Below are 115,343 nucleotides of genomic sequence, written 5' to 3' on the forward strand. Positions count from 1 at the left end.
CTTAAAGTCGATATGCTGGTCCGGATGTCCTTCCATAAGCGTGATCATTGGCGATAGCGGAAGAATGGAATATGCTGAAAAATTATCCGGAACCAGAAATTCTGCCTCCGTGGATTTAACAATTCCCCATGTTTTTCCTGCCATTCGTTGCCGTTCCCGGTCCATATCGATAACGAAACGTACTCCAGTCATAAAACGGCTCGGGATCGTATTGTCCGGCAATGCGAAGATATATCCGTTCGCTTCCAGTATTTCCTGCGTATCCACTGACAGTTCGCGCTCTGGCTGAACCATGCTCAATTTGACGTCTGGAAGCGGACTTACGAAACGCTCGTGCCGAAGCGTCCAGAGTAGGTACATATCGGTAACAGCGGCGTTCATTTCAGTGTCAAGCGTCACAATGGCACCTGCGACAATTTTCTTTGCAATGTTCTGAAACCTGTCTTCAATGCTCTTCATAAACATCGCTTCGGCCTTCTGGTCCCATAGACGGCGTGCGCAAAAATACGAGTTGCTCGGAGTTAGCCACAGATCTTGGTCTCCGTTAATTCGGCGCACTTGCACCGTTCCCTGTCCATCAGTGAAGCGGGATATACACGCCTTTGGAAAAATATGCTGATCGATCGTCAGTTTGTGTGGATTGCCTTTTTGCGGCTTCGGATGACGCATGTTGTGAATGTCCGGGCAGTAGTCTTAAAAGGGTGTATCTCTCCTGAGAATCGACCGCCAAGTCAGCTCTGCCAATAAGGATCGAGTAACTTTCGAAGTGCCTGCTCGGTGCGTACGCTAAAGCCAACATTCGTGTCAACGAGAATCAGGTTCTGACAGTTCGGTGAGAACAGCCATGGGCTGTCATCTAAGGCCAGCCATGCTTCATATTCGCGGCCGGTTTCTCGCAACCAAGACAGTATCTCGATTTCACGCACATGTGGTTTGCCGGCGGACGCGACGATAGGTGTGACATCGACAAGGCGGCTCCGGAAATCTTCGGAAAATACAGAGCGCAACTCTTCAATTGAATACGCCTCTCTCCAGGTGCTTGATACCACGATATCTACGCCGGGATAGTCGCGCATGACTTGCTCGAAATGTGGCAATAGCGAGAACACCCCAGATGCCCGATTCATGGGGTGAAGTACTCCGTCAAAGTCTAAGAACAAGATCATGTTTAGATGGCCAGTGAAAAATAGAACATAAGATTGCCGGAGTGGACTTCATATTCTGACGTTGCGTCCTGATCAAGGTAGGACCGAAGTTCACTGAACAGCACTTCCGAACTTCACCTGCAACATAGTCAACTCTATTTTGGCAATTCTCTAAACGCGTAACAGTTGGCCCGTGCGTCGTTTAGTGCATGGTGCTCAGGTAGTCGATTCTTCTGATGGTATTCATAGCGCAGAAGCTCATTGATCCGATCAGCCACGAGACGACGCTTACACCAAGGCGGGACCCGGCCAGCTAGGATGTCATAGAACAAGTCCCAATCAGTCTGGTAGTCGTAGCAAATTTCGATGTCGTCACCGGTGAGCTTAACCATACGCAGCCACTGCGTCATCTTGGCGTAGAGAGCGTCTTTCGTCACCTCGGCATCAGGTGCATAGCCGAGGAGTGGCAGAACAGCTTCTTTCACAAATGCGCTACAAGCTTTGGCGTCGTACGGCAGCTCGGCGTAAAACTCTTCACCAGTTTCTGCCACCAGGCCAATACTAATCAACTGGGGATCCAGAAAGTCTGTGAATTCGGTGTCGATAAATACTTTGAGCGGCATAATCAGAACTTTCACTTAAGGGACCGGGCGTTGACCACCAAGAAACGAAGTTCCCAAAATCCATGGAATCAAGCGCGCGATATTGACTGCGTCATCCAGGCCACGGTGGTGCTGCCCTTCGCGCACAATGTTGGCGAGCTCACATGCTTTCGCCATACCCACTTCCTTACCGATGCGCTGCACTTTGGCAAACGCTTTCTTGGCATTTTGATGAGGCATGGTTAATGGGGAGGCGATACCATGACGTTGAGAATCTCTAACCATTTGCTTCATATCGTATGCGCCCCAACTCATCCAAATCGCGCCGGGATCAGGAAGTTCTGACACAAATTCACTGAGCGCTTTCGCAGCAACGGGAAACAATGGAGCCTGGTCAACATCTTGTTGACGAATACCAGTCAATGCCGTGCAAAACGGCGTCAACACGGGCTTGGCCAATGGTTTAACAAAATGCTGAAAGCGCTGGAGAACAACGCCACGTTCAGTGGCCCAGCAAGCCCCGATCTCGATGATTTCCATATCATCGGGGAGAATACTTCCGTCGTTCGAGCAAGTCGCTTCAAGGTCAACTACCAAAAACCGTTTCATCATTTCTACCAGTCACCCGAGCATGCTAAAAAAGCAGCATAACCGATTCATATCAGCGTAATCAATCTATGGACATCCGCTGGCACACGAACGCAGTACCAGCGGATCCTTCAAACGTCCAAGATCCAATTAATCTTTTTCTTCACGTTTGGATCGTTTCCCTCCAGGGGCTTTGGATTTTCGCATCGATTCTCCAGAAAGCTGGATTTGATATGAGCTGTGGACAATCCTATCCATGAGTGCGTCTGCCACAGTCTTGTTATCGAAAGTCGCATGCCATGACGTCATTGGAATCTGACTGGTAATCAGTACTGAACTTGACTCAAATCGATGCTCAATGAGTTCAAGCAAGTCGCTTTGAGCTCGCTTGTTGAAAGAGTCGATGCCCCAATCGTCCAGGATCAACAGATCATATTTCCCCAGTAAACGGATTCGATTGACGAACGAAGCAGTACCTCTTGCCACCACGAAGCTCTCGATGAGGTCTGGCACTCGGATGAAGTGGCATGCCAACCCCTCGCGGCACGCCTGCTGCGCTAATGCGCAAGCAAGCCACGATTTTCCGGTACCGGTTGGCCCCGTGATGACCAAATTATTGTGGTGCCGGATCCAATCTAAGGTTCCAAGAGATAGGAACAGCGATTTGTCCAATCCCCGCACCGTCCGATAGTCAACATTTTCTAAAGAGGCGTTTTGCGGAAGTGCTGCTTTTCGGAGTAATAACTGCAGGCGCCGATTGTCACGTAGCGTCAATTCATGATCGACCAAGCTGCGAATCCTGTGCTCGAATGGAACATCACTAGCACTTGGTGTGGCGAGCTGGCGTTCGAATTCAGCGGCCATACCAGGCATTTTCAACTGCATCAGTTTCTCGATAGTCAGGTTATTCATCATCAATCTTCTCCTTGTTCGTTCTTCAATGCATCTTGATAATAAAGTTCGCCACGGATGTTCTCGTGGTCGACAATCGGTGCCGCGTTGTCCTCAACCTCTTGCTTAAAAAGCTGATCAAGGTTTTTGTGCAAGATGGTTCGCAACTTATCGGTGCCGGTGATATTTCGCGCCGTGGCATATTCGCAGGCATCTTCCAGGCGCGTATTGCCGTACCTTTTGGCCAATGCCTTCATAGCCTGCATGGTGCGATAGCCTGAGTGAGGGCCACGCCCTCGATCAAGCAGTGGAGACAATTGTCCACAAGTGTAGGGGCCAACCTCTGCGGCCCATTCCATCGCCACATCCTTGGTCCAACCTTGAACTGCCTTATGAGCTGGCGGACGATGGTCATTCACAGTGGTGACACCTTCTTTGACCAAGCTCCTGACATGAGTGGCAATCAGTTTTCCCAGTTGCAGAAGCTCGAGCGACGTACGAGTCAGCCTGAAATCAAATTCGGTACCACGCTTTTCGTAGGGCACGCTATATCGGTGATGATCGACGGTGACGTGATAGTCCGGTCCGGCGCGGACTTTCCCCCATTCCGCCAGCTCGTACTGTGAGGCTGGAAGTGGCATTAAGATGGGCTGCTCGTGAGCGAGCCAATTGCTGAAACGCGAACCTTCTCGTTTTTGGAATGGACGATGATTCAACCTCTCCAGAAGAACGCGTATTGCTCGATTGGCCTCGTCCAGAGAATAGAACTTGTTATTTCGTAGGAAAAATAGGATGACTCGCTGCACAAATCCCACACTCCCTTCAGCGCGAGCTTTATCCTTTGGCTTCCGGACCCGTGCCGGCATGGGGATCGTGTTGTAGTGACGGCAGAACTGCTTGTAAGTCTCATTGATCACCGGATCGTGCCGGTCGGCTTTAGTCACCCCTGCCTTGAGATTATCGGGGACGATTGATTGAGGGACGCCACCGAAGTATTCAAGCATGTGGATGTGGCTTGCAATCCAATCCATGGATGATTGGGAGTGCGAGACTTCGGCATAGACATAACCGGAGCCACCCAAGACGCCCACGAAAACCTGAGCTTTCCAAGGCTCCCCGCCACGCTCGTAGATGGTGAATGTCATCCCTGAATAGTCGACATATGCAGCCTGCCCATACTCCACGACGCTGAGCATGGATAATTTTGAGGCCTTTTTCCACCTTACGTATCGTCTCGTAAATGCCGAATAACTTAAACGATTTTCCTCTGGATTTCTGTTACTCCATTCTTCGTATAAAGCGGAAAGAGTTGCGCCTCGCTTCCTCATTTCCTCCGCTATTTCCTCGAAATTTACCTCCACCGATGACAGTGTCGTTTTGCTGGGCGGATAAATCAGAGAATCTAGCTTCTCGTCATCAATATCTACCGGCAATGGCCAAGGCAACTGCAATTCTTGAAAGCGAGAAAGGATGCGTCCAATGGATCTCCGGTTGACTCCAGTAATGGACTCAACACGCCGTTGAGACAGCTTCTTCTCGAACGAATATTTAAGTACGTCACGTATAGTGCGCACGTCGGCACTCCTTCTAACCATAGTCGTGTGGTAGCGCTACAAAATGCAGGCTTTAAGGGAGCCAAAGACGAGGCCATCAAATGGACGGACGAACAACATCCTCCTCGACTAAGACAGGTATTGACATGGAAAATGGGAAGAGAGATACTTGAGCGCGGAGGAAGTCACTTCCACGCTGTATAAAGGGCCTGTGAGCTGCAACTCACCGGCCTTTTTTGTTTCTCCTTCGCCTGATTTTGGTTCAGGTCATAGGATCCTTTCCTTTTTCAAAGTTGTTGAGCTGTTGTGTAGCCTTGGCGCGTTGCGCTGCCAACCAGTTCGCAACATCTATCGTGAGCGCAAATTTCCCTCGCCTGTTCTCAAGGGGAAATACAGGAACCGGCAAGGTTTTTCTCACTAGTGCTTGGCGAAACGCTTCTTTAGTCAATATCCCAAGCGCGTTCCTTAGATCGTCGCCAGACATCAGTGGGCCATAAAGACGTGTCATGTCCCTGGCCAGCACTGTTTCCAGTTCTTCGCAATCGTGTTTTATCGACAGATCTGTCACGCTCAGTCACTTATCAGAATTCAGTTCTAAGTATCGCCTCGCGATCTTATATGCCTTAGGCCAATAAGAAAACCGACGTTTTGGCTGGTCTTTGCGCTAAAACGAGCGGAAGTATATATTTCCTAAGGCACTGATTTATTGGCTAAATGTGGCATCTCTCCTTGCGACCGTACTACCTCAAAATGTCGGATAAAAATCTCTCGCGCCGGAACAAGGAAATTGACGGAATCCGTTCAATTTTCTGGTATCACTGGATTGCAAACATCATCGATTCTGAGCATCCAGAGGACGTTCGCAGAGCGGTGGAGCCCAATAAATCGACGTTGAGTGCGGACGGCGGGCCAGACAAGAATGGAAAGTTTTCGCACTATCGCAAAGGAATGCGTATGCCAAATGCATCCCTGATCAACCAGGCGGAACTCTTGATTCCCGGTTCTAGTGCAGTTATTACCCATCCTCTATGGAAAATCTTGCGGCAGGAAGGTGATGTCGAGTCGATATCAACCAGCTTGGTATGGAGCTTGAACGGACGTGTGCGGGAACTGATGCTTACCGGGAAAAATCAAGTTCGGTCAAAGGTCACGGATGCCTACCTGGCGCATCTCATCAAAATCGGGTCGATGGACAGCCTCGCAGGATTGACTCTTATATTCCTACTAAACGTCGAAAAAAATAACTCTGAAGGACTACTGGATTGTGCCGACGCGATTACCCAGACATTAGTACTGCTTGCGCCGCTTTTCAGGGCTGTCGCAGTCGACGAGCTGCTCTATAAAGCATACGTAGAGCGAATTTTTATGCTTGCGTCGCATGATGGCTATACCCGTGACTGGAAAGACTATCACTACACCTCGATCTGCGAATTCTTATGGAGATTGGCGTCGACCATAAAAGCGCGGGAGACCGGCCGGTCCTACAATCGCCAGTACTATGTCCTCGCCGCATTAAGAGGGAGGTTTCGTTGGCAAAAAGGAGAAGACCTTATGCCACGGAAGATTCCAGACGAACGTATCGGACCTCCGACAGAAATCGGAATGCAGATCCTGGCCAACATCAAAAAGCTCCGGCAAGGGCTAGATTCAGATTCTTCATAGAAAGTGGAGCAACCCGTGCAACTGGCAGCGCGTTTGATTTGCAATTTACTGGTGACGTGAGTTGCGAATCACTGGCGCATTAGAAATGCAATTGGGTGGCGCATCTGGCTTGCAATTAGGCGGAGCACTCAAAGTAAGAATTGGTGGCGCTGGCGCTGCAAATAATCACTACATCTCACAGCGGTTCGTTGTTTGGCTCCTTCACAGCCCGAATAATGGTGCTCTTCGAAACCTTGACATCAGGTCTTTCGCGTTCATAAAAAGCGACCAGCTTATCCGCGATAGCGCTCTGCGATTGGCGGGGATTCTTTTCTTTGAGTGAACGATAGTCCCTGCGTATATCTTTATAGCGAGCAATCTTGGTTTCCTTCCGGGCGCTACTTGAATTGGCCTTTTGTATGCCCAAAGCTGAAGCTTTGCCCCGACGAACGTCGTCACGATAGCGCTCTGCTTGAGCAAGTGAGATGAATGTTGCGGCATGAGCAATCAGTCTCTGAGCTTGAGTACTTACTGCCTCACGTGGACCGTTCAAACCTGCCATGGAATTCACGACCGAGCGACGCAGCCCATTGAGAGAAAATGCTGCAACCAGCTCCCAAGGCCGCGCGTCGGTATGTTCTTTCAAGGACTTTTCTTCCGCCTCAACAAGACGCCAAAGAGGCTCCCCATGCAATGGCCAGTTGTACCCCGGGTCGGGCAGCTCCCATTTATTGTTGGTTATATCCGGACGGCGTTTTGCTGCTTCATTTAGTGCCTGCAACATGATCAGAACTTCGGGTAAGGTCCGTGCAGATAGTAGAAATGCCGCATCCGCCACAAGCCTTGAAAAGCCAAGAGGGGCAAGTAGGGGTGAACTACCGACCCAGCTCCGCAACTCTCGGATATTTGCCGCCCGATCAATCTTTCGCTCTTTTGGGGGCATCACACCCCCTCACGCCTGACGGGACAGCGGAATGACTTCGGCCCCAAACCGCATTCTGTCGAGATAGTCCGCCCAATCCTGCATCATTCGTGCTCGTTGTGGCAGGTACAAAGCATGGTTATAAGCCGCACTTACCTCGTTTCGCTCGGTGTGTGCCAATTGCAGTTCAATGTGTTCGTGCTGGTATCCCTGCTCATGAAGGATTGTACTGGCTACCCCTCGGAATCCGTGTCCAGTCATTCGTCCCCGATAGCCAAGGCGGTACAGGGCATACAAGATTGTATTGTTGCTCATGGACTTATTTTGATCACGCTCTCCTGGGAAAAGGTAGTCACTACCAAAAGAGACCTTCTTTATTTCTTCAAGAAGTGCCAGCGCTTGACGCGACAGCGGAACTACGTGCGGCGTATCCATCTTCATGCGTTCAGCAGGGATGTTCCAGCGCTTTGCCTGCATGTCGAATTCGGCCCAGGTTGCCCCTATTAGCTCGCTCGTGCGCACAAAGGTCAAGGCCATGAGTTGTAGCGCGAGACGCGTATGGATTCCGCCTACGTAACCATCAATGGCTCGCAGCAGTATGGGTAACTCCTTCGCATCGACGCGGGCATAATTCCGCTTTTTCCTCGGTTTCAGAACATCGGCTGGCCGCACATCAGCGACAGGATTTCGCTCGGCAAGGTCGTTGGCAACGGCGTAACGCATGATTTGGCCGCATGTTTGTAGCGCGCGTCGGGCGATATCTAGAGCACCTCTTTTTTCGATTTTTTGAGCCATGTCACGAAAAGAGGATGCAGTCAGTTCATCCATGAGCTTGCGGCCCAAATCAGGAAAAACATCTATCTCCAATCGACGGAGGGTTTGTGCTGCATGACCTAGGCTGCGCGCTGGTGCCCAATGGGCATGCCACCGACGTGCAATGGTCTCGAAGGTACGACTCCCATCCTTTTTCACTTTTCGGTCCGCCATAGGGTCTACTCCGCCAATCAATATCTTGCGCGCGGCTTGGTGTTTTTCACGAGCTTGCGCTAGAGATACGTCAGGGTAGACGCCGAGGGCCATAGTTTTGCGTTTCCCCTCAAAGCGATAGTCCCATCTCCAGTATTTTCCTGTTTTATTGACCAGTAGGTACATACCGGTACCGTCAACTAGTTTTTGGGGTTTGTCTTGGGCTTTGGCTTGGCGACATGCGGTATCGGTGAGTGGCATCTGACGGTATCCAAGGTGATGGTGTGGATTGATACCGTCAAAAATACCGCACTGAGACGGTAGATGACAATAGAGGATGCTGGACTACTTTGGACAATAAAAAACCCGCATAGCTAAGAGCTGTGCGGGTTTGGTAGATTTTTAGAGTCTATCCTAGACTAATCTTTGGCGGAGACGGAGGGATTCGAACCCTCGATACAGGTTTAAGCCCATATGCTTCCTTAGCAGGGAAGTGCCTTCGACCACTCGGCCACGTCTCCACACTGCAGGCAGTTACTGCGCTGCCTCAGCGAAGTCACGCATAATAGCTTCTCAACTGCGTTTGGTCAATCGGCGGTTTGCAAAAAACCGCCGATTTGTCCGCGGAACTTCGGTATGACGATTACTTGGCGCTGTCCAGGTCGAATGCCTTGTGCAGGGCGCGCACAGCCAGTTCCATGTACTTCTCGTCGATCAGCACCGAGATCTTGATTTCCGAGGTGGAGATCATCTGGATGTTGACGCCTTCTTCCGACAGCGTGCGGAACATTTGCGAGGCGATGCCGACGTGGCTGCGCATGCCCACGCCCACCACCGAGACCTTCGAGACCTTGGTGTCGCCGTTGATGGCGGCGGCGCCGATGTGGGCCTTGACGCTGCTGTCGAGCACTTGCACCGCCTTGGCGTATTCGGCGCGCGGCACGGTGAAGGTGAAGTCGGTCTTGCCTTCGACAGATTGGTTCTGGATGATCATGTCGACTTCGATGTTGGCGTCGGCGACCGGGCCCAGGATCTGGTAGGCGATGCCCGGACGATCTGGCACGCCGAGCACGGTGATCTTGGCTTCGTCGCGGGAAAATGCGATGCCGGTGATGGTTGCTTGTTCCATGTTGGTGTCTTCCTCAAACGAAATCAGGGTGCCGGAGACGGTTTCTTCGGCGAGCGGCATGAGCGGGTCGGTCAGCGACGACAGTACGCGGGTCGGCATCTTGTAGTTGCCGGCGAATTCCACGGAGCGGATCTGCAGCACCTTGGAGCCCAGCGATGCCATTTCCAGCATTTCCTCGAACGTGACGGTGTTGAGGCGGCGCGCTTCGCTGACCACGCGCGGGTCGGTGGTGTAGACGCCGTCGACGTCGGTGTAGATCAGGCATTCGGCGGCCTTGATGGCGGCGGCTACTGCCACGGCCGAGGTGTCGGAACCGCCGCGTCCCAGCGTGGTGATGTTGCCGTCGGCGTCGACGCCCTGGAAGCCGGTGATGATGACGATCTTGCCGGCGTTCAGGTCGCGCCGTACCTTGGCGTCGTCGATCGAGCGGATGCGCGCCTTGGTGAAGGAGGAATCGGTCTTGATCGGCACTTGCCAGCCGGCGTAGGACACAGCCTCTTTGCCCAGCGCCTGCAGCGCGATGGCCAGCAATGCCACCGAAGCCTGTTCGCCGGTAGAGGCCAGCATATCCAGTTCGCGGCCGTCGGGCTGGGCCATGATTTCTTTGGCCAAGCCGAGCAAGCGGTTGGTTTCACCAGACATCGCCGAAGGGACGACGACGATCTGGTGGCCTGCGTCGTGCCATTTGGCAACGCGCTTTGCGACATTCTTGATGCGCTCTGTCGAGCCCATCGAAGTGCCGCCGTATTTGTGAACGTATAAAGCCATAGGGATAAAGATAGGTGGCCGACTTTGACGAACAACCGCTAGCTAGGCCGGAGGGAACAAACCCTTGACTTTACATCCGGTGGGCCAAAATCTCAAGGAAAAGCTTGTCCGGCAAGGCTTTCTGATGAAGTTTCGGATGTCGCGGCGCAGCAAAACATGCCGTGGGCAAGGTTCGTGGCGCGCAATTTGGCGGGATCGGCCCCAGGCAACGCAAATTGCGTGCAAAAGTACGATGCAAAGCGGGAAACGAGGGGGGAGGAGCGGGAGGGGCACCAGCTGTCATGCGCTGCAGGCTCAGGTCTGGCAGGCGGCATGGCAGTTGGTGCTGCTGTACTGATATGAAGCTTCGGTACTGCGTACTTCTGTTACCCGATCTTCAGCCCGGTGCCGGTGGTTCGGACGCGCGATGGCGGAACGCTGCCGTCGGGCTGGATGGCGGTCGTGCAAGAAAACTGATCAGGCGCCGCTGTACAGGCTGTCGGCCTTGTTGCTGCTGGCTTGCTGCACTTCGTTTTGCACTTGCTGGCGGCTCAGGTGAGCGCTGGCCTGGCGAACGATAGGGTACTCGTTGCGCACGGCGATCTCACCGTTGGCGCGGGCGCGTTGCAGTTCTGCCTTGACGTCGGCGCGGGTCTGGGTCGACACGAAAGCGGTTTCAGGGGGATACGGTGCTTCTGCCAGGGCGGCGCCAGCGGCGACCAGGAGAGCGGCGGCAACGGTAATGTTCTTGATGCTCATGATCTTGTCCTTCTTGGTAAGTTGATAATAATCCGCAGGCACCTTGGCCGATAAGAGGTTCCGGTCAACATGCGCTGTTCCTTCGGAATCGGCTGGAAGCGTTTGCTGTTGCATTCGCCCAACCGATGAATGCAGTCTAAATGTTGCCTATGCAAAGAAAAATGGGTTTAATCGGAATTAACTATTTCTCTATCTGGAACAATCGGGGGCTTGAAAAATATGGACCGGCTGCAATCGATGCGGGTGTTCGCCAAGGTGGTGGAGCAGGGGAGTTTCGTGCGTGCGGCGGAAATCATGGGGATTTCCAATGCAGTGGCCACGCGGTTTATCGCCGATCTGGAGGCGCACCTGGGCACGCGGCTGCTGAACCGCTCGACGCGCCGCCTGTCGCTGACGGAATCCGGGCAGGCGTATCTGGAGCGTGTGCGGCTGATCCTGGCCGAGATCGACGATGCAGAAGCGCTGGTTTCGCTCGATACCAAGATGCCGGGCGGGACCCTGGCCATCTACTCGCATGCGGGATTCGGGCAGTCGCAGCTGGGCGGACTGCTGTCCGGCTATTCCCAGGCCTACCCGGAAGTGGTGCTGGACGTGACCCTGTCCGACCGCACCATCGACTTGGTGGAAGAAGGGATCGACATCGGGTTTTTCAGCAGCATGCAAAAGGTTGACGCCAGCATGATCGTGCGCCAGGTGGGCATTGCCAAGGTGGTGCTGTGCGCGTCAACGGACTACATCGCCAAACATGGCGCCCCGCAGAACCCGGAAGACCTGTCGCGCCATAGCTGCCTGAATTTTTCGCATGAATACCTGCGCCACCATTGGCATGTCAATACGATCAACGGTGTACTGGATGTGCCCATCGTCAGCAAAGTGGTGTCCAACAGCGGCGTATTGCTGCGGGAGTTCGCGTTGACCGGCATGGGTATCGTGCTGCGGCCGTCGTTTTCGCTGGGCGACGATTTGCGCTGCGGCAAGCTGGTGCGGGTGCTGCCGGACTTCGATACCGGCCAGGTGATCATTTCGATGGCCTATCCCAGCCGGCGCCTGTTGTCGGCCAAGGTGCGCAGTTTCGTGGAGTATGTCAGCGCGCGTTATCCGCATCCGGAGAGCGACCCCTGGCTGGCTTGAGCCGGCGGCCGATCAGATGACGTCGGCCAGCTTGGCCAGCAGGTTGCACTCTTCCTGCCAGGTGCGGCGTTCCGCGGTGCTGATGGCTTCGCGCTGCAAGTCGGCATCGCTTTTTTCCAGTTGCGAAAGCAGGATGCGTTCCGCCAGCCGGGTATCGGGCTCCATCGGGCCGAAGAAGGCGACAGTGGCGCCGCGTTCGATGAGCAGGGTGGGGAAATTGTCGATGTCGAGGTCGCCGACCAGGTCGGCCTGGTCTTCGATGTCGATCCAGACGAAATGATGTTGCGGATAACGCGCCGCCCAGGCGCTGAAGGCGATGTCGTAATCGCGGCAACTGCCGCACCAGGCCGCGCACAGGCAGGCGACGACCCAGGTGTCGTTGCGCAGGGCGTCTGCCAGTTGGCGGCGGTTGGTCTGGTCTAATTTCTGGTAGGACATGGCGCCGCTATTTTACCCGCTTCGGCAGCCGTGGTTTGGCTCTGGAATAAACTGGGCGCCGGCGCTTGCCAACAGCGCAGGGAAAAGCCTGCCTCACGGTAAAATAGCGGGATGTCCACGATCTTAGCCATTGAAACATCCACCGAGCTCGCATCGGCAGCGCTGCTGCACCAGGGCGAGCTGATCTCGCGCGAATCCGCCGGCGCGCAGACCCATTCCGATTCGATTCTCCCGATGATCCAGCAATTGCTGGCCGAAGCCGGCATCCCCCTTTCCCGGTGCGATGCGCTGGCCTTCGGCGTGGGACCTGGCTCTTTCACCGGCGTGCGCACGGCCTGCGGCGTAGTGCAGGGGCTGGCCTTCGGCATTGACCGGCCGGTGGTGCCGGTCGTCACGCTGGAAGCGGCGGCCCAGGCGTGCCGGGCCGCGCATCCCGATGTCGTTGAAGTCTTGCCCATCCTCGACGCCCGCATGGGGGAGGTGTATTGGGCGCGCTATCGCGCAGGCGATGACGGCGGTTGGGATATGCTGGCCGAGCCGGCATTGTCGGCGGCCGGGCAGGTCGGCACCGCAGGCAAGCCGGTGGCCTGCGGTAACGGCCTTGCCGTGTATGCCGCGCACTTCACGCCGGATTTCTGCGCCGGCGAATTCGCGGCCGCTTATCCGCAGTTCATGCCGCATGCCCGCCATGTGGCGAGCCTGGGGCTGTTTCATTTTGCCCAGGGGCGCGCCTTGCCGGCGCAGGAGGCGCAACCGCTCTACCTGCGCAACAAGGTCGCGCTGACCACCGCCGAACGCGAGCAGCGCGATGCCTTGAAGGGAGCGGCATGACCTCGGCGGTCGAGAACGGCGCCGAGCTGTTGTCCGGATTGGAGGCGCGCTTCGGGCCGCTGAGGTTCGCGCCGATGACGACAGACGACATCGATGCCGTGGTCGAGATTGAAAACGCCGTCTATTCGCATCCGTGGACCCGCGGCAATTTCCTCGATTCGCTATACAGCGGTTACCAGGCGCAGACGCTGCGCGACGGCGCGCATGCCTTGCTGGGCTATTTCCTGGTCATGCTGGCGGTGGACGAAGCGCACTTGCTCAACATCAGTGTCGCTGCCGCGCACCAGCATCAGGGGCTGGGCCAATTGCTGCTCAACCAGGCTACCGCGCTTGGCCGCAGCAACCGGATGCGCACCATGCTGCTGGAAGTGCGCGAGTCCAATACGCATGCGATCAAGGTATATAAACGCTATGGCTTTTCCGAAATCGGTCGGCGCAAGAACTATTATCCGGCCGGGAACAATGCCCGCGAAGGGGCGATCGTCATGAGTCTCGCGCTATGAGTGAAGAATTGAACAACGAGAAAGAATACGGTTCCTCGCTGGCATTGCTGGATGCCTTGGGCATCGGCCCGGTGTGGGTGCGGCGCGACCTCGCCGTGGAACCGGCCGTAGAAGAGGCCGTGGCGGCGGAAGAAGCGCCGGCCGCAGTCGCCGAGATGCGTCAGGATGCGTCTGTGTCTGTGTCTGCGCCTGCGCCTGCGCCAGCGGTTGCTGCACTGCGTCCTGCCTTTGCGGTTTCTGAGGCAAGCGCTGCGGCAGCGCCGCCGGTGGCGCGTCCTGTGCCGGCGTCGCCGCCACCACGAGCGTCCGCGCATCGCAGCGCGCCGCCTGAAGACGATGGCGGCCCCCCAGCGTGGCTGGACGAGATGGATTTCGCCGCATCGATGGAGCCGCTGGTGCTGCCCCATGACGATGAGGAAGACAGTGCGCCTGCGGCCGTCGATCCGATGATCGCCAGGATTGCCGCCATGGAGTGGCCGCAGCTCAAGGAAAGCGTGGCCGATTGCCGCCGCTGCGGCTTGTGCAATGGCCGCAAGAACACCGTCTTCGGCGTCGGCGATGAAAAGGCCAAATGGCTGTTCATCGGCGAAGGTCCGGGCCGCAACGAGGATATGCAAGGCGAGCCGTTCGTCGGCCCGGCCGGCAAGCTGCTCGACAACATGCTGGCGGCGATGGGCTTGAAGCGCGGCGACAATGCCTACATCGCCAACATCGTCAAATGCCGTCCGACCGATGACAACGGGCGCGACCGTCCGCCATCGCCGCAGGAAGTGTCGGCCTGCCTGCCTTACCTGCAACGCCAGATCGCGCTGATCCAGCCGACGGTGCTGGTGGCGCTGGGCAAGACCGCGGCGATCTCGCTGCTGGGCCTGGATCCATCGACGCCGGTATCCAAGCTGCGCGGCACCGTGCACCGCTACCAGGAGCTGCCGCTGGTGGTGACCTACCATCCGGCGTATCTGCTGCGTACGCTGGGCGACAAGAGCAAATCCTGGGCCGACCTGTGCCTGGCGATGACCGCCTTCCAGCGCCAGCCGGTGCAATGACATGGCCGACGCCCGCGAGCGTCCCGCTGCAATGAGCTGCCAGGCGCGGTTCCATGAGCGCTGGCCCGAGCTGCGCGATCCGCATGTGCGCGCGCTGGCCTGGCTGCTGGACGCGCCGGACCTGATGGCCGTCGATGCGCCGTGCTGGGACGGGCGTATCGCCACCCTGGGGCCGGTCGCTGACGAGGTCGCCGCATGGCTGCGCGCGCTGGAGCAGGACCCGAGGCTAAACCGGCAACTGCACGACCATATGGCGCGCCAGCCCTCGGCTCGATTGGGCCGCTATGCCGAGAAGCTGCTCGGTTTCTATTTGCAGCAGCGCCGGCAACTGGTCGCCGCCAACCTGCAGGTGCGCAACAATGGCGCGACCAGCGAGACCCTGGGTGAATTCGACTTTCTGGTGCGCCGCCCCCATATCGATTCCGGCACCGGGCTCGAGCATTGGGAATTCGCCACCAAGTTCTACCTGCTCGAACAGGATCCTTCCCAGCTGGATCAATCAGGCGAGCTGCCGCCCGATGCCTTCGTTGGCCCCAACCTGGCCGATTCGCTGGGCCGCAAGATGCGCAAGATCATGCAGCAACAATTGATGTTGTCGCGCCATCCCGCCGCCGCCGGCGTGTTGTCCGAACCTGTTGTGTCCGCCCAGGCGCTGGTCAAGGGATGGCTGTTCTATCGCGAGCCGTTGTCGTCGTTGCCGGCCGCGATAGGTATTGCGGCCGACCATTGCCGTGGCTTCTGGTGCGATGCGGCCGCGTTGCGGCAGCGCTATGCGGAGCAGTCAGGCCCATTGCATTTCCTGTTGTTGCCCCGGCTGGAATGGCTGGCGCCGGCGCGCGTCGATATCGGCCGCACGCTGGGGATGGATGCGGTGCAGGCGGAATTGGCTGCGCGCTTGAGTGCGGAGCCGGCGCCGCTCATGCTGGCGGTGTGCCGGGGGCCCGGGGCGGGCGAGGGAAGCGATGCCTTCGAAATCGAGCGCGGCTTCATCGTTCCCGGCGACTGGGAGCAGCGGGCCGCCGAGCAGGTCAGGCATGCGGTGATACGGATCTGAGAAGGTAAGGGCGGCAGAGTGGACGTGCCGTCTGCCGCGGCTTCAATGGTGGTGTTTGTCTTCGCCGATCAGCGAGAGCGAATCGTGTTCGCGCTGGTTGGCGGCGTGGCGACGCATGATCAGGTACATGATGCCGGCCACGAAGGAGCCGAAGATGATGATCACGGTGTTCACATCCAGGTCCATGCGCACCATGAAGGCGTACAGCACCAGCATGGTCAGCACCGAGAGGTTCTCGTTGAAATTCTGTACCGCGATCGAATGGCCGGCGCTCATCAGCACGTGGCCGCGGTGTTGCAGCAGTGCATTCATCGGCACCACGAAGTAGCCGGACAGCGCGCCGATGATCACCAGCAGCGGATAGGCGATCCAGATCGAGGTGGTGGTGGTCATGAGCATCACCACGATGCCCATGATGATGCCCAGCGGCATGACCGACAGCGATTTCTTCAGCGGCACGAAGCGGGCGGCGGCCATCGCCCCCAACGCTACGCCCACGGCCACGATGCCTTGCAGGATGGCGGCCTTGTCCAGCGGCATGTGCAGCGACTTTTCAGCCCATTTCAGCACGATGAACTGCAGCGTGGCGCCGGCGCCCCAGAACAGGGTGGTCACCGCCAGCGAGATCTGGCCCAGCTTGTCTTTCCACAGTGTGGTGAAGCAGCCGGCGAAATCGATGATCAGGCGGATCGGGTTGCGTTGCTGGTGTTCGTAGCGGGCGCCGGTATCGGGGATGTTGAGATTGAACAGCGCGGCGATGATGTAGATGACGGAGATGATGCACAGTGCCGCTTCGGTGGGCGTATCGATGGGGAAATCGACGAGGGGGAAATCGAAGCTGAGGATGACCGAGGAAACATGCGGGTTGACCAGCGCGCCGCCCAGTACCGTTCCCATGATGATGGAGCCGACCGTCAGGCCTTCGATCCATCCGTTGGCGGCTACCAGTTTTTCCGGTGGCAGCAGTTCGGTGAGGATCCCGTATTTGGCCGGCGAGTAGGCGGCGGCCCCGAACCCGACCACCGCATAGGACAGCAGGGGATGGACGGTGAAGAACATCATGCTGCAGCCGACGATCTTGATCATGTTGGTGATCAGCATGACCCGCCCCTTGGGGAAGGCATCGGCGAAAGCGCCGACGAAAGCGGCCAGCAACACGTAGGAGAGGACGAAGAAAAGCTTGAGCAGCGGCGTCATCCACGGCGGGGAATGCATTTCGGCAAGGAGGGCGATAGCGGCGATCAGCAGCGCGTTATCGGCGAGCGACGAAAAAAATTGCGCCGCCATGATGGTGTAGAAACCGCGATTCATCCCTGTCCAAAATGTAACAAATTAGCTCCGGCTAGCTTTATACCATGAAACCATGGCGTGCCAATGATTAGGGCCTGTTAACATTTGATTTGCGAGATGCGTTGCATCCAGCGGGCGTAAATTGAATGTTAACAAGCCCTGGCCTGACCTGAAAGATATTCGTCCGGTAAAATGCCCGCTTGTTCCCCGGCAGGGCAAACTTCCGGGCGATTTGCGGCGCAGCAGCCGGGGTTTTCGATCCGGTTCTCGTATTTGTCGTATTGCCCCGCCTTTGCCATCGCTTAACCGGCCACCGTTCATCATGCCAAGACCGATCGTCGCTTCCATCAGCATTTCTGCCCTTCAACACAATCTGGCCGTTGCCCGCGCCCATGCACCTGATGCCAAGGTATGGGGCGTAGTCAAGGCCAATGCCTACGGACACGGGCTGGAGCGCGCCATGCGCGGCCTGGCCCAGGCCGACGGCCTGGCCCTGGTCGAGGTGGACTACGCGCTGCGGCTGCGCGAACTGGGCTGGCAGAAACCCATCTTGCTGCTGGAAGGATTCTTCGATGCCGATGATCTGCCGCTCCTGGCCCGGCACGATATCCAGTTCGCGGTGCATTGCAACGAACAGATCGCCATGCTGGAGGCGTTCGCCACCGAGGCCGGGCTGCATGTTCACCTGAAGATGAACAGCGGCATGAATCGCCTTGGCTTCAAGCCCGATGCCTACCGCGCCGCCTACGAACGGCTCAAGAAGATTGCTTCGGTGCGCAGCGTCACGATGATGACCCACTTCGCCAATGCCGACGACGCCGGCAATCCCGACTTGTCGCTGCAAGAGCAGGTCAGGCGTTTCAATGCCGGCACGCAAGGGTTGGCAGGGCCCAAGAGCCTTTGCAATTCGGCGGCCGACCTGCTGCACGGCGAACTGGCCTGCGACTGGGTGCGTCCCGGCATCATGCTGTACGGCGGCACCCCTGGCGGCGGCAGCGCGGCCGATTTCGGATTGCGTCCGGCCATGACGCTGGAGAGCAGGATTATCGGCGTGCAGGACATCGCGCCCGGCGAGGCGGTCGGTTACGGCAGCCGTTTCGTGGCCGACCAGCCGATGAAGGTGGGGGTGGTGGCCTGCGGCTACGCCGACGGCTATCCGCGCCATGCGCCCAACGGCACGCCGGTGGTGGTCGATGGCGTCAAGACCGGCACCGTCGGCCGGGTGTCGATGGACATGATGGCGGTCGACCTGACTGACGTGCCGGGCGCGGGCATCGGCAGCCGCGTATTGCTCTGGGGCGAAGGCTTGCCGATCGACGAGGTCGCGTTCGCGGCCGGCACCATCGGCTATGAACTGATGTGCGCGCTGGCGCCGCGCGTGGCCGTGCGCGAAGTGGAATAAGCCGTACCGGCGGCATAACAAAACAAAGGAAAAGCAAGGCAACGATGGCGAAGGCGAAGACCAATTACACCTGCACCGAGTGCGGCGGCGTCAGCAACAAGTGGGCCGGCCAGTGTCCGGCATGCGGGCAATGGAACATGTTGGTCGAAACCGTGATCGAGCCGGCCGGCGTGAACCGTTATTCCGCGCAGCCGCAAGGCCTGGCGCAGACCGCGCCGGTATTGAGCCTGGCCGATATCGAGGCGATCGACGTGCCGCGCTTTGGCACCGGCATCGAAGAGTTCGACCGCGTGCTGGGCGGCGGCCTGGTGCCGGGCGGGGTGGCGCTGATCGGCGGCGATCCCGGCATCGGCAAGTCGACGCTGCTGCTGCAGGCGCTGGCCAATATCTCCAAACTGAAGAAGACGCTGTATGTGAGCGGCGAGGAATCCGGCGCGCAAATCGCCCTGCGCGCCAAGCGATTGGCGGTCGATGCGCGCGACCTGCAGTTGCAGGCCGAGATCCAGCTTGAAAAGATCCTGGCGACGCTGGCCGAGCACAAGCCGGAAGTGGCGGTGATCGACTCCATCCAGACCATCTATTCCGATGCGCTCACTTCCGCCCCCGGCTCGGTGGCGCAGGTGCGCGAATGCGCGGCGCAACTCACGCGCGCGGCCAAGACCTCCGGCACCACCATCATCATGGTCGGCCACGTCACCAAGGAAGGATCGCTGGCCGGCCCGCGCGTGCTGGAGCATATCGTCGATACCGTGCTGTATTTCGAAGGCGATACCCATTCCAGTTTCCGCCTGGTGCGCGCCTTCAAGAATCGTTTCGGCGCGGTCAACGAGCTGGGCGTGTTCGCCATGACCGAGAAGGGCTTGAAGGGCGTGTCCAACCCCTCGGCGCTGTTCCTGTCGCAGCATGACACCCAGGTGCCCGGTTCGTGCGTGATGGTCACCCAGGAAGGGACGCGTCCGCTGCTGGTGGAGATCCAGGCGCTGGTCGATACTTCGCATGTGCCCAATGCCCGCCGCCTGTCGGTGGGGCTGGAACAGAACCGGCTGGCGATGCTGCTGGCGGTGCTGCACCGGCATGCCGGCATCGCCGCGTTCGACCAGGATGTGTTCATCAACGCCGTGGGCGGCGTCAAGATCACCGAACCGGCGGCCGACCTGGCGGTGCTGATGGCGATCAATTCCTCGATGCGCAACAAGCCGCTGCCGCGCGGTCTGGTGGTGTTCGGCGAAGTCGGCCTGGCGGGCGAGATCCGTCCCGCGCCGCGCGGCCAGGAGCGCCTGCGCGAAGCCGCCAAGCTGGGGTTTTCGATTGCCGTCATTCCCAAGGCCAATGCGCCCAAGCAGCCGATCGAGGGCTTGAAGGTGATCGCGGTGGAACGTATCGACGACGCGTTGCAAAAGTCGCGCGAGATCGACGATTACGCCGGCTGAAGCTTGCCGGCTGAATCTACTGGCTGTTCTCAGCCCGGTACGTCGTAGGTGACGATGATCTGGTTCATGTCGCCCTTGACCGGCCCTTCCTTCATGTAGCCGTTACCCTTGACGCGGTAGAACAGCATGAACGGCCGGGCGGCATCCTTCCCGTTGAAAAAGTCGGTGTCGCCGGTGTTGGCATCGGTGACGGTCCAGCACGTCGCGGCGTCCTGCCAGCACAGGACGGCTTCGAAGCCCGGCGGTTTCCTGGCCACGCCATAACGCCAGGCGACTTTGTTGATGGTGGAGCCGGCAGGGATGTGCCCGACCACCTGGAAGCGGGTGGCGTAGTCGGCATTCTTGGCGCGGATGTCGGGACCGGCGGCATCCGATGCATAGGAGCCGATTGGTCCCGATTTCGGCGCTGCGGGAGCAGGGGAAGGCGGTGGGCCGGGCTGTACCGGGGAGACGATGATGATCGGCCGGGCGCCTTCGCGGGCGGCGGGCGACACGCTGAAGTTGCGGTCGGCATAGGATTGGGCGTTTGCGCCGCAGGCAATGCCCAGCAGTCCGGCGAACAACAACGGCGGCGCGATGTGCCGCGCAAAGCGGCGGCAATCAGCCATGGCGGCGGTGATGCAGCAGCGGCAGCGTGATCTGGATCACCAGTCCGCCACGGGTTTCTTCATGGCCTTTGAGGACCAGCTTGCCGTTATGGCGCAACACGATGCGGTTGACGATCGCCAGCCCCAGGCCCGAGCCGTTGGCCTGGCCGCGCGCGGTATCGAGGCGGGTGAAGGGGCGCAGCAGGCGTTCGCATTCGCTGTCGGGCACGCCCGGGCCGTGGTCGGCGATTTCCACCACCACGTTGTGGGCTTCGATGCGGCTGCGCAGGTCGATTTCGGCACAGTCGGTGCCCGGCGTCTTGCCGTAGCGGCGCGCGTTTTCCACCAGGTTGTTGAACACCCGCGCCAGTTCGGTGCCGTCGCCGGCGATCTCGGCGCCGGGGGCGATCGCTGTGGCGATCTTCACGTCGGGCAGGCGGGTGGCATTGGCGGCCACATCCAGCAGCAGGCCGGAGATGTCGACGGCGTCCAGGCTGTTGGCGTCGAAGGGTTTGGCGTAGTCGAGGAACTGGCCGATGATGCTGTCCATCTGCGCCAGGTCGGAATGCATGCCGTCGCGCGATTCGTCGGACAGGTTGGCCATTTCCACTTCCAGCTGCATGCGCGCCAGCGGCGTGCGCAGGTCATGTGAAATGCCGGCCAGGATCAAGGCACGGTCCGATTCGACGCGGTTGATGTCGGCCACCATCTGGTTGAAGCTGCGGTTGGCCTCTTCGATTTCGGTGGGGCCCGATTCCGGCAGCGGTTCCGGTTGCCGGCCCTTGCCGATGGCGCGCGCGGCGGCCGTCAGGCGCGCCAGCGGCTGGTTGATCAGGGTGGAGATGAACACCGCGCCGATCAGCGACAGGAACAGCGCGATCGAGCCCCAGCCCAGCCATTGCAGGCTGGAGGTGCGGTCGAGCCGGCCGCGGTCGAGCATCAGCCAGTATTTGTCGCCATCGATGTTGAAACTGATCCAGAAGCCCTCGACATCGTTGACGCTGGAGGCAAACAGGGTGTTCTCATCCAGCGTCTCGCGCACGTAGTATTCGAGTTCCGGGACGATGGGCGAGTCTTCCGGCGGGACGATCTTGTCGGTCTTTTCCAGCGGATAGATGCGGATGCCTTCGTTGCTGGCCAGGTCGAACAGCAGTTCGCGTCGCATCTCGGGCGCCGAGTGCGTCAGCGCCGCGCGGGTGATAGTCACCACCGACACGATCTGTGCGGCCAGCTGCTCCGCGCGCGGGCCGCGTTCGACCATGCGGAAGCTGGCCACCCACGCCACCATGCTGGCGGTGATCAGGAAGGTCAGGAGGAAGAAGGTGCGCCAGAACAGGCCGTTGCTAAACCATCCTGATTGGGTGCGGGCTTTCATCGGCGAACGGCCAGAGGAGCGGCAGTGAAGGTGAAGCGGGGAATCAGCGCGGTTTTCCTTCCGGAATGAACACGTAGCCCAGGCCCCACACGGTCTGGATGTAGAGCGGATTGGCCGGATCCGGTTCGATCAGCTTGCGCAGGCGCGAGATCTGCACATCGAGGCTGCGGTCGAACACTTCGTATTCGCGGCCGCGCGCCATTTCCATCAGCTTCTCGCGCGACAGCGGCTGGCGCGCATTGCGGGCGAACACTTTCAACACGGAGAATTCGCCGGTGGTCAGCGAGATGGTCTCGCCGTTTTTCTTCAGCGTGCGGGTGCCGAGGTCCAGGATGAAATCGCCGAACTCGAAGGTTTCAGGCGTTTCCGACGGCGCGCCGGGCAGCTCGTCGGGACCCTTGCGGCGCAGCACGGCGTTGATGCGCGCCACCAGTTCGCGCGGGTTGAACGGTTTGGGAAGGTAATCGTCGGCGCCCATTTCGAGGCCGATGATGCGGTCCACGTCCTCGCCCTTGGCGGTCAGCATGATGATCGGCGTCTGGTCGCCGGCGCCGCGCAGGCGGCGGCAGATGGCCAGGCCGTCTTCGCCGGGCAGCATCAGGTCGAGCACCAGCAGGTCGTAGCGCTCGCGGATCCACAGCTTGTTCATCGCCTGGGCGTTTTCCGCGGTCACGACATTGAAACCTTGTTCGGTCAGGTAACGGCGCAGCAGATCGCGCAAGCGAATATCGTCATCCACCACCAACACTTTGAATTGATTGGTGGATGTTGTCGTATTAGTATTATTGCCGTTGGTAGAGTTCATGGTGCCTATGGTAGCGTCTCCGCGATTTTGAGCAAGTCGCGTCCGAGTATTCATTACAAAGTGTTACATACCTTACCTTAATCATCTTATACCATCGCGCCCTGCGCCCTACACTGGAATCGTGCCGAGGATATCCGGTTCCGATTCTCCGAATTTGTGGAAAAACGCGTTATGAAGATTGCAGTAGTCAACAAGCTCTGTCTGGCAGCGTTGCTGGCGCTGGGAGTGGCGTCTGCCTCGATGGCGAGCCCTCCGCAAGGCGGCCGGCCGATGCCGGGGCCGCAGGGCGACTTCAGGCCGCGCGGCATCGAATTCGGTCAACAGGATCATCGCAACCAGATGATCAATGAGCAGGAACAGCGTCGCAGCGGCAAGCTGAGTCCGGACGAGCGGCGCGAATTGCGGCGCCAGATCAATGAAGTCGGGCAGGACATCTACCGCGGCAAACGTTGATGGATGGAAATAAAACTCCCGCTCCCTCTCCATGCGGCGACCGAACTGTGGCGGATCGAATACAGCAGACTGCAGTTAAGCGGTAATTTTATGAAAAGACAATTCCGGACGAAAACCTCGTCCGGGATTTTTTTTTGCGCCGCGCAGAGATGAGGCGCAGGCTTGGGCCTTAGCTCTGATGGGCCTTCCCGAGCTTCTTCTCCAGGCGATGCTGCAGCGCCTCGAAGCACAGGCTCAGGGCCCAATAAATACAGGCGGCGGCGATGTACAAAGGCAGCGGGCGGAAGGTCACCGCGATGACCTCCTTGGTCGCCAGCATCAGTTCGGTGACGGTGATCACCGACACCAGCGAGGTGTCCTTGATCAGGCTCAGGAGGGTGTTGCTCATGGCCGGCACGGCGATGCGCACCGCCTGCGGGACGATGATGAAGCGCAGCGTCTGGAAATAGGTCAGGCCGATGCTGTAGGCGGCATTCCATTGGCCGCGCGTCACGCCCAGGATGGCGCCGCGCAGGCTTTCGGACAGGTAGGCGCCGGCATTGAGGCTCAGGGTCAGCACGCCGGCGGCCAGCGGCGAGAATTCAATGCCCACGCTGGGCAGGCCGTAATACACGACGAAGATCTGCACCAGCAGCGGCGTGCCGCGCATCAGGCTCACGTAGAGCACCGCCGGCCATTGCACCGGGCGCCACGGCACAATGCGCGCCACCGCGAGCACGAACCCCAGGGCCAGTCCGCCGATCATCGACGACAACGCGAACAGCAAGGTGTAGCCCACACCTCTCATCAGCGTGGGAGCGGCTTGCTGCAGCAGTTCTACGATTTCCATAGGCATTCGATATAAAAAATTATCCCCGCGATGCGGGGATAGTTTGCTTCCTTGGCCCCAAGGCGCGCCTTATTGTGCTTTCGGCGGCTCGCTCACGTCAATGCCGAACCATTTCTCGGAAGCCTGCTTGAAGCTGCCGTCAGCCTTGATCTCGGCCAGGACCTTGTTCAGCGCCGCCTTGAACTCGGGATTGCCCTTGCGGAACGGGATGCCGATCTTGTCGATCGCGCCCACCGGGTTGCCGCCCTTGAGCGGCAGCTTGGTCGACTTCAGGATATAGCTCACCAGCAGGCTGTCGTTCAATGCCGCGTCGATGCGCCCGGCGGCCAGATCGGCCAGGTATTCCGGGGAACCCGGATAGGTGCGCACATCGATGCCCGGCACGCTCTTGGCCTTCTGTTCGAAGTTGGTGCCCTGGCCCAGGCCGAGCTTCTTGCCCTTGAGGTCGTCCAGGCTGTTGAAGTGGCGCGTCTCATCCTTGCGCACGATCAGCTGCGCGCTCGACAGGGTGTACGGATCGGAAAAGTCGAAAGCCTTTTGGCGCTCGTCGGTGATGCCGACCTGGTTGATGATCACGTCATACTTGCCGGCGCCCAGGCCTGCCAGGATGCCGCTCCACTCGGTGGCGGTGAATTCGGGCTTGACGCCCAGCCTGGCCGCCAGCAGATTGGCGACATCGACCTCGAAGCCGGTCAGTTGACCGGTCTTGGGATCCTTGAAGTTGAACGGGGGATAGTTGCCTTCCAGCGCCACTTTCAGCGTGCCGCGGCTCTTGACCGTCTGCAGCAGGTCGGCGGCGGAAACCGACAGGCTCGATGCCAGCAGGGTTGCGCCGGCGACGGCCAGCAGCCATTGCTTGAAGTTCTTGTTCATCGCATGCTTCCTTTCTGAATGAATGCTGCGGAAAAAGCAGCCAGGCCGCAATGATGCCTTCGTTTTGCCAAAGTGCAAGTGCTCGCTTCATACATTGATGTAGGAAGCTTATGCAGCGGGCAAGCGCACGGCAGGCAGCCGCAAGGATATCGCATTCGGCCGTGCGGCCTTATGTCTGCTCTTACGCTTGCAATTGCTCCAGCGCCTCCTGCTGTTCCAGCCACTCGTTCTCCAGCTGGTCGAGCTCCTTGGCGCAGTAGGCCTGGTCGGTGATCAGGGTCTTCAGTTCTTCCTTGTTGGCGGCATCGTAGATGTCCGGGTGGGCCAGGCGAGCATCGATGTCGGCCTTGCGGGCGTTGAGCTTGGCGATCTGCTCGTCGAGCCGCTTGATGCGCTGCTCGATGGGCTTTTTCAGCGCCGACATTCTTTGCCGCTGCTCGGCTTCCAGGCGTTTTTGTTCCTTACGGTCGGCCAGCGACACCACCGGTTCCGGCTCGGCCGCGGCCTTGCCGGGCAAGGGTGCCGATGGCGCGGCGGCGGCATCGTTGCGCGCGGCCAGCTTGGTCTTGAACAGCCAGTCCTTGTAATCGTCCAGGTCGCCGTCGAAGGGCTGCAGCTTGCCGTCGGCCACGATCAGGAACTGGTCGGTGGTGGCGCGCAGCAGGTGGCGATCGTGGGAGACCAGCACCAGCGTGCCGTCGAACTGCGCCAGCGCCATGGTCAGCGCTTCGCGGGTTTCGAGGTCGAGGTGGTTGGTCGGTTCGTCCAGCAGCAGCAGGTTGGGGCGTTGCCAGACGATCAGCGCCAGCGCCAGGCGCGCCTTTTCGCCGCCGGAGAACGGCGCGATCGAGGAGGTAGCCATGGTGCCGTTGAAGTTGAAGCTGCCGAGGAAGTTGCGCAGTTCTTGCTCGCGCACATCCGGCGCCAGCCGCGTCATGTGCCACAGCGGCGACTCGTCGTGGCGCAGCATCTCGACCTGGTGCTGGGCGAAGTATCCGATCACCAGTCCCTTGCCCAGGCGCGCCGTGCCCGACAGCGGATCGATCTCGCCCGCCACGGTCTTGATCAGGGTCGATTTGCCGGCGCCGTTGACGCCCAGCAGGCCGATGCGCTGGCCGCTTTGCAGCGAGAAGTCGATGCCGCGCACGATCACTTTTTCCTGGTCCGGCTCGCTACCTTTGCCCTCGATGCGGTAACCGGCATTGACCTTCTCCATCACCAGCAGCGGATTGGGCGCCGACAAGGGTTCGCGGAACTCGAACGAGAACTCGGCTGCCGCGCGCAGCGGCGCCAGTTCTTCCATCTTGGCCAGCGCCTTCATGCGGCTTTGCGCCTGGCGCGCCTTGGTGGCCTTGGCCTTGAAGCGGTCGATGAAGGATTGCAGGTGGGCGCGCTGGCGCTGCTGCTTTTCGATCATGCCGGCCATCAGTTCCAGTTGCGCCGAGCGCTGGCGCTCGAAGGAGGAGTAGTTGCCGGAATAGCGTTTCAGCTTGCGATCGTCGATGTGGACGATCACGTTGACCACGCCGTCGAGGAAGTCGCGGTCGTGGGAGATGATGATCAGCGTGCCCTGGTAGCGCTTGAGCCAGTCTTCCAGCCAGATGATGGCGTCCAGGTCCAGGTGGTTGGTCGGTTCATCCAGCAGCAGCAGATCGGACGGGCACATCAGCGCCTGCGCCAGGTTCAGGCGCATGCGCCAGCCGCCCGAGAAGCTGGCCACCGGGCGTTCCATCTGTTCCAGCGAAAAGCCCAGCCCCAGCAGCAATTGCTCGCCGCGCGAGCGCACGGTATAGGCATCGGCGTCGGCCAGCGCGGTGTGCAGTTCGGCGATGCGGGTGCCGTTGGCGGCGCTGTCGGCTTGCGCCTCGGCCAGCGCCGCCTCCAGCTGGCGCAGGTGGGCGTCGCCGTCGATCGCATATTCGATGGCGGCGCGCTCCAGCGCGGGCGTTTCCTGCGCCACATAGGCCATGCGCCACTTGGCGGGAAAGCCGATATCGCCCTGGTCGGCATGCAGTTCGCCGCGCAGCATGGCGAACAGGCTGGATTTGCCGGCGCCGTTGGCGCCGATCAGGCCGATCTTGTCGCCCGGGTTAAGCGTGAGGTCGACATTCTCGAACAGCGGCTTGACGCCGCGGGCGAGGGAAACCTGATGAAAACGGATCATCGTGAAACAGCAATCAAAGAAGAGAAAACTACACTAAGGACGCCGGCGGATTTACGCCAGGTCCTGCAACTGGTCGGCGGTCAACAGGAACACCATATCGTCGCCCGCGCTGGTCGAGACCCAGGTCAGTTCCAGTTCCGGGAAGGCGGCTTCGGCGTGCGCCCGTTCGTTGCCGATTTCAACGACCAATACGCCGTGCGGGGTCAGGCGCTGCGCCGCGCCCTTGACGATCTTGCGCACCAGATCCATGCCGTCCTCGCCGCCTGCCAGCGCGATTTGCGGCTCTTGCAGGTATTCCTTGGGCAGCTTGCTCATGGAGCCGGCATTGACGTAGGGCGGGTTGCTGATGATCAGGTCGTATTGGCGCGCCGGCAGCTTGGCGTAGAGATCGGATTCGACCAGATTGATGCGCTCGCCCAGTTCGTAATCGTCGACGTTGCGGCGCGCCACTTGCAAGGCTTGCGGCGAGATGTCGACGGCGTCGATATGCGCCTGCGGGAAGGCGTCAGCCAGCAGAACCGGCAGGCAGCCCGAACCGGTGCAGAGGTCGAGCGCGTTTTCGATCTGCGCCGGATCCTGCACCCACGGCGAGAAATATTCAGGGATCAGTTCGGCAATGAAGGAGCGCGGCACGATCACGCGCTCGTCGACGTAAAAGCGATAACTGCCCAGCCAGGCTTCCTTGGTGATGTAGGCCGCCGGCATCCGCTGTTCGGTGCGCAGTTCGATAACGTGCTGCAGGGCGGCCAGTTCATCGGGCAGCAGGCGGGCATCGAGAAACGGCTCCAGCCGGTCGAGCGGCAGGTTCAGGGTGTGCAGCGCGAGATAGGCGGCTTCATCAAACGCATTGTTGCTGCCGTGGCCGAAGAAGATGCCGGCGCGATTGAAGCGGGTCACCATGTAGCGCAGCATATCGCGCAAGGTGGAAAAGTGATGTGTTGTCATGCTGGCGTGGTCGGTCTGTAAAAACGGGTGTATGGGCAATGCGGATGTCGATCCGGGCGCTGCGGTGCTTTCTGGGGATGCGGCGGCAAAGCGGTTGCCGCGCAAGCGGTTTCTGCGCACTGCCGGCATTGGCATGGGAATGCGCAGGGACGCAGGCGTCGAACCGCAAGCCCGGCGCATTATAACCGGGCAGGGCGTCAGGGAGGATCAAGCCGTCCCTGGCGCGTCATGCCGAAAGGGCGCGGGACTTCGCCAACACGCATGAAAATGCCGTTTATCCTGCGCTGGACTGGACGGCATTGGTCCTGAGCATGGCTTTATTTTTCAGAGACGTCAGCGAAGTGACAACGTGTTCGATGGCGCAGGCGTGGATCTGCTTCGGGTCGGTCACCAGTTCGCCGGCCGTCGTCATGAATTTGCAGAAACCTTGCTGTTCTTGCAATTTGAGATGTTCGACGAGTTGCGTTTGCGTGTGTTGCCCGTCCAGCACCGGCAGCAGCAGGCATTCGATGACGTTGAGCGTGGTGTGTTCGTGCCACAGATTGGCCACGCTTTGCCGCGGATCGAGGCGCACATCGGCCGGCGTCGAAAAGGCCGCCAGCGGTTGTTTCGAGATGCCCGCCGATGCCGGCACCGCCTGCCGGCGGAAACGCACGAGGCCGCGCATGAGCAGGTGTTCCAGCAGCGCCAGGATGAGGTCGGCGTCTTCGGCCTGCTCGCGTTCCAGCATTTTCTGGGCGGCCTCGACGATTTGCGGCAGCGTCAGCGTGCCGGGGAAGGCTTTCGCCAGCGCCAGCAAGGCGGCCTTGCCGATCGCGTGCGATACGTTGATCTGCAAGTTGCCGGCATAAAATACCTGCGGCTGGTCGTCCGGCGTCGAAGGCACGGCGCCGGTGTGATAGTTGCCGGCGTAATGGAAGTCGGCCAGGCGCGCCTTGTCGAGGCGGTAGCGAATCTCGCTTTGGCGTTGCGCCGGCAGCAGCAGGGTCTGGCGGAACTGGCGGTTGGTCAGGAAATCGATATATTGCTCGATCGCCACCTGGTCGTCGCCGCACTCGCGCAGCAGCGGTTGCGCGGCGTCCGGGCCGAGGTTGCTGACGAACATCGGCGGCACTTCGCTGTTGGCAAAATAGGCCAATCCATGCGGCTGCGCGCGGCTGACGAATTCGCTCAGGTAGCACGGCGCATTGTGCAGTTCCAGGTATTCATGCAACAGGTAATCCTCGCTCAGCCCCCGGGACGACTCGGCATGCGCATCCAGCACTTGCCGCATCAGGCTGTTGGGCGCGGTCATCTCGCGCATGAAGTTGATCATGCCGTAGGCATGCCCGAGTTTTTGCTTCGGGTCGGCAAACTTGCTGCCGCGATAGAGCATCGCGTCGCGGATGGTTTCCTTGAACTTCCAGCCCGGATAGGTGTTGTAGCTGACGAAGGCTAGGCCTTGCGGCGACAGGTTTTGCGCACACACGCGCAGTATGTGGTCTTGTATTTCCGGCGGCACCCAACTGTAGACGCCGTGGCAAATGATGTAGTCGAAGGTGCCGGTTTCTGGCGTGATGTCGGCAATGCTCATGCGCTGCAAGGCGATATTGCGCAAGCCCAGCGCGTCGATGCGGCGCTGGCCGGCATCGACCTGCACTTGCGACAGGTCGATGCCCAGATAATGGCCTTCGGGATGGCGTTGCGCATGCGGGATGAGATTGCCGCCCGATGCGCTGCCCAGTTCCAGCACCTTGGCCGTGGCCGGATCGGGAGTGTCGATGCCGAATAGCCAGGCAACCGCGGCGAGATGTTCCAGCGCGGTCCCGACTATCGGATGCGAGGTGTAAGGCGTCTGATCGTAAGTCCGTTCAATACTGCTTTGATTGCTTGTATCCATGAGGCTCCAAGGTCAGTAGAAGTGATATCGAGGAGAACGCTGGCTTACGATGGCTCAGCCAGGAGTTTTGACTATAACAATAAATTTTCCAGCGTACGGCGATAAATGTTCTTCAGCGGATCGATATGGCGCACTTCGATGTATTCGTCGATCTTGTGGATGCTGTCGTTGGGCGGTCCGAACTCGATCACTTGCGGGCAGATCTGCGCAATGAAACGGCCGTCGGAAGTGCCGCCGGTGGTCGACAGTTCGGTATCGAGCCCGGTCTCGGCCTTGATCGCCGACGACAGCGCATCGCTCAGCGTGCCGCGCGGGGTCAGGAAGGGCAGGCCGCCGACGGTCCACTTCAGGTCGTATTCCAGGCCGTGCCTGTCGAGGATGGCGTGTACGCGTTGCTGCAGGCCTTCGACGGTGCTGGCGGTGGAGAAGCGGAAGTTGAAGTCGATCACCACGTCGCCCGGGATCACGTTGGAGGCGCCGGTGCCGCCGTGGATGTTGGAAACCTGCCAGGAAGTCGGCAGGTAGTATTCGTTGCCGGCATCCCATTGTTCGGCCACCAGTTCGGCCAGCGCGGGCGCGGCCTGGTGGATCGGGTTGCGCGCCAGTTGCGGGTAGGCGATGTGGCCCTGGACGCCCTTGACGGTCAGCTTGCCGGACATGGTGCCGCGGCGGCCGTTCTTGATCATGTCGCCCAGGGTCCTGGCCGAGGTCGGTTCGCCGACGATGCAGTAATCGAGCTGCTCGCCGCGCGCCTTGAGTTGATTGCAGACGACCACGGTGCCGTCGGTGGCCGGGCCTTCCTCGTCGCTGGTGATCAGGAAGCCGATCGAGCCCTGGTGGCCGGGATTGGCCGCGATGAATTCCTCGCAGGCCACGACCATGGCGGCAATCGAGGTCTTCATGTCGGAGGCGCCGCGGCCGAACAGCTTGCCGTCGCGCTGGGTCGGCACGAATGGCGGCGATTGCCATTTGTCCAGCGGGCCGGTCGGCACCACGTCGGTATGCCCGGCGAATACCAGCAGCGGCTGCGCCGTGCCTTTGCGCGCCCACAGGTTGGTGACGTCGCCGGACTGGATGGTCTCGCACACGAAGCCCAGCGGCGCGAGCAGTTCCGCCAGCCGCGCCTGGCAGCCTTTGTCTTCAGGGGTGACGGAGGAGAGGGAAATCAGTTCCTGGGTCAGGGCCAGCGTCTTGCTCATGATTTATTTGCCGAAAATGTGTTGATACTGGTCGGCCTTGAAGCCGACGTGATATTGCTTGCCGTCGAACAGCACCGGACGCTTGACCACCGATGGGTTTTCCACCATCAGCGCCACCGCGGCGGCGTCATCGGTGATCGCAGCCTTGCGTTCGTCCGGCAGCGCGCGCCAGGTGGTGCCCTTGCGGTTGACCAGCACGTCGCGCTCGACGTCCTCAAGCCAGGCGTGCGCCTGCGCGGCATCCAGCCCGGCTTTCTTGAAATCGTGGAAGGTGTAGGCGATGCCTTGCTCGTCCAGCCACACGCGGGCTTTCTTGACCATGTCGCAATTGGGGATGCCGTACAGCGTGATGTCTTTTGCCATGCTCTTTTACTCGTTCAATGCGGCGCGATGGGTGCGCTTCAGAATACGACGCCGCGCCGGTGTGCAAGACAGCCGGCGCGGCGCATGGGGACAGCTTGCGTCGGTGATTACTCGCCGCGCAGCAGTTCGTTGATCGAGGTCTTCGAACGGGTCTGGGCGTCGACCTTCTTGACGATGATCGCGGCGTACAGGCTGTACTTGCCGTCCTTGGACGGCAGGTTGCCCGGCACCACGACGGAGCCGGCCGGCACGCGGCCGTAGTGCACTTCGCCGGTTTCGCGGTCGTAGATCTTGGTCGACTGGCCGATGTACACGCCCATCGACAGCACCGAGTTCTCTTCGACGATCACGCCTTCGACGACTTCCGAACGGGCGCCGATGAAGCAGTTGTCTTCGATGATGACCGGGCCGGCCTGCACCGGCTCCAGCACGCCGCCAATGCCCACGCCGCCGGACAGGTGGACGTTCTTGCCGATCTGCGCGGCCGAACCGACGGTGGCCCAGGTGTCGACCATGGCGCCTTCATCGACGTAGGCGCCGATGTTGACGTAGGACGGCATCAGCACCACGTTCCGGCCGATGAAGGAGCCGTGGCGGGCAACCGCCGGCGGCACCACGCGGAAGCCGCCTCGGGCGAAATCTTCAGCGGTGTAGTTGGCGAACTTGGTCGGCACCTTGTCGTAGAACTGCGGGTAGCCGGCGCCGGCCGACATCGGCACGTTGTCTTCCAGGCGGAACGACAGCAGGATGGCCTTCTTCACCCATTGGTTGACTTCCCACTGGCCGACGCCTTGGCGGTTGGCGACGCGCAGGGTGCCATCGTTGAGGCCTGCGATCACTTCAGCCACCGCATTGCGGATGTCTGCCGGAGCGGTCTTGGGGGACAGGCTGGCGCGGTCTTCCCACGCCTGGTCGATGATTTGCTGAATGGACTGTGTCATGTTGATGTCGATGAACGGTTGGGTGAAAAATAAAAACGGATTGCGGTATGCGTTGGGCTGATTGGGGCCTATTTGCCGGCGGCCAATTTCCTGGCGAAGGCGACGATGCGTTGCGCCGCCTCCATGCATTCATCCACTTCGGCCACCAGGGCCATGCGGATGCGGCCGGCGCCCGGATTGATGCCGTGCGCCTCGCGCGCGAGGTAACTGCCCGGCAAGACGGTGACATTATATTCGGCGTACAGGCGGCGGGCGAATTCCTCGTCGCCGATGCCGGCCAGCTTGCCCACGTGCGCCCACAGGTAGAAGCTGGCGTCGGGCAGGGCCACGTCCAGCACTTCCTGCAGCAGCGGCGTGACTTGCGAAAACTTGGCCACGTACTTGGCGATGTTGTCCTGTACGTGCGTCTCATCCTGCCACGCCGCCACCGAAGCCGCCTGGATCGACGGGCTCATGGCGCCGCCGTGGTAGGTGCGGTAGAGCAGGAATTTCTTCAGGATGGCGGCATCGCCGGCCACGAAGCCCGAGCGCATGCCCGGCACGTTGGAGCGCTTGGACAGGCTGGAGAACGAGATCAGGCGCGGATAGCCGGTACGGCCCAACTTGTGCGCCGCTTCCATGCCGCCCAGCGGCGCTTCTTTCTTGAAATAGATTTCCGAATAGCACTCATCGGAAGCGATCACGAAGCCGTAGCGGTCCGACAGCGCGAACAGTTCCTTCCAGTCTTCCAGCGACAGCACGGCGCCGGTCGGGTTGCCCGGCGAGCACACGAACAGCAGTTGCACGCGCGACCAGACCTCTTCCGGCACCTGGCTGAAATCGGGCGCGAAGTTGCGCGCCGGATCGGAGTTGACGAAATACGGCTGGGCGCCGGCCAGGTAGGCCGCGCCTTCGTAGATCTGGTAGAACGGGTTGGGGCACATCACCAATGCGCCGGGCCGGGTCGGATCGACCACGGTTTGCGTGAGCGAGAACAGCGCCTCGCGCGAGCCGTTGACCGGCAGCACCTCGGTCGCAGGATCGGGCCGCGCAATGCCGTAGCGGCGTTCCAGCCAGTCGGCGATGGCGCCGCGCAGGGCTTCGCTGCCCAGGGTGGCGGGGTAAGAGGCCAGACCCGCGAGATTGTCGGCCAGCGCCTTCTGGATGAAGGACGGCGTCGGATGCTTGGGTTCGCCTATGCCCAGGCTGATGGGGCGGTAGGCGGGGTCGGGCGTGACGCCGGCAAACAGCTTCTTCAGCTTTTCAAAGGGATAGGGCTGTAACTGGTCGAGTAAGGGATTCACGGTGCTGAACTGGAAAGATCCTGAGGCCTGGCCGGCATGCCGCCGGCGGCCTTTGGCAAGGTGCAGGGGAAAGCTCGGGATTATACCGTCATTAACCAGCTCCGATGAAGCGCCGCCGCCGTCCAATGCTGGGTGAAACGGCTCGGAAACGGCTTGGAAACGGCAGCCGGCGACAGGCCGGAAGGGCGGATTGCCGATGATTCAATCGCAACAATCGCGGGGGCGATGGCGGTGTATTCATGCGATTGTCGGGCTGGCTTGTGGCGTATTGTTGCAGTTCGCCAAAATAATCATCAAGAAATACTCATTTCCGGCGCTCTTTGGCGCCGGCAGCCTGTTGCGGAGAAAAAGTAATGAAAAGTCTCAAAGCACAACTCCTGTTCGCGCTCGTCGTCATGTGGATAGGCCTGTTGACGCTGGCTGCATGGTCAGCCTTCAGCGCGCGGGAAAACATGGTCAACGAGCGCAAGGAAGGACTGCGCCGTGTGGTGGAGGCCGCCAATGGCGTGGTCTCCAGCTATGTGAACGAGGTTGCCGCCGGCCGCATGCAGCAGGCCGATGCCCAGAAGGCCGCATTGGAGCGCATCGCCGCCATGCGTTACGACGGCGACAATTACCTGTTCGTGTTCGACTCCGCCCCGGTGGTGCTGATGCACCCGACCAACAAGAACGTGGTCGGCAAGAACGTGGCCGATCGCAAGGATTCGGACGGCAAGCTCTACTACGTCGAGATGGTCAAGGTCGGCAAGGAGCAGAAGCAAGGCTTCGTCGAGTACATGGGACGCCTGCCCGGCGCCGACGACAATAACCGCACCCGCAAGCTGAGTTACCTGATCCATAACCAGGCCTGGGACTGGTATCTGGTCACAGGCGTGTTCCTCAACGATGTCGAAGCCAAATTCCGTTCCGACCTGTTCAAGCTGCTGGGCATCCTGCTGGTGGTGGGCGTGGTGGTCTCGGCCATGATGCTGGCCATCACCCGCCGCATCACGCGCAGCCTGGGCGGCGAGCCGGCCTATGCGGTCAATATCGCCACCCGCATCGCCGCCGGCGACCTGACCGTGCGCGTCGACACGCGTCCCGGCGACACCAAGAGCCTGCTGTATGAAATGGCAACCATGCGCGAACGCCTGGCGACGGTGATCAAGGGCATCCACCACGGCACCGATGCCATCGATATCGGCGCGCGCGAGATCGCCGCCGGCAACCTCGACCTGTCCTCGCGCACCGAACAGCAGGCCGGCTCGCTGGCCACCACCGCCTCCAGCATGGATTCGCTGACTTCGACGGTGAAGCAGAACGCCGACAATGCGCGCCAGGCCGGCCAGCTGGCCAACAGCGCTTCCGATATCGCCAGCCGCGGCGGCGAAGTGGTGGGGCAGGTGGTGCAGACCATGGAAGGCATCACCGAAAGCTCGCGCAAGATTTCCGACATCATCGGCGTGATCGACGGCATCGCCTTCCAGACTAACATCCTGGCGCTGAACGCGGCGGTGGAAGCCGCCCGCGCCGGCGAACAAGGGCGCGGTTTCGCGGTGGTGGCATCGGAGGTGCGCAGCCTGGCCCAGCGCAGCGCGCAGGCAGCCAAGGAGATCAAGGCCCTGATCGAGGATTCGGTGCAGCGCGTGGGCAGCGGCTCGGAGCAGGTGGCGCGCGCCGGCCAGACTATGGGCGAAGTGGTGTCCGCGGTGCGGCGCCTGACCGACATCGTCGGCGAGATTTCGGCGGCATCCGAAGAGCAGCGCAATGGCATCGAACAGGTCAACCATGCGATCGGCCAGATGGACCAGGTAACGCAGCAGAACGCGGCATTGGTCGAACAGGCCGCCGCGGCCGCCGGTTCGCTGGAAGAGCAGGCGCGCCGCCTCAAGCAGGCGGTAGCGGCATTCCAGGTCGAAGAGGGGGCCAATGCAGCTGTGCCGCCCGCGCCGGTGACGGCATCCCCGGCGCCGACGACGGCGGCGCACCGGCCAGCGGCCGTTGCCCGGCCTGCCGTGCCGAAAGCGCCGCCGGCCACGCCCAGGCCCAGGCCGGCTGCCGCCGCGCCTTTGCCGGCGCCGAAGCCCGCGCCCGCCAAGGGCAAGCCCGCTATCGACGATGGCGAGTGGGAGACCTTCTGATTGTCTTCGGTAAAAGCGGGAAGACGAGCGGGAAAGATGGATGGAAAGACGCCGCGGCTTGAAGCGCGGCGTCTTTTTGCATTGGCAGGGGCAGCGCTCGTCATCCGGCAAATGGCCCGTCATTTGGCCGAGTCGGGGGCTGGCGATGTTATGATACCGGGCTTTCCGGAAGCAAATTTTCCGCTTTCTTCCAACCAGTTCATTTTGTCGATAACGTGCGTCTAACTTCCATTAAATTGTCGGGATTCAAGTCCTTCGTCGAACCTACGCATTTCCAGGTTCCGGGGCAACTGGTGGGTGTGGTCGGGCCGAACGGCTGCGGCAAATCCAATATCATCGATGCCGTGCGCTGGGTTCTGGGCGAATCCAAGGCCTCTGAACTGCGCGGCGAATCCATGCAGGACGTCATTTTCAACGGTTCCACCCACCGCAAGCCGGCCGGGCGCGCGTCGGTCGAACTGGTGTTCGACAATGCCGCCGGCAAGGCCGCGGGGCAATGGGGTCAATACGCCGAGATCGCCGTCAAGCGCACGTTGACCCGCGACGGCACCTCGTCCTATTACATCAACAACCAGGCGGTGCGCCGCCGCGACATCCAGGATATTTTCCTCGGCACCGGCCTGGGGCCGCGCGCCTACGCCATCATCGGCCAGGGCATGATCTCGCGCATCATCGAGGCGCGCCCGGAAGAGCTGCGCATCTTCCTGGAAGAGGCCGCTGGCGTGTCCAAGTACAAGGAGCGTCGCCGCGAGACCGAGAACCGCCTGCACGACACCACCGAAAACCTGACCCGCCTGGAAGATATCCTGCGCGAGCTGAACGCCAACCTGGAAAAGCTGGAAGCCCAGGCCGCCGTGGCCAAGAAATTCCATGAGCTGCAAGGCGACCAGGAAGAGAAGCAGAAGCTGCTGTGGCTGCTGCGCAAGAACGAAGCCAAGAGCGAGCAGGAAAAATTCTTCAAGGAGATCGAACGCGCCCAGATCGACCTGGAAGAGCAGACCGCCAAGCTGCGCCACGTCGAGGCCGAGCTGGAGCATATGCGCCAGGCGCACTACGGCGCCGGCGACCGCCTGCACCAGGCGCAAGGGCACCTGTACCAGACCAATTCCGAAATCGGCAGCCTGGAAGCGCAGATCAAGTTCGTCATCGAGTCGCGCAACCGGCTGCAGTCGCAGTTGAATTCGCTGACCGCCCAGCGCGACCAGTGGCAGCGCCAGGGTTCGCAGCAGCAGGATGAACTGGCCGAGGCCGAAATCGCGCTGGAAGAGCTCGGCATGCGCGTCGAACAGTCGCAGCAGGCGGTGCAGGACGCCAATGAGCGCCTGCCGGCGCTGGAGCAGGCCTGGCGCGAATCGCAGCTGAAGACTACCGAGTCGCGCGGCAAGATCATGCAGGTACAGCAGCAGATCGAATTGCAGTCCACGCACCAGCGCAACGCCGCCAACATCCTCTCCGGCCTGGCCGCGCGCCGCGAACGCCTGATGCAGGAAAAGAACGGCCTGTCCATGCCGGACGACGTGCACCTGTCCAACCTCAGGCTGCAACTGGAAGAAAAGCAGGCCTCGCTGGAAGAGGCCCGCATGTACCTGGAAGAAGCCCAGGAACAGCTGCCGCGCCTGGAAGAGGAGCGCCGCGACGCGCAGGAACTGGTCAGCAAGGAAACCTCGGCCAATGCCCAGCTGGAAGCGCGCCTGTCCGCGTTGAAGCAACTGCAGGAAAGCGTGCAGGCGCAGGGCAAGGTCCAGCCCTGGCTGGAGAAGCACGGCCTGGCCGAACTGCCGCGCCTGTGGCAGAAGCTGCATATCGAGTCGGGTTGGGAAACCGCGCTGGAAGCGGTGCTGCGCGAACGCATGTCGGCGCTGGAAATGTCCAACCTGGACTGGGCCAAGGCCTTCTTTTCCGACGCGCCGCCGGCCAAGCTGGCGCTGTACGCGCCCAATGCCGGCATTGCCCAGCCGGCGCCGCCGGCGGCCAATGGCCTCAAGCCTTTCATCAACCTGCTGCAACTGAACGACCCCGGCCAGCGCGCCTTGATGAACGACTGGCTCAGGGACGTGTATGTGGCCGACGACACCGCCATCGCTTTCGCCGAGCGTGGCAATCTGCCGCTGGGCGGCGTGTTCGTCACCCGCCAGGGGCATGTGGTGAGCCAGTCCAGCGTGCGTTTCTATGCGTCGGATTCGGAGCAGGACGGCATGCTGGCGCGCCAGCAGGAAATCGAGAACATCACCAAGCAGCAACGCGCGCAATACATGCTGGCCGAAGAAGCCAAGGGCCGGGCGGTGCGCGCCGAGGCGGCCTTGTCCTCGGCCTCGCAGCGTTTGCAGGAATTGCGCCAGCGCGTGGGCAGCCTGACCCAGTCGGCGCACAGCCTGCAGATCGAAGTGATGAAGCTGGCCGAAGTGCAGGAGCGCTTCAACCAGCGCAGCACCCAGATCGCCACCGACCTTGAAGAAATCGGCATGCAGGAAGCTGAACAGCAGCAGGTGCAGGCTGAGTCCGAGGCGCGCTTCGAGCAGCTAGACATCGAGCTGGCCGAGCTGCAGGAGCAGCACGAGAACGGCCAGACCGATTACCTGGGCAAGGAACAGCAGCTGAACGATGCGCGCACCCGCTTGCGCGAGCTGGAACGCGCCGCGCAGGAAACCGAATTCGCCGAGAAGTCCCAGCGCAGCAAGATCGAGGAATTGAAGCGCAGCATCGCCACCGCACTGGAGCAGGCGGCGCAACTGTTCGCCAGCATGCAGCAGGGCAGCCTGGAACTGGAAAGCCTGGACGACCAGGCGGCCCAGGCCGGTTTGCAGGAACTGCTGGATCGCCGCAGCGAGCAGGAGCGCGCGCTGGCCGACGCCCGCCACGAACTGGACCAGTTGTCGCAGCAGCTGCGCACGCACGAAGAGAACCGCATGCAGGCCGAACGCAGCCTGCAGCCGCAGCGCGACCGCATCACCGAGCTGCAGTTGAAGGAGCAGGCCGCGCGCCTGAACCAGGAACAGTTCTCCGAAGCGCTGGCGCAGACCCAGGCCGACGAGGCCGCGCTGTCCGAAAAACTGACCGCCGACATGCGGCCATCCTACCTGCAGGGCGAAGTGACACGCCTGACCAACGCCATCGCGGCGCTGGGCGCGGTCAACCTGGCGGCGCTGGATGAGCTGGCGGCGGCCTCCGAGCGCAAGCACTTCCTGGATTCCCAGCATGCCGACCTGAACGAAGCCATCACCACGCTGCAGGACGCGATCCACAAGATCGACATCGAGACCCGCGGCCTGCTGCAAGATACCTTCGACAAGGTCAACCACCATTTCTCGGAACTGTTCCCGGTACTGTTCGGCGGCGGCCAGGCCAAGCTGATCATGACCGGCGACGAGATCCTGGATTCCGGCGTGCAGGTCATGGCGCAGCCGCCGGGCAAGAAGAACGCCACCATCCACCTGCTGTCGGGCGGCGAAAAGGCGCTGACGGCGACGGCGCTGGTGTTCTCGATGTTCCAGCTCAACCCGGCGCCGTTCTGCCTGCTGGACGAAGTGGACGCGCCGCTGGACGACGCCAACACCGAACGCTTCGCCAACATGGTCAAGCGCATGTCCGAGCACACCCAGTTCCTCTTCATCTCGCACAACAAGATCGCGATGGAGATGGCGCAGCAGCTGATCGGCGTGACCATGCAGGAGCAGGGCGTATCGCGCATCGTGGCGGTGGACATGGATTCGGCAGCCAACTTCTCCAGCGCCGAGCAGGCCGCCTGAGGCGGCTTTGTGCGCCTTTGTCGGCTTGACAAGGCTGGGGTGGAACACTACCCTGAGAACCTTGTCATACAGCCCGGCCGGGGTGTTTTCCGAGGCCGGATTCGCCAGGTTTGACGTGCTTTGGCATGCTTTTTACGGCCTGCGGGCCATGAAAAATAACAACATTTATTCCTTCAATGAGTAGCTTTATCGAGCCGAACATGTTTTGCCGCGCCGCCCGGGCCGCGGCATTTTCGCCAGCCACACTGAAGGGGCAAGCAGCATGATGGATCTTCAGACCAGCCTGATCGTGATCGGCGGCGTCTTCGTCGTCGGCGTCATCTCCTACAACAAGTGGCAGGAACACAAGGCGCGCAAGACCGTGGAGCGCGCCTTTTCTTCATCGCACGACGACGTGCTGATGTCGCCGCAGGACCAGGACGCCTCCCCGTCGCCGATGGCGGAGCATGCTGAACATGCGGCCGGTTTCGCGCCAGCCTCCGACATTCCCGACGACCGCATGGAGCCCGCCTTGTACGACCTGCCCGAGCGCAAGCCGGCGCCGCTCAAGGCTTACCTGGACCAGGCCGGTTTCGAGCAGCGCGAACCTTATATCGGCGATGCGCCGGCCGCGGCCGACGCCGCCCTGACCGAGGCCTTGGCCCAGGCGCCGCAATCGACGGTGGCGCAAGCCATCGCCGGCGCCGAGGAGCAGGTCGAGTCGGCGCCGGCCTTTGCGCCGCCGCCGGAGCAGCCGGCGCCGGCAAAGCCCAGGCGCGAATTGCCGGTGGACGAACTGATCGACTGCAACATCCCGATCGCATTGGAGCACCCGCTGCGCGGCGACAAGCTGCTGCCGGCGTTGCAGAACCTGCGCCATGTGGGCAACAAGCCGGTGCATTTCATCGGCCGCAACGCCGAAGGCGAATGGGAGGCGGTCAGCCACGGCGGCGTCTATACCGCCTTGCTGGCCGGCGCCCAGTTGGCCAACCGCAGCAATGCGATGAACGAGATCGAGTATTCGGAACTGGTCATGCGCCTGCGCGACCTGACCGATTCGCTGTCCGGCGAGCCAGAACTGCCCGACATGCCCGACGTCATCAAGACCGCCCAGGCGCTGCACCAGTTCATCGCCGACCATGATGTCCAGTTGAGCGTGAACGTGCGCACCAATGGCGCGCCATGGAGCCTGGCGACGCTGCTGGCGGCGTTGACCCGCCAGGGTTTCGACCGTCGCACCGAAGGCTACCTGGTGATGCAGGACGGCGAAGGCGAGGTGCTGTTCGCGCTCTCGACCAACGCCAGCCAGGCCGACGAGACGACCGACCGCCTGACCTTGCTGCTGGACGTGCCGCGAGTGGCGCCTTCGCGCGACGGCTACGGCGCGCTGGTGGCCTGCGCCCGTTCGCTGGTCGCACGCCTGGGCGGCACCATGGTCGACGACAGCAACCAGATGCTGTCCGACGCCGCGCTGGCCGATATCGCCGAGCAAGTGGCGGCGTTCTACAGCGCCATGGAGTCGGCCGACATTCCCGCAGGTTCCACGCGCGCGCTGCGCTTGTTTAGTTAGAGCGTGTCATGACCTATTTCAGCCCCCGCGTTCGGATGAGAAGGGATGCCGTGCAAGCGTCGCAATGCCGCAATGCGCCTTTCTCATCCGAACCCTTCGGGCAGCCCCGGAAAGAGGCCGCCTGCTGCGTTACTCCTCCTTGCCGTAGCACCACTACGGCGCGTCGTCGCGCCTTGCATTCAGCCCCTTTCCGGGGCTGCGCGGGAGCTGAAATAGTTCATAACACGCTCTAAGCCCCGGCCAATCAAGATGCAACCAGATTTGTTTTCCGCAGGTCCGCCCCCGCCAGGGGCGCCGGACTGGCTGGTTCGTGCGCATGCATTGCGCGACGAACTGAACCGGCATAACCACGCCTACTATGTGCTGGACCAACCCAGCATTCCCGATGCCGAATACGACCGCCTGTTCCAGGAGCTGCAGGCGCTGGAGACGGCGCATCCGGAATTGCTGACGTCCGATTCGCCTACCCAGCGCGTGGGCGGCGCGCCGCTGCCGCAGTTCGATCCGGTGCGCCACGATATCCCGATGCTGTCGCTGGGCAACGGTTTTTCCGACGAGGACATCGAGGCCTTCGACAAGCGCGTCATGGATGGCCTGGAGACGCTGCAGGAAGTGCGCTACGCCACCGAACTAAAGTTCGACGGCCTGGCCATCAGTCTGCGCTATGTCGATGGCCTGCTGGTGCAGGCGGCCACGCGCGGCGACGGCACCACCGGCGAGAATGTCACCGCCAATATCCGCACGGTGCGCGCCATTCCCTTGCGCCTGCACGGGACGAAGATTCCCGCAGTGCTGGATGTGCGCGGCGAAGTGCTGATGTACAAGGAGGATTTCGCGCGTCTGAACCAGCGCCAGCGCGACGTCGGCCAGAAGGAGTTCGCCAATCCGCGCAATGCCGCCGCCGGCAGCCTGCGCCAGCTCGACTCCCGCATCACGGCGCAGCGCACCTTGCGCTTTTTCGCCTATGGCATCGGCATGTTGGAAGGCATGGACATGCCGGCCTCGCATTCGGCGCTGCTGGACTGGTACCAGCAACTCGGTTTGCCGGTGTGCAAGGAGCGCGCTGTGGTGACCGGTGCGGCCGGGTTGCTGGCGTTTTACCGCGGCATCGGCGACAAGCGCGAAACCCTGCCGTATGAAATCGACGGCGTGGTCTACAAGGTGGATCGCCTGGACCAGCAAAAGCATCTCGGTTTCGTCTCGCGCGCGCCGCGTTTTGCGCTGGCGCATAAATTTCCCGCGCAAGAGGCGTTGACGCAGGTGCTGGAGATCGAGGTGCAGGTCGGCCGCACCGGCGCCATCACGCCGGTGGCGCGCCTGAACCCGGTGTTCGTGGGCGGCGTCACCGTCACCAATGCCACGCTGCACAACGAGGATGAAGTCCGGCGCAAGGATATCCAGGTCGGCGACACCGTCATCGTGCGCCGCGCCGGCGACGTGATTCCCGAGGTCGTCGCTTTCGTGCCGGAGAAACGGCCGGCCGACGCCCGCCGCTTCGTCATGCCGACCGCATGCCCGGTCTGCGGCTCGCCCATCGTGCGGGCCGAGGACGAGGCCATCGCACGTTGCTCGGGCGGTTGGCTGAAGTGCTCGGCGCAGCGCAAGGGCGGCTTGCAGCATTTCGCTTCGCGCCGCGCGATGGATATCGAAGGCCTGGGCGAGCAGTTGGTGGAGCAACTGGTGGATAACAATATTGTCACCACGCCTGCCGACTTGTACCGTCTCGGGCTGTTGGCGCTGGCCACGCTGGATCGCATGGCCGAGAAGTCGGCGCAGAACGTGCTGGATGCATTGCAAAAGTCGAAGTCGACTACGCTGGCCCGCTTCATCTATGCCCTGGGTATCCGCCATGTGGGCGAGGCCACGGCCAAGGAACTGGCGCGCCATTTCGGCGCCCTGGACAAGCTGCTGGCGGCCAGCGAAGAGCAATTGCTGGAAGTGGCCGACATCGGCCCGGTGGTGGCCAGCTCTATCCGCGCATTTTTCAGCGATGCGCTCAATGTCGAGCTGGTGGAGCAGTTGCGCGCGGTGGGTGTGCACTGGCCGGAAACGGAGGGCAGCGACAGCCAGCCCAAGCATTTGCAGGGCAAGACCTTCGTCCTGACCGGCACCTTGCCCAACATGTCGCGCGACCAAGCGGCGCAATTGATCGAAGCGGCCGGCGGCAAGGTGACCGGCTCGGTGTCGAAAAAGACCAGTTACGTGGTGGCCGGCGCCGAGGCCGGCAGCAAATTGGCCAAGGCCGAGGAGCTGGGCATTCCCATCCTGGATGAGGACCAGCTAAAGGCCTTGTGCGCCCAGGCGCCATGAAGGCGCCTGAATTGTATTAAACTGCGCCCGACTCGTATCGATCGCACAACCGACGCAGGTCGGACGCAACAAAGACTCTCTATTTTCAGGAAAAACCATGATCAAGAAGATCACGAAAGCCGTTTTCCCGGTTGCCGGACTGGGCAGCCGCTTCCTGCCGGCGACCAAGGCGCAGCCCAAGGAAATGCTGCCCATCGTCGACAAGCCGCTGATCCACTATGCCGTTGAAGAGGCGGTGGCTGCCGGCATCACGGAGATGGTGTTCATCACCGGCCGCAACAAGCGCGCCATCGAAGACCATTTCGACAAGGCCTATGAGCTGGAGAGCGAACTGGAAGCGGCCGGCAAGCAGAAGCTGCTGGAGATTGTGCAGAACGTGGTTCCCAAGAACGTCAATTGCATCTTCATCCGCCAATCGACCCCGCTGGGCCTGGGCCATGCGGTCCTGTGCGCGCGTCCGGTGGTGGGCGAAGAGCCGTTCGCGGTGCTGCTGGCCGACGACTTCATGGATACCGACAACGGCGTCAAGCCGGTGCTGGCGCAGATGACCGATATCTACGCCCGCGAAGGCATGAGCATGCTGGCGGTGCAGGAAGTGCCGCGGGCCGAGACCAAGCAGTACGGCATCGTCAACGCCACGCCTTACCAGCCCGGTCTTGAGCGAGTCAATGCCATCGTCGAAAAGCCGGCGCCGGAAGATGCGCCCTCGACGCTGGCCGTGGTCGGCCGCTATGTGCTGAGCAACCGCATTTTCCATTGCCTGGAAAACATCGGCCGCGGCGCCGGCGGCGAGATCCAGCTGACCGACGGCATCGCCAAGCTGATGCAGGCCGAGTCCGTGCTGGCGTACCGCTACCAGGGCCAGCGCTATGACTGCGGCTCCAAGCTCGGCTACCTGAAGGCGATGGTGGCCATGGGCATGAAGCACCCGGAAACCGGCCCCGAGTTCAGCGAATACCTGAGGGAACTGGGCAGCAAGGCCGGATAAGCAAAGCCGGGTAAAGCCGGATAAGGTCTGCGGCAGCGGCTCAAGCGGCGGCCAGCCGGATCGACGATAATGATGGAGGCGCCCGGTTTTGCCGGGCGTCATTCTTTTGGGAGCAGGAACCAGATGGCCATCCGCGACATTCTCAAAATGGGCGATCCCCGCCTGTTGCGCCAGGCGCAGCCTGTCACCCAGTTCGGCACGCCGGAACTGGCGCAACTGGTGGACGACATGTTCGACACCATGCGCGCCGTCAGCGGCGCTGGCCTGGCGGCACCGCAGATCGGCGTCGACCTGCAACTGGTGATCTTCGGTTTCGGCAGCAACCAGCGCTATCCCGATGCGCCGCCGGTGCCGGAAACGGTGCTGATCAATCCGGTGCTGACACCGTTGTCGGAAGAAACCGAGGACGGCTGGGAAGGCTGCCTGTCGGTACCCGGCATGCGCGGCGTGGTGCCGCGCTGGAGCCGCCTGCGCTATCAGGGCTACGACCTGGACGGCAATGCGATCGACCGCACCGTCGATGGTTTCCATGCGCGCGTGGTGCAGCATGAGTGCGACCACCTGCAGGGCATCCTGTATCCGATGCGCATTCGCGATTTCTCTCAGTTCGGCTTTACCGAAGTGCTGTTTCCGGAACTCGATCCCGGCCAGGACGATTAAGAACCTTCTGCAGTACGCACCATCCCGGCAGTCATGGGGATGGTGTGCGTCCTTCCTTCTGCGGCGTACGTTGCATCGATCTTGCCCGTACCAATTCTCCATAATTCTCTGCAATTCTCTGGATCACATGCGCCCGATGGCATCGGGCGCATGTGATCCAATGCGTGAAATTTCGGGAGTCCATCCATGATCAGTCATCTTGAGCATCTCTGCATCATCACCGGCGGCCCCGGCGCGGGCAAGACGTCCCTGTTGCACGCCTTGCAGGAAGAGGGCCACGGCATCAAGGAGGAGGTCGGGCGCGCCATCATCCGGCAGCAGATGGCGTCAGAGGGCCGTGCGCTGCCTTGGAAGGACAAGCTGGCCTTTGCGCAGGCGATGCTGGCGGCAGAGGTCGCGCATTGCCGCGCACATGCCGTCCGGGCGAAGCATTCCATTGAGGGCATCGTCTTTTGCGACCGGGGCATTCCTGACCTCCTTGGATACATGCGGCTGGAAGGCCTGGAGAGTTTGCCGCAAGCAGCCGCTCTGCTGGCACTGGCAAGGCATGCGGCCAAGGCGTGGCGCTACTCCCGGCGGGCGTTCATCCTGCCGCCGTGGAAAGAGATCTATGAAACCGACCGGGAGCGCAAGCAAAGCTGGGAAGAGGCCGTCGCCACCTACGATGTGATGCGCGAGATCTATGAAGAGCTCGGCTATCGGTTGGTGGAAGTGCCGGCGGGAAAGTTGGCGCAGAGAAGGGATTTCATTTTGCGCAGCGTGGGCGCCGGGCCCCAATAGACAACGGCCGGCAGCGAGATTTCGCCGCCGGCCGTTCAGGCCTTGCCGATCAGCCGTTTCAGGCTTCGGTCACGCGCATGTTGATGTGCGCCAGCGCCTCATCGATCTGGTCGATCAGGATCAGGCACAGGTCGCCATCCTTGAGCGACGCCAAGGCGGTATCGATGGCCAGGAACTCGCCATAGATTTCCTTGACGTCGGAAGTGCGGGTCGCCTTCTCCAGCCCCTGGCGCAGCAGCGCGATCACTTCGCCGTCGCTGCGGCCGCGCTGGCACTGGTCCTGGTACAGCACCACTTCGTCGAAGGCATCGCCCAGCATTTCGGTCTGGCGGGTGATGTCGACATCGCGGCGGTCGCCGGCGCCGCTGATGACCACCGAACGGCGCTTGGAAGGCATGCTGTCGACGGCCTTGATCAGCGCGGCGATGGCGTCCGGATTGTGGCCGTAGTCGGCGATCAGGGTGGCGCCCTTGTAGTCGAACAGGTTGAAACGGCCGGGGGCAGTGTCGCTGTCGCTGATGAAGCTGTTCAGGGCTGCGGCGATGTGCGCCCAGTCCAGGCCCAAGGCCCAGGCGGCGCCGACCGAGGCCATCACGTTCTCGACCTGGAAGCCGATGCCGCCGTTGCGCGTGAGCGGGATGGCGGACAGCTTCAGGCGCTGCTCGAAGCCGCCTTGCGCGGCAACGATGGCATCGCCGTCGCGGTAGACGATGCGATGTCCCTGGGCGCGGTGCGTGGCCATGATCGGATGCTGCGGATCGAGGGCGAAGAAAGTGACCGAGCCCGGGCAGGACGAGGCCATCTTGGCCACCATCGGGTCGGCCGCGTTGAGCACGGCGGTGCCGGTGGGCGCCACGTTCTCGACGATGACGCGCTTGACCACGGCCAGGTCTTCCACGGTGCTGATGTAGGACAGGCCAAGGTGGTCGCCCATGCCGATGTTGGTGACCACCGCGACATGGCAGCGGTCGAAGCCCAGGCCTTCGCGCAGCACGCCGCCGCGCGCGGTTTCCAGCACGGCGGCATCCACGTCCGGGTGGAACAGCACATTGCGGGCGCTGCGCGGGCCGCTGCAGTCGCCGGTATCGATGCGCTGCTTGTCGATGTAGACGCCGTCGGTGTTGGTCATGCCCACGCGCAGGCCGGTCTCGGCCAGCAGGTGGGTGATCAGGCGCACGGTGGTGGTCTTGCCGTTGGTGCCGGCCACGGCTACCACCGGGATGCGGCCGTCGTCGCCGTCTTCATACATGGTCGAGATGATCGCTTCGCCGACGTCGCGGCTCTTGCCGTAGGAGGGCGAGAGGTGCATGCGCAGGCCGGGCGCGGCATTGACTTCGACGATGCCGCCGCCTTGCTCTTCCATCGAGGCATGCACCGAATTGCACACCACGTCGACGCCGCAGATGTCCAGGCCTACCATCTGCGCCGCGGCGATGGCGCGCGCGGCCATGTCGGGATGGACGTCGTCGGTGACGTCGGTTGCGGTGCCGCCGGTGGACAGGTTGGCGTTGTTGCGCAAGACCACGCGCACGCCCTGGGCCGGAATGGCTTCAGGGTCGAGATGCTGGCCGGCCAGCACCGAGATGGCGATGTCGTCCAGGCGGATCTTGGTCAGCGAGGTGGCATGACCATCGCCGCGCAGCGGGTCGGCGTTGACCTGGTCGATCAGCTGGCGGATGGTGTGCACGCCGTCGCCGATGACTTGCGGCGGGTCGCGCCGCGCCGCGGCCACCAGCTTGTTGCCGATCACCAGCAGGCGGTAGTCGTGGCCGTGCAGGTAGCGCTCGACGATGACTTCGTCGCTGATGCGCGCGGCATTGGCGAAAGCCTGCTCGACTTCGGCGCGGCTGCTGATATTGACCGCCACGCCCTTGCCCTGGTTGCCGTCCAGCGGCTTGATGACGACGGCGGCGCCGATCTCTTCGGTGGCCTTCCAGGCGTCTTCGACGGTAGTGACCACGCGGCCGTTGGGCACCGGCACACCGGCGGCGTGCAGCAGCATCTTGGTCAGGTCCTTATCCTGCGCGATCGATTCGGCGATGGCGCTGGTGTTGCTGGTCTCCGCGGCCTGGATGCGTTTCTGGCGGCTGCCCCAGCCGAACTGCACCATGCTGCCCTGGGTCAGGCGGCGGAACGGGATGCCGCGCTTGATGGCGGCGTTGACGATGGAGCCGGTGCTGGGCCCCAGGCGCACGTCCTCGTCCAGCTCGCGGATGCGCGCCAGCGCGCCGGCCAGGTCGAACGGCGTATCGGCTTGCGCCGCCCGGCACAGCTCCAGCGCCAGGTCGAAGGCCAGGCGGCCGACTTCCTCTTCGCTGTATTCGACCACCACCTGGTAGACGCCGGTCTCGATGGTGGAGACGGTGCGGCTGAAGGTGACCGGGCAACCGGCCTGCGACTGCAGCGCCAGCGCGGCGGCGGCCAGCGTATGCGCCATCGACACGACCTGCTTGCCGCCGTCGGGTTCGAGGAAGCCGATCTGCGGGAAGCGCGCGCGCAGGCGCACTTCGAAACCGGGCATGTCGTCTACCACCTGTTCCGCGGCGGGACAGGAGACGATGGCTTCGATGGCGGTGTGCCTGCTCCAGAGGTTGGGGCCGCGCAGTGCGCGTATGCGTGATACGTCCATGGACAATTTTCCTGAGTGTCTCTTGAGTGGTGTGCTGTTACTGATTGCTTGTGCCGCGTTCAGGCGGCCTGCGCCTTGAATTTGAAGCCTTGCTGTTCGGCCTGTTCGGTGCCGAACAGCTCGATGCCGGCGCGGATCACCTCGGGACCGATGCCCAGCGCCCAGGCCGCGCCCACCGCGGCCAGGACGTTCTCGACCTGGTAGGCCACGGCGCCGTTTTCGGTCAGCGGGATGGCGTCCACCGAACTGACCTTGAACTCGCGCTCGCCTTCGGCCTGGATCAGGTCGCCGCCGCGCAGGAACACCGCGCGGCCGCCGTCCTTGAGGTGTGCGGCCAGCAGCGGCGATTCCGGGTGGACGCCGAAGAAGATCACTTCGCCGTCGCACAGCTGGGCCATGTCGGCCACCAGCGGGTCGTCGGCGTTGAGCACGGCCGCGCCGTCGGGCAGCACCACGTCGACCTGGGTGCGCTTGACCTTGGTGGCCATCTGTTCGGCGTTTTCGATGTAGTACTCGGGCAGGCTGTCGTTGGGATCGATGTTGGCCACCACGCCGACCAGGCAGCGGTCGTAGGCCAGGCCTTCGGAAAGGATGGAGACGCTGCCGTTCTCGAACACGGCGGCTTCCACCGCGCGGTTCAACAGGACGCGATGGGCAGCGCCCCAGTTGGCGCGGTTGCCGCGTTCGACCACGCGTTCGCCGAAATACAGGCCGTCGCCGCAGGCCAGGCCGACATGCTTGCCGCAGAGGTGGATGATGCGGGCGATCAGGCGCGCAATGGTGGTCTTGCCGTGGGTGCCGGTGACGCCGACGATGGGGATGCGGCCATTTTCGTCTTCACCGAACAGGTTGTCGAGGATGGCTTCGCCCACCGGGCGCGGCTGGCCTTCGGAGGGCTTCAGGTGCATCAGCAGGCCGGGGCCGGCGTTGACTTCGACGATGGCGCCGCCTTGCTCGGCCAGGGGGCGCGAGATGTCTTCGGCCACGATATCCACGCCGGCGATATCCAGGCCGACGATGCGCGCGGCCAGCGAGGCGGCGGCGGCGACGCTGGGATGAACCTTGTCGGTGACGTCGGCCGAGACGTTGCCGTTGCGCAGCAGCAGGATGCGGCGACCGGCAGCCGGCACCGACTCGGTGGTCAGGCCCTGGCGTTGCAGCTCCAGCACGGCGGCCGGTTCGCGTTCCAGCAGCACCGGGTCGAGCAGGTGTTCTTCCAGCAGGCCGCGGCGCGGGTCGCGGTTGAGTTCGTCCAGCAATTGCTGCACCGTGGACTTGCCGTCGCCGATGATGAAGATCGGTTCGCCGCGCGCGGCCGCGGCCAGCTTGCCGCCGACGATGAGCAGGCGGTGTTCCAGGCCCGGCACATAGCGTTCAACCAGCACGCCGCTGCCTTCTTCCAGGGCGGCCGTGTAGGCGGTCTCGATTTCCTCGCGGGTGTTGAGGTCGATGAAGACGCCGCGGCCGTGGTTGGCGTCGCAAGGCTTGACCACGACCGGCAGGCCGATGTCTTCGGCGGCGTCCCAGGCGTCTTCCGGGCTCTCGACCAGGCGTCCTTCGGGGACCGGCACGCCGCAGTTTTCCAGCAGGGTCTTGGTCAGGTCCTTGTCGCGCGAGATGCTTTCGGCGATGGCGCCGGTCTGGTCGGACTCGGCGGTCCAGATGCGGCGCTGCTTGCAACCGTGGCCGAGCTGGACCAGGTTGCCTTCGGACAGGCGGATGGTGGGGATGCGGCGTTCGTCGGCGGCATCCACGATGCAGGCGGTGCTGGGCCCCAGGCAGAGCTTGTCGACCATGCGGCGCAGCTTTTCGAGCGTGGCTTCGAGGTCGTAGGGCTTGTCTTCGATGGCGGCCATGACCAGGTCGCGCGCGGCATACAGCGCGGCGCGGGTGACCGTTTCATGGCGGGCGCGCACGACCACCTTGTAGACGCCGCGCACATTGGTCTCGCGCGCCTTGCCGAAGCCGCCCGGCAGGCCGGCCAGGTTTTGCAGTTCCAGCGTGACGTGCTCAAGGATGTGCCCGGGCCAGGTGCCTTCTTCCAGGCGCTTGACGAAGCCGCCGCGCACTTCGTAGCTGCAGCGGTGTTCGATCAGGGTAGGCAGCCAGGTGGTCAGGCGCTGGTTGAACCCGGGCAGGGTGTTGGACGGAAAATCTTCCAGTTCGCCGATGTCGATCCAGACTTCGAGGGCCGAACGGTAGGTCCAGATGTTGGGACCTTGCAAGGGCAGGAAACGGAGGAATTCGATATTTTTCATGTCTGGAGGATGTGCCGCGTAATGTGCCGTTTTATTGTGCCGTTTATTGTTTATTGCTGTTGCGCCAATGTTTTGTTGCCGATTTGTAATGGATAGTCAGTATTTCGTCAGAATAACCTATGCACCACTAACGCATCGGAGCACGATTGGTTTACTGCCGCGGCAAAAAGGCCGGCAGCGCAGGCTTGCCGGCCAGCAGTATTGTCTCAGACTGTCTTGCGCCTATGGCGTGAATTTCGACGCGCTGCAGCCGTTGTCGCATCCGGCGGGAAAGGGAACCGGCAATCACGCCCGGCGTCCACCGTTTTGGGGTGTCTTGCGTTATGGATGCCGGGGCTGGTTGACATTCTGAATGTCAACCAGCCCCGGTGAGCGCTATAATCGCGCGCTGCTCATGGCCGGCGGATGCTGCCGGCCGGGTTCTTATAGATTGCCAATCGCTCGCATCGGGCCCAACGTTGCCGTTAAATGACTACTGATTCCCATCCTTCCGCCATTGCCAGCTTGCCCGAACGCTGGAAAGCGGAAACCGCAGCCCGCCTGGCCGCCAACGAAAAGGTCGTGGCCTGGCTGGAGTTGGATCTCGACACGCAATTGCAATTCAGGTCTTCGCTGGTGCTTGCCACCGAAACCCGCTTGCTGGCCAACACGCCTGAAGGCACCGTCTGGCAGGAGTGGGCTTACCGTCCCGAACTTTCCCTGAAACATGCCGACCATGCCGGCGTCGGCACGCTGGAGTTGTGCGATGCCCATGGCCGCCTGGCCGCCTGGCGCTATACGCTGGCGCAGAATCCGCAGGCGCTGCGCCTGATCAAGCTGTTCGAGCAGCAGCGCGACTTGGCGGCATCCGGCGTGGCGCCGGAAGAAGAGGGCGGCGACATCTGCCCGCAGTGCAAGGCGCCCATTCCGGAGGGGCAGGAAAGCTGTGCCATCTGCCCCGAGGTCAAGGAGGCGCCGCCGTCGACCTGGGCGCTGTTTCGCCTGTCGCGCTTCGCCAAGCCCTACAAGGGCTCGCTGCTGCTGGGTTTCCTGCTGACGCTGGCTTCCACCGCCGCCACGCTGGTGCCGCCTTACATGACCATGCCGCTGATGGACAATGTGCTGATCCCGTTCCAGAACGGCGCGCCGATCGATACCCATCTGGCCATGCTGTACCTGTCCGGCCTGTTGGGCGCGGCCTTGCTGGCCTGGGGGCTGGGCTGGGCGCGCACCTATATCCTGGCGCTGGTGTCCGAGCGCATCGGCGCCGACCTGCGCACCACCACCTACGAGCACCTGCTGCGCCTGTCGCAGGAGTATTTCGGCGGCAAGCGCACCGGCGACCTGATGGCGCGCATCGGCTCCGAGACCGACCGCATCTGCGTGTTCCTCTCGCTGCACCTGCTTGATTTCGCCATCGATGTGCTGATGATCATCATGACGGCGGCCATCCTGATCTCGATCAATCCGTGGCTGGCGCTGGTGACCTTGCTGCCGCTGCCGTTCATTGCCTGGATGATCCACGTGGTGCGCGATCGCCTGCGCCACGGTTTCGAAAAGATCGACCGCATCTGGTCGGAGGTGACCAATGTGCTGGCCGACACCATTCCCGGCATCCGGGTGGTCAAGGCCTTTGCGCAGGAAAAGCGCGAAGTGGCGCGTTTCCGCGAGGCCAACCGCCACAACCTGGTGGTCAACGACCGCGTCAACAAGATCTGGTCGCTGTTTACCCCGACAGTGACTTTCCTGACCGAAGTCGGCTTGCTGGTGGTGTGGGTGTTCGGCATCTGGCAGGTGTCGAACAACCAGATCACGGTGGGCGTGCTGACCGCCTTCCTGGCTTATATCAGCCGCTTCTATACCCGGCTGGATTCGATGAGCCGCATCGTGTCGGTGACGCAGAAGGCGGCCGCCGGCGCCAAGCGCATCTTCGATATCCTCGACCACGTTTCCAGCGTGCCGGAGCCGGCCAACCCGGTCCACCTGGCGAACGTGAAGGGCGCCATCGAGGTGCGCAACATCGGTTTTCGCTATGGCAACCGCGCGGTGATCCGCAACATGAGCCTGTCCATCGCGCCGGGCGAGATGATCGGCCTGGTCGGCCACAGCGGCTCGGGCAAGTCGACCATGGTCAACCTGATCTGCCGTTTCTACGATGTGTCGGAAGGCGCGATCCGCATCGACGGCGTCGACATTCGCTCGCTGCCGATCTCGGAATATCGCCGCAACATCGGCCTGGTGCTGCAGGAGCCGTTCCTGTTCTTCGGCACCATCGCCGAGAACATCGCCTACGGCAAGCCGGACGCCACGCGCGAAGAGATCGTCGCCGCCGCCCGCGCGGCGCATGCGCATGAATTCATCCTGCGCCTGCCGCAGGGCTACGACTCGCTGGTGGGCGAACGCGGCCAGGCCTTGTCGGGCGGCGAGCGCCAGCGCATCTCGATCGCGCGCGCGCTGCTGATCGACCCGCGCATCCTGATCCTGGATGAGGCGACCTCGTCGGTCGACACCACCACCGAGAAGGAAATCCAGAAAGCGCTGGACAACCTGGTACAGGGCCGCACTACGATCGCCATCGCCCACCGCCTGTCGACGCTGCGCAAGGCGGACCGCCTGGTGGTGCTGGACCGCGGCCAGGTGGTGGAAGTCGGCAATCATGAGGAATTGATGGCGCGCGAAGGCCATTATTACAAGCTGTACCAGGCGCAGGCGCGCAATCCCGAGGGTGAAGCGGAAGTCTCGGTGAGCCAGGCAGAGGGAGGAGAATGAGCATGACCGCGATCCCAACCGCAATTGAGGCGCCGCCGGCATCGATCGCCTTGCGCCGCAACAGCTTCGGCCGGCTGGTTTTCATCGGCGCCGACGGCATTGAGAGCGAGAATGTGATCCCGGTGCGGGCGTTCCCGATCGGGGCGCCGGACTATGGCATTTCCATCGTCAGCAGCGATGGCCACGAGCTGGCCTGGATCGAGCGGCTGGAACAGGTCGGCGCGGAAGTGCGCGCCCTGATCGAAGAGGAATTGGCCAGCCGCGAGTTCATGCCGGAGATCTTGCGCATCGTCGGCGTTTCCACCTACGCCACCCCCAGCGACTGGACGGTGGAGACCAGTCGCGGCGTCACGACGTTTACCTTGAAGGGCGAGGAAGACATCCGGCGCCTGCCGCAGTCGGCCTTGCTGATTGCCGACAGCCACAGCATCCAGTTCCTGGTGCGCGACCTGAAGGCGCTGGACAAGCACAGCCGCAAGATCCTGGATCGCTTCCTCTGATCCGGGCGCCAGCGGTCGGGGGTTGAACGGGCCGGGTCAGAACTGCTCGTCCGGCCGCAGATAGCGCCATTGCCCGGTGGGCAGCTCGCCCAGCTTGACGCCGCCGATGCGCACGCGCTTCAGGCCGATCACCTTCAGCCCGACCATGTCGCACATGCGGCGGATCTGGCGCTTCTTGCCTTCGCGCAGGACGAAGCGCAACTGGTCTTCGTTCTGCCATTCCACCTTGGCCGGCTTGAGCGGCTTGCCATCCATGATCAGGCCGTGGTTCAGCCGTTTGAGGTCATGCTCGGGCAGCTTGCCGGGGCGCATGTACTTCACGCGCACCAGGTATTCCTTGTCGACCGCGGAATCCTCGCCGATCAGGTGTTTGGCAATGCGTCCATCCTGGGTCAGCACCAGCAGGCCCACCGAATCGATGTCCAGGCGTCCGGCCGGCACCAGGCTGCGCAATTGCTTCGGATGGAACTGCATCTCGGCCGTGTCTTCCTTCCAGCGCGATTCGGCATTGACCAGCACTACCGCCGGCTTGTAGCCGTCCTCGGCCTGGCCGCTGACATAGCCCATGGGTTTGTTGATCAGGATGGTCACGCGCTGGGACTGTTCGGCGCTGGCCTGGCGTTCCACGGTGACTTTCTGGTGCGGCAGCACCTTGCTGCCGAGCACCGACACCACCACGCCGTCCACGCGCACCCAGCCTTTTTCTATCCATTCGTCGGCTTCGCGGCGTGAGCACAGGCCGAGTTCGGACATGCGTTTGGAGAGGCGGACGGGTTCGGTCATGAGGGGGCCTTGCAAATGCGTAAAGAGATGCCGGCGGGCGGCGAGGGTGAGATTGTACGGCTTTGGCGGCCGGCGCGCCAAGGCTGGGCGCCGGCCGATGATCGTGGGGCGGATCAGATGCGCAGGGTCTTGAGCAGTTCGGTTTCCAGCATGATCTGGTTGCGCGGCTGGTTCAGCCCCGGGCCGTCGATCAGGAACACGTCTTCTACCCGTTCGCCCAGGGTCATCACCTTGGCGGTGTGCAGGTTGATCTTGTACTTGGCCAGCACGTTGGAGATCGAGTACAGCAGCCCGGCCCGGTCGTTGGCCGAGACCGACAGCAGGTAGTATTGCCCGCGCTCGTCGGGGCGCAGGTCGACCGCCGGGTTGATCGGGAAGGTGCGCGACAGCCGCGACAGGCGCGCCTTCGACGGCGCCGGCAGCGGCGCGTCCGACTTCAGCAGTTCACTCAGCTCATGCTCGATCAGGTTGATGATGTCGCGATAGTTCTTGGCGAATACCGGCGCATTGATCAGGAAGGCGTCCAGCGCGTAGTTGCTCTGGGTGGTGTGGATCTTGGCGTCGAAGATGCTGAAGTTCTTCTGGTCGAAATAGCTGCAGATGCGGGCGAACAGGTCGGGGCGGTCGGGCGTGTAGACGGCGACCTGCACGCCTTCGCCGATGGGCGCCAGGCGGCAGCGCACCAGCGGCACGTCGGTGTCGATCTTGTCGTAGAAGCAGCGGGTTTGCCAGGCGATGTCGGAGGCGTCGTGGCGCAGGAAGTAGGCCACATCCAACTGTTGCCAGAACTTCTCGTGGGCGTCGGCCGGCAGGCCGTACAGGCGCAGCGTCTTGATCGCTTCCTGCTGGGTGTTCTTCAGTTCGCGGTCGGCCGAGGGCGCTTCGCCGCCCAGCACGCGCAGCGTCATGCGGTACAGGTCTTCCAGCAGCTTGCCTTTCCAGGCGTTCCATACCTTGGGGCTGGTGCCGCGGATGTCGGCCACGGTCAGCAGGTAGAGCGCGGTCAGGTGGCGCTCGTCCTTGACCAGCTGGGCGAATTGCGAAATCACGTCGGGGTCCGACAGGTCCTGTTTCTGCGCCACCTGCGACATGGTCAGGTGCTGCTCGACCAGGAACACGATCAGTTCGGTGTTTTCCTCGGAAATGCCGTGCTGCTCGCAGAACTGGCGGGCGTCGGCCATGCCCAGCTTGGAGTGGTCGCCGCCGCGGCCCTTGGCGATGTCATGGAACAGCGCCGCCACGTACAGCACCCAGGGTTGGGCGAAGTTGGCGATCAGCTGGCTGCAGAAGGGGTATTCGTGGGCGTGTTCGCTCATGGTGAAGCGGCGCACGTTGCGCACCACCATCAGGATGTGCTGGTCCACCGTGTAGACGTGGAACAGGTCGTGCTGCATCTGGCCGATGATGTGGCGGAAGTTGGGCAAGTAACGCCCCAGCACGCTGGTGGCGTTCATGCGGCGCAGCGCGTGCATGATGCCGCGCTTGCCCTGGATGATCTGCATGAAGAGCCGGTGGTTTTCCGGGTTGCTGCGAAAGGCGTTGTCGATCTTGAAGCGGGCGTGCCACAGCGCGCGCAGGGTGCGCGCCGACATGTCCTTGAGTTCCGGATGCTCGGCCAGCACCAGGAATACTTCCAGCATGGCCGAGGGGGTTTCTTCGAACACGTCCGCATGCGCGATGTCGAGGAAGCCGTTGACCTCGTTGAAGCGGTCGTTGATGCGCTTGGGCACGACCTGCTGCGGGAACAGGTGGGCCTCGATGTTTTGCAGCAGGATGGTGTTGAGCTGGGTTACCGCCTTGGCGGCCCAGTAGTAGCGCTGCATCAGGTATTCGCTGGCGCGGCGGGTGTCGGTGGTCTTGAAGCCGAAGCTTTCGGCAATCGGCGTCTGGATGTCGAACACCAGGCGGTCTTCGCGGCGGTTGGTATAGATGTGCAGTCGGATGCGGATGTCCTTGAAGGCGCGCTCCTTCTGGCGCAGCTGGCGCGCTTCGGTGGCCGTCAGCATGCCGTGCTCGGCCAGCTTGGCCCAGGAGTCGCCCAGTCCGGCCGCCTTGGCCACCCACAGGATCACCTGCAGGTCGCGCAGGCCGCCGGGGCTTTCCTTGCAGTTGGGCTCCAGGCTGTAGGGAGTATCTTCGTACTTGACGTGGCGCTGGCGCATTTCCAGCGTCTTGGCCTGAAAAAATGCCAACGGATCGAGCGCGGCCTGGTAGCGCTCCTGCAGTTGCCTGAACAGCTTGCGGCTGCCGGTGACCAGGCGCGCTTCCAGCAGGCTGGTCTGCACCGTAATGTCGGCGGCCGACTCGTTCATGCATTCATCGATGGTGCGGATGCTATGGCCGATTTCCAGGCCGATATCCCAGAACAGTTGCACCAGCGATTCCAGTTTCTCCTTTTCCGCGCCTTCAGCCGTCCTGGCCAGCAGGATCAGCACGTCCACATCCGAATGCGGGAACAGTTCGCCGCGGCCGTAGCCGCCGACCGCCACCAGGGCGGCGTCGGCAGGCATCCCCAGTTCGGTCCAGGCCTGCGTGAGCGCTTTGTCGACATTGCGGCGCAACTGGCTCAGCAGTTGTTCCGTCTTGTGATTGGACTGGAAGGCATCGATCGCTTGCTGGCGTGCGGCCTTGAGCTGTTTTTTGAGCGTGACGGCGAGTGTCGGCATCGGCTTGGTGTTGTGGTTGGCGGAGGGGTGTCCGCTTGCTGGCGGCCTGTTGGCCGCATCCCCATGCGGCCCGCTTTCCTTAGCAGGTTTCATGCCGAATACCTCGCAGGCGCGCGAAATGCCGCGGTTGATCCTGAAACGCTGCGGCGGAAATGACGATGGCCAGTCGGTCGCTCATCGTCATTTCCGCCAGCGGGGGGAGCAGGTTGGGAATGGGTTCAGGCGGGCGCCGTTGCCAGGTTCTGGATGAAGGCGGGCGGCGCCGGCATGCCGGGCGAAACCGTCAGCACTTCAAAACCGGTCTCGGTGACCAGCACCGTATGTTCCCATTGCGCCGACAGGCTGCGATCCTTGGTCTTGATGGTCCAGCCGTCGCCCATTTCGCGGATTTCGCGGCGGCCGGCGTTGATCATCGGTTCGACGGTGAAAATCATGCCGGCCTGCAACTTTTCCAGGGTGCCGGGGCGGCCGTAGTGCAGCACTTGCGGCTCTTCGTGGAATACCTTGCCGATGCCGTGGCCGCAGAATTCGCGCACCACGCTGTAGCCGGCTTTTTCGGCATGCTGCTGGATGACGTGGCCGATGTCGCCCAGGTGCGCGCCCGGCTTGATCTTGGAAATGCCCAGCCACATGCATTCATAGGTGATGTCGGTCAGGCGGCGCGCCAGGATGGACGGTTCGCCCAGGTAGAACATGCGGCTGGTGTCGCCGTGGTAACCGTTCTTGATGACCGTGATGTCGATGTTGAGCACGTCGCCGTTCTTCATCACCTTGTCGCCCGGGATGCCGTGGCAGATCACGTCGTTCAGCGAGGTGCAGATGGCCTTGGGGTAGGGCGTGTAGCCGGGCGGGCAATAGTTGAGCGGGGCCGGGATGGTGCCTTGCACATTTGTCATGTATTCGTGGCAAAGGCGGTCGATCTCGCCGGTGGTCACGCCGGGTTTCACGAAAGGGGCGATGTAGTCCAGCACTTCGGCGGCCAGGCGGCCGGCCACGCGCATGCCTTCGATGTCTTCAGCGGTCTTGATGGTGATGTTGCCCATGTCGTATCGTAATTCGCAGGAAAATCGTCAAACAGGAATTATAGTCGAGAGGCTGCCGGCGCGCCGGGAGGCTGGTATGCCATGTTGAAGTGATGCTTGAATAAAATGGCGTAGTTAAGTACAATCTCGGGCTAACCTGAAATCAGGTTGGAGGGCAATGTGGTTGGCGCAAGCCGCATGTTGTCTTAATGAAATGTATTTTTGAAACGCGAATCCGTTCGCCAAAGGGTGTCTGGCTGCATGAGCCGGATGACCGAGCGGATTCCAGACCTAACCCTGGAGAAATTCATGTCCGTTACCATGCGCGAAATGCTGGAAGCCGGTGTCCACTTCGGCCACCAAACCCGCTTCTGGAACCCCAAGATGGCCCCGTTCATTTTCGGTCATCGCAACAAGATTCACATCGTCAACCTGGAAAAGACCCTGGGCATGTACCAGGAGGCGCAGAAGTACGTGCGTCAACTGTCGGCCAATCGCGGCACCATCCTGTTTGTCGGCACCAAGCGCCAGGCGCGCGAAATCCTGGCCGCCGAAGCGCAACGCGCCGGCGTGCCTTACGTCGACCAGCGCTGGCTGGGCGGCATGCTGACCAACTTCAAGACCATCAAGACCTCGATCAAGCGCCTGAAGGACATGGAAGCCGCCATCGAAGACGGTTCGGTCGAGAAGCTGTCGAAGAAGGAAGCGCTGCTGTTCAGCCGCGAAAAGGAAAAGCTGGAAAAGTCCATCGGCGGCATCAAGGATATGGGCGGCATCCCTGACGCGATCTTCGTGATCGACGTCGGTTACCACAAGGGCGCCATCACCGAAGCCGCCAAGCTGGGCATCCCGGTCATCGGCGTGGTCGATACCAACCACTCGCCCGAAGGCGTGACCTACGTCATCCCGGGCAACGACGACTCCGCCAAGGCGATCGCGCTGTACGCCCGCGGCGTGGCTGACGCCGTGCTGGAAGGCCGTGCCAATGCCGTCAACGAAGTGGTCGAAGCCGTCAAGGGCGACGAGTTCGTCGAGGTCAGCGAACAGGCGTAATTCCGCTTTCGCTGGTGCAGTACAAAAAGGGGTGACAGCGATACGCGCAGTGGCCCCTTTTTTTTGAGTCGATTTTTGAGCTAATGTTGGATCAAGGCGCGTTGCCCCAGGCGGCGCGCCATCAAGTCAGGAGAAATAGTATGGCGGCAATTACCGCAGCACTGGTAGGCGAACTGCGCGCAAAGACCGATGCGCCGATGATGGAATGCAAGAAGGCGCTGACCGAGGCCGACGGCGATCTGGTCAAGGCTGAAGAGATCCTGCGCGTCAAGCTGGGCAGCAAGGCATCCAAGGCTTCCTCGCGCATCACCGCCGAAGGCGTGGTTGCGACCTACATCAACGGCAATGTCGGCGCCCTGATCGAAGTCAACTGCGAAACCGACTTCGTGACCAAGAACGAAGAATTCATCGGCCTGGCCGAAGCTGCCGCCAAGCTGGTCGCCGAGCAGAACCCGGCCGACGTGGCCGCCCTGGGCGCCTGCAAGCTGCCTGACGGCAAGACCCTGGAAGAACTGCGCACCGAACTGATCGGCCGCATCGGCGAAAACATGTCGTTCCGCCGCTTCCAGCGTTTCGAGTCGGCTGCCAAGCTGGTGTCCTACCTGCACGGCACCCGTATCGGCGTGGTCGTCGAGTTCGACGGCGCCGACGTGCAAGTCGGCAAGGATGTGGCAATGCACATCGCCGCCATGAAGCCGGTGGCCTTGTCGTCCGAGCAAGTGCCGGCCGACCTGATCGAGAAGGAGCGTTCGGTTGCCTCCCTGAAGGCGGCCGAATCCGGCAAGCCGGCCGACATCGTCGCCAAGATGGTCGAAGGTTCGGTGCAAAAGTACCTGAAGGAAGTGTCGCTGTTCAACCAGGCTTTCGTGAAGAACGACAAGCAAAGCGTCGAGCAGATGCTCAAGGCCGCGAACTCCACCGTGAAATCCTTTGTGATGTACGTGGTGGGCGAAGGCATCGAGAAGAAGCAGGACGATTTCGCTGCCGAAGTGGCAGCGCAAGTGGCTGCGGCGAAACAAGCCCAGTAAGCGTTGTAAAAGAAAGCGGGCCGAGAGGCCCGTTTTTTTAAGCCCGGCCGGAACTTTTGAGGTGGGCGGCATCTATTGTCATGGCCTTGGCTGAACCGTATGGGGCAGCAGCGGCGATAGGTGTTAATCGGTTGTTGCGGGAACAATGGCGCAGCAGTACAGGCATGCAAGTGTCCGCATTTTTTCGCGACGGGAACGCGCCATCCCGTCCAGGCGAAAAAGGGCGGGCCAATCAACAAGCAATAATTCAAATCGGATAGAACACGGAGCCCTGCAATGACAACACCTGCTTATAAGCGAGTACTCCTCAAACTTTCCGGCGAAGCACTGATGGGCGACGACGCCTACGGTATCAATCGTGCGACCATCGAACGCATGGTCGCGGATGTGGCAGAAATCAGCAAACTGGGTGTCGAACTGGCCATCGTCATCGGTGGCGGCAATATTTTCCGCGGCGTGGCGCCCGGCGCGCAAGGGATGGATCGGGCGACTGCCGACTACATGGGCATGCTGGCCACCGTCATGAATTCGCTGGCCCTGGCCGATGCCATGCGCCAGGCCGGCCTGACCGCCCGCGTGATGTCGGCCATCGGCATCGAACAGGTGGTCGAGCCCTACGTGCGCCCGAAGGCGCTGCAATACCTGGAAGAGGGCAAGGTGGTGGTATTCGCCGCCGGCACCGGCAACCCATTCTTCACCACCGACACCGCGGCGGCGCTGCGCGGTTCGGAAATCGGCGCCCAGATCGTGCTCAAGGCCACCAAGGTGGACGGCGTCTATACCGCCGACCCGAAGAAGGATCCGTCGGCCACCCGCTATGCCTCGATCTCGTTCGACGAGGCCATTGCCAAGCACCTGCAGGTGATGGATGCCACCGCATTCGCACTGTGCCGGGACCAGAAGTTGCCGATCAAGGTGTTTTCGATCGTCAAGCCGGGCGCCCTCAAGCGCGTCGTGATGGGCGAGGACGAAGGCACGCTGGTACACGTCTGAGAACCTCGCAAGGTTCCGTGCATCGGCGGCAAGCAAACCGGCCACGCGCCGGCATTCCCGTTTACAATGCCCCCGCATCGGGCATTTGCATTCAAGATAAGTTATTGCATCAGATTAGGAGAGCAGCATGAGTGTCGCTGAGGTCAAGAAGAACAGTGAACAGAAGATGAGCAAGTCGATCGAGACCTTGAAGGCCAACCTGGCCAAGGTTCGTACCGGCCGCGCCCATACCGGCCTGTTGGATCAGGTGATGGTGGACTACTACGGCAGCCCGACCGGCCTGTCGCAAGTGGCCAACCTGACCCTGATCGACGCCCGCACCATCGGCGTGCAGCCGTACGAAAAGAAAATGGTGGGCGCGGTGGAAAAGGCCATCCGCGAGTCCGACCTGGGCCTGAACCCGGCGACCCACGGCGAACTGATTCGCGTGCCGATGCCGGCGCTGACCGAGGAACGCCGCAAGGAAATGGTCAAGCTGGTCAAGAGCGAGGCCGAGGACGCCAAGATCGCCATCCGCAATATCCGCCGCGAAGGCAACGAAAGCCTGAAAAAACTGGTCAAGGACAAGGTGGCCTCGGAAGACGACGAGCGCCGCGGCCAGGATGAAATCCAGAAGCTGACCGACAAGTTCGTCGCCGAGATCGACAAGCTGGTGAGCGAGAAGGAAAAGGATGTGATGACGGTGTAAAGGCCGTCGTGCAGGGCTTGCAAGCGGTTGCCGTAGCACGGCGCCGCGTGCCGCAGCAATAAAAAACAAAGGAAAGGTGCGGCGCAGCAGCCGGCGGGGGCGGGAAGAATGCCCGGTTCCCCGGTTTGTCAAAGTTTGCTTGGCCGCGCTACTATGGTGCGGCCGAACGCCATTAATGCACTAAAAAATTTTCATGAAGCATCAAAGCTCAACTCTTGCGGTTCCGGACATTTCCGCGGTTCCGCGTCATATTGCCATCATCATGGATGGCAATGGACGTTGGGCAACCAAGCGCTTCCTGCCGCGCGTGGCCGGCCATGCCAAAGGCGTGGATGCGGTGCGCGCCATCGTCGAGGCCTGCGCCGTGCGCGGCGTCGAATTCCTGACCCTGTTCGCGTTCAGTTCCGAGAACTGGCGCCGCCCCGCCGACGAAGTGTCGGTGCTGATGCGCCTGTTCATGACGGTGCTGGAGCGGGAAGTCGGCAAGATGGCGGTCAACGGCATTCGCCTCAAGATCGTCGGCGACATGAGCCGTTTCGATCCCAAGCTGCAGGAAATGGCGCAGCGGGCTGAGGCGCAAACCGCCGATAACCACCGCCTGACCCTGACCGTATGCGCCAACTACGGCGGCCGCTGGGATGTGATGCAGGCGGTGTCGGGCATGGTCAAGGACAACCCGGGCGCCTGCGATTTTTCCGAAGAGCAGCTGGCGCCTTACCTGGCGATGGCCTATGCGCCCGAGCCGGACCTGTTCATCAGGACCGGCGGCGAACAGCGTATTTCCAATTTCCTGTTGTGGCAACTGGCGTACAGCGAACTGTATTTCACCGATACCTTTTGGCCGGACTTCGATGCCGCGGCGCTCGACCTGGCCATTGCCTCGTACCAACAACGCGAGCGCCGTTTCGGGCGCACCAGCGCGCAAGTGCTGGACCAGAAAAAGGCTTCCTGATGCTCAAGACGCGTGTCATCACGGCGTTGATCCTGCTGGCGATCCTGTTGCCCGTCCTGTATTTCGATTATTTCCCCGCATTTGCGATGGTGGTGCTGGTGTTTTTTGCCGCCGGCGCCTGGGAATGTTTTCGCCTGTTCAAGAGCCCGCGTCCCGCGGTGTGGGCAGTGGCGTGGACGCTGGCGTTCAGCGTGATCCTGTTTTTCAGCGGCCTGCCCAGCGTGCGCCCGCTGTATGTCCTGTGCGTGCTGTTGTGGGCGATACGTTTCGTGCCGGCGCTGGGCCTGGGCCTGCCCAAGGCCGAGGCGTTCGCCAACCGGTTGCTCAATGGCACCTACATGCTGTCCATCCTGGGCTGCTTTGTCGCCATCGTCGACTTGTTCCTGCGTTCGCCGCTGTACTTGCTGTCGGTGATGGCGGTGGTCTGGGTGGCCGACATCGGCGCCTATTTTGCCGGCAAGGGCTTCGGCCGCCACAAGCTGGCGCCATCGATTTCCCCCGGCAAGTCGTGGGAGGGCGCCATCGGCGGCTGGCTGGCGGTGCTGGTGATCTCGGCTGCGGTGGTGATGTCGGTCGGCCTGGGCGAGACCTTCCAGCTGCATCTGTATGACCGTTGGGGTTGGCTGGGCTTCGTGGCGGTGCTGAGCGTCATGGTCGTGGCCAGCGTGGTGGGCGATCTGTTCGAATCGCAACTCAAGCGCCGCGCCGGCATGAAAGACAGCAGCAACCTGCTGCCCGGCCATGGCGGCGTGCTGGACCGTATTGACGCGCTCATCCCGGTGCTGCCGCTGGCGGCGCTGATCGACCTCTGGCTGGCGGCAGCCTGAGCGTCTTAATAAATCCGGAAATCTCATGCAGTCCATCAGTATCCTTGGCTCCACCGGTTCCATCGGCGTTTCCACGCTAGACGTCATTGCGCGCCATCCCGAGCGTTACCGCGTCTATGCCTTGAGCGCCCATGCGCGCGTGGCCGAACTGGCGGCGCAATGCGAACGCTTTCGCCCGCAGGTGGCGGTGGTGGGCTCGGCCGCGGCCGCCGGCGAATTGAGTGCGTTGCTGCGCGCCAAGGGATTGCCGACCGACGTCGCCCATGGCCCCGAGGCATTGTGCGATATCGCCTCGGCGCAGGGCTGCGATATGGTCATGGCCGCCATCGTCGGCGCGGCGGGCTTGGCGTCGACCCTGGCCGCGGCCAGGGCCGGCAAGAAGATCCTGCTGGCCAACAAGGAGGCGCTGGTCATTTCGGGCCAACTGCTCATGGATGCGGTGGCGGCGCACGGCGCCTGCCTGCTGCCCATCGACAGCGAGCACAATGCCATCTTCCAATGCTTGCCGCCGGGCTATACCCGTTCAATGCAGGCGCACGGCGTGGAAAAGATCCTGTTGACCGCATCCGGCGGCCCGTTCCTCATGCGCGATGTCGCCACGCTCGACGAGGTGACCGTGGAAGAAGCGGTGGCGCACCCGAAATGGGTGATGGGGCGCAAGATTTCGGTCGATTCGGCCACCATGATGAACAAGGGGCTGGAAGTGATCGAGGCGCACTGGCTGTTCGGCGCGCCGGCCGACAGGATCGAGGTGGTGATCCACCCGCAAAGCGTGATCCACTCGATGGTCTCGTATGCGGATGGTTCGGTGCTGGCGCAACTGGGCAATCCGGATATGCGTACCCCGATCGCCTCGGCGCTGGCTTATCCCGACCGCATCGCATCGGGTGTGGCGCCGCTGGATTTGGCGCAGATCGCCCAGTTGTCGTTCAGTCAACCCGATTTCAGCCGTTTTCCCTGCCTCAAACTGGCGTATGATGCCTTGCGCGCCGGCGGCACGCTGGCTGCGGTATTGAATGCCGCCAACGAAGTCGCCGTGCAAGCCTTCCTCGACCGCAAGATCGGGTTCAGGATGATCGACCAATTGATCCAGCGGGTGATGTCCGCGATTCCCAACCGGCAGGCGGCGGATGTCGGCACGCTGCTGGAGCAGGATGCGGCCGCCCGCGCCCATGCCGAGGCCTTGATTTCACAATGACATTGCTGCATACCCTGATCGCGTTTTTCGTCGCGCTCGGCACCCTGGTGGTAGTGCATGAACTGGGGCACTACCTGGTGGCCCGCTGGTGCGGCGTCAAGGTATTGCGTTTCTCGGTAGGCATGGGACGCGTGGTCTGGTCGCGCCGGTTCGGCCGGGACCAGACCGAATGGGCCTTGTCCATCCTGCCGCTGGGCGGCTACGTCAAGATGCTCGACGCGCGCGAGCAGGATCTGGAAGACATCCCCGAAGAAGACCTCAAGCGCGAATTCACCCGCCAGTCCGTATGGCGTCGCATCGCCATCGTGGCGGCCGGCCCGGCGGCCAATTTCCTGCTGGCGATCCTGCTGTTCGCAGGCCTGTACATGCATGGCGTGCCCGAACCGGTGCCCACGCTGCGCGCGGCGGCGGAATCGACGGCAGCTTACCAGGCAGGCTTGCGCGGCGGCGACCGCATCACGGCCATCAACGGCGAGCCGGTGCTTGTGTGGTCGGAGGTGCGCTGGCAACTGATGCAAGCGGTGCTGGAAAAGGCCGATGCCCGTGTCGATGTCGAGCGCCCGAATCCGAACGGGCCGGGCAAGCTGCTCAATACCGTCACGTTGCGCCTGAATGAAATCGGCAGCGGCGACCTGGAAGGCGACTTCCTGGCCAAGCTGGGACTGGCGCTGGCACGGCCGCCGGCGGTGCTGGGCAAGATCCTCGACGGCCCGGCCAAAGCGGCCGGCCTGCAAGCCGGGGACAGGATCATCGCGGTCGACGGCGAGCCGGTCCCGGACGGCCTGGCATTCGTTGAAAAGGTGCGCGAGTCCGCGGGCAAGCGCCTGGTGCTGCATGCCGTAAGAGGGACTTCCGCCTTCGATGCGGCGGTGGTTCCCGACAGCGTGGCCGACGGCGCGTCCGGCAAGCAGATCGGCCGCATCAAGGTTGAAGTGCCGCTGGCGCCGGAGATGGCGACCATCAGCGATGGCCCGCTGGAAGCGGTGGCCAAGGGCGCGCGCCGCACCTGGGACACCAGCATCATGACGGTCAAGATGATCGGCAAGATGATCGTCGGCCAGGTGTCGTGGAAGAACATCACCGGCCCGATCACCATTGCCGATTATGCGGGCCAGACAGCTCGCATCGGGCTGGTCAGCTACCTCAGCTTCCTGGCTTTTATCAGTATCAGCCTGGGCGTGATGAATCTCTTGCCGATCCCGGTTTTAGATGGCGGTCATTTGCTGTATTATGCGCTGGAGATTTTGACAGGGCGGCGCGTTCCCGAGCGGTTTGGGGAAATCGCGCAGCGCGCCGGCCTGGGAATACTGATGGCACTGATGCTTGTGGCTGCATTCAACGACATCGCGCGCCTGATGTTTCAAGGATAAATCCGGGCTGTTGCAGGCTTTGGCGGGTCAAATCGCCAAGGTTTGCAAGAAAGACCGGATTTTTTACATTTGCCGGCCAACCCCCATGGCAGCTGTTAAGCAATTGGCAATGGATCTGGAATCCGTTTTCAATTGCTTGCCAGCATCTTGTCAGGCAGTGCCGAGGCGAAAACACTGTTGATGAACGATAGATGAAAATACACCCTGCGCACCATCCCATTCCGACCTTTTCCCGTCGCCTGATCGCAGCCGCCGCATTCGCCCTGTGCTCCAGCCAAGCCATGGCTGTGACGCCGTTCGTGGTCAAGGACATCCGTGTCGAGGGTATCCAGCGTACCGAGGCCGGCACCGTCTTCAGCTACCTGCCGGTGCGCGTGGGCGACACCTTCACCGATGAAAAGGGCACGGCGGCGATCAAGGCGCTGTACGCCACCGGTTTCTTCCGCGATGTGCGCATCGAGTCCGAAGGCGATGTGCTGGTGGTGCAGGTGGTCGAGCGCCCGGCGATTGCCAGCGTCGACTTCTCCGGCATCAAGGAATTCGACAAGGAACAGCTGACCAAGGCGCTGAAGGAAATCGGCGTGGCCGAGTCCCGCATTTTCGACCGCTCCCAGGTCGACCGCGCCGAGCAGGAACTCAAGCGCCAATACCTGTCGCGCGGCCTGTACGGCGCCAAGGTCTCGACCACCGTGACCCCGGTCGAGCGCAACCGCGTGGCGATCAGCTTCACGGTGGATGAAGGCGAAGTCTCGCGCATCAAGCAGATCAATTTCGTCGGCAACAAGGTGTTTTCCGACGGCACGCTGCGCGACCAGATCAAGCTGACCACGCCGGGCTGGTTCACCTGGTACACCAAGGCCGACCAGTATTCCAAGGAAAAGCTGCAGGGCGACATCGAAACCCTGCGCTCGTACTATCTGGACCGCGGCTACCTGGAAATGCAAGTCGAATCCACCCAGGTATCGATCACGCCGGACAAGAAAGACATCTACATCACCGTCAACATCAAGGAAGGCGAGAAGTACACCGTCTCCGATATCAAGCTCGAAGGCGAGATGTTCGGGATGGAACAGGAGCTGACCTCGCTGGTGCAGTTGAAGAAGGGCGACATCTATTCCGGCTCCAAGCTGACCGACAGCACCAAGAAGATCGGCGAGCGCCTGGGCAACTTCGGTTACGCCTTCGCCAACGTCAACGCCAACCCGAATGTCGACCGCGAGAAGAAGGAAGTGGCCTTCACCATCATGGTCGATCCGGGCAAGCGCGTGTATGTGCGCCACGTCAACATCGCCGGCAATACCAAGACCCGCGATGAAGTCATCCGCCGCGAATTCCGCCAGTTCGAGGATTCCTGGTACGACGGCGAGAAGATCAAGCTCTCCCGCGACCGCGTGGACCGCCTGGGCTACTTCAAGGAAGTCACGCTTGAAACGCCGGAAGTCCCTGGCACCAGCGACCAGGTCGACGTCAATATGAAGGTGGAAGAAAAGCCGACCGGCAACATCATGCTGGGCGCCGGCTTCTCGCAATCGGACAAGCTCAGCCTGACCGGCTCGATTTCGCAGGAAAACGCCTTCGGCAGCGGCAACACCGTCGGCGTGGAAGTCAATACCAGCTCGCGTTATCGCACGATCTCGGTGTCGACCACCAATCCGTACTTCACCGACGACGGCATCAGCCGCACCTATGAAGTCTATCTGCGTACGATCCGCCCATCGGTGTATGCGACCGGTGATTATCGCGTGAAGACCCTGGGCGGCAGCGTCAAGTTCGGCGTGCCGTTCTCGGAACTGGATCGCGTGTTCTTCGGCGTGGGCATCGAAAATACCGACGTCAGCACCGACACCACCAGCCCCTCGCTATATCGCCAGTATGTGCGCGATTTCGGCGGCGCCGGCGGCGCGGGCTGCGATGTGACCTCGACTAGCAACAATTGCGGCGTCGGCAGCGCCCGCACCACCAGCATCCCGCTGACCATCGCGTGGCAACGCGACGGCCGCGACAGTGCGCTCGTGCCGACCACCGGCCAGTACATGCGCGCCAACATGGAAGTCTCGTACCTGGGCACGCTGAAGTACTACCGCGCCAGCTACCAGCACCAGTATTTCCAGCCTTTCTTCAGCAAGGCGGTAACGCTGGCGCTGAACGGTGAACTGGACTACGGCCGCGGCATCGGCAGCAAACCCTACCCGGTGTTCAAGAACTACTATGCCGGCGGCATCGGCACCGTGCGCGGCTATGAGGCATCGTCGCTGGGCAGCCTGAAGGACCAGTATGGCGACTCGATGGGCGGCGCCTCTCGTTTCTACGCCAATGCGGAGTTACAATTCCCGTTCCCGGGTTCGGGCCAGGATCGCACTTTGCGCTGGTTCACGTTCTTTGACGGCGGCAACGTCTTCGCCGACGGCCAGAACATCAAGTTCAACGACTTGCGCTATTCTGCCGGTGTCGGCATCAGCTGGGTGTCGCCGATCGGCCCCTTGAAACTGAGCTTCGGCAAACCGTTGAACCTGAAGGATGGCGACAAGTCCCAATCCTTCCAGTTCCAACTGGGTACCGGCTTCTGAGTGTGAAGCGGGCATCATTGAATTTTGTAATACGGAGAACAACCTTGAAGTTCATTACCAAATCGTTTCTGTCCCTGCAAGCCATCGTGATGGCTGCTGGCCTGATGAGTGCTTCCGTTGCGTACGCGCAGGAAAGTTCGAAGATCGCCTTTGTCAGCACCGAGCGCATCTTCCGCGAAGCCGCGCCGGCCAAGGCTGCGCAAACCAAGCTGGAGCAGGAATTCGCCAAGCGCGACCGCGAACTGCAAGACATGGCCGCACGCCTGAAGGCGCAGTCGGACAAGCTGGACAAGGATGCCTCCGTGCTGTCGGATTCGGATCGCGCCAAGCGCCAGCGCGACCTGTCCGACCTGGACAAGGAATTCCAGCGCAAGCAGCGCGAGTTCCGCGAAGACCTGAACCAGCGCCGCAACGAAGAACTGGCCGTGGTTCTGGAGCGCACCAACAAGGTGATCCGCCAGATCGCCGAAGCTGAAAAGTACGACATCGTCTTCCAGGAAGCCGTGTACGCCAGCAAGCGTATCGACATCACCGACAAAGTGCTGAAAGAACTGGCAAAGTAATCCGTTTGCCATGAATGCGGGCGCGAGGGCGGAGACGTCTTCGCGCCCGCATGCCAATTGATGTTCCGTTTGTCCGCGCCAGTTCAATGGCGGACGGCGGCGATCGTGTTTTCCATGCAACGCATATCATTCGGAAGGCCAAGATGAGTATTCGGCTGGAGCAATTGGTCGAGCGCTTGGGCGGGCAGTTGAAGGGCGATGCGGACGTTGAAGTCCTGGGCATCGCACCACTGGACGCCGCCGGCTCCTCCCATATCACGTTCCTTTCCAATCCCAAATTCCGGGCCCAGGCCGAGCAGACGCAGGCTGCCGCGCTGATCCTGTCCGAAGCCGACGACGCCCAAGTCCAGTCCTATGCCGGGGCGCGCATCGTCACGAAGAACCCTTACGCCTATTTCGCCCGCGCGGCGCAGTTGTTCCAGCGCCTGGACGAGGTGGCGCCGCCGGCCGGCATCCATCCCGGCGCAGTGGTCGACCCGGCTGCCAACGTCGCTGCCAGCGCCGTGATCGGTCCGCTGGCCGTGATCGAAGCCGGCGCGGTGATCGGCGAGCGCGCGCGCATCGACGCCGGCAGCTTCATCGGCCGCAACGCCAAAGTCGGCGACGACACGCATTTCCATGCCCGCGCCACGCTGCACCACGCTTGCGAAATCGGCGCGCGCGGCATCGTGCATTCGGGCGCGGTCATCGGCGCCGATGGTTTCGGTTTTGCCAACGAAGCCGGGCAATGGATCAAGATCCCGCAGGTCGGGCGCGTGATGATTGGCGATGACGTCGAAATCGGCGCCAACACCACCATCGACCGCGGCGCGCTGGCCGACACCGTGATCGAGGAGGGCGTCAAGCTCGACAACCAGATCCAGATCGCACACAACTGCCACATCGGCGCGCATACCGCGATTGCCGCCTGCGCCGGCATCGCCGGCAGCGCCAGGATCGGCAAATATTGCTCGATCGGCGGCGCGGCCATGATCCATGGCCATATCACCATCGTCGACCGGGTGCATGTTTCGGCCGGCACGCTGGCGCTACGCTCGATCCTGGAACCGGGGCAATACACCGGCTTCTACCCCATCACCGAACACCGGGATTGGGAAAAATCCGCCGCATTGGTGCGCAATCTGGGCACGATGCGTGAGAAAATCCGGGCGTTGGAGAAAACGCTCAAATCGCTTACAGCCAATCCAGAGAATCAAGAAGAGAATGAATAGCCCCGATATCAAAAAAGTCCTCGATATCAACGAGATCAAACAATACCTGCCGCATCGCTATCCGTTGCTGCTGGTGGACCGCGTGCTGGATTGGGAAAGCGGCAAGACCATTACCGCCATCAAGAACGTGACCGTCAATGAAGAGTTCTTCAACGGCCACTTCCCGCACAAGCCGGTCATGCCCGGCGTGCTGATGATCGAGGCGCTGGCGCAGACCGCCGCGCTGCTGTCCTTCCTGACCGAAGGCCGCAAGCCCGATGAAAACACCGTGGTCTATTTCGTCGGCATCGATAACGCCCGTTTCAAGCGTCCGGTGGAGCCGGGCGACCAGTTGAAGATGCAAGTCGAGATTACCCGCCGTGCGCGCGGCATCTGGAAGTACACGGCGGTTGCCACGGTGGATGGTCAGGTGGCGGTCGAAGCCGACCTGATGTGCACCATGCGCAGCGCCGCCGACGCCAGCCAGAGCGCCTGACCGGGGCCGCCAAACCGCACATGGAGGGCCCGGCCGGCGATCGCATGCGATCCCGCCGGGCCTGATTCATTGGGCATGGCAGGATCGCAAGCCCTCAAGAGAACATCAAGCGAACATCAAGCGAATAACAGGATATGTCGAAGATTCATCCTACCGCAGTGATTGCACCGGGCGCCCAGCTCGATTCCTCGGTCGAGGTCGGCCCGTATGCCGTGATCGGCCCCGATGTGCGCATCGGCGCGGGCACCCGCATCGGTGCCCATGTGGTCATCGAAGGGCATACCACCATCGGCCGCGACAACGAGATTTTCCAGTTCGGCTCCATCGGCGCCGCGCCGCAAGACAAGAAATACGCGGGCGAACCCACCACGGTCGAGATCGGCGACCGCAACACCATCCGCGAATTCGTCACCTTCAACCGCGGCACGGTGCAGGACGCCGGCGCCACCCGCATCGGCAACGACAACTGGATCATGGCCTATGTCCACCTGGCGCATGACTGCCAGCTGGCCAACAACATCATCCTGGCCAACAATGCCACGCTGGCCGGCCATGTCCATCTCGGCGATTACGTGTTCCTGGGCGGTTTCACCACCGTGCACCAGTTCTGCCATATCGGCGCGCATGCGATGACCGCCTTCACCGCCGCCGTCAGCCAGGACGTGCCGCCTTTCGTTACCGCCGCGGGCAACCGCGCGGTGCCGGCCGGCATCAACAGCGAAGGCCTCAAGCGGCGCGGTTTCACCAGCGAACAGATCATGGAGATCAAGCGCGCTTACAAGGTGGTTTACCGCTCCAACCTGCCGCTGGAAGAGGCCCGGCAGGAACTGGCGAGCATGGAAGCCAAATCGGCTGCATCGGCCGGGCATATCCGCCTGCTGCGCGAATTCATCGAAGCCTCATCCCGTGGCATCATCCGCTGAACTGACGCGCAAGCAATCGATCGCCCTGGTGGCCGGGGAGAGTTCCGGCGACCTGCTGGGCAGCCGCCTGCTGGCGGGCCTGCGCGAACGCCTGCCGGATGTGCGCTTGCATGGCATCGGCGGCGAACACATGATGGCGCAAGGCTTTACCAGCGACTGGCCGATGGACAAGCTGACCGTGCGCGGCCTGTTCGAAGTCATTCCCCGCTATCGCGAAATCAAGGGCATCCAGCAGGCGCTGCGCGAGCGGTTGCTGGCCGAGCGGCCGGATGTCTTTGTTGGCGTCGATTACCCGGGCTTCAACCTGGGCCTGGAAGAGCAACTGCGCAAGGCGGGCATTCCTACCATCCATTTCATCGGTCCCCAGATCTGGGCCTGGCGCGGCTGGCGCATCAAGAAGATCGCGCGCGCGGTATCGCACATGCTGGTGATCTTTCCTTTCGAGGAAAGCATTTACCGCAACGCAGGCATTCCGGTCACCTATGTCGGCCATCCGCTGGCCGAAGTGATCCCGATGCAGCCCGACATGCCGGCGGCGCGGGCGCGGCTGGGACTGAAGCAGGATGCGCGCGTGGTCGCCATCTTGCCGGGCAGTCGCATGGGCGAGTTGAAGCAGAATGGCGACGGTTTCCTGGCGGCGGCGCGTTTGCTGCGGCAACGCGAACCCAGCCTGCAGTTCGTCACCCCGATGGCGGGCGAGCGGCAGATGGCCTTCTTCCTGGAACAGATCCGCCTGGGCGGCTATGAAGACCTCGATGTCAAGGTCGTCGCCGGCCAGTCGCATTCGGCCATGGAAGCGGCCGATGCGGTGCTGGTGGCTTCTGGCACGGCATCGCTGGAAGTGGCCTTGTACAAGAAGCCGATGGTGATCTCCTACAAGGTCATGTGGGCCTCGTACCAGATCATGCGCCATATGGGGTATCAGCCATGGGTCGGGCTGCCCAACATCCTGGCGCGCGAGTTCCTGGTGCCGGAGCTGCTGCAGCACGACGCCACGCCGCAAGCGCTGGCCGATGCCATGTGGCGCCAACTGGACGACCATGCGCAGCAGCAACGGCTGGCGCGCCGCTTTACCGACATGCACCATGCGCTGCTGCGCGACACCAGCCGGGAAAGCGCCAATGCCGTGTGTGAAGTGATCGGCGCCCGCGCCAGATAGCAAGGCGGCGCATGCCGTCTCATTGTTTTAAAGAAAGAAGACCATCATGCCCAAAGCGGCGCCCCAGACGTTGTCCCTGTTCGATTACGCCGGCGAGATCATGTGCGGTGTCGACGAGGCTGGCCGCGGCCCGCTGGCCGGCCCGGTGTTCGCGGCCGCCGTGATCCTCGATCCGGCGCGCCCGATTCCGGGATTGCGCGACTCCAAGAAGCTCAGCGAAGCCGCGCGCGACAGCCTGGCGCTGGAGATCAAGGCCAACGCCATCGCCTGGGCCATCGCCTCTTGCAATGAACAGGAAATCGACGAACTCAATATCTTGCACGCCAGCATGCTGGCCATGCGGCGCGCGGTCGAAAGCCTCGCCACCCAGCCCACGCTGGCGCTGATCGACGGCAACCGTTGCCCGGTCATGAGCATCCGCAGCGAAGCCATCGTCAAGGGCGACGACAAGGTGCCGGCGATCTCGGCGGCATCCATCCTCGCCAAGACCGCGCGCGATGCGGCGCTGATGGTGTTGCACGACACCTATCCGCATTACGGCTTCGACCGCCACAAGGGCTATCCGACCGCCTTGCATCTGGAACGCCTGCGCCTGCATGGCGTCTCGCCGGTGCATCGCCGTTCCTATGCCCCGGTCAGGGCCCTGCTGGCGGTGCAAGAGCGCGCGTGAGGCCGATCGCATGAAACTCATCACCTCCAAAGACAACCCGCTGTACAAGGAACTCAAGCAACTGGCCGCCAGCAGCCAGGCGCGGCGCCGCGCCGGACAGACGCTGCTGGACGGCGTGCACCTGGCGCAAGCCTGGCTGCAGCATCGGGGCGCGCCGCAGCTATGCGTGGTGGCGGAAAGCGCCCAGCGGCATCCGGAAGTTGCTCCCATCCTGGCTGAATGCGAACGCAACCGGACGCAATGCCTGGTTCTGAGCGACAACCTCTACGGTGCGCTCAGCCAGGTGGAAAACGGCGTCGGCCTGCTGTTGCTGGTCGCCACGCCGCATCCCGAGGCGCCGCAGGCACTGGAACAGTCGGCCGTGCTGCTGGACGGCCTGCAGGACCCGGGCAACCTCGGCTCGGTGCTGCGCAGCGCCGCGGCGGCCGGCATCGGCCAGGTATTCTGCTCGGCGGGCACCGCCGCGGCATGGTCGCCCAAAGTCCTGCGCGCCGGCATGGGCGCGCACTTCGTGCTGGACATCTACGAGAACGCCGACCTCGAACGCCTGTGCGCCGGCAGCAAGATCCCGGTGCTGGCCACCAGTTCGCATGCGGCCCAGACCATCTACCAGTGCGATCTGGCCGGCGCGGCAGCCTGGCTGTTCGGCCACGAAGGGCAGGGCGTGTCGCCGCAGTTGATGGAGATGGCTTCGCAGGAAGTGGCGATTCCGCACCTGGGCCAGATGGAGTCGCTCAACGTGGCGGCGGCCGCCGCCGTGTGCTTCTTCGAGCAAGTGCGCCAACGCCAGGATCGGGGATAAACATGGAGCGGACGCGGCCGGATGACGTCTTCTTGTTGCCGGCGTTCTTTCAGGGAAGCTGGCGCTTGCAGCGCCGCATGCGGGACGACATACAGGCAGTCTCCGGTACCGCGCATGGACGCTGCGTGTTCCATCCCGCAGGCGATGGCATCTTGCAGTATCGCGAAGAGGGGCGTCTGTTGCTCGATGGCGCCGCCGCGCCGCTGGGGTTTCGCAGGGCGTTCTTGTATACCTTTGCCGATGAGGTGGTCAGCGTCGCCTTTGACGATGGCGATCGCATCGGACTGCATTATCAGGCGTATCGCAGGAAGGGCAATGCGCTCGTCCCTGTCGGGCCTCACCAATGTGGGGCCGACGCCTATTCGGCGCATTATCGTTTGCTGGGCGAGAATGAATTCGAGATGGAAACGACGATCGACGGCCCAAGCAAGAAGAGCCGCCTGTACACCCGTTTCACTCGTGAAGAGGCGGCATAGTCGCTCATGCCGCCGATGGCCGATGCAAATAAGTTCGTTGAGTAAAAATGCCGCCCGGAAATTTCTGGGCGGCATTTTTTCTTGTCGGTTGGGATCATTCCATCAATCCCGTCTCGGGTCAGTAGATCTGTTTGGCCGGCGCATCGGAGTTCAGGTGGCCAGCTGCAATTGCCGCAGCACAGTTGGTGTAGCCTGCGGCATTGACTTTTCCACTGGAGGTGAAGCCGACGTAGAAGTCGGTGCGCCGGCCCATCCTGTCGAGTTCATAGTCGAAGCATTCCGAAGTGCCGTTACGCACCGGCGTGCGCTTTGCCGGTTGGCGAAGATCCAGCATATTCTGCTTGGTGGTATTGGCCCTGAAGGCAGTTGAAGCAACTGGATCCGAGACAAAATTGCCGTGCATTGTCCCGCATCCAGCCAAGGTTGCTGCTGCCAGGGCCAATATAGCGAATCTGTGCATAAAATCTCCAATGACGAGGTGAATGTCGGAGTCTGAAATTGTATGCACGAGAAAATTGCAGTAATTATAAAAGATGGGGATTTTTCAAAAAGATGTCGAGAATCATAAAAAACATTATCGGCGCGAATCCTGTCCTCAGCGCGGTTCCGGCTTGATTTCCTGCAGGATCGTCGCCGCGATCTCTTCGATCGACTTGGCGGTCGACGACATCCAGCGGATGCCTTCGCGGCGCATCATCTTTTCCGCCTCATTGATTTCATAGCGGCAATTTTCCAGGGAAGCGTACTTGCTGCCGGGGCGGCGTTCATTGCGCACCTCAGCCAGGCGTTCCGGGGCGATGGTCAGGCCGAAGATCTTTTTCTTGTGCACCACCAGGCCGCTGGGGAGCTTCTCGCGTTCGAAGTCTTCCGGGATCAGCGGATAGTTGGCCGCCTTGATGCCGAACTGCATCGCCAGGTACAGGCTGGTGGGCGTCTTGCCCGAGCGCGACACGCCCACCAGGACCACATCCGCTTCCGACAGGTTCTTGTTGGACTGGCCGTCATCGTGCGCCAGCGAGAAGTTGATGGCTTCGATGCGGTTCTTGTATTCCTCCGAATCGGCGGTGTTGTGGCTGCGGCCGATGGTGTGGGTGGATTTCAGCCCCAGTTCCTGCTCAAGCGGTTCCACAAAGGTCTGGAACAGGTCCATGTGCATCGCCTTGGCGTTGCGGATCACGGCCGACAGTTCGGACTTCACCAGGGTCGAAAAGACGATCGGCAGCTTGCCGTCGACCTGGGATGCCTCATTGATCTTGCGGGTGGCGTCGTGGGCCTTGTCGACGGTATCGATAAAGGGCAGGCGCACCTGCTTGAAGCGCAGCTCGAACTGGCTCAGTACCGAATGCCCGAGTGTTTCGGCGGTGATCCCGGTGCCGTCGGAAACGAAGAACACGGTGCGGTTGGCGGCAATGGCAGGCGCCGGGCGCGGGAGAGGCATGGGATCGAGCATAATGTTGTCGGAAATAAAGATAAAAAAAGGGCGCTGCAATGAACAAAAATGGTTTCACGCGGTACAATGCCCGGCAACTGATCGAGCAGCCCATCCTGAATGACCATCCATCGCCTGCGTAATTTGACCGAGTATCTTGCGATGTTTGCATTGGCAAACGTCCTCGGCGCATGCGCGCGTTGCTTCCGGTCCCTGGGTTCGTCTCTCATGCCGCCATTGTTGCCGCCGTCGTCGCAGAATAACAAAAATCAACAGACGCATGCTGCGCCCGCGAAGATTTCTTATCATCAAGCTAGGGGTTGTCATGTCCAACGCAGCAAATACCCAGGGGGCTGTATACGTAGCCTCGTTTGAAACTCTTCGCATGACGGACGTCGAGTCCGTCGGCGGCAAAAACGCATCGCTGGGTGAAATGATCAGCCAGCTGGCCGGCGCGGGCGTTCGCGTGCCGGGCGGTTTTGCCACCACTGCGCAGGCCTTCCGCGATTTCCTCGAGCACAGCGCCGACGGTGGCCAGACCCTGGCCGCGCGTATCGCCGCGCGCCTGGAGGGCCTGGATATCGACGACGTGCGCTCGCTGGCGCAAGCCGGCGCCGAGATCCGCCAATGGATCGTCGATACCCCGTTCCAGCCGCGCCTGGACCAGGAAATCCGCGCCTTCTACGATCGCCTGGTGGCCGACTCCACCAGCGAGATGTCGTTCGCCGTGCGTTCTTCCGCCACCGCGGAAGACTTGCCGGACGCCTCCTTTGCCGGCCAGCAGGAAACCTTCCTCAATGTGGTGGGCATCGACAACGTGCTGGAAGCGATGAAGCACGTGTTCGCCTCCCTGTATAACGACCGCGCGATCTCGTACCGCGTGCACAAGGGCTTCACCCACGCCGAAGTGGCCCTGTCGGCCGGCGTGCAGCGCATGGTGCGCTCGGATGTGGGCGCGGCCGGCGTGATGTTCACCATCGATACCGAATCGGGCTTCAAGGATGTGGTCTTCATCACCTCCAGCTATGGCCTGGGCGAAACCGTGGTGCAGGGCGCCGTCAACCCGGACGAATACTACGTCCACAAGCCGATGCTGGAACTGGGCAAGCAGCCGGTGATCCGCCGCAACCTCGGCTCCAAGCTGATCAAGATGGAATTCACCGGCGAAGCCAAGGCCGGCCGCTCGGTCAAGACCGTCGACGTGCCGGTCGAACTGCGCAACCGCTATTCGCTGGACGACGCCGAAGTGGTCGAGCTGGCCAAGTACGCCACCATTATCGAGAAGCACTATGGCCGTCCGATGGACATCGAGTGGGGCAAGGACGGCCGCGACGGCAAGCTGTACATCCTGCAGGCCCGTCCGGAAACCGTGAAGTCGCAGCAAAAGGCGACCGACGCCCAGCAGCGCTTCAAGCTCAAGGGCTCGGGCACGGTGCTGGCGACCGGCCGCGCCATCGGCCAGAAGATCGGCGCCGGTCCGGTGCGCGTGATCAGCGACCCGGCCGAGATGGAACGTGTGCAGCCGGGCGACGTGCTGGTGGCCGACATGACCGACCCCAACTGGGAGCCGGTGATGAAGCGCGCTTCGGCCATCGTCACCAACCGCGGCGGCCGTACCTGCCACGCGGCGATCATCGCCCGTGAACTGGGCGTGCCGGCGGTAGTCGGCTGCGGCGACGCCACCGATGTGTTGAAGGACGGCACGCTGGTGACCGTGTCCTGCGCCGAAGGCGACGAAGGCAAGATCTATGACGGCCTGCTGGAAACCGAAGTCACCGAAGTGGCGCGCGGCGAACTGCCCGACATCCCGCTGAAGGTGATGATGAACGTGGGTAACCCGCAACTGGCGTTCGACTTCCAGTCGATCCCCAACGGCGGCGTCGGCCTGGCGCGCTTGGAATTCATCATCAACAACAACATCGGCGTGCACCCGAAGGCGATCCTGGAATACCCGAACATCGACGCCGACCTGAAGAAGGCGGTGGAATCGGTGGCGCGCGGCCACGCCTCGCCCCGGGCCTTCTACGTCGACAAGCTGGCCGAAGGCATCGCCACCATCGCCGCGGCGTTCTGGCCCAAGACCGTGATCGTGCGCCTGTCCGACTTCAAGTCGAACGAGTACAAGAAGCTGATCGGCGGTTCGCGCTACGAGCCGGACGAGGAAAACCCGATGCTGGGCTTCCGCGGCGCCGCCCGCTACCTGGCAGCGGATTTTGCCGAAGCGTTCGAAATGGAATGCCAGGCCATGAAGCGCGTGCGTAACGACATGGGCCTGACCAACGTCGAGATCATGGTGCCGTTCGTGCGTACCCTGGGCCAGGCGGAGAAGGTCATCGGCCTGCTCGGCAAGAATGGCTTGAAGCGCGGCGAAAACGGCCTGCGCGTGATCATGATGTGCGAAGTGCCGTCCAACGCCATTCTGGCCGAGCAGTTCCTGGAACACTTCGACGGCTTCTCGATCGGCTCCAACGACCTGACCCAGCTGACCTTGGGCCTGGACCGCGACTCCGGCATGGAGTTGCTGGCGGCCGATTTCGACGAGCGCGACCCGGCGCTGCAGGCGCTGCTGACCAAGGTGATCTCGACTTGCCGCGCCAAGGGCAAGTACGTCGGCATCTGCGGCCAGGGCCCTTCGGACCATCCGGACTTTGCGCAATGGCTGATGGACCAGGGCATCGAGTCGATCTCGCTGAACCCGGACACGGTCATCGACACCTGGCAGGCGCTGGCCGGCAAGAAGTAAGCGTATTGCGCATCATCGCCGGCGGCGTCGGGCGCCGCCGGCAGGCGCACAATACGAGATAGACGTGAAGCAAATTCGAAGGCGCGGACAGAAATGTCCGCGTCTTTGTTTTTGCGCGCATTATTGTGGGGTAGACTGATGCCGCCCTTGTCGGAGGGAAAACCGACGCATCTTCATGGAGGAAACGCACATGACCGACTGGGCCATCTGGTTCGTGGCAGCGGGCGCACTGATCGCCGCCGAACTGTTCTCCGGCACCTTTTATCTGCTGATGATCGCGCTCGGCCTGGTTGCCGGCGGCCTGGTCGCGCTGGGCGGCGCGCTGCTCGAATGGCAGTTGCTGGCCGCCGCCGCGGTCGGCATTGCCGCGATGCTGCTGTTGCGCCGCAGCCGTTTCGGCCGCTCGCGCAAGCGCAACGCCAATGCCGACCCCAACGTCATCCTCGACATCGGCCAGACCGTGGAAGTGGCCGCCTGGGATGCGCAGGGCGATCTCCATGTGGCGCGCGTGCCTTACCGCGGCGCCCAATGGGATGTCGAGCTGGAAACCGGGCACCATCCTTTGCCCGGCGCATATGTCATCCGCGAAATCCGTGGCAGCCGGCTCATCGTCGCGCCGCGCTGATCCATCTTTTAGTTTAGTCTTCAGAACCTAAGGAGAGCCTTATGCTGGGAAGCGTAACCCTGGTCATTTTCTTCATCGCCATCGTGTTCGTCGTGCAGACGGTCAAGGTGGTCCCGCAACAGCATGCCTGGGTGGTGGAGCGCCTGGGTAAATATCACGCCACGCTGGCGCCGGGCCTGAACATCGTGGTGCCGTTCATCGACCGCGTGGCCTACAAGCACATTCTCAAGGAAATCCCGCTGGACGTGCCGCCGCAGGTCTGCATCACCAGGGACAACACCCAGCTGCAGGTGGACGGTATCCTGTACTTCCAGATCACCGACCCGATGCGCGCGTCCTACGGCTCGTCCAATTACATCGCGGCGATCACGCAGCTGGCGCAGACCACGCTGCGTTCGGTGATCGGCAAGATGGAACTGGACAAGACCTTCGAGGAGCGCGACCACATCAACACCGCCATCGTCAGCGCCATCGACGAATCGGCCGAGAACTGGGGCGTGAAGGTGCTGCGTTACGAGATCAAGGATCTCACCCCGCCCAAGGAAATCCTGCACGCGATGCAGGCCCAGATCACCGCCGAGCGCGAGAAGCGCGCGCTGATCGCCGCCTCCGAAGGCCGCAAGCAGGAGCAGATCAACATCGCCACCGGCGAGCGCGAGGCGGCCATCGCCAGGTCGGAAGGCGAAAAGCAGGCTTCGATCAACCGCGCCCAGGGCCAGGCCGCGGCAATCCTGGCGATTGCCGAAGCCAGCGCCGAGGCGATCCGCAAGACCGCGGCGGCGATCCAGTCGCCGGGCGGATCGGATGCCGTGAACCTGAAGGTGGCCGAGCAATATGTGGCGGCTTTCGGCCAGTTGGCCAAGACCAACAATTCCATCATCGTGCCGGCCAACCTGTCGGACATGAGCGGGCTGATCGCGGCGGCGATGCAAGTGGTCAAGAGCCAGCCGAAGTAAGATCTGTCGCTCAAACCAAACGGCCCGGCCTGCATCGATACCGCAGGCCGGGCCGTTTTGCCATGGCGCGCGCCGTCAGGCGTCCAGCGTCTGCCCCTTGGCCGGTTCGTCCGCCATGAAGGGCAGGGTGATATCCACGCGCAGGCCGCCATCCTTGCGGTTGTCGGCGCGGATGAAACCGTTGTGGGCCTCGACGATGCGCCGCGCGATGGACAGCCCCAGGCCATGACCCGAACTGTTGCTCTTGGTGCGGCTGCTGCGGAAGAACAGTTCGAAGATGCTGTTCAGTTCGTCTTCCGGCACGCCGGGGCCGCGGTCGAGAATCGACAGGTGCAGCAACTTGTTGATCTCATCGACCTGGGTATGGAGCTGCACGGTGGTATCGGGCGCGGTGTGCTTGATGGCGTTGCGCAGCACGTTCTCGATGGCGCGATAGAGCAGTTCCGGATTGCCCTTGATCTCCACCGGGCAATCGATCCGGCCTTCGATATGCTTGCCGTTGGCGCTGGCCTCGAAGCTGGCGTCGTTGATCATGTCGGCCAGCATCGGCTGGATCGCGATGTTTTCTTCCATCGAGCCGGGCACGTTGGCTTCCAGCCGCGACAGCGTCAGCAGCTCGCCCACCAGCTTGTCCATGCGCACGCTTTCGCGCTCGATGCGTTCCAGCGTGATCTCCAGCTTGTCCCTGTCCTGCACCCTGGCCAGGCCGATGGCGACCTGCAACCGCGCAATCGGCGAGCGCAGCTCATGCGAGACGTCATGCAGCAAGCGGCGCTGGCTTTCCATCAGCGTGCGCAGCTTGGCGGTCATGGCGTCGAAGTCGCGTCCGAGGTCGGCCAGTTCGTCGCTGCGCGAACTCATGACAGGTTCCAGTTCCAGGTCCAGGTTGCCGGAAGCGGCCTGGGCAAAGGCGTTCTTCAGGTGGCGGATCGGGTAGGAGAAATACCAGGCCAGCAACAGGGCGAACACCATGCTGGCCAGCAGCGCCACCAGGATCGGCATGCTCGGGAAGAACAAGGGCTGCGGCCCGCGCTCGCGCATGCGGCGCGGCTCGTGCGGACCGGGGCCGCCAGGGCCGCCGGGGCCAATGAATTCTTCGGGCGGGGCGGGGATGAACAGCAGGTAGCTATGGCCATTGGCGGCCTTCACCAGTTCGACCACGCGCCGTTCCTTTTCGGTCCTGAGCACGGCGCGCGCTTCTTCCACCAGCTTGGGCGAGACTTCGCGGCCCATCAGGTCCTTCATCTCTTCATCGACCGCATACAACTTCAGGCGATGTTCGCGGCCTTCGTTGATCAGGCTACGCAAGGCTTCCGTACCGCCGAACTGCAGGGTGGCGGCGGCCGAACGGATCATGAAGGAGGCCGGAGGGCTGAGGTCGATCTCGGAAGTGCGGTTATTGCGCTCCAGATTTTCGATCCAGAACAGCACGCCCACGCCGCAGGTGGCGGTGATCTGGGCGATGGCGATGAAGAAGAAGAACTTCCAGAATAACCGACCCACTTTATTCCTTGATGAACTGATAGCCCAGTCGGTAGACGGTCTGGATGCAGCTCTTGTCGCTGCCCAGCGCGGCGATCTTCTGGCGGATGCTGGACAGATGCACGTCAATGTTGCGGTCGAAGCGCGCCAACGGGCGGCCCAGGCCCTGTTCGGACAGGTGCTGCTTGCTCACAGGCTTGCCGGCATTGCGCGCCAGCACCTCAAGCAGGTTGAATTCGCTGCTGGTCAGTTCCAGCGGACGTCCGGACCAGGTCGCGCGGCGTTGCTCCGGCCACATCGACAAGGCGCCGACGGCCAGCGGAGAGTAGGGCGATTGCTCGGTGTTGTCGGCCGTGGCGCGACGCAGGATGGCGCGAATGCGGGCGGCGATTTCACGGGGCGTGCAGGGTTTGGGAACGTAGTCGTCGGCGCCCAGTTCCAGGCCGATGATGCGGTCGGTATCGTCGCCCTTGGCGGTCAGCATCACTACCGGCATGCTGCTCTTGGCACGGATGCGGCGCAAGGTATCGACCCCGTTCAGGCGCGGCATCATTACGTCCAGTACGGCGATGGCGTATTGGCCGGTCAAGGCTTCGGCAGCGCCGGCTTCGCCGTCATAGGCCACATTGACTTCAAATTTTTCCTGCTCAAGGTATTCCTTGAGCATATCGACCAGCTCGACATCGTCATCGATCAAAAGCACTTTAGACATTGCTGCATTCCATTCTTGAGTTGCCCTGCATAAATGCCGCGGGACGTCGGCAGCCGCTAATATGCCGTAAAAGGTTTTGCAGAGGTGTTTCAGAACGTCTTTACAATTGCATCTTTACATTCATTTACCCGGCGCTGGCGAACATTTTTGGGCGCCGATGTACGCATGACTTTATTTCAATAGCGCAAGGAATCCGGCTGGGAAAAGTTGCCATTGCCGCTTCGTTTTCGAGGGAAAAATCCCTGAGCCCCGCGCCTGATAGGAGACTTTACTCCGTTTTATCCGGACGGCGCCAACAGCGCTTGCAGCGATCTCAAGCGCTTCGCTCTTGGTCGCCTGTGCGGCGCGCTGCGTTTTGCGCAGGCCGGCCCCGTGCTAAGCTGGCCGCATGAATAATCTGGATGCAAGCAGGCTGGCGCAATTGATGTCCCTGATGTGCGACGCCATCGCGCTGGGCGGTGCCGGCATGCATGGGCCGGCCCTGGAGAAGGTGGCCGCAGGCCTGGCCATCGAGCCGGAATTCTTCCCCCTGCTGATGCAACGCGGGCGCCTGCAGGAGCAGGGCGGATATCTCCAGGACGCAGTCGCCAGTTACGAGGAATGCTTGGCGCTTAGCCCAGCGCTGGCCGAAGCCGCAGCCGCGCGCACGCGGGCTTTGCAGGCGCTGGTCGGGCAATGCGAGCGCCAGCAGGCGGCATCATCTCCGTCCCCATCCCAAGAGGCCAGCATCCGCAAGGCGGAAGCGCTGTTCAAGCTGGGGCTGCCGGAACAGGCGCTGGAGGCGATTGCTCCCGCAGCAGTCGCCTTTCCCTCCGATTTTTCCATCCTCAACCTGCGCGCCGATATCCTGCTCAGGCTGAACCGCCATGAGCAGGCGCTGGCCTGCTACGAGCGCCAAGAGGCGCTCGACAGCGGCGCCGGCATGGCGCTGATCCAGTTCAACCGCGGCAACGTATTGCGCCAGATGGGGCGTTTTGGCGATGCGCTGTCGTGCTATGAACAGGCCATCTCCCGGCATCCCGGTTTCGCCGAGGCGCGCGTGGCGCGTAGCCATTTGCTGTTGATGGCAGGCCGTTACGAGGAAGGCTGGCGCGAGCACGAGGCCAGGCGCGCGATCGCGCAGATCCGTCGTGCCGACTTGCGCAGCGCGAGCCCGCCATGGCAAGCGGGAATGGATCTCGCCGGCAAGACGGTGCTGCTGTGGGCCGAGCAGGGGCTGGGCGATTCGCTGCAATTTGCCCGCTATATCCCGGATGTGGCGCAGCGCGCGCAACACGTCATCGTCTGCGTGCCGCCGCAATTGCTGCCGCTGTTGCAGCCTGCATTTCCGGCGTGCCGTTTTATCGGAAACGACAAGGCGCTGCCTCCCCATGACGTGCATGCGCCGTTGCTGAGCCTGCCGTTGCTGCTGGGCCGGCTGGACCCGGCGCAAGGCCCGTTGCCGCCCTATCTGGCGACCGATCCGGGGCAGGTGGCGCATTGGGCGGCGCGTCTGGGCCGGCGCGACGGCTTGCCGCGGCGTCCACGCATCGGCATGGCCTGGGCCGGGCGGCAATATGGCATCGTCAACCATACGCGCGACCTGGCGCTGGCGCAGCTCAAGCCGGTGCTGGATGTCGATGCCGATTTCATCTGCCTGCAGCAGTCGGTTCCGGTGCCGGACCAGGAGTACGCCGCTACGCTGCCCAACCTGCAGGTCTTTCCATTGACGGATTGGGCCGATACGGCGGCGCTGCTGGCCAATCTCGATCTGGTGATCAGCGTAGACAGCGCGGCGGCCCACCTGGCCGGCGCGCTGGGCATGCCGGTATGGCTGATGCTGCGGCTGGAAGGCGAATGGCGCTGGGGGCAGCAGCCCGATCGCAGCGCCTGGTATCCGCGCATGCGGCTGTTTCGCCAGCGGGAGCGCGGCAATTGGGACGATGTCCTTGAAGAGGTCGCCGCGGCCGTGCGCTTGCTGCCGGGGATGGATTAAGCAATGAACCTATGAATCAATGAAAACGGCTGCGCGAGGCAGCCGTTGTTTTTTGCCGGAAACGGCGCGCAGATCAACGCCGGTGCTGCTTCATCGCGGACTGGATTTCACGCTGGCTGTCGCGCTGCTTCTCGGTCTCGCGCTTGTCGTGCTGCTTCTTGCCCTTGGCCAGGCCGATGTCGCATTTGACGCGTCCTTTGCTGTAATGCAGGTTCAATGGCACCAGGGTATAGCCGGAGCGTTCCACCTTGCCGATCAGCTTGCTGATCTCGGCCGCATTCAACAGCAACTTGCGGGTGCGCAGGGTTTCCGGGTGCACATGGGTGGAGGTGCTCGTCAGGGCGCTGATGTGCGCGCCGAACAGGAATACCTCGCCGTTGCGCACGATCACATAGGCTTCTTTCAGTTGCACGCGGCCGGCGCGTATCGATTTGACTTCCCAACCTTGCAGGACGATGCCCGCTTCGAATCGCTCCTCGATGAAGTAATCGAAAAAGGCTTTTTTGTTGTCAACTATGCTCATCTAAGGAAAACTCGTCCCGTCGGTTTAAAATTATTACTTTGCGATTTTATCAAACGGACCACCCTCGATGGCAGTCGTACACAAAACCGTCTTGATCAACTATAGCGCGGAGCAGATGTTCAACCTGGTGGACCAGGTCGAAGATTACCCGCAATTCCTGCCCTGGTGCGGAGGAGTGGAAGTGGCCGAACGCGGCGAGCATAGTCTCACGGCCAAGCTGAAGATCAATTACCACGGGCTGAAACAGTCATTCAGCACCCAAAATACCAATGTGCGTCCCACCAGCATGACCATGCGCCTGGTGGAGGGACCATTCAAGCATTTCGAGGGGCGCTGGCATTTCAAGCCCTTGCGCGAAGACGCCTGCAAGATCGAATTCGACATGGAATATGAATTCTCCAGCCGTCTCCTGGAAGGCGTCATCGGCCCGGTGTTCAGCATGATCGCCAACAGCTTCGTCGATTCCTTCTGCAAGCGCGCCGAACAGATATATGGCTGAGCCGACCCGTTTGCAAGTGCAGATCTGCTATGCCGCCCCCGGTTTGCAGGTCTTGAAGGATGTTGAAGTGGAGCAGGGTTGCACGATACAGCAAGCCATCATGGACAGCGGCCTGCTGCGCGAGCAGCCGGCGATCGACCTGACCGTATGCCGCGTCGGCATCTTCGGCAAGCTCAAGGCGCTGGACACGCCGCTGCGCGCGCGGGACAGGATCGAGATCTACCGCCCGCTGATCGCCGATCCCAAGGATTCCCGCCGTCGCCGGGTGGCGCACAAGGCCCAGCGCTGACGTGCTCCCGCCCTCGGGCGGGCCTTCTCTCATCCGCATCGCAGGCGGTGCTTGCCTGAATTTCAACGGATCCGGCCTGTTTGCCACAGGCCGGACGGCAAAACTCAACTGTCGCGCGACGCACGCAAGACTTTTCTGTATAATTCGCTTTTGCGCCTATAGGAAACACTATGCGTCTTCTCCAAAAAGCACTCACGTTCGATGACGTGCTGCTCGTCCCGGCCTTCTCGGACATCCTTCCCAAAGATACTTCGCTCACTACGCGCCTGACGCGCAACATCACGCTGAACATTCCGCTGGTCTCCGCGGCGATGGATACCGTGACGGAAGCCCGCCTGGCCATTGCCATGGCGCAAGAAGGCGGCATCGGCATCATCCACAAGAACCTGACGCCCAAGGAACAGGCGCGCGAGGTTTCCAAGGTCAAGCGTTTCGAATCCGGCGTGGTGCGCGACCCGATCACCATCCCGCCGACCATGAAGATCCGCGACGTCATCGCGCTGTCCAAGCAGCATGGCATCAGCGGTTTCCCGGTGGTCGAAGGCAAGAGCCTGCTGGGCATCATCACCAACCGCGACCTGCGCTTCGAAAAGGAGCTGGACGCCGAGGTGCGCGCCAAGATGACCCCGCGCGAGAAGCTGGTCTACGTCAAGGAAAACGGCGCCGGCGCCGATCCGGAAGAAGCCAAGCGCCTGATGAACAAGCACCGCCTGGAGCGCGTGATGGTGGTCAACGACGCGTTCGAGCTGCGCGGCCTGATCACCGTGAAAGACATCGAGAAGTCGACCGAACACCCCTTCGCCTGCAAGGACGAGCACGGCAAGCTGCGCGTGGGCGCGGCAGTCGGCGTCGGCCCGGACAATGACGAGCGCATCGAGCTGCTGGTGGCGGCCGGCGTGGACGTCCTGGTGGTCGACACCGCCCACGGCCACTCGGCCGGCGTGCTCAACCGCGTCAAGTGGGTCAAGACCAAATTCCCGCACGTCGAAGTGATCGGCGGCAACATCGCCACCGCGGCGGCCGCCAAGGCGCTGGTCGAGCATGGCGCCGATGCCGTCAAGGTCGGCATCGGCCCCGGCTCCATCTGCACCACCCGTATCGTCGCCGGCGTCGGCGTGCCGCAAATCTCGGCCATCGCCAACGTGGCCGATGCCTTGAAGGGCACCGGCGTCCCGGTCATCGCCGACGGCGGCATCCGCTTCTCGGGCGACGTCGCCAAGGCGCTGGCCGCCGGCGCATCGGCCGTGATGATGGGCAGCATGTTCGCCGGCACCGAAGAAGCGCCGGGCGAAGTGATCCTGTACCAGGGCCGCAGCTACAAGTCCTACCGCGGCATGGGTTCGCTGGGCGCGATGGCCGACGGTTCGGCCGACCGCTACTTCCAGGACGGCGACAACACCGCCGACAAGTTCGTGCCGGAAGGCATCGAAGGCCGCGTCGCCTACAAGGGCTCGGTGGTCGCCATCCTGTACCAGCTGGTGGGCGGCGTGCGCTCCTCCATGGGCTACTGCGGTTGCAGCAGCATCGACGATTTCCGCGAAAGGGCGGAGTTCGTCGAGATCACCGCGGCCGGCATGCGCGAGTCGCACGTGCACGACGTGCAGATCACCAAGGAAGCCCCGAACTACCGCGCCGAGTAATCCCCGGTGCGGCCACAGCCCGACAGTCCGCAGGCAAGATGCCGGACTGCCGGGCTGTTGAATTTTTGTAGCAGCTATCACTGCCATTTCATCCATCAACGCAGCCATCTCCCATCGCCATGTCTACGCATTCGCACTCGAAAATTCTGATCCTCGACTTCGGTTCCCAGGTTACCCAGCTGATCGCGCGTCGCGTGCGCGAAGCCGGCGTGTTTTCCGAGGTTTTCCCGCATGACGTGAGCGACGAGTTCGTACGCAACTACGGCGCGGCCGGCGTGATCCTCTCCGGCGGCCCCAACAGCGTCACCGAAGGCGACACCCCGCGCGCGCCGCAGGCGGTGTTCGAACTGGGCGTGCCGGTGCTGGGCATCTGCTACGGCATGCAGACCATGGCCCAGCAACTGGGCGGCAAGGTTGAAAACGGCAAACTGCGCGAATTCGGTTACGCCGAAGTGCGCGCGCATGGGCATACTGCTTTGCTCAAAGACATCGCCGACTTCACCACCGCCGAAGGCCACGGCATGTTGAAGGTGTGGATGAGCCACGGCGACAAGGTCAACGAAATGCCGGCCGGCTTCAAGCTGATGGCTTCCACCGGCAACTGCCCGATCGCCGGCATGGCCGATGAAGAGCGCCGTTTCTACGCCGTGCAATTCCACCCGGAAGTGACCCACACCGTGCAGGGCAAGGCCATGCTGGCGCGCTTCGTGCACGAGATCTGCGGCTGCCAGTCGGACTGGAACATGCCCGACTATATCGCCGAAGCGGTCGAATCCATCCGCCAGCAAGTCGGCAGCGATGAAGTCATCCTCGGCCTCTCGGGCGGCGTCGATAGCAGCGTGGCGGCGGCCCTGATCCACCGCGCCATCGGCGACCAGCTGACCTGCGTATTCGTCGACCACGGCCTGCTGCGCCTGGACGAAGGCAAGATGGTCATGGAGATGTTCGGCAAGAACCTGGGCGTGAAGGTGATCCACGTGGATGCCACCGACCAGTTCATGGGCCACCTGGCCGGCGTGACCGACCCCGAAGCCAAGCGCAAGATCATCGGTCGCGAGTTCGTCGAAGTGTTCCAGGCCGAATCGGGCAAGCTCAAGAGCGCCAAGTGGCTGGCCCAAGGCACAATCTACCCGGACGTGATCGAAAGCGCCGGCAAGGGCAAGAAGACCGCCCACACCATCAAGAGCCATCACAACGTCGGCGGCCTGCCGGAAACCCTGAACCTGAAACTGCTGGAGCCGCTGCGCGAACTGTTCAAGGACGAAGTGCGCGAACTGGGCGTGGCGCTGGGCCTGCCGCCGGAGATGGTGTACCGCCACCCGTTCCCGGGTCCCGGCCTGGGCGTGCGCATCCTGGGCGAAGTGAAGAAGGAATACGCCGACCTGCTGCGTCGCGCCGACGCCATCTTCATCGAAGAGCTGCGCAACACCAAGGACGAAGACGGCCAGACCTGGTACGAAAAGACCAGCCAGGCTTTCGCGGTGTTCCTGCCGGTCAAGTCGGTGGGCGTCATGGGCGACGGCCGCACCTATGAATACGTGGTGGCGCTGCGCGCCGTGCAGACTCAGGACTTCATGACCGCGCACTGGGCGCACCTGCCGCACGAGCTGCTGGGCCGCGTGTCCAATCGCATCATCAACGAAGTGCGCGGCCTGAACCGCGTTGTCTACGACATCTCGGGCAAGCCGCCGGCGACGATCGAGTGGGAGTGAGTTGCAATTATTATTAATTATTAATATTGCATAATCGCGCATTTGACGGATTTAAGGCCCTGTTTTTACAGGGCCTTTTTTCATATATTCGTCGTTCGCGAGCCGCTGGTTTTTCCTCCCCTTTGGCCGCCATTTCAATCGGCCGTGTCTTATAGGACAGAACAGAACTGTTTGCTATCGGCCCGCGTGGCCGTTGCCCCCGTGCGCGGCAATGAACATGGCGACGGCGGAGCGGCAATAGGATTCGATTTCCTTGTCGTTCTCTGCTCTCGCCTCATCGAAGAGAGCGATTGTCAGGAGGTCGGATCCTTTGATAAGCGCGGCAAACAAGCGGGCGGACCGGAGAGGATCGGGCACGTTCAGAACCGCGTTCGCGTGCAACTGACGCAACAGTGCCTCGATCTGGGCGATGACATAGGCGGGGCCGGCTTCGTAATGGAGCTTGCTTAACGACTTCTGATTTGTCTTGTCGGCCATGATCATGGCTTCGACACTGCGCACGTCCGGGCTCAACAGCGTGCGAAGGAGGGATGATCCCACCGCCATGAGCTGTTCTTCGGCCGAACCGTCGACGTCTTCCATAAGGGCCTGTGGTGCAAACTGATGACAGTGAGCCGCGATGGCTGCGCTGAACAGCGCCTCCTTGTTCTCGAAGTGCCGATAGATACTTAGCTTGGATATTTTCGCCCGTTGGGCGACCTTGTCCATTGTCGTCGCTTGAAAACCCAATTCCACAAAGAGTTCGCTCGCGGCGTCGACTATCGTTTGGCCAAGCGCCTCGTTGGCCGGCCGGCCGCGCCGCCCCTGTTTTTTTTCGGTCACGTGAATTCCAGTACTTGACAGTATTTAAATTTATAAATTATGATACTGTAAATTACCTGAAATTTGCAACCAATGGACAGGTTTCAACCTGTTGCCCAAATCAAGTTTCCCGGGGCCGCCCTGCGATATCCCCTCCATCCACAACACGGAGCCCATCACCATGAATGACGTCATCATCATCGGCGGCAGCTTTGCCGGTCTCGCCGCTGCCTTGCAGCTCGGCCGTGCCCGCCGCAAGGTCACCGTTCTCGATACCGGCCTGCCGCGCAATCGCTTCGCCGGCCACTCGCATGGTCTGCTCGGCCACGATCACAAGCCCCCGCAGGACATCCTGGCCGAGGCACGGCGGCAGCTGGCGCGTTATCCCGCCATCAGGCTGGTCAGTGCCCGGGCCGACAGCGTCTCCGGCGCCATCGACGATTTCTCCGTGTTGACTGGCGATGGCGAAAGCCTTGGAGCGCGCCGCCTGATCCTGAGCTATGGCGTCGCTGACCAGATGCCTGATGTTCCGGGTTTTGCCGAAAGCTGGGGCACGTCCATCGTGCCTTGCCCCTATTGCGACGGCTTCGAAGTCGCCGGCCAGCATTGGGGCCTCGTCTGGTCTGGTCCGCAGTCGCACAATCAGGTCAGGCTGTTCCTCGATTGGACCGATAAGTTGACTGTCTTCGCCGATGGTCACGACATTGCGCCCGATATCCGGGCCGATCTGGCACGCCGCAACGTCCCTGTCGTCGATGGCCGGATCGTCGAGATCGCCCATCAAAAGGGCCATATCACCACCGTCAATCTCGATAGCCGCCTTAATATCGCGGTCGACGTCCTGTTCGCCCATCCGCGCACCAAGCCCTCCGCAAGCCTGCATGAATCATTGGGCCTCGCTACGGTGGATACGCCCACTGGAGTCGTTCTCAAAGTCGACGAGCGCCGCCAAACCAGCATGCCCGGCATCTACGCCGCCGGCGATCTCACGACGCCTTTCTTGCCCTCGGTCACCCAGGCATCGTCGCAGGGTGCGATGGCGGGTATCTTCGCCCAGCAATCGATGCTGGTCTGAGGATACAAATTCCTTCTCCGGCTGCCTCGATCCAAGGGGCGCTAATCAAGAAAGTTAGTTAAGAACGAATCAGAGCAAGGAGAGGGCATGGCGGAGCAAAATGCCTATCAGGTTGCCGACTGGAATGGCCAAAGCGGGGAGTACTGGGGCGCCAACCAGGCTCGGCAGGCCACCAAGCCCAACGCCGGCCTGCGCGCCCGCGACGAACTGATGCGCGACTGGCCCGCCATGGCCGGCACGCTCCACAAAAGCCCGCTGTAACCGATAGTGCCGCAGAGGCGGAGGCGCGCGATTCTGGAGCGTGCAGTGAAACCGTGAAGGCCTGTTGAGTGCGTTTCGGGAATTCCCGGCCTGTCCCTGCCGCTGTGCATGTTTTTTGTGCAATCACCGCGAGAATGTTTTGCAGGGGGCCGGCCTGACGGGGATAATAGCCGCCACTCCCATTTTTAGAGCCCCTCATGGAAATTAAGGTCAACTTCCTCGACAAGCTGCGCCTCGAAGCCAAGTTCGACGACTTTACCGTCATTGCCGACCAGCCCATCCGCTACAAGGGCGACGGCTCGGCGCCCGGTCCGTTCGATTACTTCCTGGCTTCGTCGGCCTTGTGCGCGGCTTACTTCGTGAAGTTGTACTGCAACACGCGCAACATTCCGACCGAAAACATCCGCTTGTCGCAGAACAATATCGTCGACCCGGAAAACCGTTACCAGCAGACCTTCAAGATCCAGGTCGAGCTGCCGGCCGATATCTCGGAAGCCGACCGCCGGGGCATCCTGCGTTCCATCGAGCGCTGTACCGTCAAGAAAGTGGTGCAGGAAGGCCCCGAGTTCGTCATCGAAGAAGTCGAGAACCTGGATGCCGATGCGCAGGCCTTGCTGACGGTGAAGCCGGACAGCGATGCCAATACCTACATCCTGGGCAAGGATCTGCCGCTGGAGCAGACCATCGCCAATATGTCGGGCGTGCTGGCGGAGCTGGGCATCAAGATCGAAATCGCCTCGTGGCGCAATATCATTCCCAACGTGTGGTCGCTGCACATCCGCGACGCGCACTCGCCGATGTGCTTCACCAACGGCAAGGGCGCGACCAAGGAGAGCGCGCTGGCCTCGGCGCTGGGCGAGTACATCGAGCGCATCAGCAACAACCATTTCTACGCCGGTTCCTACTGGGGCGAAGACATCGCCAACGCCGGGTTCGTGCATTACCCGAACGAACGCTGGTTCAAGCCGGGCCGCAAGGATGCGTTGCCGCAGGAGATCCTCGATCCCTATTGCCTGGCAATCTACAACCCCGATGGCGAGCTGCGCGCCTCGCACCTGGTCGATACCAACTCCGGCAATGCCGGGCGCGGTATCTGTTCGCTGCCGTACGTGCGGCAGTCGGATGGCGAAACCGTGTATTTCCCCTCCAATCTGATTGAAAACCTGTTCGTCAGCAACGGCATGAGCGCCGGCAATACGCTGGCCGAAGCGCAGGTGCAATGCCTGTCCGAAATCTTCGAGCGGGCGGTCAAGCGTGAAATCCTGGAAGGCGAAATCGCCTTGCCGGACGTGCCGCAAGAAGTGCTGGCCAAATACCCCGGCATCGTGGCCGGGATCCAGGGGCTGGAAGAGCAGGGCTTTCCGGTGCTGGTCAAGGATGCCTCGCTGGGCGGGACTTATCCGGTGATGTGCGTGACATTGATGAACCCGCGCACCGGCGGCGTCTTCGCCTCGTTCGGCGCGCATCCCAGCTTCGAAGTGGCGCTGGAGCGCAGCCTGACGGAATTGCTGCAGGGACGCAGTTTTGAAGGCTTGAACGATTTGCCGCAGCCGACCTTCGAAAGCAACGCGGTGGCCGAGCCCAACAACTTCGTCGAGCACTTCATCGATTCCAGCGGCATCGTGTCGTGGCGCTTTTTCAGCGCCAGGTCGGATTTCGAGTTTGTCGAGTGGGACTTTTCCGGCCAGGGCGAGAACTCCAACGCCGACGAAGCGGCGGCCTTGTTCGGCATTCTCGAAGCGATGGGCAAGGAAGCCTATACGGCAGTGTACGACCAACTGGGCGCGACGGCCTGCCGGATCCTGGTGCCGGGATATTCCGAGATTTATCCGATCGAGGATCTGATCTGGGACAACACCAACAAGGCGTTGCTGTTCCGCGCCGACATCCTAAACCTGCATCGCCTGGACGACGCCAGCCTGGCGGCGCTGCTCGATCGCCTGGAAAACAATGAGCTGGACGAGTACTCGGACATCGCGACTCTGATCGGCATCGAGTTCGATGAAAACACCGAGTGGGGGCAACTGACGGTGCTTGAGCTGAAGCTGCTGATCCGCCTGGCCCTGAAGCAGTACGAGGAGGCGCACGAGCTGGTGGGCGCCTTCCTGCAGTACAACGACAACACGGTCGAGCGCGGATTGTTCTACCAGGCCTTGAACGTGGTGCTGGAAGTGCTGCTCGACGACGAACTGGAACTGGCCGATTACGAAGCCAACTTCCGCCGCATGTTCGGCAATGAGCGGATGGATGCGGTCATCGGCTCGGTGGATGGCAGCGTGCGTTTCTACGGACTGACGCCAACCAGCATGACGCTGGAAGGGTTGGACCGGCACCAGCGCCTGCTCGACAGTTACCGGAAGCTGCATAAGGCGCGGGCCAAGGCGGCGGTTGCTGCTGCGCCAGGCTAATCCTTTTTCAATTCAGGCAACTGAAAACCATCATCGATAGCCGGGGCGGGAGCGATCCCGTGCCTGGCAAGCGGTGAGCAAGCCATCGCCATGAAGCCCGCATGAAAAATTGCGGGCTTTCTTTTTTTGCCGCCATGCAGTCACAGATGATCGATATCAGGCGGCTGATCAAATTAGATTGTTCCATTTAGGGATAGTGTTGAAAAATGGAACAGTCGCGATTGCGTCATTTGTGCCGGGTCTGGTTTTGAGTTTTTCCGCTGCCGTCGTATTCGTCCTCATCCTCATGTTTTATCCGCTGGCAAACATATTGCTTAGAGCAGGATGAAAGTAAAAGAACATGAGGAGACGATATGTACCGATCCACCATCCTGCGGGGGCGGCAGCGATGGCCATTGGCGGCAGCCTTGCGACTGGCGCTGGCGCTTGGCGCCGCCGCATCGGTGGCGGGCCAGGCGCAGGCCCTGGCGGCATCGGCTGAGTTGCCGACGGTCGAAGTTGTCGGCACCACGCCGTTGCCCGGCATCGGCCAATCGCGCAATGAAATGGCGGCGCCGGTGCAAACCGCCACCAGCAAGGATATCCAGCGTAGTGGCGCACTCGATCTGGGCGACTTCATGAACCGCCGCCTGGGCAGCGTTTACGTCAATGAAATGCAGGGTAATCCATTCCAGATGGATGTCAGCTATCGCGGCTACACCGCCTCGCCCTTGCTCGGTACGCAACAAGGCTTGTCGGTATATGTGGACGGCGTGCGCATGAACCAGCCGTTCGGCGATACGGTCAGCTGGGATCTGATTCCGCGAGCAGCGATTTCTTCCATGAGCCTGATGCCCGGCTCCAATCCGCTGTTCGGCCTCAATACGCTGGGCGGCGCGGTATCGGTACAAACCAAGGATGGCCGCGCCAATCCTGGCACGTCGGTGCAAACCACGCTGGGCAGCAATGCGCGCCGTGCGGTGGAATTCGAGCATGGCGGCTCCAACGATGCGCTCGATTGGTATGTCACCGGCAATTTGTTCAAGGAAGACGGCTGGCGCAATGATTCGCCGTCCGACGTGCGCCAGGTTTTCGGCAAGCTGGGCTGGCGCAATGCCGGCACCACGCTGAAACTGAGCTTCGCCCACGCCGACAATGACATGACCGGCAACGGCTTGCAGGAGCAGACCCTGATGGCGAACGACCGCGCCAGCGTCTATACCAAACCGGACCAGACCCGGAACCGCTCCACCATGTTCAATCTGGCGGCTACGCATGCGCTCAATGACAATCTGTTGTTGTCCGGCAATGCGTATTACCGCGATATGCATACCTCAACGCTGAATGGCGACATCAACGAAGATGCGTTGAGTCAGTCCATTTATCAACTGAGTGCGGCCGAGCGTGCGGCGCTGGGCGCAGCCGGTTATGCCGGGTTTCCGACCGGCGCCATGAATGCCGCCAATACGCCGTTTCCTTACTGGCGTTGTATCGCCCAGGGTTTGCTCAACGATGAACCCGCTGAAAAATGCACCGGCCTGATCAACCGTACCGAGACTAAGCAGCAGAACTACGGCATTTCGGCGCAAGCTGCCTGGCTCGGTGACTTGTTCGGGCAACGCAATGAACTGGTTGCCGGCGGCGCTTATGACGGCAGTCGCATCAACTTCAAGCAATCGTCGCAACTCGGTTACATCAATGCAGACCGCAGCGTCACCGGCATCAATGCATATGGCGATGGCGTCATCGGCGGCAATGTCGATGGCGAGCCGTTCGACACGCGCGTCAATCTATCGGGCCGGATCGAAACCTGGAGCGCCTTCGCCAGCGACACCATGACTTTTGCCGACAAATGGCACCTGACCTTATCCGGCCGCTACAACACCACATCGATCAGGAACTCAGATCAGATTCATGCCGACGGCGACCCGGCTTCGCTCAGCGGCAATCATCGTTATTCGCGTTTCAATCCGGCCATCGGCCTGACCTACAGCCCGAGCTCCAGCCTCAATCTGTATGGCGGTTACAGCGAGAGCAGCCGGGCGCCGACCGCCATTGAACTGGGCTGTGCCAATCCTGATCGGCCCTGCAAGCTGCCCAACGCCATGGCCAGCGATCCGCCGCTCAAACAGGTGGTGACGCGCACGCTGGAAGCCGGCATCAGGGGCTCGGTCGGCGCCAGCCTGCAATGGAATGCCGGGGTGTTCAGCGCGCGCAATCAGGATGACATTCTGTTCGTGGCCGACAATCAATCCGGCTATGGCTACTTCAAGAACTTCGGCCAGACCAAACGCCAGGGCATCGAACTGGGCGTGAGCAGCAAGCTCGGCAATCTGGAAGTCGGCGGCCAATATACCTTCCTCGATGCCACCTACCAAAGCGCCGAGACCGTCAATGGCGCCGGCAACAGCACCAACAGCGCGGCACTGGCGGGCAGTCCGGGCCAAGAGGGCAATATCAACATCAAACCGGGCGACAAGATTCCGCTGATTCCGCGCCAGATGCTCAAGCTGTTTGCCGACTATGCGTTCTCGCCGGCATTGACCGTGAGTGCCGGCATGGTGGCAGTGGCCGGTTCACTGGCGCGCGGCAATGAAAACGGCCAGCATCAGCCGGACGGCAAGTATTACCTCGGCCCGGGACGCAGCGCTGGCTACGCCATCTTCAATCTCGGCGCGGCCTTGCGGGTGACGCCGCAATTGCAGGTCATGGCGCAGGTCAACAACCTGTTCGACACCCGCTATGACACCGCGGCACAGCTTGGCGCGACCGCTTTCGACGGCAACGGCAATGTCAGCGCGCGGCCGTTCGGCGGTTCCTCCGCGGCCGGGTATGCGGTGCGGCAATCCACTTTCTACGCACCGGGCGCGCCGCGCCTGTTCTGGATTGCCCTGCGTTACGAATTCGACAAACCGAAGTAATGCCAGGCCGACGACGGCCGACTGTTTCAATTTGCAGCAGTCGCCTGTGGACAATTGCAACAATGCACCGGGCACGCGGCGCGCCGGACGCATGCCGGCAGTTGCGCCGCTTCGGCATGCTTATTGCCTGCGCATATTGATCCAAGCCGCAGCGATATAAAACAATAACCCCGTTCAGGAGACTTGACATCATGACCATCACGCAAAGCATTCTTGCCGTTTCCGCCAGGCGTCTGGCATTCGCCGGCCTGCTGTCCGCGGCATTGTTGCCGGGCATGGCCGCAGCCGCTCCGTTCGCCTATGTGCCGAATGAAAGATCCGGCACCATTTCCATCATCGATTGCGCTACCGATACAGTGGCGGGGCAGATCAAGGTCGGCACCAAGCCGCGCGGGCTGGCGGTCAGCCACGATGGCAAGATGTTGTACGTCAGCGACCAGCCGGCCAATGCCTTGCTGCTTGTCGATCTCGACAAGCGGGCCCAGGTAGGTACCGTGCCGCTCGGCGAATCGCCTGAAGGTGTCGGTATTTCCGCCGCCGGCGACTGGATCGTGGCAGCCAGTGAAATCAGCAATTCGGTCAGTTTCATTTCCAGCGCCACCAATCAAAAAGTCTTCAGCATCAAGACTGCCGGCAAGAATCCGGAACACGCGGTATTCAGCCCCGACGGAAAATGGCTGTATGTCAGCGCCGAAGAAGCCGACTCGCTCGATATCATCGATGTCGCGCAGCGCAAGCAGGTCGGTTCGGTCAAGCTCGGCATGCGGCCGCGCGGCATCGCCTTCACGCCGGACGGCCGCAAGGCCTATGTCGCCGCCGAGATTGCCAGCACCGTGTACGCCATCGATGTGGCAACGCAAAAAGTCAGCGCGAAAATCAAGCCCGGGAATTTTTCCAATGGCGTGACGATCGCGCCCGATGGCAAGCGCGTGTATATCTCCAATGGCAAGGATGGCACGGTAACGGTGATCGACAGCGCCAGCAATACGGTGGTGGCGACGGTGCCGGTCGGCAAGCGGCCATGGAATATGGCGATCACGCCGGATGGGAAAAAACTGTATGTCGCCAATGGCCGTTCCAATTCAGTATCGGTGATCGACACCGCCACCAATACCGTCAGCAAGGAAGTCGCGGTTGGCGAATTGCCATGGGGCGTGGTGATCCGGTGAGCGCGGCGCCAAGCCGCATGCGCGGCCAGGCCCGCTATGACAGAGTGGCCGTATTGCTGCACTGGAGCATTGCCTTGCTGGTGCTCGGCATGCTGGCGCTGGGTTATTACATGGTCGGGATTCCCAAGGGCACGCCGGATCGCGCGGTGTATTTCAACCTGCATAAGTCCTGCGGCGTGCTGGCCGGGGTCTTGGTCGTGATCCGGTTGCTGTGGCGCCTGACGCACCGGCCGCCAGCGTTCCCGGTCGACATGGCGGCATGGAATATCAAGGCCGCACAGGGAGGCCATCTGTTGTTGTATGCGCTGATGGTATTGCAACCGCTGAGCGGTTATCTGTCGTCGTCCTTCAACAAATATGGCGTCAAGTTTTTCGGCCTGCAGCTGCCGCGCTGGGCGACCGAAGACGCCGGTTTGCGCGATAGCCTGATGGGCTATCACAAGCTGTTGGCGTTGCTGTTTGCCGTGCTGATTGCGCTCCATGTGCTGGCGGCATGCAAGCACCTGCTGTCTGGCCGCCAGCACGCGGCGCGCCGCATGTGGTTCTGAATTCGCGCGCTTGCTGGCGCCGGCGGCGGCCGTTCAGCCCTGCCGTTGCCGCAATCCGGCGGATGACCATACCTGGCCCTGTTTGCTGACCAGCAAGACATCCACTCGCGGCAGGCTTGCCGCCAGGCGCAAGGCTTTGGCGCTGCCCATCACGAACAGGGCGGTCGACAAGCCGTCGGCCTGCAGGCCGGTGGGCGCAGCCACGGTCACGCTGGCCAGCTGCAACGGCGAATCGCCGGTGGCCGGATCGAAAATGTGATGATGGCGAAAGTCGGGCGTAAATGTCGTTTCATAATCGCCCGAAGTGGCGATGCTGCGGCCATCCATTTCCAGCACCGCAGTCAGCGCCTGCGTATCGCGCGGATTCTGCACGCCGATGGCCCAGTGCCGATTGGCCGGTTTGCGGCCGACGGAAATGAATTCGCCGGTATCCAGCAAAGCGTGGCGCACGCCGCGCGCCTTGAGCGCCGCCAATGCCAGATCGACGGCATAGCCTTGCGCAATGCCATTGAGCGTGATCGCCATGCCGGGCTGGCGCAAACGGATTTCATCGGCGCCGATGCTGACATCCCGCCAGTTGACCAGGGCGCGGGCGGCGCGCAGGGCGGCGGGCTCGGGCAGGGTCCGGTTCTTTGCAGCCTGGCTGAATTGCTGCCACAGCGGCTGCACCGTCATGTCGAACGCGCCGGCACTCAATGCCGACAGCCGCATCGCATCCTGCATCACATGCAGCAGGCGGGCATCGGGCGCGGCCAGGCGGCCGTCGCGGTTGAGCTGGTAAACCTGGCTGCGCGGACTGTAGATGCTCATCAGGGCATCGACGTCCTTGGCCGCCTGGAAGGCATCTTCAATCGCCAGCTCCGCTTGCCGGCGGTTGTCGTGCAGCACCTGTATCGACATGGTGGTGCCGAAGGCGAGATCGCTGCCGGTGTACAGATGAAAACCATCCGGCGTCGCCGTGCCGCGGGTCAGTTGGGCGGCCGCGGCATCCGGGCGCGACAGGCGCCAGCCGGCGGCATTGATCAGGGCGCCGCCGACGGCGGCGGAAATCAAGGTGCGACGTTGCATGCGATGCTCCTGGTCAATCGATCGGGATTGCCTGAATCGGAATGAAGTCGCGCTTCACTCCCTGTTTTTTCTTTTCCAGCATCAGCGGCGCGCACTTTTCATCGCTGGCGTAGATTACGACGCAATCCATGCACTGGAAGCATTCCTGATAGGCGATCTTGCCGTCGCCGGCGATGGCTTGATAATCGCAGCGATGCCGGCAGGTCTGGCAGGGCGTGCCGCATTGCTTGCGCCGCGGCAGCCAGTTGAACACGCGCAGGCGGCCGAGCACGGCCAGGCCGGCGCCGAACGGGCACAGGTAGCGGCAAAAGAATTTGTAGACGAAGCCGCTGAGCAGCAGCAAACCGGCCGCATAAGCGACGTAAGGCCAGGAGCGCACGAAGTTGAGGGTGATGGCCGTCTTGAACGGCTCGACTTCGACCAGCACGTCGGTGATGGCGCTGGAGAACATGCTGCTGGCCACGATCCCGGCCAGCAGCGCGTACTTGATCAGTTTCAGGCGGGCATCGGTCCTGGCGCGGATTTTCAATTGCGGCAGGTGCAGCAGGCGTCCGAGCTTGCCGGTGAACTCCTGCAGGGCGCCGAACGGACACAGCCAGCCGCAAAACGTGCCGCGGCCCCAGACGACCAGGGATACCGCAACGAAGGCCCACAGCGTCACGGTCATCGGATCGTACAGGAAGAAATCGAGACTGCGGCCGGCCGCCAGCGCCTGTAGCAAGCCGGTGATATTGACGATGGATAGCTGGCCTTGGGCATACCAGCCGATGAACAGCAAGGTGAACAGCAGGAACCCCAGGCGGAACCGGATAAAGCGGCGCCCATTGCGGGTCAGTTGCCGTTGCCGGATCAGCACCAGCGACAACAGCGCCAGCGCCGCGGCCAGAATCGCCAGTTCCGGCCAGCGGCTTTTCCAGATTCCTTGCCAGGTTTTGTTGTCGCTGTCGGGCACCGTATAGAAGCGCGCCGGCAGCGTCATGCTGACGGCGAAATTCTCGGTGAAGCGTTCAGGATAAACGATGCCTTTGCTGCGGATCACCGGCAGCAGGAAATCCAGCGGGCGCGACGGATCCAGTCCCGATTGGCCGATGATGCGAAATACCTTGAGCTGCTCCGGCGCCGGCAAATCACGGGTGTCCTTGAGCTGCATTTCCATATTGAGGTCGCGCATTTCCAGCGGCAGCTTGTCTTGCTGCAACAGCAAGCGCTCGGGCACCGAGCCGGGGATGAAGTCATCGCCGGCAATGCCGTAGCGGCCATTCGACATCACCAGGATGGCATGGTCGCCGGGTTCCAGCCGCTTTTGCAATTTGTCCCAGCTGGCGGCATTGAGCAGGTTGCTGCCGATCGACGGCACCGATACATACGCCAGGTACAGATCGATGAACACGGCATCGGGATGGTTGACGGCCTCGGGATCAAGGCCGGCGCCGCCGCCGGTGGCGAATTTCTTTTCAATATCCTTGTTGTATAGCGTCAGGTGTTTGATCAGGCCGTCGTCGAGCATCGACCTGATGCTGTGTTGCTCTTGCAGATCCGGCTTGATGCGGGCGATCAGGTCGGGATCGCGGCCGGCGGAAAATCCGAGTTTCTTGTGCGCCACCTTGAGCGCCGATGCCAATACCGTCTGATTGATGATGCGCACCGATGCCGTGGCCTTGGTAACGCCGTCGAGGTAAGCGTTGGCGCCGCCGCTCTGGCGGCCATTGCGTGCTTCGATCTTGATGTTCTGGTTCAGCGACAAGCCGCGATACTGGCTGACGAACTGGAACAAGGGCGCTTCGCCGAGACCTTCCAGAAATACCGGTTCATGGTGCGAGAGCACCTTGACATCGAGAAAGTTGCCCTTGGGATCGATGGCGATCAACAGATTGACCGGGACGCCGGAAAATCCCGGCACCGGCGCCAGATCAACCGATTCGAATACATAGCCGACCAGTTCATTGGCGGTCGCGTTTTGGCGGAACAAAGGCCACACCGGGATATCGCCGGCTTTGTCAGCGACGATCAGCGGCGCCGGGAAATTCTTCCGCATGGCTTCGCGCGTCATCACGCCTGCGCAGGCCTGCGGCAGGCAACAGGATGCGATCAATAACAGCAGGATTTTTTTCCAGATATGCATGTTGCGGCCTTGGGAGGGAGGGGCAGGCATGTCGTTGCCGGTGCGCGCGTCTGGAAGAAGCCGAGAGCAAATCGTATGCCATCGCTGCGGCCTGATCGATGCTGCCGGCATGCCAAAGCGATTGCGGCGGACGATCAAAATCTGAACAAGCCAGCGCACAAGTGATCCGTATTTGCGCAGCCGGGCATGCCGGTTTGAGCGCTGTTGTACTGCCGCAAGTGGTGGCGCGGGCCGCTGCCGGCGCGGCTTTCGGCATTGCGCTCACTCTGGCGGCAAGACGCCGGATCCGCCTGCTGATGGCGATATTGAAGCGGCGGCGCAAAGATGGCGCCGACAGGCATGCATTTTGCCCTTAGCCGTGGGCATCGATAAACAGATGCAGGACAGACAGATGCTGGACAGAAAATCCATTAGACAGAGGAGATACAGATGGACAAAAAAATGAATAAATCATTAGGCTCATTGCTGGCGCTCGGCGCCATCATGGGGGCCGGCCTGCAACAGGCGCAGGCGCAATCGTCAGTCACCATTTATGGCGTGATCGATGCCGGCGTGGTGATGGTGAATAACCAGAAAACCGCGAGCGGAGGCAACGGCACCGTGGTGGGCATGAGCACTGGCGGCCTGAGCCCCAGCATCCTCGGCTTCAAGGGCAGCGAAGATCTCGGCGGCGGCCTGAAAGCCAATTTCAATCTGGAAGGACATTTCGTCTCGACCACGGGAGAGGGCGGACAATGGGGCGGCCTGTTCGGACGGCAATCGAATATCGGCCTGTCCAATAGCCTGGGTTCGGTCACGCTCGGCAAGCAGTATTCGCCGGCGGTGCTGGCATTTGCCGCGACCGATCCGCGCGGCTTGAAGGAAACCTTTTCCGGCCTGATTTCCTGGGCGCTGACGCAAAATCCGTTGAATGGCGGCGCCGCTGCGGCGCCGGCCAATTCGAATTCGGTGATTGACGTGTTCGTGGCCAATGCGCTCGGCCTGAGCACCAAGGTCGGTGACGTCAATCTGAGCGGTTCCTACAGTTTCGGCGAACAGGCCGGCAGCATGAGCGCCAATCGCGTGATCGCGCTGGGCGCGACCTATACCGGCCCGGTTACCTTGTCGGCCGCCTATCAGACCGAAAACGGCCGGCCCACCGCGACCCTCGGCAGCACCGGCGCGCAGACCCGCAAATACAGCCTCGGCGCCGCCTACACCATGGGCGCCGCGACCCTGACCGGCAACTATCTGAATGACAAGAACACCGATCCGGCGACCGGTTCGCGGCTGGCCCAATATCACGTGTACGGGCTGGGCCTGAACTATCGCACCTCGGCGGCGAATACGGCGACGCTGGCGTTTTACTACTCCACCAACAAGGATGGCAACAGCGATACCTCGCGCACCTGGATACTCAGCGACGACTATGCGTTGTCCAAGCGCACCACGCTGTACGGCCTGATCGCCGGCGTCAATGCCGGCAGCGGCTACACCGCCGGCGCAGCGTTCGGCATTGCCAACAACAATGCCTACCTGGCCGCAGCGGGAAAAACCACGACCGCGATTCAACTGGGCATCAAGCACGCGTTTTGAACCTGTGAAGTGGGTCTGTTGCTGCCGGCGGCAGCACATGGCCGGGATGGCTGGATCTTCGGATTCCACCATCCCGGTTTTTTTATGCCTGCCGCCGGCAGCGGCGCAGGGTTGAACAGTTTGGGACAGCGGGCAGCCGATGTGTTCAAAAATATGACACTCGCGGCACAACTGTGACGCTTCCTGAACATCATGCCGGGGGCCGGCAACCGGCCGCAGCGCCGGGCCGGTGAGCGAATGAGGTTCTGGCATGGCGATTGCTGATATCTGCATGTGTTCGGAGGCGCGGCCTCCGGAGCGCTCAATGACACATTTCAACAGGAGGATGACATGAATCTGGCAGACATCAGCAAACTGGGTGTGAAGAACCCGTTCAAGCAACGCTACGACAACTTTATCGGCGGCAAATTTGTGCCGCCGGCCAACGGCGCCTACTTCGAAAACGTCACGCCGGTCACCGGCAAGCCATTTTGTGAAATTGCCCGTTCCACTGCGGAAGATATCGAACTGGCGCTGGACGCCGCGCATGCGGCAAAAGCCGCCTGGGGCAAAACCTCGCCGGCCGAACGCGCCGATATCCTGAACCGCATTGCCGATCGCATGCAAGCCAACCTGGAATTGCTGGCGACGGCCGAGACGATCGATAACGGCAAGCCGATCCGCGAAACCATGGCGGCCGATATTCCGCTGGCGATCGATCATTTCCGTTACTTTGCCGGTTGCATCCGTGCGCAGGAAGGCAGCATCGCCCAGATCGATTCCGAAACCTATGCGTATCACTTCCATGAACCGCTGGGCGTGGTCGGCCAGATCATTCCATGGAATTTCCCGATCCTGATGGGGGTCTGGAAAATGGCGCCGGCGCTGGCCGCCGGCAATTGCATCGTGCTCAAGCCGGCTGAGCAGACCCCGGCATCGATCATGGTCCTGATGGAACTGATCGGCGACCTGTTGCCGCCGGGCGTGCTGAACGTGGTCAACGGCTTCGGCCTGGAAGCGGGGAAACCATTGGCCTCCAGCAAGCGTATCGCCAAGATCGCCTTCACCGGTGAAACCGGCACCGGGCGCCTGATCATGCAATATGCGTCGCAAAACCTGATCCCGGTGACGCTGGAACTGGGCGGCAAGTCGCCCAACATTTTCTTTGCCGATGTGATGGATCAGGACGACGCATTCTTCGACAAGTGCCTGGAAGGCTTTGCCATGTTTGCGCTGAACCAGGGGGAAGTGTGCACTTGCCCGTCGCGCGTACTGATTCAGGAGTCGATCTACGATCGCTTCATCGAGCGCGCCGTCAAGCGCGTGGCGGCGATCAAGCAAGGCAATCCGCTCGACAAGAGCACCATGATCGGCGCGCAGGCTTCCCAGGAGCAATTGGAAAAGATTCTGTCCTACATGGATATCGGCCGCCAGGAAGGCGCGCAAACCTTGCTCGGCGGCGCCCGCCAGGCCCTGAAGGGAGATCTCGAAAACGGATACTACGTGCAACCGACGATTTTCAAGGGGCACAACAAGATGCGCATCTTCCAGGAAGAAATCTTTGGCCCGGTGGTATCGGTCACGACCTTCAAGGATGAAGCGGAAGCATTGGAAATCGCCAACGACACGCTGTACGGTCTGGGCGCCGGCTTGTGGACGCGCGACGGTTCGCGTGCGTTCCGCGTCGGCCGTGCGATTCAGGCTGGCCGCGTGTGGACCAATTGCTATCACCTGTATCCGGCCCATGCGGCATTCGGCGGTTACAAGCAATCCGGCATCGGACGCGAAAACCACAAGATGATGCTGGATCACTACCAGCAAACCAAAAATCTCCTGGTCAGCTACAACCCGAACGCAATGGGCTTCTTCTGATCAATGCGGGTTGCGGCATATCGAAAGGTATGCCGCTTTTTTTTCGAGGGCACTATGACTCATTCCTTCATCGCGCGCGTGATCGCCACCGACGAGGCCATTGCCTTTATCCGCAGTTTGCATGAGCGGCATGGCGCCTTGATGTTCTTCCAGTCGGGCGGCTGTTGCGATGGCAGTTCGCCGATGTGCTACGCGCTGGGCGATTTCGAACTGAGCGAAACCGATGTCTTCATGGGCCTGCTGGACGGCGCCCCTTTTTACATGGGCGCCGAGCAGTTCGAGTATTGGAAGCATACCCAACTCATCATCGATGTCGTGCCGGGCATGGGCGGCATGTTTTCGCTCGACAACGGCACCGGAAAACGTTTTCTGACGCGCTCGAGATTGTTTTCCGATGAAGAGTATGAACAGGTGGAAATGACGTCGGCGCAAATCGGTCCGGAAACGGCCCTGGCAGCGGAAAAGTCGTCGTAGGTGTCTTGTTCCAGAGCGTGACAATTGCCCGCTTTTGGAACAGGAAAAATCGCTTTATGCCGCCTGCCGATGCAGGAAATCGCGCGGATACGGTTGGCACGGGGATTGCCTATACGGAGATGGCTTCACAACATGAATTCCAAAACGGCGTACTTGAAATAATTGATGCGAAAAAACAGGAGGATGACATGCAAAGAAAACTGATAGCAGGCTTGTTGGGCGTGGCGCTGAGCGGCGCGGGGCCAGTCGTGGCGTATGCGGCAGGCGTCACCGACGCCATGATCGCCAAGGACGCCACCAATCCCGGCAGCGTCTTGTCGTGGGGCATGGGGACGCAGGGCCAGCGCTTTTCGCCGCTGACCCAGATCAATACCAAGACGGTCGGCAAGCTGGTGCCGGCGTGGTCGTTTTCCTTCGGCGGCGAGAAACAGCGCGGCCAGGAATCGCAGCCGCTGATATACAACGGCAAGATGTTCGTGACCGGTTCGTACTCGCGCATCTATGCGATCGACATCAAAACCGGCGCCAAGCTGTGGAAGTATGAACACCGCCTGCCGGACGGCATCATGCCATGCTGTGACGTGGTCAACCGCGGCGCGGCGCTGTACGACAATCTGGTGATTTTCGGCACGCTGGATGCGCAACTGGTCGCGCTGGACCAGGATACCGGCAAGATCGTCTGGAAAGAAAAAGTGGATGACTACGCCGCCGGCTATTCGATGTCGGCCGCGCCGCTCATCGCCAAGGGCCTGTTGCTGACCGGCGTTTCCGGCGGCGAGTTCGGCGTGGTCGGACGGGTCGACGCGCGTGATCCGAAGACCGGGCAACTGGTCTGGAGCCGGCCGATGATCGAAGGCCACATGGGCTACAAGTACGACAAGGACGGCAAGGCCACCGAAAACGGCATTACCGGCACGACCAACAAGAGCTGGCCCGGCGAATTGTGGAAAACCGGCGGCGGCGCTACCTGGCTCGGCGGCACCTATGATCCGACTACCGGCCTGGCTTATTTCGGCACCGGCAATCCGGCGCCATGGAACAGCCACCTGCGGCCCGGCGACAATCTGTATTCGTCCTCCACCGTGGCGCTCGATATCGAAACCGGCCAGATCAAGTGGAGCTACCAGACGACCCCGCACGACGGCTGGGATTACGATGGCGTCAACGAGTTCATCACGTTCGACATGGACGGCAAGCGTATGGGTGGCAAGGCCGACCGCAATGGCTTTTTCTACGTGATCGACGCCAAGGATGGCAAGCTGCAAAACGCCTTCCCGTTCGTCAACAAGATCACCTGGGCTTCCGGCATCGATCTGAAGACCGGGCGTCCGAATTACATCGACAAGGGCCGTCCGGGCGACCCGACCAAGGGTGAAGAAGGCAAGAAGGGCGCCACCGTATTTGCCGCTCCGGCGTTCCTCGGCGCCAAGAACCAGATGCCGATGGCCTACAGCCCGCAAACCAAACTGTTCTATGTGCCGGCCAATGAATGGGGCATGGATATCTGGAACGAACCGGTCACTTACAAGAAGGGCGGGGCTTTCCTCGGCGCCGGTTTCACCATTCATCCGATCAATGAAGATTACATCGGCGCCATGCGCGCGGTGGATCCGAAGACCGGCAAGATCGTCTGGGAAATCAAGAACAATGCGCCGCTCTGGGGCGGTGTGATGACGACTGCCGGCGGCCTGGTGTTCTACGGCACGCCGGAAGGATTCCTCAAGGCGGTAGATGCCAAGAGCGGCAAGGAATTGTGGAAATTCCAGACCGGTTCCGGCGTGGTCGCGCCTCCGGTGACCTGGAAAGACGGCGATACGCAATACGTCGCCGTGGTGTCCGGCTGGGGCGGCGCAGTGCCGCTGTGGGGCGGCGAAGTGGCGAAGAAGGTCAACTTCCTCGAACAGGGCGGTTCGGTCTGGGTTTTCAAGCTGGCAAAATAAATGCGGCAATGATACGGCTGCTGCCGGCAGCGATACAGGCAGCGGGCAGCAGCAATCAAGTTTTTTGGAATGTAATCAACGACAGCGATTCTCCAGGCTGTTGAGGCATGGCATCCATTTCCTTGCTCGTGCTTGAGCAGTTTTGGCTGACGACTGCGGTCGTCAGCCATTTTTTTGCCCGCGCCGCAGGGATCGGCTTGCCGGCCGATTCGCGCAACAATTCTTCACAGGCAGAATAGACATGAACGACATTACCGAACTGACGCCTTTAAGCGGCATGTTTCACCCGCCCGAAAAATTCGTCGACCATGCCGCCATTTCCGGCATGGCTGCTTACCGCGCCTTGTGCGCCTCGGCCGAGCAGGACTATGAAAAATTCTGGGGCCGGCTGGCGCTGGAACACCTGCAATGGGAAACGCCTTTTTCCCAGGTGCTGGATGAATCGGATGCGCCGTTTTACCGCTGGTTTCAGGATGGCCGCCTGAATGTTTCCTGGAACTGCCTGGATCGTCATGTGCATCAGGGAAACGGCGACAAGACCGCCATCGTTTTCGAAGCCGACGATGGCCAGACCGCCTCGGTCACCTATCGGCAGCTGCAGCGCACGGTATGCCGTTTCGCCAATGCGCTCAAGTCCCTGGGCGTCGGCAAGGGCGACCGCGTGGTGATTTACATGTCGATGTCGATCGAAGGCGTGGCCGCCATGCAAGCCTGCGCCCGCATCGGCGCGATCCACTCGGTGGTGTTCGGCGGATTTTCCGCCAAGTCGCTGCAGGAACGCATCATCGACGCCGGCGCCAAGGCGGTGATCACCGCCGATGAGCAAGTGCGCGGCGGCAAGATCTTGCCATTGAAAGCGATTGTCGACCAGGCGCTGGCCTTGGGCGGCTGCGAGCGCGTCGAACATGTGATCGTGCATCGCCGCACCGGCAATGACGTCGGCTTCGATGCCGCGCGCGATCTCTGGCTCGACACGCGGCTGGCGCAACAATCCGATGACTGCGAACCGGAATGGGTGGAAGCCGAACATCCGCTGTTCATCCTCTACACCTCGGGTTCGACCGGCACGCCAAAGGGCGTGCAGCATTCCTCCGGCGGCTTCTTGCTGTGGGCCACACTGACCATGAAGTGGACCTTCGATATCAAGCCAGACGATATTTTCTGGTGTACTGCCGACATCGGATGGGTGACCGGCCACAGTTACATCGCTTACGGGCCGCTGTCGGCCGGCGCCACGCAAATCGTGTTCGAAGGCGTGCCGACCTATCCCGACGCCGGGCGTTTCTGGCAAATGATCGAAAAACACCGGGCAACGATTTTCTATACCGCACCGACCGCGATCCGGTCCCTGATCAAGGCGGCCGATAGCAATCCGGCGGTGCATCCGGATCGCTACGACCTGGGCAGCCTGCGTTTGCTGGGTTCGGTCGGCGAGCCGATCAATCCCGAAGCCTGGCTCTGGTACTACCGCCATGTCGGCCGCACCAGTTGCCCGATTGTCGATACCTTCTGGCAAACCGAAACAGGCGGGCACATGATCAGCCCGATGCCCGGCGCGACCGCGATGGTACCGGGCTCCTGCACCTTGCCGCTGCCCGGCATCATGATCGGCGTGGTGGACGAAACAGGCCGGGACTTGCCCGATGGCGAGGGCGGCATTCTGGTGGTCAAGCGCCCGTGGCCATCGATGATCCGTACCATCTGGGGCGATCCGCAGCGCTTTCGCAAGAGTTACTTTCCCGATGAGCTGGGCGGCAAGTTGTATCTGGCCGGCGATGGGGCGATTCGCGATGCCGACAACGGTTACTTCACCATCACCGGCCGCATCGATGACGTCCTCAATGTGTCGGGCCATCGCATGGGAACGATGGAAATCGAATCGGCGCTGGTGGCCCATCCGCTGGTGGCGGAAGCGGCGGTGGTCGGCAAGCCGGATGCCACCACCGGCGAATCGATCTGCGCGTTCGTCGTGCTCAAGCAGGAGCGCCCGGGCGGCGAGGATGCCTTGCGCATCGCCGGCCAATTGCGTAACTGGGTAGCCCAGGAGATCGGCCCGATCGCCAAGCCCAAGGAATTACGGTTTGGCGATAATTTGCCGAAGACCCGTTCGGGCAAGATCATGCGCAGGCTGTTGCGGGTGCTGGCGCGCGGAGAGGAAATTACGCAGGATGTTTCCACATTGGAAAACCCTGCCATTCTGGAGCAGTTGAAAGAGGTGAGGTGAAGCCGGGGTCGGCGATGCCCGGGATGTTCAGGCTGAAACAGTCGGAAAATGGGCTGCCAAGAATGAACATGGGCATCGGCCGGATCCCAAGGAAAGGACAGGCGGAGCGGTTACTTGCCTGGGCTTACGAGGTCGATCGGAAAAAACGCCGCGAGTTGGCATCGGTCCTGAACAAGATCGGCTGCGATTCCGCGGTCGGTTTGCTGCGCGCGTGCATCACAATATTGGTGACGTCGCCGTGCCGCTCCGATTTGGCGCAAACCGGGTCGGCCGCGGCGGCATCGCCGGTCAAGGCAAAGGCTTGGCAGCGGCAGCCGCCAAAATCCTTTTTCTTTTCATCGCAACTGCGGCAGGGTTCCTGCATCCAGTCGTCGCCGCGGAACCGGTTGAAGGCCTGGCTGCGCTGCCAGATCTCTTCGATGCTGTAGTCGGTGACATTGGGATAGCTGATGCCGGGCAGGCTGCGCGCAGCGTGGCAGGGCAGCGCGGTGCCGTCGGCGCCGATCGCCATGAATACCGAACCCCAGCCATTCATGCAGGCCTTGGGGCGTTCTTCAAAATAGTCCGGCACCACGAACAGGATCTTCATCTTGTTGCCGATGCGGCTGCGGTATTCGTTCACCACCGCTTCGGCACGCTCGACCTGTTCGCGCAGCGGCATCAGATGCGCGCGATTGAGCATGCCCCAGCCATAGTATTGGGTATTGGCCAGTTCCAGATATTCGACCTCCATCGCCAGCGCCATGTCGATGATGCGCGCCACATGGTCGAGGTTGTATCGATGCAGCACGACATTGAGCACCATCGGATAATCGTAGCGCTTGATCAGTCCGGCAACGCGCGACTTGAGGTCGAAGGTTTTGGTGCTCGACAAGAAATCGTTCATTTCCTTGGTCGAATCCTGAAACGAAAGCTGGATATGATCCAGGCCGAGCCGCTTCATGCGGGCAATGCGATCTTCGTTGAGGCCGATGCCGGAAGTGACCAGGTTGGTGTAATAGCCCAGCCCGTGAGCGGCGCCGATCAATTCTTCAAGGTCGTCGCGCAACAAGGGCTCGCCGCCGGAAAAACCGAGTTGCGCCGCGCCCAGCTTGCGCGCCTGCCGCATCACATCGATCCACTGCGCGGTGTCGAGCTCGTTGCGGTTCTCGGCATAGTTGAGCGGGTTATAGCAAAACACGCAATGCAGCGGACAGCGATAGGTCAGCTCGGCCAGCAGCCACAGCGGCGGCGGGACGGCGGCGGTTTCAGGAAATCCAGTTGCGCTCATTGGCGATCCGTAAGAAATCATCGACATCGGGACGCAGGCCGCTGACCGAGAACGCCCGTTCCAGATCCAAGGTGATGCCGGCGACATCATGTGCGCCGTCGCACAGCTTCAGAATTTCGGCCGCGCTGCGGTTGAGCTTGATCATGCCTTCCGGATACAGCAGCACGTAATTGCCTTGCGCTTCTTCCCATTGCAAGCGAAACAGGCGCGAGAGTCGGGGTTTTTCTGGCAGTGTCGTCATGATCTCAATGGCAGGAAAGTGGATGAATGATCGGTCCGGCTACGGATACGCTTTGTCGATGGCGTCCAGCATGCTCCACAGCACATCGAGTTTGAATTGGAGGATTTCCAGTGCGCGCTCCTGCTGGGCCCGGGTAACGAAATGGTCGAGCGTGACTTGCAAGCCGTGTTCGACATCGCGCTCGGCCAGCGAGATGCGGCTGCGGAAATACTGCAAGCCATCGGACTCGATCCAGCTGTAGTGTTGCGGCCAGTTGGCCAGCCGGTCTTTGTGGATTTTCGGCGCAAACATTTCGGTCAGCGAAGAGCAGACCGCTTCTTGCCACGGCGCACGGCGAGCAAAGTTGACATAGGCATCGACCGCAAAACGTACGCCGGGCGCCACATGCCGCAGCGACCATAATTCCTCGCGCGGGATGCCGGCGGCGCCGGCCAGCCGGCTCCAGGCTTCGATGCCGCCGGCATTGCCCTCCCATCCATCATGGTCGAGTATGCGCTGGACCCATTTCCTGCGGGTTTCGCGGTCGGGGCAATTGGCGATGATGGCGCCGTCCTTTTGCGGAATGTTGATCTGGTAATAAAAGCGGTTGGCAATCCAGCCGCGCACCTGGTCGGGGCTGAGCAAGCCATCGTTCATCTTGACGTTGAACGGATGGTGAATGTGGTAACCGGCGCCCTTGGCGCGCAGGCGTGATTCGAATTCGGCACGGTCCCATGCCGGCAGTGCGGTTGATGCTGCGCAGGCGGGCTGGTTCATAGTTCGATTTCCATTCCATCCCAGGCGACCTCGATACCGTGCCGCGTCAACGTGGCGCGTTCGGCGGAGTCTTCGTCAAGTATCGGGTTGGTGTTGTTGATGTGGATCAGGATCTTGCGGGTATCGTTGATCGTATCCAGCACGTCGATCATGCCGCCCGGGCCGGATTGCGGCAGGTGCCCCATGTCGGCGGCCTTTTTCCTGGAGAAGCCGAGGTTGATCATTTCATCTTCGCTCCAGAAGGTGCCGTCGACGAGAAGGCAATCGGCGGCATGCATGGCCGCCAGCACATGCGCTTCGAGTTCGCCCAGGCCGGGCGCGTAAAACAGTTTTTTGCCGGTCTTGCGGTTTTCGATGATGAGGCCCAGGTTGTCGCCCGGTTGCGGCAATTCCCGATGCGGTGAATACGGCGGGGCCTTGCTGGTCAGCGGCAACGGCGTGAAACGGAGGTCTTCGATTTGCGGCAATTCCTGCGATGACGGCGTCTGGTTCGGCGCCAGCACATGCCATTGCACGCGGCAGTAATGCGACAGCACGTGCACCAGCGGCAAACCGCCGGTCAGGTCGTCCCAGACCGCGGCCGAACAATACAGCGGCAAGGGCTTGCCTTCGCGCAGCATGAGCAAGCCGGTAACGTGGTCGATCTGGGCATCCATGAGCATCACGGCGGCGATGCCGGTGTCGCGGGCGGCGCGCGCCGGTTGCAGCGCCGGCGTCGCCTTGATCTGGGTCAGGATATCGGGTGATGCATTGATCAGCAGCCAGTCGCGGCCATTGGACGATACCGCGATCGATGATTGCGTGCGGGGCCTGGCGTTGATGACGCCTTCGCGTACCCCTTTGCAGTTGCGGCAATTGCAGTTCCATTGTGGGAAGCCGCCGCCCGCCGCAGAACCTAATACGATGATTTTCATTATGTGCCGGGGTCAGATCCAGAGAGGGGCAGGCGCGGCAATCGTTATGCGACTGCCGCGCATTCCCGGATATCAGCGGAATTAACGATTGGCGATATACATCGTGATTTCAAAGCCAAAACGCAGATCGGAAAACTCAGGTTTGCTCCATGTCATGTTTGTCTCCATCAATGGGTTGAAAAAAAACGGGTACGATTTGTGATTGCATGTCAGCATCGTGTTCATGTTCCCTTGCCGCTGGCGCAATCATGTCGATAAACGCAAGTTCCGTGCCGAAGTCCAATCCCGTTCCGCTGCGTTCCGGCCATCTGCCGGACAGTGCCGGCCACCGTGTCTATTTCGCCGAGTTCGGATGCGCCGACGGCCCAGCCAGCGTGGTGTTGCATGGCGGCCCCGGCGGCAGAAGCCAGTTGTCGATGCTGGAGTGGTTCGACCTGACGCGGCAGCGCGTGGTGTTGTTCGATCAGCGCGGCGCCGGCCTCAGCTTGCCGGCCGGCGAGCTGGCGCACAACACGACTGCCGATCTGGTCGCCGATATCGAACGGCTGCGGGCCTATCTCGGGATCGGATGCTGGCATGTCATCGGCGGCTCATGGGGCGCGGTGCCGGCGATCCTGTATGCCGGCAGTTATCCGCAGCGCTTGCGCGGGCTGGTGTTGCGCGGCAGCTTTTTGACCAGCCCGCGCGAGATGCAATGGTTCTTCCAGGATCTGCAGGCGCTGGCGCCGCAGGCGTGGGCGCGCCTGACGCAGGGCTGGAACCGGGCGCAGAAACAGCAGGTGCTTCATTCCTTAACAGTGTTGTTGCAAAATGGGACGGTTGCCCGGCAACGTGACGGGGCGGCCAGGTGGGGGAGTTACGAAGACGCGCTGATGCTGGCGATGAACGGGGCGGCGCCGAGGGCGTTGGCCGCGGCCGATGGCGACATGACGCCGGCCCGCCTCAACAAATACCGCATCCAGGCGCATTATTTGTCGCAGCACTGTTTCACCAGCGAGCGGAAGTTGTTGCGTGCGGCGCGCCAGGCCGATGCGGCCGGCATTCCCGCCATCATCATTCATGGCACCCGCGACTGGATCTGTCCGCCGCAAAACGCCGTCCGGCTGCAACGCTTCATGCCGGCGGCAGACCTGCGCTGGATTGCCGGCGGCGCCCATACCGCCGACGATGCGCTGATCGCCGCTGCATTGCGACAAGCGGTGGCGGATCTGCATCAGGCGCAGTCACCGCCGCCGCTGTCCGGATGAGCCGATGCGCTGCGGCGCAACATGCGTTGCCGATGCGCTCCAGGCTTACTTGGCGAGCGGGATCTTGCGGTAGATGGTATTGCGTGAAACGCCCAGGGCGCGGGCGGTAGCGGAGACGTTGCCGCCATTGGATTTGAGCGCCTTCTGAATCACCGACAACTCCACCTGTTCCAGGTTGGCGCCTTGCGACACCATCCAGTTGGTATTGTCTTCCGACGCTTGTGCCTGCGCGCTTTCGACATCGTCGAGGAAGTCATCGGGCAAGTGCTGGCGCTGGATTTCGGTTTCATTGCCGGCCATCACGATGGCGGTGCGCAGCAGGTTGGTCAACTGGCGGAAGTTGCCGGGCCAGCTGTGCTGCTTGAACAGGCGCATGATCTCGGGCGCCACCTTGTAGCGCTCCCCGCTGGATTCGGCAATCAGAATCTTTTCCACG

The 115,343-nt window shown here is 61.6% G+C and carries 99 protein-coding genes, 1 tRNA gene and 1 pseudogene (2 of these 101 running past the window's edge); 56 read left to right on the forward strand and 45 right to left on the reverse strand.

The features are described from left to right. The 7 genes from FB598_RS14520 to FB598_RS14550 form a co-directional block, all read right to left on the reverse strand. Nucleotides 1-669 carry the 5' portion of a hypothetical protein gene (locus tag FB598_RS14520; protein WP_141915447.1) on the reverse strand. It extends 120 nt beyond the left edge of the window, so only the first 669 of its 789 coding nucleotides appear in the window; it begins with the start codon at nt 667-669; the stop codon falls past the left edge of the window. A 62-nt stretch (nt 670-731) separates the two neighbouring features. Then, nucleotides 732-1,166 carry an HAD domain-containing protein gene (locus FB598_RS14525; protein ID WP_255464031.1) on the reverse strand — a complete coding sequence of 145 codons (435 nt, stop codon included), beginning with the start codon at nt 1,164-1,166 and terminating at the stop codon, nt 732-734. 134 nt (nt 1,167-1,300) lie between these two features. Then, nucleotides 1,301-1,768 (reverse strand): 3'-5' exoribonuclease, encoded by a 468-nt coding sequence (locus tag FB598_RS14530; RefSeq protein WP_141916042.1) that lies wholly within the window; start codon nt 1,766-1,768, stop codon nt 1,301-1,303. Nucleotides 1,769-1,783: 15 nt separating this feature from the next. Further along, nucleotides 1,784-2,356, reverse strand: a complete 573-nt coding sequence (locus FB598_RS14535) for a 3'-5' exonuclease (protein WP_141915443.1) — start codon at nt 2,354-2,356, stop codon at nt 1,784-1,786. Nucleotides 2,357-2,485: 129 nt separating this feature from the next. Continuing rightward, complete coding sequence (gene istB, locus FB598_RS14540) at nt 2,486-3,250, reverse strand: IS21-like element helper ATPase IstB (RefSeq protein ID WP_141915440.1); 765 nt, start codon at nt 3,248-3,250, stop codon at nt 2,486-2,488. Then, on the reverse strand, nt 3,250-4,800 hold the full coding sequence (istA, locus tag FB598_RS14545; RefSeq protein ID WP_183405860.1) for an IS21 family transposase: 1,551 nt from the start codon (nt 4,798-4,800) through the stop codon (nt 3,250-3,252). Before istA ends, istB begins: the two co-directional genes overlap by 1 nt. Nucleotides 4,801-5,041: 241 nt before the next feature. Beyond that, nucleotides 5,042-5,347, reverse strand: coding sequence for a hypothetical protein (locus tag FB598_RS14550; RefSeq protein ID WP_221292441.1), 306 nt, complete (start codon nt 5,345-5,347; stop codon nt 5,042-5,044). Nucleotides 5,348-5,493: 146 nt separating this feature from the next. Between FB598_RS14550 and FB598_RS14555 the strand changes: the two genes are divergently transcribed. Continuing rightward, nucleotides 5,494-6,441: a hypothetical protein gene (locus FB598_RS14555; protein WP_141915436.1), complete on the forward strand. Its 948-nt coding sequence runs from the start codon at nt 5,494-5,496 to the stop codon at nt 6,439-6,441. A 175-nt stretch (nt 6,442-6,616) separates the two neighbouring features. Here the strand turns inward: FB598_RS14555 and FB598_RS14560 are convergent, their stop codons facing one another. The 5 genes from FB598_RS14560 to FB598_RS14580 all read right to left on the reverse strand — a co-directional run bounded on the left by FB598_RS14560 (nt 6,617) and on the right by FB598_RS14580 (nt 10,943). Beyond that, on the reverse strand, nt 6,617-7,363 hold the full coding sequence (locus FB598_RS14560; protein WP_141915433.1) for a hypothetical protein: 747 nt from the start codon (nt 7,361-7,363) through the stop codon (nt 6,617-6,619). A gap of 9 nt (nt 7,364-7,372) precedes the next feature. After that, entirely contained in the window at nt 7,373-8,569 is a 1,197-nt protein-coding gene (locus tag FB598_RS14565; protein ID WP_141915431.1) for an integrase arm-type DNA-binding domain-containing protein, read from the reverse strand. Between the two features lie 166 nt (nt 8,570-8,735). After that, nucleotides 8,736-8,829, reverse strand: a tRNA-Ser gene (locus FB598_RS14570). A gap of 122 nt (nt 8,830-8,951) precedes the next feature. Beyond that, a complete protein-coding gene (locus FB598_RS14575) occupies nt 8,952-10,205 on the reverse strand; it encodes an aspartate kinase (RefSeq protein ID WP_141915429.1) in 1,254 nt (417 codons plus the stop codon). 456 nt (nt 10,206-10,661) lie between these two features. Then, complete coding sequence (locus FB598_RS14580; protein WP_141915426.1) at nt 10,662-10,943, reverse strand: DUF4148 domain-containing protein; 282 nt, start codon at nt 10,941-10,943, stop codon at nt 10,662-10,664. Nucleotides 10,944-11,162: 219 nt separating this feature from the next. Between FB598_RS14580 and FB598_RS14585 the strand changes: the two genes are divergently transcribed. Beyond that, entirely contained in the window at nt 11,163-12,074 is a 912-nt protein-coding gene (locus tag FB598_RS14585) for a LysR family transcriptional regulator (RefSeq protein ID WP_141915424.1), read from the forward strand. A 12-nt stretch (nt 12,075-12,086) separates the two neighbouring features. On the opposite strand, the gene FB598_RS14590 is transcribed toward FB598_RS14585, so the two are convergent. Continuing rightward, on the reverse strand, nt 12,087-12,512 hold the full coding sequence (locus tag FB598_RS14590; RefSeq protein ID WP_141915421.1) for a thioredoxin family protein: 426 nt from the start codon (nt 12,510-12,512) through the stop codon (nt 12,087-12,089). Nucleotides 12,513-12,623: 111 nt separating this feature from the next. On the opposite strand from FB598_RS14590, the gene tsaB reads away from it, so the two are divergent. From tsaB to FB598_RS14610, 4 genes are read left to right on the forward strand one after another with little or no spacing between them, the layout of a single operon-like run. Continuing rightward, entirely contained in the window at nt 12,624-13,343 is a 720-nt protein-coding gene (gene tsaB, locus FB598_RS14595; protein WP_141915418.1) for a tRNA (adenosine(37)-N6)-threonylcarbamoyltransferase complex dimerization subunit type 1 TsaB, read from the forward strand. Next, nucleotides 13,340-13,846 (forward strand): ribosomal protein S18-alanine N-acetyltransferase, encoded by a 507-nt coding sequence (rimI, locus tag FB598_RS14600; protein WP_141915416.1) that lies wholly within the window; start codon nt 13,340-13,342, stop codon nt 13,844-13,846. Before tsaB ends, rimI begins: the two co-directional genes overlap by 4 nt. Beyond that, complete coding sequence (locus FB598_RS14605; protein WP_141915414.1) at nt 13,843-14,892, forward strand: uracil-DNA glycosylase family protein; 1,050 nt, start codon at nt 13,843-13,845, stop codon at nt 14,890-14,892. The genes rimI and FB598_RS14605 overlap by 4 nt, the downstream gene beginning before the upstream one ends. A gap of 1 nt (nt 14,893) precedes the next feature. Next, on the forward strand, nt 14,894-15,946 hold the full coding sequence (locus tag FB598_RS14610) for a DUF1853 family protein (RefSeq protein ID WP_141915412.1): 1,053 nt from the start codon (nt 14,894-14,896) through the stop codon (nt 15,944-15,946). Between the two features lie 42 nt (nt 15,947-15,988). On the opposite strand, the gene lplT is transcribed toward FB598_RS14610, so the two are convergent. Then, nucleotides 15,989-17,257, reverse strand: a complete 1,269-nt coding sequence (lplT, locus tag FB598_RS14615) for a lysophospholipid transporter LplT (RefSeq protein WP_141915409.1) — start codon at nt 17,255-17,257, stop codon at nt 15,989-15,991. A gap of 301 nt (nt 17,258-17,558) precedes the next feature. On the opposite strand from lplT, the gene alr reads away from it, so the two are divergent. Together alr and radA are read left to right on the forward strand one after the other, a co-directional pair. Continuing rightward, nucleotides 17,559-18,638: an alanine racemase gene (gene alr / locus FB598_RS14620; RefSeq protein ID WP_141915407.1), complete on the forward strand. Its 1,080-nt coding sequence runs from the start codon at nt 17,559-17,561 to the stop codon at nt 18,636-18,638. Between the two features lie 44 nt (nt 18,639-18,682). After that, complete coding sequence (gene radA / locus FB598_RS14625; protein WP_141915405.1) at nt 18,683-20,068, forward strand: DNA repair protein RadA; 1,386 nt, start codon at nt 18,683-18,685, stop codon at nt 20,066-20,068. A gap of 29 nt (nt 20,069-20,097) precedes the next feature. On the opposite strand, the gene FB598_RS14630 is transcribed toward radA, so the two are convergent. The 3 genes from FB598_RS14630 to ompR are packed head-to-tail and all read right to left on the reverse strand — an operon-like array spanning nt 20,098 to nt 22,835. Next, entirely contained in the window at nt 20,098-20,676 is a 579-nt protein-coding gene (locus FB598_RS14630) for a flagellar protein FlhE (protein ID WP_141915402.1), read from the reverse strand. Then, on the reverse strand, nt 20,669-22,030 hold the full coding sequence (locus FB598_RS14635) for a sensor histidine kinase (RefSeq protein WP_141915399.1): 1,362 nt from the start codon (nt 22,028-22,030) through the stop codon (nt 20,669-20,671). Before FB598_RS14635 ends, FB598_RS14630 begins: the two co-directional genes overlap by 8 nt. Before the next feature lie 43 nt (nt 22,031-22,073). Then, on the reverse strand, nt 22,074-22,835 hold the full coding sequence (gene ompR, locus FB598_RS14640) for a two-component system response regulator OmpR (RefSeq protein WP_141915397.1): 762 nt from the start codon (nt 22,833-22,835) through the stop codon (nt 22,074-22,076). A gap of 171 nt (nt 22,836-23,006) precedes the next feature. Here ompR and FB598_RS14645 point away from each other — a divergent pair, with 171 nt between their 5' ends. After that, nucleotides 23,007-23,288 carry a hypothetical protein gene (locus tag FB598_RS14645; protein WP_141915395.1) on the forward strand — a complete coding sequence of 94 codons (282 nt, stop codon included), beginning with the start codon at nt 23,007-23,009 and terminating at the stop codon, nt 23,286-23,288. A gap of 169 nt (nt 23,289-23,457) precedes the next feature. On the opposite strand, the gene FB598_RS14650 is transcribed toward FB598_RS14645, so the two are convergent. From FB598_RS14650 to dapC, 9 genes are all read right to left on the reverse strand, one after another. After that, nucleotides 23,458-24,117: an amino acid ABC transporter permease gene (locus FB598_RS14650; RefSeq protein ID WP_183405861.1), complete on the reverse strand. Its 660-nt coding sequence runs from the start codon at nt 24,115-24,117 to the stop codon at nt 23,458-23,460. A 69-nt stretch (nt 24,118-24,186) separates the two neighbouring features. Next, nucleotides 24,187-24,990 (reverse strand): cystine ABC transporter substrate-binding protein, encoded by an 804-nt coding sequence (locus tag FB598_RS14655; protein WP_141915391.1) that lies wholly within the window; start codon nt 24,988-24,990, stop codon nt 24,187-24,189. Nucleotides 24,991-25,171: 181 nt separating this feature from the next. Further along, nucleotides 25,172-27,154: an ATP-binding cassette domain-containing protein gene (locus FB598_RS14660; RefSeq protein WP_141915388.1), complete on the reverse strand. Its 1,983-nt coding sequence runs from the start codon at nt 27,152-27,154 to the stop codon at nt 25,172-25,174. Between the two features lie 51 nt (nt 27,155-27,205). Further along, entirely contained in the window at nt 27,206-28,099 is an 894-nt protein-coding gene (prmB, locus tag FB598_RS14665) for a 50S ribosomal protein L3 N(5)-glutamine methyltransferase (RefSeq protein ID WP_141915385.1), read from the reverse strand. A gap of 274 nt (nt 28,100-28,373) precedes the next feature. Continuing rightward, entirely contained in the window at nt 28,374-29,978 is a 1,605-nt protein-coding gene (locus FB598_RS14670) for a methyltransferase regulatory domain-containing protein (protein ID WP_141915382.1), read from the reverse strand. Between the two features lie 71 nt (nt 29,979-30,049). Then, nucleotides 30,050-31,177, reverse strand: coding sequence for a succinyl-diaminopimelate desuccinylase (gene dapE, locus FB598_RS14675; RefSeq protein ID WP_141915379.1), 1,128 nt, complete (start codon nt 31,175-31,177; stop codon nt 30,050-30,052). 3 nt (nt 31,178-31,180) lie between these two features. Further along, nucleotides 31,181-31,540 carry an ArsC family reductase gene (locus tag FB598_RS14680; RefSeq protein ID WP_141915376.1) on the reverse strand — a complete coding sequence of 120 codons (360 nt, stop codon included), beginning with the start codon at nt 31,538-31,540 and terminating at the stop codon, nt 31,181-31,183. 107 nt (nt 31,541-31,647) lie between these two features. After that, nucleotides 31,648-32,481, reverse strand: coding sequence for a 2,3,4,5-tetrahydropyridine-2,6-dicarboxylate N-succinyltransferase (dapD, locus tag FB598_RS14685; protein ID WP_141915374.1), 834 nt, complete (start codon nt 32,479-32,481; stop codon nt 31,648-31,650). A gap of 68 nt (nt 32,482-32,549) precedes the next feature. Beyond that, a complete protein-coding gene (dapC, locus tag FB598_RS14690) occupies nt 32,550-33,764 on the reverse strand; it encodes a succinyldiaminopimelate transaminase (protein ID WP_141915372.1) in 1,215 nt (404 codons plus the stop codon). Between the two features lie 353 nt (nt 33,765-34,117). Here dapC and FB598_RS14695 point away from each other — a divergent pair, with 353 nt between their 5' ends. From FB598_RS14695 to FB598_RS14725, 7 genes are all read left to right on the forward strand, one after another. Then, a complete protein-coding gene (locus FB598_RS14695) occupies nt 34,118-35,884 on the forward strand; it encodes a methyl-accepting chemotaxis protein (protein WP_141915369.1) in 1,767 nt (588 codons plus the stop codon). A gap of 215 nt (nt 35,885-36,099) precedes the next feature. After that, on the forward strand, nt 36,100-39,630 hold the full coding sequence (smc, locus tag FB598_RS14700) for a chromosome segregation protein SMC (protein ID WP_141915367.1): 3,531 nt from the start codon (nt 36,100-36,102) through the stop codon (nt 39,628-39,630). Nucleotides 39,631-39,892: 262 nt separating this feature from the next. Then, nucleotides 39,893-41,179, forward strand: coding sequence for a cell division protein ZipA C-terminal FtsZ-binding domain-containing protein (locus FB598_RS14705; RefSeq protein WP_141915364.1), 1,287 nt, complete (start codon nt 39,893-39,895; stop codon nt 41,177-41,179). 249 nt (nt 41,180-41,428) lie between these two features. Continuing rightward, nucleotides 41,429-43,489: an NAD-dependent DNA ligase LigA gene (ligA, locus tag FB598_RS14710; protein ID WP_141915361.1), complete on the forward strand. Its 2,061-nt coding sequence runs from the start codon at nt 41,429-41,431 to the stop codon at nt 43,487-43,489. Between the two features lie 97 nt (nt 43,490-43,586). Then, entirely contained in the window at nt 43,587-44,477 is an 891-nt protein-coding gene (galU, locus tag FB598_RS14715) for a UTP--glucose-1-phosphate uridylyltransferase GalU (protein ID WP_141915359.1), read from the forward strand. A 123-nt stretch (nt 44,478-44,600) separates the two neighbouring features. Further along, nucleotides 44,601-45,137: a peptide deformylase gene (gene def / locus FB598_RS14720; RefSeq protein ID WP_141915357.1), complete on the forward strand. Its 537-nt coding sequence runs from the start codon at nt 44,601-44,603 to the stop codon at nt 45,135-45,137. 186 nt (nt 45,138-45,323) lie between these two features. Next, entirely contained in the window at nt 45,324-45,917 is a 594-nt protein-coding gene (locus FB598_RS14725) for an AAA family ATPase (RefSeq protein ID WP_141915354.1), read from the forward strand. 58 nt (nt 45,918-45,975) lie between these two features. On the opposite strand, the gene cphA (FB598_RS14730) is transcribed toward FB598_RS14725, so the two are convergent. Beyond that, nucleotides 45,976-48,546, reverse strand: coding sequence for a cyanophycin synthetase (gene cphA, locus FB598_RS14730; protein ID WP_141915352.1), 2,571 nt, complete (start codon nt 48,544-48,546; stop codon nt 45,976-45,978). 59 nt (nt 48,547-48,605) lie between these two features. Continuing rightward, nucleotides 48,606-50,804 (reverse strand): cyanophycin synthetase, encoded by a 2,199-nt coding sequence (cphA, locus tag FB598_RS14735; protein ID WP_141915349.1) that lies wholly within the window; start codon nt 50,802-50,804, stop codon nt 48,606-48,608. Nucleotides 50,805-51,272: 468 nt separating this feature from the next. Here cphA (FB598_RS14735) and FB598_RS14740 point away from each other — a divergent pair, with 468 nt between their 5' ends. Next, nucleotides 51,273-53,552: an ABC transporter ATP-binding protein gene (locus FB598_RS14740; RefSeq protein ID WP_141915347.1), complete on the forward strand. Its 2,280-nt coding sequence runs from the start codon at nt 51,273-51,275 to the stop codon at nt 53,550-53,552. Between the two features lie 2 nt (nt 53,553-53,554). Then, the gene (locus FB598_RS14745; protein ID WP_141915346.1) at nt 53,555-54,052 is read left to right on the forward strand and encodes a DUF1854 domain-containing protein; all 498 of its coding nucleotides are present in this window, start codon (nt 53,555-53,557) and stop codon (nt 54,050-54,052) included. A gap of 36 nt (nt 54,053-54,088) precedes the next feature. On the opposite strand, the gene FB598_RS14750 is transcribed toward FB598_RS14745, so the two are convergent. The 3 genes from FB598_RS14750 to map all read right to left on the reverse strand — a co-directional run bounded on the left by FB598_RS14750 (nt 54,089) and on the right by map (nt 58,544). Then, complete coding sequence (locus FB598_RS14750) at nt 54,089-54,835, reverse strand: pseudouridine synthase (protein ID WP_141915344.1); 747 nt, start codon at nt 54,833-54,835, stop codon at nt 54,089-54,091. Between the two features lie 113 nt (nt 54,836-54,948). Beyond that, nucleotides 54,949-57,501, reverse strand: a complete 2,553-nt coding sequence (locus FB598_RS14755; protein WP_141915341.1) for a [protein-PII] uridylyltransferase — start codon at nt 57,499-57,501, stop codon at nt 54,949-54,951. Between the two features lie 218 nt (nt 57,502-57,719). After that, entirely contained in the window at nt 57,720-58,544 is an 825-nt protein-coding gene (gene map, locus FB598_RS14760; protein ID WP_050466896.1) for a type I methionyl aminopeptidase, read from the reverse strand. Nucleotides 58,545-58,832: 288 nt separating this feature from the next. On the opposite strand from map, the gene rpsB reads away from it, so the two are divergent. From rpsB to FB598_RS14845, 17 genes are all read left to right on the forward strand, one after another. Further along, nucleotides 58,833-59,576 carry a 30S ribosomal protein S2 gene (gene rpsB, locus FB598_RS14765; RefSeq protein ID WP_141915339.1) on the forward strand — a complete coding sequence of 248 codons (744 nt, stop codon included), beginning with the start codon at nt 58,833-58,835 and terminating at the stop codon, nt 59,574-59,576. Nucleotides 59,577-59,716: 140 nt separating this feature from the next. Further along, on the forward strand, nt 59,717-60,604 hold the full coding sequence (tsf, locus tag FB598_RS14770) for a translation elongation factor Ts (protein ID WP_141915337.1): 888 nt from the start codon (nt 59,717-59,719) through the stop codon (nt 60,602-60,604). A 276-nt stretch (nt 60,605-60,880) separates the two neighbouring features. Next, nucleotides 60,881-61,597: a UMP kinase gene (gene pyrH / locus FB598_RS14775; RefSeq protein ID WP_141915335.1), complete on the forward strand. Its 717-nt coding sequence runs from the start codon at nt 60,881-60,883 to the stop codon at nt 61,595-61,597. A gap of 127 nt (nt 61,598-61,724) precedes the next feature. Beyond that, nucleotides 61,725-62,285 carry a ribosome recycling factor gene (gene frr / locus FB598_RS14780; protein WP_141915333.1) on the forward strand — a complete coding sequence of 187 codons (561 nt, stop codon included), beginning with the start codon at nt 61,725-61,727 and terminating at the stop codon, nt 62,283-62,285. A gap of 193 nt (nt 62,286-62,478) precedes the next feature. Next, nucleotides 62,479-63,237: a polyprenyl diphosphate synthase gene (gene uppS, locus FB598_RS14785; protein WP_141915329.1), complete on the forward strand. Its 759-nt coding sequence runs from the start codon at nt 62,479-62,481 to the stop codon at nt 63,235-63,237. Further along, the gene (locus FB598_RS14790) at nt 63,237-64,064 is read left to right on the forward strand and encodes a phosphatidate cytidylyltransferase (RefSeq protein WP_141915327.1); all 828 of its coding nucleotides are present in this window, start codon (nt 63,237-63,239) and stop codon (nt 64,062-64,064) included. Before uppS ends, FB598_RS14790 begins: the two co-directional genes overlap by 1 nt. A 25-nt stretch (nt 64,065-64,089) precedes the next feature. Next, nucleotides 64,090-65,262, forward strand: a complete 1,173-nt coding sequence (gene ispC / locus FB598_RS14795; RefSeq protein WP_141915325.1) for a 1-deoxy-D-xylulose-5-phosphate reductoisomerase — start codon at nt 64,090-64,092, stop codon at nt 65,260-65,262. After that, a complete protein-coding gene (gene rseP / locus FB598_RS14800) occupies nt 65,259-66,632 on the forward strand; it encodes an RIP metalloprotease RseP (protein WP_141915323.1) in 1,374 nt (457 codons plus the stop codon). The genes ispC and rseP overlap by 4 nt, the downstream gene beginning before the upstream one ends. Nucleotides 66,633-66,823: 191 nt before the next feature. Beyond that, on the forward strand, nt 66,824-69,199 hold the full coding sequence (bamA, locus tag FB598_RS14805) for an outer membrane protein assembly factor BamA (RefSeq protein ID WP_141915321.1): 2,376 nt from the start codon (nt 66,824-66,826) through the stop codon (nt 69,197-69,199). Nucleotides 69,200-69,288: 89 nt separating this feature from the next. Further along, nucleotides 69,289-69,762, forward strand: coding sequence for an OmpH family outer membrane protein (locus FB598_RS14810; RefSeq protein ID WP_255464044.1), 474 nt, complete (start codon nt 69,289-69,291; stop codon nt 69,760-69,762). A gap of 143 nt (nt 69,763-69,905) precedes the next feature. Then, nucleotides 69,906-70,973 carry a UDP-3-O-(3-hydroxymyristoyl)glucosamine N-acyltransferase gene (lpxD, locus tag FB598_RS14815; RefSeq protein WP_141915316.1) on the forward strand — a complete coding sequence of 356 codons (1,068 nt, stop codon included), beginning with the start codon at nt 69,906-69,908 and terminating at the stop codon, nt 70,971-70,973. Then, on the forward strand, nt 70,966-71,448 hold the full coding sequence (gene fabZ, locus FB598_RS14820; protein ID WP_141915313.1) for a 3-hydroxyacyl-ACP dehydratase FabZ: 483 nt from the start codon (nt 70,966-70,968) through the stop codon (nt 71,446-71,448). The genes lpxD and fabZ overlap by 8 nt, the downstream gene beginning before the upstream one ends. Nucleotides 71,449-71,582: 134 nt before the next feature. Then, a complete protein-coding gene (lpxA, locus tag FB598_RS14825) occupies nt 71,583-72,371 on the forward strand; it encodes an acyl-ACP--UDP-N-acetylglucosamine O-acyltransferase (protein WP_141915311.1) in 789 nt (262 codons plus the stop codon). Next, nucleotides 72,355-73,530: a lipid-A-disaccharide synthase gene (gene lpxB / locus FB598_RS14830; protein ID WP_141915308.1), complete on the forward strand. Its 1,176-nt coding sequence runs from the start codon at nt 72,355-72,357 to the stop codon at nt 73,528-73,530. Before lpxA ends, lpxB begins: the two co-directional genes overlap by 17 nt. 46 nt (nt 73,531-73,576) lie before the next feature. Next, a complete protein-coding gene (rnhB, locus tag FB598_RS14835; protein WP_141915306.1) occupies nt 73,577-74,200 on the forward strand; it encodes a ribonuclease HII in 624 nt (207 codons plus the stop codon). 10 nt (nt 74,201-74,210) lie between these two features. After that, complete coding sequence (locus tag FB598_RS14840) at nt 74,211-75,002, forward strand: RNA methyltransferase (RefSeq protein ID WP_141915304.1); 792 nt, start codon at nt 74,211-74,213, stop codon at nt 75,000-75,002. Nucleotides 75,003-75,004: 2 nt separating this feature from the next. Further along, a complete protein-coding gene (locus FB598_RS14845; protein WP_141915301.1) occupies nt 75,005-75,478 on the forward strand; it encodes a DUF6314 family protein in 474 nt (157 codons plus the stop codon). Nucleotides 75,479-75,596: 118 nt separating this feature from the next. Here FB598_RS14845 and FB598_RS14850 read toward each other — a convergent pair whose 3' ends face one another. Together FB598_RS14850 and FB598_RS14855 are read right to left on the reverse strand one after the other, a co-directional pair. Continuing rightward, the gene (locus FB598_RS14850) at nt 75,597-75,938 is read right to left on the reverse strand and encodes a hypothetical protein (RefSeq protein WP_141915298.1); all 342 of its coding nucleotides are present in this window, start codon (nt 75,936-75,938) and stop codon (nt 75,597-75,599) included. A 135-nt stretch (nt 75,939-76,073) separates the two neighbouring features. After that, complete coding sequence (locus FB598_RS14855) at nt 76,074-76,928, reverse strand: pyruvate, water dikinase regulatory protein (RefSeq protein WP_141915296.1); 855 nt, start codon at nt 76,926-76,928, stop codon at nt 76,074-76,076. A 364-nt stretch (nt 76,929-77,292) separates the two neighbouring features. On the opposite strand from FB598_RS14855, the gene ppsA reads away from it, so the two are divergent. The 3 genes from ppsA (at nt 77,293) to FB598_RS14875 (ending at nt 81,231) form a co-directional block, all read left to right on the forward strand. Beyond that, nucleotides 77,293-79,650 carry a phosphoenolpyruvate synthase gene (ppsA, locus tag FB598_RS14865; RefSeq protein WP_255464032.1) on the forward strand — a complete coding sequence of 786 codons (2,358 nt, stop codon included), beginning with the start codon at nt 77,293-77,295 and terminating at the stop codon, nt 79,648-79,650. Nucleotides 79,651-79,840: 190 nt separating this feature from the next. Continuing rightward, complete coding sequence (locus tag FB598_RS14870; RefSeq protein WP_141915291.1) at nt 79,841-80,275, forward strand: NfeD family protein; 435 nt, start codon at nt 79,841-79,843, stop codon at nt 80,273-80,275. Nucleotides 80,276-80,316: 41 nt separating this feature from the next. Further along, on the forward strand, nt 80,317-81,231 hold the full coding sequence (locus tag FB598_RS14875; RefSeq protein ID WP_141915288.1) for an SPFH domain-containing protein: 915 nt from the start codon (nt 80,317-80,319) through the stop codon (nt 81,229-81,231). 75 nt (nt 81,232-81,306) lie between these two features. On the opposite strand, the gene FB598_RS14880 is transcribed toward FB598_RS14875, so the two are convergent. Continuing rightward, a complete protein-coding gene (locus FB598_RS14880; RefSeq protein ID WP_141915286.1) occupies nt 81,307-82,734 on the reverse strand; it encodes an ATP-binding protein in 1,428 nt (475 codons plus the stop codon). Between the two features lies 1 nt (nt 82,735). Beyond that, the gene (locus tag FB598_RS14885; RefSeq protein WP_141915283.1) at nt 82,736-83,425 is read right to left on the reverse strand and encodes a response regulator transcription factor; all 690 of its coding nucleotides are present in this window, start codon (nt 83,423-83,425) and stop codon (nt 82,736-82,738) included. A 388-nt stretch (nt 83,426-83,813) separates the two neighbouring features. Here FB598_RS14885 and FB598_RS14890 point away from each other — a divergent pair, with 388 nt between their 5' ends. Next, a complete protein-coding gene (locus FB598_RS14890; protein WP_141915281.1) occupies nt 83,814-85,400 on the forward strand; it encodes a tetratricopeptide repeat protein in 1,587 nt (528 codons plus the stop codon). 73 nt (nt 85,401-85,473) lie between these two features. On the opposite strand, the gene smpB is transcribed toward FB598_RS14890, so the two are convergent. Next, entirely contained in the window at nt 85,474-85,923 is a 450-nt protein-coding gene (gene smpB, locus FB598_RS14895) for an SsrA-binding protein SmpB (RefSeq protein ID WP_050466870.1), read from the reverse strand. A 67-nt stretch (nt 85,924-85,990) separates the two neighbouring features. On the opposite strand from smpB, the gene FB598_RS14900 reads away from it, so the two are divergent. The 4 genes from FB598_RS14900 (at nt 85,991) to guaA (ending at nt 90,063) form a co-directional block, all read left to right on the forward strand. After that, entirely contained in the window at nt 85,991-86,422 is a 432-nt protein-coding gene (locus tag FB598_RS14900) for a type II toxin-antitoxin system RatA family toxin (protein WP_141915279.1), read from the forward strand. Then, nucleotides 86,415-86,711, forward strand: coding sequence for an RnfH family protein (locus FB598_RS14905; protein ID WP_141915276.1), 297 nt, complete (start codon nt 86,415-86,417; stop codon nt 86,709-86,711). The genes FB598_RS14900 and FB598_RS14905 overlap by 8 nt, the downstream gene beginning before the upstream one ends. Before the next feature lie 170 nt (nt 86,712-86,881). Then, nucleotides 86,882-88,351 (forward strand): IMP dehydrogenase, encoded by a 1,470-nt coding sequence (guaB, locus tag FB598_RS14910; protein ID WP_141915274.1) that lies wholly within the window; start codon nt 86,882-86,884, stop codon nt 88,349-88,351. A gap of 119 nt (nt 88,352-88,470) precedes the next feature. Next, the gene (guaA, locus tag FB598_RS14915) at nt 88,471-90,063 is read left to right on the forward strand and encodes a glutamine-hydrolyzing GMP synthase (protein ID WP_141915271.1); all 1,593 of its coding nucleotides are present in this window, start codon (nt 88,471-88,473) and stop codon (nt 90,061-90,063) included. A 174-nt stretch (nt 90,064-90,237) separates the two neighbouring features. On the opposite strand, the gene FB598_RS14920 is transcribed toward guaA, so the two are convergent. Beyond that, nucleotides 90,238-90,885: a TetR/AcrR family transcriptional regulator gene (locus FB598_RS14920; RefSeq protein ID WP_141915269.1), complete on the reverse strand. Its 648-nt coding sequence runs from the start codon at nt 90,883-90,885 to the stop codon at nt 90,238-90,240. A gap of 160 nt (nt 90,886-91,045) precedes the next feature. Between FB598_RS14920 and FB598_RS14925 the strand changes: the two genes are divergently transcribed. The 6 genes and pseudogenes from FB598_RS14925 to FB598_RS14950 all read left to right on the forward strand — a co-directional run bounded on the left by FB598_RS14925 (nt 91,046) and on the right by FB598_RS14950 (nt 99,225). Next, complete coding sequence (locus FB598_RS14925; RefSeq protein WP_141915267.1) at nt 91,046-91,939, forward strand: NAD(P)/FAD-dependent oxidoreductase; 894 nt, start codon at nt 91,046-91,048, stop codon at nt 91,937-91,939. A 156-nt stretch (nt 91,940-92,095) separates the two neighbouring features. After that, nucleotides 92,096-92,200 (forward strand): annotated as a pseudogene (locus FB598_RS14930) (class D beta-lactamase); the annotation flags it as partial. A gap of 197 nt (nt 92,201-92,397) precedes the next feature. After that, entirely contained in the window at nt 92,398-94,608 is a 2,211-nt protein-coding gene (locus FB598_RS14935) for an OsmC domain/YcaO domain-containing protein (protein WP_141915264.1), read from the forward strand. 353 nt (nt 94,609-94,961) lie between these two features. Then, complete coding sequence (locus tag FB598_RS14940) at nt 94,962-97,508, forward strand: TonB-dependent receptor (RefSeq protein ID WP_141915261.1); 2,547 nt, start codon at nt 94,962-94,964, stop codon at nt 97,506-97,508. 191 nt (nt 97,509-97,699) lie between these two features. Beyond that, complete coding sequence (locus FB598_RS14945; protein WP_183405862.1) at nt 97,700-98,677, forward strand: beta-propeller fold lactonase family protein; 978 nt, start codon at nt 97,700-97,702, stop codon at nt 98,675-98,677. Continuing rightward, nucleotides 98,656-99,225 carry a cytochrome b gene (locus FB598_RS14950; protein WP_221292445.1) on the forward strand — a complete coding sequence of 190 codons (570 nt, stop codon included), beginning with the start codon at nt 98,656-98,658 and terminating at the stop codon, nt 99,223-99,225. Before FB598_RS14945 ends, FB598_RS14950 begins: the two co-directional genes overlap by 22 nt. Before the next feature lie 33 nt (nt 99,226-99,258). On the opposite strand, the gene FB598_RS14955 is transcribed toward FB598_RS14950, so the two are convergent. Together FB598_RS14955 and FB598_RS14960 are read right to left on the reverse strand one after the other, a co-directional pair. After that, nucleotides 99,259-100,293: an FAD:protein FMN transferase gene (locus FB598_RS14955; protein ID WP_141915259.1), complete on the reverse strand. Its 1,035-nt coding sequence runs from the start codon at nt 100,291-100,293 to the stop codon at nt 99,259-99,261. 13 nt (nt 100,294-100,306) lie between these two features. Continuing rightward, nucleotides 100,307-102,445 (reverse strand): 4Fe-4S binding protein, encoded by a 2,139-nt coding sequence (locus tag FB598_RS14960; protein ID WP_255464033.1) that lies wholly within the window; start codon nt 102,443-102,445, stop codon nt 100,307-100,309. Between the two features lie 411 nt (nt 102,446-102,856). Here FB598_RS14960 and FB598_RS14965 point away from each other — a divergent pair, with 411 nt between their 5' ends. The 6 genes from FB598_RS14965 (at nt 102,857) to acs (ending at nt 110,479) form a co-directional block, all read left to right on the forward strand. Beyond that, nucleotides 102,857-103,990 (forward strand): porin, encoded by a 1,134-nt coding sequence (locus FB598_RS14965; protein ID WP_183405863.1) that lies wholly within the window; start codon nt 102,857-102,859, stop codon nt 103,988-103,990. A gap of 330 nt (nt 103,991-104,320) precedes the next feature. Then, a complete protein-coding gene (gene adh, locus FB598_RS14970) occupies nt 104,321-105,841 on the forward strand; it encodes an aldehyde dehydrogenase (protein ID WP_141915254.1) in 1,521 nt (506 codons plus the stop codon). Nucleotides 105,842-105,895: 54 nt separating this feature from the next. Continuing rightward, nucleotides 105,896-106,315 carry a DUF779 domain-containing protein gene (locus tag FB598_RS14975; RefSeq protein ID WP_141915251.1) on the forward strand — a complete coding sequence of 140 codons (420 nt, stop codon included), beginning with the start codon at nt 105,896-105,898 and terminating at the stop codon, nt 106,313-106,315. 188 nt (nt 106,316-106,503) lie between these two features. Further along, nucleotides 106,504-108,255 carry a PQQ-dependent methanol/ethanol family dehydrogenase gene (locus FB598_RS14980; protein WP_141915248.1) on the forward strand — a complete coding sequence of 584 codons (1,752 nt, stop codon included), beginning with the start codon at nt 106,504-106,506 and terminating at the stop codon, nt 108,253-108,255. Between the two features lie 107 nt (nt 108,256-108,362). Beyond that, on the forward strand, nt 108,363-108,494 hold the full coding sequence (locus tag FB598_RS20930) for a hypothetical protein (RefSeq protein ID WP_255464034.1): 132 nt from the start codon (nt 108,363-108,365) through the stop codon (nt 108,492-108,494). Between the two features lie 38 nt (nt 108,495-108,532). Next, nucleotides 108,533-110,479: an acetate--CoA ligase gene (gene acs, locus FB598_RS14985; protein ID WP_370455028.1), complete on the forward strand. Its 1,947-nt coding sequence runs from the start codon at nt 108,533-108,535 to the stop codon at nt 110,477-110,479. 124 nt (nt 110,480-110,603) lie between these two features. On the opposite strand, the gene pqqE is transcribed toward acs, so the two are convergent. The 5 genes from pqqE to pqqA all read right to left on the reverse strand — a co-directional run bounded on the left by pqqE (nt 110,604) and on the right by pqqA (nt 113,816). Next, nucleotides 110,604-111,749: a pyrroloquinoline quinone biosynthesis protein PqqE gene (gene pqqE / locus FB598_RS14990; protein ID WP_141915244.1), complete on the reverse strand. Its 1,146-nt coding sequence runs from the start codon at nt 111,747-111,749 to the stop codon at nt 110,604-110,606. After that, on the reverse strand, nt 111,727-111,990 hold the full coding sequence (gene pqqD, locus FB598_RS14995) for a pyrroloquinoline quinone biosynthesis peptide chaperone PqqD (protein ID WP_141915242.1): 264 nt from the start codon (nt 111,988-111,990) through the stop codon (nt 111,727-111,729). The genes pqqE and pqqD overlap by 23 nt, the downstream gene beginning before the upstream one ends. Nucleotides 111,991-112,029: 39 nt before the next feature. After that, a complete protein-coding gene (pqqC, locus tag FB598_RS15000) occupies nt 112,030-112,746 on the reverse strand; it encodes a pyrroloquinoline-quinone synthase PqqC (protein ID WP_141915240.1) in 717 nt (238 codons plus the stop codon). Then, entirely contained in the window at nt 112,743-113,660 is a 918-nt protein-coding gene (gene pqqB / locus FB598_RS15005; RefSeq protein ID WP_141915238.1) for a pyrroloquinoline quinone biosynthesis protein PqqB, read from the reverse strand. The genes pqqC and pqqB overlap by 4 nt, the downstream gene beginning before the upstream one ends. Before the next feature lie 81 nt (nt 113,661-113,741). Continuing rightward, nucleotides 113,742-113,816 (reverse strand): pyrroloquinoline quinone precursor peptide PqqA, encoded by a 75-nt coding sequence (pqqA, locus tag FB598_RS15010; protein WP_139217194.1) that lies wholly within the window; start codon nt 113,814-113,816, stop codon nt 113,742-113,744. 92 nt (nt 113,817-113,908) lie between these two features. Between pqqA and FB598_RS15015 the strand changes: the two genes are divergently transcribed. Continuing rightward, complete coding sequence (locus FB598_RS15015) at nt 113,909-114,907, forward strand: alpha/beta fold hydrolase (RefSeq protein WP_183405864.1); 999 nt, start codon at nt 113,909-113,911, stop codon at nt 114,905-114,907. A gap of 45 nt (nt 114,908-114,952) precedes the next feature. Here FB598_RS15015 and FB598_RS15020 read toward each other — a convergent pair whose 3' ends face one another. Further along, nucleotides 114,953-115,343 carry the 3' end of a sigma-54-dependent Fis family transcriptional regulator gene (locus FB598_RS15020; RefSeq protein WP_255464035.1) on the reverse strand. 1,529 nt of this gene lie beyond the right edge of the window, so 391 of the gene's 1,920 nt are visible here — the last part of the coding sequence; its start codon lies beyond the right edge, outside the window; its stop codon occupies nt 114,953-114,955.

This window comes from Herbaspirillum sp. SJZ106, from assembly GCF_006715495.1.
Lineage (GTDB): Bacteria > Pseudomonadota > Gammaproteobacteria > Burkholderiales > Burkholderiaceae_D > Herbaspirillum.

What these genes read in the sequence shown, in the direction of transcription:
- FB598_RS14525 (WP_255464031.1), bottom strand. Translation starts at nt 1,166, where the DNA reads ATGATCTTGTTCTTAGACTTTGACGGAGTACTTCACCCCATGAATCGG.
- FB598_RS14530 (WP_141916042.1), bottom strand. Translation starts at nt 1,768, where the DNA reads ATGCCGCTCAAAGTATTTATCGACACCGAATTCACAGACTTTCTGGAT.
- FB598_RS14535 (WP_141915443.1), bottom strand. Translation starts at nt 2,356, where the DNA reads ATGAAACGGTTTTTGGTAGTTGACCTTGAAGCGACTTGCTCGAACGAC.
- istB (WP_141915440.1), bottom strand. Translation starts at nt 3,250, where the DNA reads ATGATGAATAACCTGACTATCGAGAAACTGATGCAGTTGAAAATGCCT.
- FB598_RS14555 (WP_141915436.1), top strand. Translation starts at nt 5,494, where the DNA reads ATGTGGCATCTCTCCTTGCGACCGTACTACCTCAAAATGTCGGATAAA.
- FB598_RS14560 (WP_141915433.1), bottom strand. Translation starts at nt 7,363, where the DNA reads ATGCCCCCAAAAGAGCGAAAGATTGATCGGGCGGCAAATATCCGAGAG.
- FB598_RS14565 (WP_141915431.1), bottom strand. Translation starts at nt 8,569, where the DNA reads ATGCCACTCACCGATACCGCATGTCGCCAAGCCAAAGCCCAAGACAAA.
- FB598_RS14575 (WP_141915429.1), bottom strand. Translation starts at nt 10,205, where the DNA reads ATGGCTTTATACGTTCACAAATACGGCGGCACTTCGATGGGCTCGACA.
- FB598_RS14580 (WP_141915426.1), bottom strand. Translation starts at nt 10,943, where the DNA reads ATGAGCATCAAGAACATTACCGTTGCCGCCGCTCTCCTGGTCGCCGCT.
- FB598_RS14585 (WP_141915424.1), top strand. Translation starts at nt 11,163, where the DNA reads ATGGACCGGCTGCAATCGATGCGGGTGTTCGCCAAGGTGGTGGAGCAG.
- FB598_RS14590 (WP_141915421.1), bottom strand. Translation starts at nt 12,512, where the DNA reads ATGTCCTACCAGAAATTAGACCAGACCAACCGCCGCCAACTGGCAGAC.
- tsaB (WP_141915418.1), top strand. Translation starts at nt 12,624, where the DNA reads ATGTCCACGATCTTAGCCATTGAAACATCCACCGAGCTCGCATCGGCA.
- rimI (WP_141915416.1), top strand. Translation starts at nt 13,340, where the DNA reads ATGACCTCGGCGGTCGAGAACGGCGCCGAGCTGTTGTCCGGATTGGAG.
- FB598_RS14605 (WP_141915414.1), top strand. Translation starts at nt 13,843, where the DNA reads ATGAGTGAAGAATTGAACAACGAGAAAGAATACGGTTCCTCGCTGGCA.
- FB598_RS14610 (WP_141915412.1), top strand. Translation starts at nt 14,894, where the DNA reads ATGGCCGACGCCCGCGAGCGTCCCGCTGCAATGAGCTGCCAGGCGCGG.
- lplT (WP_141915409.1), bottom strand. Translation starts at nt 17,257, where the DNA reads ATGAATCGCGGTTTCTACACCATCATGGCGGCGCAATTTTTTTCGTCG.
- alr (WP_141915407.1), top strand. Translation starts at nt 17,559, where the DNA reads ATGCCAAGACCGATCGTCGCTTCCATCAGCATTTCTGCCCTTCAACAC.
- radA (WP_141915405.1), top strand. Translation starts at nt 18,683, where the DNA reads ATGGCGAAGGCGAAGACCAATTACACCTGCACCGAGTGCGGCGGCGTC.
- FB598_RS14630 (WP_141915402.1), bottom strand. Translation starts at nt 20,676, where the DNA reads ATGGCTGATTGCCGCCGCTTTGCGCGGCACATCGCGCCGCCGTTGTTG.
- FB598_RS14635 (WP_141915399.1), bottom strand. Translation starts at nt 22,030, where the DNA reads ATGAAAGCCCGCACCCAATCAGGATGGTTTAGCAACGGCCTGTTCTGG.
- ompR (WP_141915397.1), bottom strand. Translation starts at nt 22,835, where the DNA reads ATGAACTCTACCAACGGCAATAATACTAATACGACAACATCCACCAAT.
- FB598_RS14645 (WP_141915395.1), top strand. Translation starts at nt 23,007, where the DNA reads ATGAAGATTGCAGTAGTCAACAAGCTCTGTCTGGCAGCGTTGCTGGCG.
- FB598_RS14650 (WP_183405861.1), bottom strand. Translation starts at nt 24,117, where the DNA reads ATGGAAATCGTAGAACTGCTGCAGCAAGCCGCTCCCACGCTGATGAGA.
- FB598_RS14655 (WP_141915391.1), bottom strand. Translation starts at nt 24,990, where the DNA reads ATGAACAAGAACTTCAAGCAATGGCTGCTGGCCGTCGCCGGCGCAACC.
- FB598_RS14660 (WP_141915388.1), bottom strand. Translation starts at nt 27,154, where the DNA reads ATGATCCGTTTTCATCAGGTTTCCCTCGCCCGCGGCGTCAAGCCGCTG.
- prmB (WP_141915385.1), bottom strand. Translation starts at nt 28,099, where the DNA reads ATGACAACACATCACTTTTCCACCTTGCGCGATATGCTGCGCTACATG.
- FB598_RS14670 (WP_141915382.1), bottom strand. Translation starts at nt 29,978, where the DNA reads ATGGATACAAGCAATCAAAGCAGTATTGAACGGACTTACGATCAGACG.
- dapE (WP_141915379.1), bottom strand. Translation starts at nt 31,177, where the DNA reads ATGAGCAAGACGCTGGCCCTGACCCAGGAACTGATTTCCCTCTCCTCC.
- FB598_RS14680 (WP_141915376.1), bottom strand. Translation starts at nt 31,540, where the DNA reads ATGGCAAAAGACATCACGCTGTACGGCATCCCCAATTGCGACATGGTC.
- dapD (WP_141915374.1), bottom strand. Translation starts at nt 32,481, where the DNA reads ATGACACAGTCCATTCAGCAAATCATCGACCAGGCGTGGGAAGACCGC.
- FB598_RS14695 (WP_141915369.1), top strand. Translation starts at nt 34,118, where the DNA reads ATGAAAAGTCTCAAAGCACAACTCCTGTTCGCGCTCGTCGTCATGTGG.
- FB598_RS14705 (WP_141915364.1), top strand. Translation starts at nt 39,893, where the DNA reads ATGATGGATCTTCAGACCAGCCTGATCGTGATCGGCGGCGTCTTCGTC.
- ligA (WP_141915361.1), top strand. Translation starts at nt 41,429, where the DNA reads ATGCAACCAGATTTGTTTTCCGCAGGTCCGCCCCCGCCAGGGGCGCCG.
- galU (WP_141915359.1), top strand. Translation starts at nt 43,587, where the DNA reads ATGATCAAGAAGATCACGAAAGCCGTTTTCCCGGTTGCCGGACTGGGC.
- def (WP_141915357.1), top strand. Translation starts at nt 44,601, where the DNA reads ATGGCCATCCGCGACATTCTCAAAATGGGCGATCCCCGCCTGTTGCGC.
- FB598_RS14725 (WP_141915354.1), top strand. Translation starts at nt 45,324, where the DNA reads ATGATCAGTCATCTTGAGCATCTCTGCATCATCACCGGCGGCCCCGGC.
- cphA (WP_141915352.1), bottom strand. Translation starts at nt 48,546, where the DNA reads ATGGACGTATCACGCATACGCGCACTGCGCGGCCCCAACCTCTGGAGC.
- cphA (WP_141915349.1), bottom strand. Translation starts at nt 50,804, where the DNA reads ATGAAAAATATCGAATTCCTCCGTTTCCTGCCCTTGCAAGGTCCCAAC.
- FB598_RS14740 (WP_141915347.1), top strand. Translation starts at nt 51,273, where the DNA reads ATGACTACTGATTCCCATCCTTCCGCCATTGCCAGCTTGCCCGAACGC.
- FB598_RS14745 (WP_141915346.1), top strand. Translation starts at nt 53,555, where the DNA reads ATGACCGCGATCCCAACCGCAATTGAGGCGCCGCCGGCATCGATCGCC.
- FB598_RS14750 (WP_141915344.1), bottom strand. Translation starts at nt 54,835, where the DNA reads ATGACCGAACCCGTCCGCCTCTCCAAACGCATGTCCGAACTCGGCCTG.
- FB598_RS14755 (WP_141915341.1), bottom strand. Translation starts at nt 57,501, where the DNA reads ATGCCGACACTCGCCGTCACGCTCAAAAAACAGCTCAAGGCCGCACGC.
- map (WP_050466896.1), bottom strand. Translation starts at nt 58,544, where the DNA reads ATGGGCAACATCACCATCAAGACCGCTGAAGACATCGAAGGCATGCGC.
- rpsB (WP_141915339.1), top strand. Translation starts at nt 58,833, where the DNA reads ATGTCCGTTACCATGCGCGAAATGCTGGAAGCCGGTGTCCACTTCGGC.
- tsf (WP_141915337.1), top strand. Translation starts at nt 59,717, where the DNA reads ATGGCGGCAATTACCGCAGCACTGGTAGGCGAACTGCGCGCAAAGACC.
- pyrH (WP_141915335.1), top strand. Translation starts at nt 60,881, where the DNA reads ATGACAACACCTGCTTATAAGCGAGTACTCCTCAAACTTTCCGGCGAA.
- frr (WP_141915333.1), top strand. Translation starts at nt 61,725, where the DNA reads ATGAGTGTCGCTGAGGTCAAGAAGAACAGTGAACAGAAGATGAGCAAG.
- uppS (WP_141915329.1), top strand. Translation starts at nt 62,479, where the DNA reads ATGAAGCATCAAAGCTCAACTCTTGCGGTTCCGGACATTTCCGCGGTT.
- FB598_RS14790 (WP_141915327.1), top strand. Translation starts at nt 63,237, where the DNA reads ATGCTCAAGACGCGTGTCATCACGGCGTTGATCCTGCTGGCGATCCTG.
- ispC (WP_141915325.1), top strand. Translation starts at nt 64,090, where the DNA reads ATGCAGTCCATCAGTATCCTTGGCTCCACCGGTTCCATCGGCGTTTCC.
- rseP (WP_141915323.1), top strand. Translation starts at nt 65,259, where the DNA reads ATGACATTGCTGCATACCCTGATCGCGTTTTTCGTCGCGCTCGGCACC.
- bamA (WP_141915321.1), top strand. Translation starts at nt 66,824, where the DNA reads ATGAAAATACACCCTGCGCACCATCCCATTCCGACCTTTTCCCGTCGC.
- FB598_RS14810 (WP_255464044.1), top strand. Translation starts at nt 69,289, where the DNA reads ATGGCTGCTGGCCTGATGAGTGCTTCCGTTGCGTACGCGCAGGAAAGT.
- lpxD (WP_141915316.1), top strand. Translation starts at nt 69,906, where the DNA reads ATGAGTATTCGGCTGGAGCAATTGGTCGAGCGCTTGGGCGGGCAGTTG.
- fabZ (WP_141915313.1), top strand. Translation starts at nt 70,966, where the DNA reads ATGAATAGCCCCGATATCAAAAAAGTCCTCGATATCAACGAGATCAAA.
- lpxA (WP_141915311.1), top strand. Translation starts at nt 71,583, where the DNA reads ATGTCGAAGATTCATCCTACCGCAGTGATTGCACCGGGCGCCCAGCTC.
- rnhB (WP_141915306.1), top strand. Translation starts at nt 73,577, where the DNA reads ATGCCCAAAGCGGCGCCCCAGACGTTGTCCCTGTTCGATTACGCCGGC.
- FB598_RS14840 (WP_141915304.1), top strand. Translation starts at nt 74,211, where the DNA reads ATGAAACTCATCACCTCCAAAGACAACCCGCTGTACAAGGAACTCAAG.
- FB598_RS14845 (WP_141915301.1), top strand. Translation starts at nt 75,005, where the DNA reads ATGGAGCGGACGCGGCCGGATGACGTCTTCTTGTTGCCGGCGTTCTTT.
- FB598_RS14850 (WP_141915298.1), bottom strand. Translation starts at nt 75,938, where the DNA reads ATGCACAGATTCGCTATATTGGCCCTGGCAGCAGCAACCTTGGCTGGA.
- FB598_RS14855 (WP_141915296.1), bottom strand. Translation starts at nt 76,928, where the DNA reads ATGCTCGATCCCATGCCTCTCCCGCGCCCGGCGCCTGCCATTGCCGCC.
- ppsA (WP_255464032.1), top strand. Translation starts at nt 77,293, where the DNA reads ATGACGGACGTCGAGTCCGTCGGCGGCAAAAACGCATCGCTGGGTGAA.
- FB598_RS14870 (WP_141915291.1), top strand. Translation starts at nt 79,841, where the DNA reads ATGACCGACTGGGCCATCTGGTTCGTGGCAGCGGGCGCACTGATCGCC.
- FB598_RS14875 (WP_141915288.1), top strand. Translation starts at nt 80,317, where the DNA reads ATGCTGGGAAGCGTAACCCTGGTCATTTTCTTCATCGCCATCGTGTTC.
- FB598_RS14885 (WP_141915283.1), bottom strand. Translation starts at nt 83,425, where the DNA reads ATGTCTAAAGTGCTTTTGATCGATGACGATGTCGAGCTGGTCGATATG.
- FB598_RS14890 (WP_141915281.1), top strand. Translation starts at nt 83,814, where the DNA reads ATGAATAATCTGGATGCAAGCAGGCTGGCGCAATTGATGTCCCTGATG.
- smpB (WP_050466870.1), bottom strand. Translation starts at nt 85,923, where the DNA reads ATGAGCATAGTTGACAACAAAAAAGCCTTTTTCGATTACTTCATCGAG.
- FB598_RS14900 (WP_141915279.1), top strand. Translation starts at nt 85,991, where the DNA reads ATGGCAGTCGTACACAAAACCGTCTTGATCAACTATAGCGCGGAGCAG.
- FB598_RS14905 (WP_141915276.1), top strand. Translation starts at nt 86,415, where the DNA reads ATGGCTGAGCCGACCCGTTTGCAAGTGCAGATCTGCTATGCCGCCCCC.
- guaB (WP_141915274.1), top strand. Translation starts at nt 86,882, where the DNA reads ATGCGTCTTCTCCAAAAAGCACTCACGTTCGATGACGTGCTGCTCGTC.
- guaA (WP_141915271.1), top strand. Translation starts at nt 88,471, where the DNA reads ATGTCTACGCATTCGCACTCGAAAATTCTGATCCTCGACTTCGGTTCC.
- FB598_RS14925 (WP_141915267.1), top strand. Translation starts at nt 91,046, where the DNA reads ATGAATGACGTCATCATCATCGGCGGCAGCTTTGCCGGTCTCGCCGCT.
- FB598_RS14935 (WP_141915264.1), top strand. Translation starts at nt 92,398, where the DNA reads ATGGAAATTAAGGTCAACTTCCTCGACAAGCTGCGCCTCGAAGCCAAG.
- FB598_RS14940 (WP_141915261.1), top strand. Translation starts at nt 94,962, where the DNA reads ATGTACCGATCCACCATCCTGCGGGGGCGGCAGCGATGGCCATTGGCG.
- FB598_RS14945 (WP_183405862.1), top strand. Translation starts at nt 97,700, where the DNA reads ATGACCATCACGCAAAGCATTCTTGCCGTTTCCGCCAGGCGTCTGGCA.
- FB598_RS14950 (WP_221292445.1), top strand. Translation starts at nt 98,656, where the DNA reads ATGGGGCGTGGTGATCCGGTGAGCGCGGCGCCAAGCCGCATGCGCGGC.
- FB598_RS14955 (WP_141915259.1), bottom strand. Translation starts at nt 100,293, where the DNA reads ATGCAACGTCGCACCTTGATTTCCGCCGCCGTCGGCGGCGCCCTGATC.
- FB598_RS14960 (WP_255464033.1), bottom strand. Translation starts at nt 102,445, where the DNA reads ATGCCTGCCCCTCCCTCCCAAGGCCGCAACATGCATATCTGGAAAAAA.
- FB598_RS14965 (WP_183405863.1), top strand. Translation starts at nt 102,857, where the DNA reads ATGAATAAATCATTAGGCTCATTGCTGGCGCTCGGCGCCATCATGGGG.
- adh (WP_141915254.1), top strand. Translation starts at nt 104,321, where the DNA reads ATGAATCTGGCAGACATCAGCAAACTGGGTGTGAAGAACCCGTTCAAG.
- FB598_RS14975 (WP_141915251.1), top strand. Translation starts at nt 105,896, where the DNA reads ATGACTCATTCCTTCATCGCGCGCGTGATCGCCACCGACGAGGCCATT.
- FB598_RS14980 (WP_141915248.1), top strand. Translation starts at nt 106,504, where the DNA reads ATGCAAAGAAAACTGATAGCAGGCTTGTTGGGCGTGGCGCTGAGCGGC.
- FB598_RS20930 (WP_255464034.1), top strand. Translation starts at nt 108,363, where the DNA reads ATGGCATCCATTTCCTTGCTCGTGCTTGAGCAGTTTTGGCTGACGACT.
- acs (WP_370455028.1), top strand. Translation starts at nt 108,533, where the DNA reads ATGTTTCACCCGCCCGAAAAATTCGTCGACCATGCCGCCATTTCCGGC.
- pqqE (WP_141915244.1), bottom strand. Translation starts at nt 111,749, where the DNA reads ATGAGCGCAACTGGATTTCCTGAAACCGCCGCCGTCCCGCCGCCGCTG.
- pqqD (WP_141915242.1), bottom strand. Translation starts at nt 111,990, where the DNA reads ATGACGACACTGCCAGAAAAACCCCGACTCTCGCGCCTGTTTCGCTTG.
- pqqC (WP_141915240.1), bottom strand. Translation starts at nt 112,746, where the DNA reads ATGAACCAGCCCGCCTGCGCAGCATCAACCGCACTGCCGGCATGGGAC.
- pqqB (WP_141915238.1), bottom strand. Translation starts at nt 113,660, where the DNA reads ATGAAAATCATCGTATTAGGTTCTGCGGCGGGCGGCGGCTTCCCACAA.
- FB598_RS15015 (WP_183405864.1), top strand. Translation starts at nt 113,909, where the DNA reads ATGTCGATAAACGCAAGTTCCGTGCCGAAGTCCAATCCCGTTCCGCTG.